Here is a 113,728-nt window from a genome sequence, read left to right on the forward strand (position 1 = left end):
AGCGGGACTGGTGAGGGCCGGTGGCGCACAGCGCCCCGTAAGGGGCGCGGGGCTGTGTCGATATGCGGCTCCGCCGCGTGGGCGCGACCAGCCCTCACCGGCCCGCAGCAGGCGAACCGCTCAGTGATGGAAGCCAGTGGCCATCTCCCTGTCCCGCGTCAGCGGATGCGGCTGCCGGCGCAGCTCCGGCAGCAGGCGGCCCAGGTCCTCGGCGAACAGCTCGGCGAGATCGACCGAGAAGCCGTTGCGGCAGACGACCCGCAGCACGGACAGGTCCTCGCGGTTGGGCGGGAAGGTGTACGCCGGGACCAGCCAGCCCCGCTCGCGCAGCCGCCGGGAGACGTCGAAGACGTCGTACGACGTCACGTCCGGGCCGGTCGTGAAGGCGAAGACGGGCAGCTGGTCGCCCTTGGTCAGCAGCCGGAAGTCACCGAGCGCCGCGACGCGTTCGGCGAGAGCCCGGGCCACGTCCCGGGTGGACTGCTGCACCGCCCGGTAGCCCTCGCGGCCCAGCCTCAGGAACGTGTAGTACTGCGCGACCACTTGGGCGCCGGGGCGGGAGAAGTTGAGTGCGAAGGTGGGCATGTCGCCGCCCAAGTAGTTGACCCGGAAGACGAGTTCCTCGGGCAGTTCGGCGGGGGAGCGCCACAGGGCCCAGCCGACACCCGGGTAGACGAGCCCGTACTTGTGGCCGGAGGTGTTGATCGACGCCACGCGCGGGAGGCGGAAGTCCCACTCCAGGTCCTCGTCGAGGAAGGGCGCGACCATCGCGCCGGACGCGCCGTCGACATGCACCGGGATGTCGAGGCCGGTGCGCGCCTGAAGGTCGTCCAGGACCGCGCACAGGTCCGCGATCGGCTCGTACGAGCCGTCGAAGGTGGAGCCGAGGACGCCGACGACCCCGATGGTGTTCTCGTCGCACAGTTCGGCGGCGGCCTGTGGATCGAGGTGGAAGCGGTTGCCGTCCATGGGGACTTGGCGGGCTTCCACCTCCCAGAAGGTGCAGAACTTGTCCCAGCAGACCTGGACGTTGACGCCCATCACGAGATTCGGCCGGCCACCCTGATTCCGTTTGCTCCAGCGCCGCTTCAGCGCCATCCCCGCGAGCATGCACGCCTCGCTCGAACCGGTCGTGGAACAGCCCACGGCCGCGGCCGGGTCGGGCGCGTTCCACAGGTCGGCGAGCATCGCCACACAGCGCCGCTCCAACTCGGCGGTGCGCGGGTACTCGTCCTTGTCGATCATGTTCTTGTCCCGGCACTCCGCCATCAGGATCCCCGCCTGCGGCTCCATCCAGGTGGTGACGAAGGTGGCGAGGTTGAGCCGCGCGTTGCCGTCCAGCATCAACTCGTCGTGGACGAGTTGGTACGCCGTCGTGGGCGCCATGGGGTTGTCCGGGAGCCGGTGTTTGGGCGGCGCCTGGGTCATGCCGGCGACCGGGTTGGCCTCGCCGTAGAAGGGGTTGACGGAGAGGGGGCGCTCGTCGGGTTCGGCTGGGCCTTTGTGGAGGGGCATGGGGGCCTCGCAGCGAGGGGTGGGCTTTTCGCCGGTCTCACTGGGAGGGTACGGAGGAAGCGGGCGTATCGCCTGGTGGGTCAGTCCTCGATCAGGGAGCGCAGGTCGATCTCCACGGGGAAGGGGACGATGGTGCTGAGCTTGTCGGTGTGGACGGGGCGGTCTGGCCGGGGGACCATCATTCCGCTGTCTGTTTCGATCCAGAGTTGGTGCACGACCGGAATGTCGTTCTCGCCGCGCTCGACCCGCCAATAGTGGGCGATTCCGGCTTCTGCGTACATGGCGGGCTTCAGGAAGCGGTCCTCTCTGCGCGAACCGGGTGAGACCACCTCGACGGCGAGGACCACGGACGCGACGGGTGTGCACTCCATGGTGCGGACGTCGATCTCGGTCTTGTCGTACACGATGACGTCCGGCCTGGGAACGTTGTGCTCATCCAACTGGATCGGACGCTCGGCTTCGGCACCGTACGGCGGGCGCTTGGCCAGTTCCAGCGCCATGTACAGCCGGTTTCGCACTCGGTCGTGCCACCACTTCGGCGCCCCACGTACCACGATCTTCCCATCCACGAGTTCCCAGTCGAACGGGACGTCCAGCTCCTTGACCTGGTCCCATGTCCAGCCCTCTTCGGGCGGGCACATCCAGTTCTCAGGAGTGGCCCGCGGGTGCTGCTCGGTGTGTGCCTCAGCGGCCATGACTGCTCCCATGGGGAAGATCGTGTGTGGTGGCGCTCGTATCTTTTCCCGCTACGACGGTAGCGCCACCCGTACGAGTGAAGCGGCATCGTTCCTGCATATGGGTGCAGGCGGGAATCGGGCTTGCACCTCACGCAACGTGAGGCCCCAGCCTGGAGCGCGTACCCAGAAGGGAGCGGAAACCGTGAGCTACTCGGTGGGCCAGGTCGCCGGATTCGCCGGTGTGACCGTGCGCACGCTGCACCACTACGACGACATCGGCCTGCTCGTCCCGAGCGAGCGCAGCCACGCGGGGCACCGGCGTTACAGCGACGCCGACCTCGACCGGCTGCAGCAGATCCTGTTCTACCGCGAACTCGGCTTCCCGCTCGACGAGGTCGCCGCCCTGCTCGACGACCCGGAGGCGGACCCGCGCGCACACCTGCGCCGCCAGCACGAACTGCTGACCGCCCGGATCGAGAAGCTGCAGAAGATGGCGGCGGCCGTGGAACACGCCATGGAGGCACGCAAGATGGGCATCAACCTCACGCCCGAGGAGAAGTTCGAGGTGTTCGGGGACAAGGACCCCGAGCAGTACGCCGAGGAGGCGGAACAGCGCTGGGGCGGCACGGAGGCGTACGCCGAGTCACAGCGCCGCGCCGCGAGCTACACCAAGGAGGACTGGAAGCGCATGCAGGCCGAGGTGGCCGACTGGGGCGAGCGCTACGACGCCCTGATGGCCGCCGACGAGCCGCCGACCGGCGAGCGGGCCATGGACATGGCCGAGGAACACCGGCGGCACATCACCAAGTGGTTCTACGAGTGCACGTACGAAATCCACACGGGACTGGCCGAGATGTACGTCTCCGACGAACGCTTCAAGGCGTTCTACGACTCCATGCGCCCGGGCCTCGCCGAGCACCTGAGGGACGCGATCACGGCGAACGCCGCCCGGCACACCTCGTAACCCCCTGGCCCGGGCGTTGCCCTACTCCCGGGCCAGGACCACCGCCGTCCCGTACGCGCACACCTCCGTGCCGACGTCCGCGGCCTCCGTCACATCGAAGCGGAACGCCAGTACTCCGTTGGCTCCACGCGCGCGTGCCTGCTCGACGAGCCGCTCCATGGCCTGGTTGCGGGTCTGCACCAGCGTCTTCGTCAGCCCTCTGAGCTCGCCGCCGATCATCGACTTCAGTCCGGCGCCGATCTGACTGCCCAGGTGCCGCGACCGCACGGTCAGCCCGAAGACCTCGCCCAGAACCTCCTGGACGCGATATCCGGGGACGTCGTTCGTCGTCACGACCAATACGTCCGGCTGGGGCCCCTGGCCGCCGCCGTAGTCCTCGATGCCCATGACCCACAGCTTCGCCTCGGTCGCCGCACAGTGCATCCTGGAGACACCGGTGGAACCTGGGACGGACACCTTGCGTTGATAGCTTTGTCCGGCCGCACCGGCCGCCGCACTTCCCAACCCCTCAGGAGCCCGGAACCGTGACGACGCTTGCCCTCGGACCGAGCTGGCTGGATCCGAACACGCTGCTGGACAACTTCGGGATCTGGGGCCTGCTCCTCATCGTCTTCGCGGAGTCGGGTCTGCTCATCGGCTTCTTCCTGCCGGGTGACTCCCTGCTGTTCACGGCCGGTCTGCTGATCACATCGAAGCAGCTGGACTTCCCCCTGTGGGGCGCCGTCGTGCTGATCTGCGTCGCCGCGATCCTCGGCGACCAGGCGGGCTACATGTTCGGCAAGAAGGTCGGCCCGTCGCTGTTCAAGCGCCCGGACTCCCGCTTCTTCAAGCAGGAGAACGTCACCAAGGCCCACGACTTCTTCGAGAAGTACGGCCCCAAGTCCCTGGTCCTGGCCCGCTTCGTGCCCATCGTGCGCACCTTCACGCCGATCATCGCCGGCGTCAGCGGCATGCGGTACCGCTCGTTCCTGATCTTCAACGTCGTCGGCGGCATCCTGTGGGGCGCCGGCGTCACCCTGCTCGGCTCCTGGCTCGGCAACATCGACTTCGTCAAGAAGAACATCGAAGCGATCCTCATCCTGATCGTCTTCATCTCCGTGGTCCCGATCATCATCGAGCTCCTCCGGGCCCGCTCCAACAACAAGAAGACCCCGCCCCAGCAGCCGCAGCCCCCTCAGCCCCAGGTCATGGACGACGCCACGACCCAACTCCGCCGCATCTCCCCGACCGACCAGGGCCAGCAGCACTACGACTACTACAACCAGCCGCAGCCCCAGCAGTCGTACGCCCCGCAGTACCCGCAGCAGCAGTACCCCAAGGGCCATGGCCAGGGCGGCTACCAGCAGCAGTACCCGCCGTACAACGAGAACGGCTACCCGCAGAACTAGGGGTGCCTGCAGCGCCCCTTCCAGAACCTCCCGAGCTCCTAGGCGCTCAGAATCCCCGCGTCCGCTTGGCCGCCCGGCGGCCCGCTCCAGCCCCGCCGGGAATCCGCAGAAACAGCCGGGAGATCTCCGAACCGAGATTCACGCCGATCGCGATGGCCATGGCGAGTGACGCCGCCTTGGCCAACGAGACCAGCCCCTCGTCCATCTGGTTCTGCGCGATCGACAACAACCCGAAATACGTGGCCGACCCCGGCAACAGGGGCCCGATCGCCGCGGTCGTAAAGGGCAACGCGGAAGCGAACCGATACCGCGACAACAGCTGCCCGAACAGCCCCACCAACCCCGCCGCCACGGCCGTAGAAGCGACCGGCGACAGATCACCCGGGTAGTGCATCGCGCCGTACACGATCCAGGCGACACCCCCATTGAGGGTCACCCACACCACCGTGGACCGCTCCTGCTGCATCAACACCGCGAACGTCAGCGACAGCAGCATCGAAGCACCGATCTGCCACAGTGGCCGGTTCGTGTCCCCCAGCGCCGCGTCGGGATTCAGCTCCGCACCCAGCTTCACACCGAAGTAGAGCACCAGGAGCACCCCGACCACGATGCCCACGAAGAAGTACAGGACCTCCAGCAGCCGCGCCGCCGCGGTGATGTAGAACCCGGTCAGCCCGTCCTGCACGCCCGCCACCAGAGCCCGCCCGGGCAGCAGCGCGAACAGCCCACCGGTGATGACGGCGGACGCCTTCACGTCCACGTGGGCGACGGTCAGCGCGACCCCTATCGCGGCCGGAGGCATCGCGGCGACCGTGAACTGATAGAACTCCGGCAGCCCTCGCCCGGCGCACATCCACGCCAGCCGGTCGCCGAGCATCGCGCCGAGCATGGCCGCGACGAACACGATCAGATCACCGCCGACGAGCACGGAGGCGGCCCCCGCGAGCAGCCCGCTGGCCAGGGTCAGCACCCAGGTGGGATACGGGTGCCGGTTGCGGCGGATCTCGGCGAGCCGCCGGTACGCCTCCTCCAGGGAGATCGGGATCTCCGGATCGCTGAGGTCGTCCACGAGGTGGAACACGGCCGCGAGCCGTGTGTAGTCCGTGCCCCGGCGCCGCACGGTCCGGGATGCCGTCACCGGATCGTCGACGAGGGACGGCTGGTAGGAGATCGCCAGCAGCGTGAAGGTGACGTTCGGCTCACAGCGGTCGAGCCCGTACGACCGGCAGACCGCGAACATCGCCGTCTCCACGTCCTCCGCGCCCTCACCGCCCGCCAGCAGCAACTCGCCGATGCGCAGGGTCAGGTCGAGCACGCGCGGGACGGCCGGGCCCTCGTCCTCCGACTTGTGCACCGCCTCCGGCGCGGGCCGCTCGGCCACCGGCAGACGCAGCATCGTGCGCATCCGGTCCTGCCAGGGCAGGTCCTTCGTCAGACTGACGGCCGGGATGCCGCTCGGCGGCGTGAACGCGGGGGGCGCCTGCCGCGCGCGATACATCCTCGGCGTACTGAAGGCCGACCCCTCCGGCTCGTCGAACGCCGGCGCCGCCACCTCCAGCCCGTCCGGCACCGCGAACTCGGACGTCGTCTCCGACTCACCGCCGGTCTTGGGCGTGGCCAGCCCCTGTGGGATCGCGAACTCCGACGTGACCTCGGAGTCGTAGACAGTCCTCGCTTCGTCCGACCGCGGCTTGCGGTCCTCCGCGTCCGTCACTGCGTAGCGCTCCCTGTACGACCCGTATCGCAGCCCTCAGTATGCGCACAGATACGCGAAGGGGCCGCACGTGCGTGCGGCCCCTTCGACGACGGCAGGATCAGTGACCGCCCTGGTCCTTGAAGCGCTTGTACGACCGCTCGATCTCGGCCTCGGCCTCGGTACGGCCCACCCAGTCGGCGCCCTCGACGGACTTGCCGGGCTCCAGGTCCTTGTAGACCTCGAAGAAGTGCTGGATCTCCAGGCGGTCGAACTCCGACACGTGGTGGATGTCACGCAGGTGCTCCACCCGCGGGTCGTGCGCGGGCACGCACAGCAGCTTGTCGTCGCCGCCGGCCTCGTCGGTCATCCGGAACATGCCGATCGCGCGGCACTGGATCAGGCAACCGGGGAAGGTCGGCTCGTCCAGGATGACCAGCGCGTCCAGCGGGTCGCCGTCCTCGCCGAGGGTGTTCTCGACGAAGCCGTAGTCGGCCGGGTAGCTGGTCGAAGTGAAGAGTCGACGGTCCAGGCGGATCCGACCGGTCTCGTGGTCCACCTCGTACTTGTTCCGCGAACCCTTCGGAATCTCGATCGTGACGTCGAACTCCACCGGTGGCTCCTCCATGATCAGCACATAGTTCTGGTGGTTAAGTGTCCCTCACGCAGGTGTGTGATCGCGAAAGGGGCTGGTGGTCGTGCCAGAGCAGAGGCCGTGGCGGGTCGCGAAACCGCATGTGGTGCGGATCGCGAACGCCGTACGACCGCGTCTCGCACGAGCAGCGGACGCCGTACGACCGCGCGTCGCACGGGCCACGGCAGCCGTGCGGCCGCGGGTCACACGGCTGGCCCGGGCCGCGAAACCGCAGGTCGCGCGGGGTACGGGGCTGAAGACCTGGCAGTACACCACCGGTGCCGCCATCGCCGGACTGGCCCTGGCCGCCTTTGTGGTGACCGCGGCCGGCCCCTGGGACTCCACCGGTCAGCGTACGGCCGAGCGGGACCGGGCAGCCGCCCAGGAGTCCACGGGTGGCGCAGATCACGGTCGTAATTCCGGTACGACAGCCACGGCACCCCGGCCCGCCCCCAGCGCCGCGTCCGTGCTCACCGGCCTCGGCGGTACCGCCAACACGGTGAAGTCCGCGCCGAACGGCAGGGCCCTCGCCGCCGTCCTCGACCCCCTGCTGAAGGACGCCGCACTCGGCTCCCGGCACACCGCCGCGGTCGTCGACGTCGCCACCGGCAAGCAGCTGTACGCCTCCGGCGCCGGCGAAGCGCTGACCCCCGCCTCCACCACGAAGATCGCCACCGCGGTCGCCGCCCTCTCCGCGATGGGCGCCGACCACCGCCTCACCACCCGCGCCGCCCTCGAACCCGACACCAAGGAACTCGTCCTCGTCGGCGGCGGCGACCCCACCCTCACGGCCCGCGAGGACGCCGAGGGCTGGGCTAGCCTGCGCACTCTGGCCGACAGGACGGCCGCGGCCCTGAAGAAGCGCGGGCTGCGCGAGGTGACGCTCTCCTACGACACCACGCTGTACGCCGGTCCCGAACTCCACTCCATCGGCGAGAACCCCAACCTCGCCCTCGTCAGCGCCCTGATGGCCGACGAGGCCCGCACGGACGACTCGACGAGCGGCCAGGTCGAGCGGGTGCCGGACCCGGCGGCGGACGCGACCCGCATGTTCGCGGACTTCCTGAAGGATCACGGCATCAAGACGACCGCGCCCGGCCCCTCCAAGGCGACGGGCCGCGCCGACACCCTCGCCACGGTGCAGTCGCCCCCGCTGTCCGCCCTGGTCGAACGCATGCTGACCAACAGCGACAACGACATCGCCGAGGCCCTGGCCCGCCAGACCGCCATCGCCACGGGCGAGGAGGCCAGCTTCGACGGCGCGGGCAGGGCGATCCAGGCCCGGCTGAAGAAGCTCGGACTCCCCGTGGCGGGTGCGCACTTCAAGGACGGCAGCGGCCTGAGCCGCGACGACCGCCTCACCGTCGGCCTCCTCACCGGCCTCCTGGCGAAGTCCGCCGACCCCGCCCACCCCGAACTCCGCCCCGCCCTCACCGGCCTCCCCGTAGCAGGCTTCACCGGCACCCTGACCAGCCGCTACACCGACGGCGCGGCAGGCGTCGTACGAGCCAAGACCGGCACCCTGACCGGCGTGAACGCCCTGGCGGGAACGGTGGTCGACCAGGACGGACACCTGCTGGCGTTCGCCTTCCTGGCATCGGACACGACCGATGCGGGGGCGGCGCAATCGGTCCTCGACAGGACGGCGACGGCACTGGCGTCGTGCGGCTGTCGGTGACCGCCGTCAGACCGCCGTCACCGCTCGACGCCACCTGGGCCGACCCCCACGGCCTGCCCCAAGTGGGAACGCTCACGTACCGTTGACGCATGACGAGCATCGGTGGTGCCGAGATGGTCGACTGGAATCTCGCGGTGGCGACCGCGACCCGGCTGGTAAGGCCGGGCCCCGAGGTGAGCCGCGACGAGGCCAGGGCTGTCGTCGCAGAGCTGCGCCGGCATGCCAAAGCCTCCGAGCAACACGTCCGGGGCTTCACCCGAATGGGCACGGACGACGCCCATGACACCCCCGTACTCGTCGTCGACCGCCCCGGCTGGGTTCGGGCGAACGTCGCCGGGTTCCGGGAGATCCTCAAGCCGCTGCTCGACAAGATGCAGGAGCGGCGCAGCAGCACCCCAGGCGGAGCGGTCCTCGGCGCCGTCGGCGGCAAGGTCACCGGTGTCGAACTGGGCATGCTGCTGTCCTTCCTGGCCTCCCGCGTCCTCGGCCAGTACGAGACATTCGCCCCGGCCACCCGCGAACTCCCGGCGGGGGAGAACGGCGGCGGCAGGCTGCTGCTCGTCGCGCCGAACATCGTGCACGTGGAACGCGAACTCGACGTACAGCCGCACGACTTCCGGCTCTGGGTGTGCCTGCACGAGGAGACGCACCGCACGCAGTTCACGGCCGTGCCCTGGCTCCGGGACCACCTGGAGGGCGAAATCCAGTCGTTCTTGGGGGAGACCGACGTCGACCCCATGACCGTCCTGGAGCGCATCCGGGAAGCCGCACAGTCCCTCGCGGGCGGACGCCCCGAGGGCGAGGAGGACGACGGCGGCCGCTCCCTCGTGGAGATCGTGCAGACCCCGGCCCAGCGGGAGATCCTCGGCCGCCTCACCGCCGTGATGTCCCTGCTGGAGGGACACGCCGACTTCGTCATGGACGGCGTCGGCCCGGCCGTCGTGCCGTCCGTCGCCGAGATCCGCGAGAAGTTCCAGCAGCGCCGCGCCAAGGGCGCCTCCCGACTGGACGTGGCCCTGCGCAAGCTGCTGGGCCTGGACGCCAAACTCAGGCAGTACCGGGACGGCGAACGCTTCGTACGCGCCGTCGTCGACGAGGTCGGCATGGACGGCTTCAACCGCGTATGGACCTCCCCGAACACACTGCCGACCAAGGTGGAGATCGCCAAACCGGCGGACTGGATCGCGCGGGTGCATCGCAAGGCCGAGTCGTGAATCAGCGCGGTACGTGGTGAAAGGAAGCCGTGCGTGGTGAAAGGAATTCGGCCGACGACGGGCGAACGCTCCTCCAATCACCCGTCCGAGGGACCGTGAGCCCTGGGTAGGCGTGCAATGCTCGGGGAACGGCCCGGCTCTGTCACCATCTACACACTCTGAGTGACCGAGCCGAGCTCACCCCCGAAAACTTCATGAAGGGAACCGGACATGGGTCCCCATCCTGCGGTCGCGGCGATACGCCTGGCGGTTCGCCGCGTCCTCCACGACATCCTCAACGAACACGGCCACCCCACCACCGAGACCGCGTACGAGCGCCCGTCCTCGCCGCTCGTGCTCGTGGCGTGCTCCGGCGGCGCCGACTCCGTGGCCCTCGCCTCCGCCCTCGCCTTCGAGGCCCCCAAACTCGGCATCCGCGCGGGCGGCGTCACCATCGACCACGGCTTGCAGCCCGGCTCCGAGGTGCGCGCCGCAGAAGTCGTCCTGCGCCTCACCGAACTCGGCCTGGACCCGGTCGAGTCCGTCGCCGTGCGCGTCGGCCGCGAGGGAGGGCCCGAAGCCGCCGCCCGCGACGCCCGGTACGCCGCCCTCGACGCCGTCGCCGTCCGCCACGGCGTCGATGCCGTCCTGCTCGGCCACACCCGCGACGACCAGGCCGAAACCGTCCTCCTCGGCCTCGCACGCGGCTCCGGCATCCGCTCCCTGTCCGGAATGGCCGCTGTTTCCGGGGGTCCGGGGGCCACCCGCCGTTACCGGCGGCCCTTCCTCCACCTCGACCGGCAGACCGCCCGCAAGGCCTGCATGGTCCAGTCCCTCCCCGTCTGGGACGACCCCCACAACGCCGACCCGGCCTACACCCGCTCCCGGCTGCGCCACGAGGGCCTGCCCGCCCTGGAGAAAGCGCTCGGCAAAGGCGTCGTCGAAGCCCTCGCCCGCACCGCCCAGCTCTCCCGCGACGACGCCGACGCCCTCGACGCCTGGGCCAGCCAGGCCGAGGCCACCGTCCGGGACACCGCGGGCCGCCTGGAGTGCGCGAAGCTCTACGCCCTGCCGCCCGCCGTACGCCGCCGGATCCTGCGCCGCGCCGCCATCGAGGCAGGCGCCCCCGCCGGTTCGCTCTTCGCCCGCCACATCGAGGAAGTCGACCGGCTGATCACCGGCTGGCGCGGCCAGGGGGCCATCAATCTCCCGGGCAAAGTCGTCGCCCAGCGGCAGGGTGGCAGACTGGTGATTCGGCAAGGCTGAATCCTTGCCCCCCTTCCGGGGGGGTGGGCGGCCGGTGGGACGACCGAAAGTGATGCGGGTGGACGCGAAAGACATGGGTGCCGACCTCAGGTCGGTACTCATCACCAAGGAAGAGATCGACGCGAAGCTGGCCGAGCTGGCCGCGAAGATCGACGCGGAGTACGCGGGCAAGGACCTGCTGATCGTCGGCGTCCTCAAGGGCGCGGTGATGGTCATGGCGGACCTGGCGCGTGCGCTGTCCACCCCGCTCACGATGGACTGGATGGCCGTCTCCTCGTACGGCGCGGGCACCCAGTCCTCCGGTGTCGTACGGATCCTCAAGGACCTCGACACCGACATCAAGGGCAAGCACGTCCTCATCGTCGAGGACATCATCGACTCCGGCCTGACCCTGTCCTGGCTGATCTCCAACCTCGGCTCCCGCGAGCCCGAGTCCCTGAAGATCTGCACCCTGCTCCGCAAGCCCGAAGCCGCCAAGGTCGCCATCGACGTCGAGTGGGTCGGCTTCGACATCCCCAACGAGTTCGTCGTCGGCTACGGTCTCGACTACGCCGAGAAGTACCGCAACCTCCCGTTCGTCGGTACGCTCGCGCCTCACGTCTACGGCGGCTGAGCCACTCGGGCCAAGCACTGTAAGACGATCGGGAACCCCAGCGGGTTCAGCCGCGTTGGAGCATGCAGACGGGATTGCCTGCGGCCCTGTGCGGCTTCGGCCCACAATGCTGGGGTACCGTCAGAAGAACTGTCTTATCAAACTCACTATGGCAGGAGGGACGGGGCGGCACCGCTCCGTATGGATGGACGTGAAGCGATACTTCCGTGGGCCGGTCATGTGGATCGTGCTGGCCGTCCTTGCCGTGGTCGTGTTGATGCAGGTCGTCGGCTCGTCCGGCGGCTACAAGACGGTGGACACCGGCCAGGTCGTCCAGGCGATCAATGAGAACAAGGTCGAAGCGGCCAAGCTGACCACCGGCGACGAGCAGACCATCAAGGTCACGCTCAAGGACGGCCAGAAGATCGAGGGCAGCTCGAAGATCCAGGCGAGCTATATCGGCGACCAGGGCGTGACCATCGCCGGCACGCTGCAGCAGAAGTACCAGGACAAGCAGATCACGGACGGCTACACAGTCTCGCCGTCCAAGCAGAACCCGTTCGTCGGGATCCTGCTCTCCCTGCTCCCCTTCGTCCTCATCGTGGTCGTTTTCCTGTTCCTGATGAATCAGATGCAGGGCGGCGGCTCCCGAGTGATGAACTTCGGGAAGTCCAAGGCGAAGCTCATCACCAAGGACACCCCGAAGACGACGTTCTCGGACGTCGCCGGCTCGGACGAGGCCGTCGAGGAGCTCCAGGAGATCAAGGAATTCCTCCAGGAACCGGCGAAGTTCCAGGCCGTGGGCGCCAAGATCCCCAAGGGCGTACTGCTCTACGGGCCTCCTGGCACCGGCAAGACGCTGCTTGCGCGCGCCGTCGCGGGCGAGGCAGGCGTGCCCTTCTACTCGATCTCCGGTTCCGACTTCGTCGAGATGTTCGTCGGTGTCGGTGCCTCCCGAGTCCGTGACCTGTTCGAGCAGGCCAAGGCGAACGCCCCGGCGATCGTCTTCGTCGACGAGATCGACGCGGTCGGCCGCCACCGCGGCGCCGGCCTCGGCGGCGGTCACGACGAGCGCGAGCAGACCCTCAACCAGCTGCTCGTCGAGATGGACGGCTTCGACGTCAAGGGCGGCGTGATTCTCATCGCCGCGACGAACCGGCCCGACATCCTCGACCCGGCCCTTCTGCGCCCCGGCCGTTTCGACCGCCAGATCGCGGTCGACCGCCCGGACATGCAGGGCCGTCTGGAGATCCTCAAGGTTCACCAGAAGGGCAAGCCGGTCGCTCCGGACGTGGACCTGTCGGCGGTCGCGCGCCGCACGCCGGGCTTCACGGGTGCGGATCTGTCGAACGTGCTGAACGAAGCCGCGCTCCTCACCGCGCGCAGCGACAAGAAGCTGATCGACAACCACTTCCTGGACGAAGCCATCGACCGCGTCGTGGCGGGCCCGCAGAAGCGGACCCGGATCATGTCGGACAAGGAAAAGAAGATCACCGCGTACCACGAGGGCGGCCACGCCCTGGTCGCGGCGGCTTCCCCGAACTCCGATCCGGTCCACAAGATCACGATCCTGTCGAGAGGCCGCGCCCTCGGCTACACGATGGTCCTGCCGGACGAGGACAAGTACTCCACCACCCGCAACGAGATGCTGGACCAGCTGGCCTACATGCTGGGCGGCCGGGCGGCGGAGGAACTGGTCTTCCACGACCCGACGACGGGCGCTGCGAACGACATCGAGAAGGCCACCGCAACGGCCCGCGCGATGGTCACGCAGTACGGCATGACCGAGCGTCTCGGCGCGATCAAGTTCGGCGGCGACAACAGCGAGCCCTTCCTCGGACGTGAGATGGCTCACCAGCGCGACTACTCGGAAGAGGTCGCCGCGCTCGTCGACGAAGAGGTCAAGAAGCTCATCGAGACCGCGCACAACGAGGCCTGGGAGATCCTGGTCGAGAACCGCGACGTCCTGGACAACCTGGTCCTCGCGCTGCTCGAGAAGGAGACGCTGAACAAGGAGCAGATCGCCGAGATCTTCGCCCCCATCGTCAAGCGCCCGCCGCGCCCTGCCTGGACCGGCTCGTCCCGTCGCACCCCGTCCACCCGCCCGCCGGTGCTCTCCCCCAAGGAGCTGGCACTGACGAACGGAGCCAACGGCGCGACCCCGGCGATCACCACCGCCAAGGCCACCACCTCGGCGGAGCCCGTCCCGGAACCGGCCCCCGAGGAGCGTCCGGAAGGCTGACCCTCTCGGCCTCGGTGGTCTCACCAGGCCCGGAATGATTGCCGCGCCCCCCTGGTTTTAGCCTGGGGGGCGCGGCATCTTCGTATGCCTATGCACGACATCTAGGAACGAGGCACGACATGACCGACCCCGTGACGCTGGACGGCGAGGGCTCCATCGGCGAGTTCGACGAGAAGCGCGCCGAGAACGCCGTGCGCGAACTGCTGATCGCGGTCGGCGAGGACCCGGACCGGGAGGGGCTCAGGGAGACGCCGGGGCGGGTGGCTCGGGCATATCACGAGCTTCTGGCCGGGCTGTGGCAGGAGCCCGAGGACGTTCTGACGACGACGTTCGATCTGGGGCACGATGAGATGGTCCTGGTGAAGGACATTGAGATCGTCAGCCTCTGTGAACATCATTTGCTGCCGTTCCATGGTGTAGCTCACGTCGGCTACATTCCGGCTGAAACGGGCAAGATCACCGGCCTTTCGAAGCTTGCGCGCCTCGTTGAGGTGTTCGCCCGCCGCCCTCAGGTGCAGGAACGACTCACCACACAGATCGCCGACTCGCTCATGCGGATTCTTGAGGCGCGGGGTGCGATCGTCGTCATCGAGGCCGAGCACATGTGCATGTCGGTGCGCGGCATTCGCAAGCCGGGTGCCAAGACGACCACGTCGGCGGTGCGTGGGCAGCTTCGGGATGCCACGACCCGTGCCGAGGCAATGAGCCTGATACTGGCGCGCTGACCGTCACGCCGCGGAAGCCGCCCCTGGGGTGTGGTCGTCGTCGTCCTGTGGGAGTTTGCAGACCCGCTCCAGGAAGATGGCTGCCGCTATGACGGCGATACCGGCCACGACCGAGAAGCCGGCGTAGATGGCCTGGTCGCGGCGGGCGGGGATGTCGAGGGATTCCAGGAGGAAGACGCCGGTGCCGCCGTACATGCCGGCGACGAGGGCGGCGACCAGTGCGCTGGCCTGGCCGAAGACGACCGCTCGGGCCGCCATGAGGGGGTCGACGCCCTTGGCCTCGGGGCGGCGCTCGCGCTGGGCCTTGAGGCGGGCGCGCAGCGAGAGCGCCGTGGCGAGGAGGACCGCGGCGATCACGGCCAGCACGATGGGCGCGGCCAGCGGGACGCTGGGGAGCGTCCCGATCGAGTTCCAGAGGCGGGCGCCCGCCCAGGACAGGACGCCGGCGACGACGAAAACGCCGGCCAGCACCCTGATGTGCAGCTCTCTCACGGTGTCCCTTCAGCTCCCCGGATCGGTGCCGGTCCTGCGGTCGAGGTGACCCGGCGGTCCGACCTAGTGGTCGTGTCGACCTTAACGACTATTCAGGCAGCCGGAGTTCCAGGTCCTTGCGGGCTGCGACGCCTTCTCGGGTGACGTTGTCGAGGAGGTCGGCGACCGCGCCGCGGCCGGGGAGCTGGGCGCCCGGCTCCAGGTCGTGCCAGGGGGCCAGGACGAAGGCGCGTTCATGGGCGCGCGGGTGGGGGAGGGTGAGCTGGGGGTCGTCGGAGACGACTTCGGCGTACGCGACGATGTCGACGTCGAGGGTGCGTGCGCCCCAGTGCTCGTCCCGGACGCGGTGGAAGGCCTCCTCGACCGCGTGCGCCCGCTCCAGAAGCGAGGACGGGGGGAGGGTGGTCTTCAGGACCACGACCGCGTTGAAGTACGAGGGCTGGCTGCCGGGTTCCACGCCCCATGGCTCCGTCTCGTACACCGGCGAGACCGACCTGATGCGGACGCCGGGGGTGTCCTCGAGGGCGTCGATGGCGCCCTGGAGGGTCTCCAGGCGGTTGCCGAGGTTGGCGCCGAGGGAGATCACGGCCCGTTTGGGATTCTGCAGGGTGGTGTCGGCGGCGTCGACCTTCTCGACGACGGAGGCGGGTACCGGCTGTACGGTCGGGTCGCTGTGACCCTCGGTGAACGATGCGGTCATACTCGGCTCCGGGTGATGGTGACGGTCACGTCGTCGAAGGGGACCGTGATCGGCGCGTCCGGTTTGTGGACGCAGACCTCGGCCTCCGCGACCCCTTCGTGCTTCAGACAGACCTGGGCGATGCGCTCGGCGAGCGTTTCGATGAGGTTGACGGGCTCGCCCTCGACGACGGACACGACCTCCTCCGCCACGATGCCGTAGTGCACGGTCTTCGCCAGGTCGTCGTCGGCGGCGGCCGGCCGGGTGTCCAGGCCCAGGACGAGGTCCACGATGAACGTCTGGCCCTCTTCGCGCTCCCTGGGGAACACACCGTGGTGCCCGCGGGCCTTGAGGCCGCGCAGCGCGACACGATCCACGCGAATCACTCCTGCAATCGTCGGTAACGGCCGATGTGCACCGGGTGCGGGCGGCGCACCGGCCTCAAACGAATCTACCTGCGGACACTGACAGGGCCGGGCCACGGGGGTCCGTGCCCGAGCCAGGCCTCGCAGCTTTCATCGTGTGTTTCCCCGGGGGAACCCGGCGGCTCACGGGTTGGTAGCCGCCCATACCCGGGGCTCAGTGATTCCAACCACTTCTGGTATCCCCTTGGTCCCTAAAGGTGCGCCTACCCACTCAGGCGGGTGTGTCGTCGCCTTCCTCCTCGTCGGTTTCGGCCAGAACCGGGGAGGCGTGGTGCGACCAGAGCTTCCAGCCGGCGGGTGTTCGGCGGAACACGTTCGAGGCGACGACGAGCTGTCCGACCAGGGGGCCGAGTTCCTCGTCCCCCTCGGGGGCGGGGCCGCCGCTGAGGATGTTCTCGGTGCAGGTCACCAGGGCGGTGTCGCCGGTGACGGAGACGTGCACATCGGTGAGGAAGAACTGGATGTAGTCGGTGTTCGCCATGATCAGCGCGTACGAGCGCAGGACCTCGCCGCGGCCGGTCAGTACCGGCCAGCCGGGGTGCACGCAGGAGATCACGCCGGAGTCCGCCGGGTCGTGGTAGGTCTCGTCGACGCCCAGGTCGGACGGGGTGAGCCAGAGCGAGGACAGCTCTTCGAAGTCGCCGCGCTCCATCGCTTCGTAGAAGGCGGTGTTGGCGAGCTCGACCTGCTCGACGTCGGTGTGGGGGGCGCTCACCGGGCTCCTTCGGCGCCGCGCGCTCCTTCTGCGCCGGGGGTGCGCGCTCCCTCCACGGCGCGCGCGACTCGTACGGCGTCCGCCGTGGCGCGCACCTCGTGTACGCGGACCGCCCATGCGCCGGCGTGCGCCGCGAGTGCGGAGACGGCTGCCGTGGCGGCGTCGCGCTCGCGTGCGGGCGGGGGTGCGCCCTCCGGTCCGGCCAGGACGCGGCCGAGGAAGCGCTTGCGGGAGGCGGCGACGAGCAGGGGATGGCCCAGGGCGTGCAGGCGGTCGAGGTGGGCGAGGAGGATCAGATCGTGTTCGGCCCCCTTGGAGAAGCCGAGGCCGGGGTCGACGACGATGCGGTCGGGGGCGATGCCGCCCGCCAGGACGGCGTCCACGCGCGCGTGGAGTTCGTCGAGGACTTCGGTGACGACGTCGGCGTAGACGCCCTTGACGGTGCTGCCCTCCAGGAAGCCGCGCCAGTGCATGACGACGAAGGGGGCGCCCGCTTCCGCGACGACGGGGATCATCGCGGGGTCGGCGAGGCCGCCGCTGACGTCGTTGACGAGGGCGGCGCCGGCCGCGAGGGACTGCTGGGCGACGGAGGCGCGCATGGTGTCCACGGAGACGGTGACGCCTTCGGAGGCGAGCTCGCGTACGACGGGGATGACGCGCCTGAGTTCCTCCGCCTCGTCGACGCGGGTGGCGCCGGGGCGGGTGGACTCGCCGCCGACGTCGATGAGGTCCGCTCCCTCGGTGACCAGGGCGAGGCCGTGTTTCACGGCGGCCGTCGTGTCGAACCAGCGGCCGCCGTCGGAGAAGGAATCGGGGGTGACGTTCACGACTCCCATGACCGCGCAGCGGTCCCACTCAGGAAGACCGGCGACGTGCCCGCGTCCGCTCTGCTTGCTCATACGTTCAGCCTAGGCCCCGGTGGGGCCGCCGAGGTCCGGCGGCCCGAGCGGCAGCCCCGGGCTTGGCGGGCGGGGCTTGCGCTCGGGCCTGTCTATGCCGCGCGGACGTCTCCCTCCCCGACCGCGTGGGCGCACGGCCGCGGGGTGGTCGTGCGGCGGCGCAGGAAGCGGGGGAGGGGCAGGGCGAGGTTGACGAAACCTTCCGCCTGCATGGCGGCGAAGCCGATGCGCGGGAGGTCGGCGGAGGCGCGGTAGACGACGAAGCGGGGCTCCCAGCGGGGCCGGAACTTCGCGTTGAACTTGTACAGGGACTCGATCTGGAACCAGCGGGAGAGGAAGACCAGCAGGCCCCGCCAGGCGCGCAGCACCGGTCCTGCGCCGATCTTCTCGCCGCGTGCCAGCGCCGAGCGGAACATGGCGAAGTTGAGCGACACGCGCGCGATGCCGAACTTCGGAGCCGCCTGGAGGGCCGCCACGATCAGCAGCTCGTTCATGCCGGGGTCGGCCGAGCGGTCGCGCCGCATCAGGTCAAGGGACACCCCGTCCGTGCCCCAGGGCACGAAGTGCAGGATCGCCTTCAGATCGCCGTACTTACCAGGCTCGTCGTCGGCCTTGTGGGCGGTGGCGATCAAGCAGTCGCCGTCGGCTGCGTCGCCGATGCGGCCGAGGGCCATGGAGAAGCCGCGTTCGGTGTCGGTGCCGCGCCAGTCGTCGGCGGCGCGGCGGATGCGGTCCAGCTCGGTCTCGCCGAGGTCACGCACTCGTCGTACCCGGGTCTCGTAACCGGCGCGCTCGATGCGCTTGACCATCTGACGCACATTGCGCATCGCGCGGCCGGTGAGGGAGAAATCCGGGACGTCCACCACCGCCTCGTCGCCCAGTTCGAGGGCGTCGAGGCCGGTCTCACGGGTCCAGACCTCGCCGCCGGTCTCGGAGCAGCCCATGACCGCGGGTGTCCACGAGTGCGCCTTGGCCTCGTCCATGAACCGTTCGATGGCGCCCGGCCAGGCCTCCACATCGCCGATCGGATCGCCGCTGGCCAGCATCACACCGGACACGACGCGGTACGTCACCGCCGCCTTGCCGCTGGGGGAGAACACCACCGCCTTGTCGCGGCGCAGGGCGAAGTGGCCGAGGGAGTCGCGGCCGCCGTGCTTGTCCAGAAGGGCGCGCAGACGGGCTTCGTCCTCGTCGGTGAGGCGTGCGGCCGGGTGTTCGGGGCGGAAAGCGAGGTAGATGGTCGTCACGGCGGTGAGCAGGCCGAGGGCGCCCAGGCACATGGCGACGGTCCACGACGTGTTGCCCCGGTAGTCGACCGGGCCTTCGAAGCCGAACAGGCCGTAGAGGACGTGCGTGAGGCGGTCGGCGAGGCTCGGGTCGCCGACCAGGGTCTTGGAGTGGACGCTGACGATGAGCAGCCCGAGGAGGAGCGAACCGGCGCCCATGAGGACGAAGTTGGCGAGCGCGCGCCATCGGCTGCGCGGGTCGGGCAGGGCCCTGAACTGGTCGCGGTGGCGCACCAGCGGCGCCAGCAGCGCCAGCGAGATCACCGCGCCGACCACGGAGTGGCGGTACGTGAACTGTGCCAGCGCGCCGAATGGAAGCAGGGCGACGGCGGCCCGCCAGGCCCGGCGCTTGCAACGCCTCAGGCCGTGGGCGAGCAGCAGCAACAGCACGCCGGCGCTGAGCGAGAGCGCGGCCGCGAACGGGCCGAACGAGCCGGGCAGCACCTCGGCCATCGTGTGCATACGGCTGTGCCTGAACCGTGGGAAGACACCCGCGGCGATGTCCAGCAAGCCCACGAGGGCACACGCTCTGGCGACGAGGACGGGAACGGCTTCGGGGCGCGGGCCGCGCAGCACGTGCCGTACCCGGTGGGTTCGCTGCGGAACCCCACCCGACATTTCCACATCTGTCCTGACAGACATCGCATCCCATAGTTCTGCGAGAGACCTTGGATCCGGTGCCGATTCGGGCATCCGGCGACATTGCGCCCTCTAGGACGGTGTCTCGGAGGGAGAGGTTCACTCGTCTCCTCAAAGCTGTTGAAAAGGCTGGGGAAAGCCCCGGACAAGCCCTTGCGAAGACGTGCGGGGGCGAGCTGGAGAGCGCAGGCAGGGAACGGTCCATGGGTCTCACGAGCAACAAGGTGCTGGCGCTGACGGTCTGCACCGCCGTCCTGCTGTTCGCCGGCACGGTGTGGCTGTGGCCGCGGCTGGCCCGGCGGACCTGGCGGGCGGTCAGTGGCCGGGTCGCCCTGCTCCTCGCCGTCCAGCTGACACTCTTCGCCTCGGCCGGCCTCGCCGCCAACCAGGCCTTCGGGTTCTACGCCAGCTGGGCGGACCTGCTGGGGCAGGAGACCGACGAGGGCGTGGTCGTCGACCACACGCCCGGCGGCCCCGAGGACGACCCGCTGCGAGTCCTCGACACGGGGAGCGTTCCGGGGGCGGGCAGCCCTGGCGCGCGCGCCGGGGGCCGGATCCACGAGGTCGAGATCCTCGGTCGTACGACACACATCGCCACGCGCGCGTACGTGTACTTGCCGCCGGAGTACTTCCAGGCGCGATACCGCACGCGCACATTCCCCGCAGCCGTCGTCCTCACCGGCTATCCGGGCACCGCCAAGGCGCTCGTGGACAAGCTCGACTATCCGCACACCGCCCGGAGGCTCGCCAAGGAAGGCCGTATGCAGCCGATGATCCTCGTGATGCTGCGGCCGACCGTCGCGCCGCCGCGGGATACGGAGTGCGTGGACATCCCCGGCGGACCGCAGACGGAGTCGTTTTTTGCCAAAGATCTGCCGGACGCCGTGGGCGGGCACTACAGGGTGGGCGAAAAACCGGGGAGTTGGGGCATCATCGGCGACTCGACGGGCGGCTACTGCGCTCTCAAGCTCGCCATGCACCACCCCTGGGTCTACGCCGCCGGGGCGGGCCTGTCCGCGTACTACAGGGCGCCGATCGACCGCACCACGGGCGACCTCTTCCACGGCGACAAGACGCTGCGGAACCGTGCCGACCTGTTCTGGTACCTCAAGAACATGCCTGCGCCCGACACTTCACTGCTCGTCAGCAGCAGCAAGGTCGGTGAATCCAACTACAAGGACACGCTGAAGTTCATAGAGGGCGCCAAGGCGACGAACCGGACGCGGATCTCGTCGATCATCCTGGAAAGCGGCGGGCACAACTTCAACACCTGGCGGCGGGAGATTCCGGCGACACTGGAGTGGATCAGCGGGCGATTGAGCGACCGGTGAACCCGAAACACCCTTGAGCCGTATGAATGACACGGGATGGCTGTGTTTTTATGGGGCGGGCCACCAAGATTCGCCTACGCGCGGTAAGTTTCTGGCCATGCCACGTGGACGTCACCGCCATTCCCCGCCCTTGCACAGGCTCCTGCCTCCGTCGGCGATCGCAGGCGTCTCGGTCGTCTGCGCGCTCGGCCCCTGGGCGTTCTCGGAACCGACGGTGCTCCGCGGTCTTGCCGCGGCCGCCGCGGCGACGGCGGTCATCGGCGCGGTCGTGCTGCGCCGTTGGGACACACAGGCCGGCAAGCAGGTCGCCGACCTCACGCGCGCGCGTGCGAGCGACGAATGGCGGCACGAGGAGCGCGTCGCCGAACTCGAGACGGACCTCGAGGAGTCCCGCGAACTGCGCGTCAAGCTGGAGCAGCGGCTGCGCGCGAAGCGTGCGGAGCTGGCCGGACTGCGCAACGAGCACGCGGCGTTGCTGCGCCGGTACGCCACCGCGGAGACCGAGCGCGCGACCGCCCTGGAGGGCCGCCGTCTGCTGGAGATAGAGGCCACCACTACGCCGGCCCGTGCGCTGCCGCCCGTGCCGGCGCAGGCGTCCGCTCCCGAGGAGGAGACCGACGCGGTGGCTGCCTCAGGTGAATCCGCCGAGCAGGTGGACGCCGCCGAGGACGAGCAGACGGGACAGGCAGAGCAGGTCGAGCCGGTGGCTCCCGCGGTGTTCTCTCCGGAAGGGTCCAAGCTTTTCCTGCGCGCCAAGGTGGCGTTGGCGAAGTTCGACACGGACAGTGCGTCCAAGGGTGACGCCGAGGCCGCGTCCAAGGGTGACGCCGACGCCGCGCCCAAGGGGAACGCCGAGGCCGCGTCCAAGGGGGACGCCGAGGCCGCGTCCAAGGGGGACGCCGACAGTGCCCCCAAGGGAGGCGACGATGCTCCCAAGGGTTCCCCCGACGACGACGGTTCGCCCAAGGGCGGCGCTCCCGGCGGGCAGGAGCCGGTGAAGGCCGGTGCCGGGGAGGCCGTGCAGGAGGACGAAGCGCAGGGGAAGCCCGAGGCGGTCGACGGGCACGAGCGCGCGACCGCCACCTCCATGGGCAAGTCGGCCCCGTCCGCGCAGCAGCCCTCCGGACACTTCACCGTGCCGACCGCGGTGGCCGTCGTACCGGCGTCGCCCGTGCGGCGTCCGGCGGTCGAGGGCGGCTTCGACTTCTTCGGTACGAAGACGGAGTTGGAGTCGGAGGCCGCCGCGCTGGAAGCCGTGCAGAACGAGGACCTCGCCGACGTCGTCGGCCAGGAGGCGCTCGCGCTCCACAAGGCGGAGACCGAGGCGGAGTTCAAGCCGGCGGACGCGGAGTCGCGCGGTGTCGGGCAGGTCATCGATCTGACGGCGCACGACGAGACGGAGCAGATCGACGTGCAGGGGCTGCGGAGCGCGGCTTCCTGAAGTCGCCCGCAGCTGGGCGGCTCACGCCATCCACCGGTCCGGCCGCGCGTCCCTGCGTCCCGTCCGTGACCGCTCCGCCTGCCCGCGCAGCAGCTCCGCCGCCTCCTCAGCGTCTCGCAGCCGCGCTGTGACGGTCTTGTTGGCCCCCGTGTCCACATGCACGTCCGCAAGCCGCCAGACGCGCTTCCAGGGCCCCTGAGCCAGCCGTACGCTCTGCACCTTCGCGTGCGGTACGAGGGCCAGGCTCCGCCGCAGGAGGCCGTGCCGGGAGGCGAAGACCGTGTTGGTGACCGCGATGCCGTAGCCGCGCCACCACAGCGGCAGGCACCGGCCGGCGCGGCGCGGCGGCCGGGACAGGGACGGCGGCACCGTCACCCCGGGCAGCACGCGCGCGATGACGGCCTCGGCGATCTCGCGCGGGGCGACCGGCAGCAGCAGGGAGTTCGAGGACCCGGCGACATCCAGCTCGACCCGCACCCAGCCACGCCTCCGCCACAGCAGCGGCTCCACGATCCGTACGGTCTGCACCCGCCCCGGCGGCACCGTCTCGTGGACGCGGTCCAGCAGCCCGCGGTCGATGCGCAGCCCGTCAGGGGACTCGGCGACCGTCCAGTCGTACTCCGCGACGAACCGTCCCACGCTGCTCGCGCCCGCCGCGCCCAGCAGCGGCAGGGCGACCGCGAGGACCGTCCACACGCTGTGGGTGGCGAGCCATATCAGCGGCGGTACGACGAGCGCGGCGGCGAGGGTGCCCCAGGTCGCGCCGGTCAGGACGAGGGAGACGGCGAGTACGCCCGGGGGCGTGCGCAGCAGCTCCTGCGCCGGTGCTTCCCCGACTTCGTGCGCCGTCTCGGGCGCGAAACCCGCCGCGCGCGCGAGCAGTTCGGCGCGCAGCGTGCGCGCCTCGTCCGCGCCCAGGAAGGCCAGTTCGTCCTTCTTGTCCGTGCCGACGACGTCGAGTTTGAGCTTGGCGACGCCCGCGACCCGCGCTAGCAGCGGCTGGGTGACGTCGACGGCCTGGATGCGTTCGAGCCGGATGTGCGCGGCGCGCCGGAACAACAGGCCGGTACGGATGCGCAGTTCGGTGTCGGTCACCGCGAAGTGCGTGAACCACCAGGTCAGAAAGCCGTACAGGGCGGCGGCCGGGACGATCACGGCGAGCGCGATCAGCAGTGTGGTCGTCGTCAGCCTGGTCAGCTGGCGCTGCGTCTGGTCGGGGTCGTGCAACGCCCACCCGATGATCACGGCGACCGGCGCCCACGCCCGCCTCAGCGGTGTCACGGGATGCAGCCGCCGCTCGGTGACGGGTTGCTTCTCGCGTACGGCGCCGTCGACGCCCGGCGCCGTCACAGCCCCGCCGATCGTGCCTCGCCCAGCTCGGTGAGCCGGTCGCGCAGCCGTTCCGCCTCGACCGGATCGAGCCCCGGAATCGTCGCGTCGGTCGCGGCGGCCGCGGTGTGCAGCTGCACGCTGGCCAGCCCGAAGTGCCGTTCGACGGGCCCGGAGGTGACCTCGACCAGCTGCATCCGCCCGTAGGGGACGACGGTCAGCTCGCGCCACAGCACGCCCCTGCTGATCAGCAGGTCGTCGGCGCGCTCGGCGTACCGCCAGGAGCGCCAGTTGCGCTCGATCATCACCCAGCCCCATATCAGCAGGGCCAGCGGCAGCAGCGCGAACGCGGCCCACGCGGGACCCGTGAACAGACCGAGCAGCAGACCGGTGGCCGCCGTCAGCAGCCCCAGCCACACCACCAGCAACAGCCTGCGCATCCGCAGCAGCCCTGGGGGCAGCCCGATCCATGTCGGCTCGACCTCCGCCGCCTCCGGGTTCTCCCGGCTCCCCGTCTCCATACGGCAAGCGTACGTAGGGGAGACTGGGGCCATGACTCCTACGACGGAGACCACGGTCGGTATCGGCGGTGCCGCGGAGAGCACCGACATGGTGCTCAACATCGGGCCCCAGCACCCGTCCACGCACGGCGTGCTGCGGCTGCGGCTCACCCTCGACGGGGAGCGCATCACGAGCGCGGAGCCCGTGATCGGCTATATGCACCGCGGCGCGGAGAAGCTCTTCGAGGCGCGCGACTACCGCCAGATCATCATGCTCGCCAACCGCCACGACTGGCTGTCGGCCTTCTCGAACGAGCTGGGCGTGGTCCTCGCCGTGGAGCGCATGCTCGGCATGGAGGTCCCCCCGCGCGCGGTGTGGACGCGCACGCTGCTCGCGGAGCTGAACCGGGTGCTCAACCACCTGATGTTCCTCGGCTCGTATCCGCTGGAGCTGGGCGGGATCACTCCGATCTTCTACGCCTTCACCGAGCGCGAGGAGCTCCAGCACGTCATGGAGGAGGTCTCCGGCGGGCGTATGCACTACATGTTCAACCGCGTCGGCGGCCTCAAGGAGGACCTGCCCGCGGGATGGACCACGCGCGCGCGTGCCTCCGTCGCGGCCCTGCGCTCCCGTATGGACCGCTTCGACGACCTGGTCCTCGGCAACGAGATCTTCCGCGGGCGCACGCGAGGGGTGGGCGTCCTCGCGCCGGAGACCGTCCACGCGTACGGCGTGAGCGGGCCGATCGCGCGCGGCTCAGGCGTCGACTTCGATCTGCGGCGCGACGAGCCGTACCTCGCGTACGGCGAACTCCAGGACACCCTCCAGGTCGTCACCCGGCAGGAAGGCGACTGCCTCGCCCGCTTCGAGTGCCTCCTGGCGCAGACCCACAACTCCCTGGACCTCGCCGACGCCTGCCTGGACCGGCTCGCCGAGCTGCCGCCCGGCCCGATCAACCAGCGGCTCCCCAAGGTCCTCAAGGCGCCCGAGGGCCACACGTACGCCTGGACCGAGAACCCGCTCGGCATCAACGGCTACTACCTCGTCAGCAAGGGCGAGAAGACGCCGTACCGGATGAAGCTGCGGTTGGCGTCGTACAACAACATCCAGGCGCTGGTGGAGCTGCTGCCGGGGACGCTGGTCGCGGACATGGTGGCGATCCTGGGGTCGCTGTTCTTCGTGGTCGGGGACATCGACAAGTAGGAGCCCCTAGGTGAGCGGGTTCGGAATTCCAACCGGCTGCACCAGCCATCCGAAGTCGCCGAGGCCGCCGACCGCTGTGAGTTCGGCGCCCTCTCCCGCGTTCGCGAGGGCACGCACGTAGGCCGCGGGGTGTGTGGTCGCCAGCGCGAGCGGGGGCCGAGCGCCTGCGATGCCCAAGGCGCGCAGCGCTTCGCGCTGGCGCACGAGGAGTGCGCCGGGAAGTGCGTCGAGAGGCGCGCACGCGTCCAGCGCCACGTGCGCCGTTATGTCGCAGGACCCGTCCGGCACGGGCCGCGTCTCGCGCCCCTCCCGGAAGCCGGTGAGCGTGCCGAACGGCGGGCGGGCGTCCGCCGTGTGCACGTAGTCCACGGCCACCGCGAGCCCCCGGTCGAGCGTCGCGACCGCCGCCGCCCAGGCCTCGTCCCGGGGCAGCCCGATCTCGGCGCGCAGCCCCTCCTCGGCCGACAGCGGCCACCACCGGCCGAGCCACTCCGCCTCCGCACCGAAGACGCGCTCACCGAGCAGCTCGGCCCCGTCCTCCCGGACGAGCACCAGCCGCGGTATGCCTGAGGAGTCGACCTCGGCCACCTCCACGGGCACGTTGTCCAGCCACTCGTTGGCGAACAGCAGCCCGGTCGCGCCCTGCGGGGGTGCGCTGAGCCACTCGATGTGGTGGTCGAGGCCCGCGGGGCGGTCGGCGACCTCGACGGCGTACGCGCGCGTGCGGGCGGCCACGCCGGCGGGCAGCGCGGCCAGCACGCCGGTGACCAGCTCCCCGCGCCCGGCCCCCATGTCGACGAAGTCGAGCGCCTCGGGCCCGCCCAGTGCCTCGTCGACCAGGCACAGCAGCCGGGCCACGGCCCCGGCGAAGAGCGGCGACGCGTGCACGGACGTACGGAAGTGGCCGGCCGGGCCCTCGGGCCTGCGGTAGAAGCCGTCCGGCCCGTACAGGGCGGCCTCGGCCGCCGCCCGCCAACCGCGCCAGTGCCCCGCCGTCTCGTCCGTCACGCCGTCAGGTTAAGCGCACAGGGGAACGGAGCCTCCACCTTGCGGAGTATGCGCGCCCGATGCGGATCGGCCCTCCGGTTGACCCCTGCACGCATCATGCTTCCCTACGCTGGGTTACGTGCAGCGCCTCTATGACTTCCTCCGCAGACACCCGACATGGGTGGACAGCTTTTGGGCCGTCCTCCTTCTCGGGATCTCCGGGATGGCCGAGGTCGCCCGGCTGGGCGCCGAGGAGGCTCCGGGCACCGACTCCCCGGCGGCCATCGTCCCGGTCGTCATCCTGCTGTGCCTGGTGATCGCGTTGCGCCGGCGCATGCCGGAGAAGATGCTACTGCTGGCCATCGGCGTGGGGGCGGCGCAGCTGGCGCTGAACGTGGCGACGACACCCGCCAACTTCGCCTTCCTGGCGATCACCTACACCGTGGCCGCGACCGGCGCCCGCTGGGCCTCCCGGCTCGCCCTGGCCGTGGGCCTGTTCGCGGCGCCCCTGGCGCAGGTGCGCTGGCCGGAGCGGGACGCCGGCGTCCTGGGCACCGTGGCACTGATGATCTTCATGACGGTGCCGTTCGCGCTCGCCTGGGTGCTCGGCGACTCGATCCGCACCCGCCGCGCGTACTACGAGCAGCTCGAGGAGCGCGCGACCCGGCTCGAGAAGGAGCGCGAGGCGCAGGCCAAGGTCGCGGTCGCCGCCGAACGCGCCCGGATCGCGCGTGAGCTGCACGACGTCGTCGCCCACAACGTGTCGGTGATGGTGGTCCAGGCCGACGGCGCCGCCTACGTCCTCGACTCCGCGCCCGACCAGGCGAAGAAGGCCCTGGAGACGATCTCCTCCACCGGCCGCCAGGCTCTCGCCGAGATGCGCCGCCTGCTGGGCGTGCTGCGCACCGGCGAGCACCAGGAGAGCGGTGAGTACGTCCCGCAACCCGACGTCGAGCAGATCGACGAGCTGATCGAGGAGTGCCGCACCTCCGGACTGCCCGTCGACTTCAAGGTCGAGGGCACCCCCCGACCGCTGCCCAGCGGCGTCGAGCTCACCGCGTACCGCATCGTGCAGGAGGCGCTCACCAACACCCGCAAGCACGGCGGGCCCAACGCGGGCGCCAGCGTGCGCCTGGTCTACTTCGACGACGGCCTCGGCCTGCTGGTCGAGGACGACGGCAAGGGCGCCCCGCACGAGCTGTACGAAGAGGGTGGCGCCGACGGCCAGGGGCACGGCCTGATCGGGATGCGCGAGCGGGTCGGTATGGTCGGCGGCACCCTGGACGCGGGCCCGCGCCCGGGCGGCGGCTTCCGCATCAGTGTGCTGCTCCCGCTCAAACCAGCGCACTGACATCGACGCACGCCCCCTGTTGACACCTGTCACGCCCCCGCAGACGCGGGCCCCACGAGACATCAGACGAGACAGACGAGAACGGAAGAGGCCCCGATGACGATCCGCGTGATGCTCGTCGACGACCAGGTGCTGCTGCGCACCGGGTTCCGGATGGTGCTGGCCGCCCAGCCGGACATGGAGGTCGTCGCGGAGGCGGGCGACGGTGTCGAGGCGCTTCAAGTGGTGCGCTCGACCCCCGTCGACGTGGTGCTGATGGACGTACGCATGCCGAAGCTCGACGGTGTCGAGGCCACGCGCCGCATCTGCGCCGAGCCCGACCCGCCGAAGGTGCTGATCCTGACCACCTTCGACCTCGACGAGTACGCCTTCTCGGGGCTGAAGGCGGGCGCGTCCGGCTTCATGCTCAAGGACGTGCCGCCCGGGGAGCTGCTGACCGCCATCCGGTCCGTGCACAGCGGCGACGCCGTCGTGGCCCCCTCGACGACCCGGCGCCTGCTCGACCGGTTCGCGCCGATGCTGCCCAGCGCCGGCAAGGAGCCGCAGCACAAGGCGCTGGAGCGGCTCACCGACCGCGAGCGCGAGGTCATGGTGCTGGTCGCGCAAGGGCTGTCCAACGGGGAGATCGCTGCCCGGCTGGTGCTGTCCGAGGCGACCGTCAAGACGCATGTGGGCCGCATCCTCACCAAGCTGGGGCTGCGGGACCGGGTCCAGGTGGTGGTCCTGGCGTACGAGACGGGGCTGGTGCGGGCCGGCGGACACGGCTGACTGGGGGTGCGCGGGCCTCGGTAGGGTCGGCGCATGCTCCTGTGGATCAATGGCCCCTTCGGGGGCGGCAAGACACAGACCGCGTACGAGATCCAGCGGCGTCTGCCCGGCAGTGTCGTCTGCGATCCCGAGCACGTCGGCTTCGGCCTGAACCGCACGCTGCCGCCACAACTACGCAAGGACTTCCAGGACTTGACGTCCTGGCGGCAGGGCGTCGTCGAGACCCTCGATCTCGCCCTCACCGAGCACGACGGCGTGGTGATCGCGCCCATGACGGTCACCGATTCCGGCTACTTCGGGGAGACCGTCGGCCGGCTGCGTGAACTCGGCCACGGCGTACACCACTTCACCCTCCTCGCGCAGCGCGAAACCGTCCTGAAGCGGCTGCGGGAGCGCAACTTCGGACACCTCCTGACGTACGTCGGCGGAAAGAACGTCCCCCTGCGCTGGGAGAGTTGGGCGGTACGGAAGCTCGACCACTGCCTGGAGCGGCTCCAAGAGGCGGAGTTCGCCGAGCATCTGTGGACCGACCACACGACCGTGCCCAAGACCGCGGACCGTATCGCCGTGCTCGCCGGTCTGACGCTCAGGCCGAACACCGAGGGCCCGGTGCGGACCCGGCTGAGGCAGGCGCGGATCGGAATCAAGCACATCCGGTTCGACTGACAGGGCCGACGGCTACCTGAGCAGCGCTTCCAGGAAGTCGCTGCCGAGCCGGGCCATCGCCGTGACGTCCAGCTGGTACAGGACATACCGCCCACGTCGCCGGGTGGTGATCAGGCCCGCCTTCTTCAGCACGCTGAGGTGCCGGGATATCTCTGGGGCCGTCATGCCGTGGATCTGCACGAGTTCGCTCGTGGTGTACGTGGTGCGGGCCAGATTCCGGCACAGCTGCATGCGCACCGGGTGGGACAGCGCGGTCATCCGCAGGGTCAGCTGCTCGACCGAGGGCGGCGCGGCGAGTTCAGGGGAGCCGACCGGGTAGTGCAGGACCGGCTGCCAGCCGTGCCGGTGCAGCACCTGGAGATGCGGCCAGCCCAGGCTGGTCGGCACGAGCAGCAGGCTCCGGTCGCAGATGTGGCTCTGGCGGAGCTTGTCGATGGTGATGCGTCCGGCGGCCTCGTCGAGCACCACCGCCGGGGACACCGCGGCCAGCGCCTGACCCAGGCCCTTGTGCCGCAGCAGATCGGTCTTGTGGCGGGCGTCGGCCGTGAGCTGGTGGCGCAGCCGCGACCAGGTGTCCGCGAAGAACGCCTCGTCGCAGTCCTGGAGGAACTGCCGCAACCAGGCCCGGATCCGCGGCGGATCGTCCAACAGCCGTCGGCTGAACCGCAACTGCTGCGGCCCGCGCGCGGCGGCCAGCTCCAGGGCCCGGCGGCGCAACTCCGCGTCGGCGAGCACGGGCGGGCCCGCAACCTCGTACGGCAGCGCACAGGTGAACTCCAGCGCCGCGTCCACGAACTGCTCGTCCGTCAGCTTGTCCAGCAGGTCCAGTTCCGCGGCGAGCGTCGCGCCGGGGAGCGTGGCGCCGCCCGGGATACCCGCATAGGGCAGGAAGAGGTCCGAGAACGTCGTCCGCCACAGGAAGTCGGCCTCGCACATGCGGTCCGCCAGAGGCGAGTCGAGCCGGGCGGTCACGCTCGTCACCCAGCCCTGCAGGCCCGGATGGTGCCCCGGCTCGGACAGCGCGTGCAGCGCCATGCCGAGTTCGGCCAGGGGTGAGGGGACGACGGCGACCCTCTCCGGCCGCAGCCCCGCGATGTCGATGCTCACGCTCATGCCCTCATGGTGCACCCCGCCACTGACAACGCGGTCTCCGATTGACGGCGGCCGTCAATCGACGCGACGTCACGGTGGCAGCGACGCAACCTGGGACATCCGGGGCAGCCGCGGAGCCCGATTCCTACGTCCCGAGAACCCGAGAAGGCGATCCGCCATGAGCATCACCCAGTACCACGTCCTCGACACCTATCGCGCCCTGCAGCTCGGCGAGCCCGACCCGCCCGCGCCCGGCGCGCACGACTGGCAGGTCATCCGCGAACTCCGTGACCACCGGCACTTCCGCGCGGTCCTCGCGGGCCGTCCGGCCCACGGCCGGCTACGGCAGGCCCTGGGCCGTTGGCTGCGTCTGCGCCCGCGCTCTACCTGCTGACCTGCGCGATCAGCCGGGCGGCGAAGTCGGCGACCGCCGCCTTCACGTCCTCGGCCGTCCACTCCAGGCCCGCGGCCCGTACGTCGATCTCCGTGACGGCGAGCCCCGGGCCGGATGCTTCCCAGGACCGGGCGAAGAGCACGGTCCTGGTCTCCTCGGCGTGCCGGACCGCGACGTCGGCGACGACATCGGCGTCGTACGGCAGCCAGACCTGGAACTCGTTGGTGTGCGGCTCCTCGGGGTGGACGCGCGTCCAGGGCACCCCGGCCGCCGCGAAGCCCTCGCGCAGCGCGGCGGCCACCACGCGCGCGTGCCGCACGTACTCGGGAAGCCGGGGCAGCTCGCGCTCCAGTCCGGCGAGGGCGGACAGTACGGTCGGGAACTGCTGGAAGACTGTGCCGCCGTACCGGTGCCGCCAGGCCTTGGCCTCCTCCACCAGCGTCCTGGGGCCGGCGAGGGCGGCCCCGCCGAAAGCGTTCAGCGACTTGTAGAACGACACGTAGACGCTGTCCGCCAGGCCCGCGATCTCGTCCAGGGGGCGGCCGAAATGGAGGGTGGTCTCCCACAGGCGCGCGCCGTCGAAGTGCACCACCGCGTCGCGCTCCCGCGCCGCCTCGACGATCTCGGTGAGCTCCTCCCAGGAGGGCAGCACGAAACCGGCGTCCCTGAGGGGCAGTTCGAGCATCAGCGCCCCGAAGGGCTCCTCGAAGTCGCGCACCTCGGCGGCGGTCGGCAGCCGGGGCTCGCTCGTCACCCGGACCGGGCGCAGGCCGCTGACCTCGCGAAACGCATTGCGCTCATGGACCTCGGGGTGGGCGAGCGCGTGCAGGGCCACCACGGGGCTGCCGGTGCGGCCCGCCCAGCAGCGCAGGGCGACCTGCTGCGCCATCGTGCCCGTCGGGAAGAACGCGGCGGCCTCCATGCCGAGCAGACCGGCGACCTTCTCCTCCAAGGCCTCGACGACGCCGTTGCCGTACAAGTCCGCCGTCTGATCCAGGTCGTACACCTCTTCGACGGCCTCCAGGACCGCCAGACGCTCCCGGAGCGTGCTGAGCACGCTGGTGCGCGCGAACACGCGCTCCGCGCCCCGGTAGGCGCTGATGCGCCGCTCACGGCGTCGCTTGCGCCGCTCGTCGTCCGACTCCGGTTCGGCTTGTCGCGTGGCCTGCTCCGATGTGTCGCTCATGCGACGGATCATGCCGGTCGGTGATTCATGCGGGCACCCACTTTTCCGTACCCGCCTTTCCGTACCCGCCTTTCGGCAGTCGACGCGACTCGAAGTGTGGCCGCCCACAGCCTGTGGACAACCGGACGCCCCGGCAACCGATCGCGTTAACATGACGAGAAATCGTCCGGTACCCAGAGCGGACTGGAACGGGAAGGCCTCCGTCGCGTGAGTACAGTCCAACAGCCAGACCCCAAGGACCGCCCCGCGCGGCTCACCGTCGGCGTTGTCGGCGCCGGTCGCGTGGGACCCGCGCTGGCCGCGTCCCTCCAACTCGCCGGACACCGCCCGGTAGCCGTCTCCGGAGTCTCCGACGCTTCCAGGAAGCGGGCCGCGCTGCTGCTGCCCGACGTGCCGCTCGTACCGCCCGCCGACGTCCTCGATCGCGCCGACCTCGTCCTGCTCACCGTCCCGGACGACGCCCTGCCCGCGCTCGTGGAGGGCCTCGCCGAGACCGGCGCCGTACGGCCGGGGCAGCTGCTCGTGCACACCTCCGGGCGGTACGGCGCGAAGGTCCTGGACCCCGCTCTGCGCGCCGGCGCGCTGCCGCTGGCCCTGCACCCAGCGATGACCTTCACCGGCACTCCTGTGGACGTCCAGCGCCTCGCCGGGTGCTCCTTCGGCGTGACCGCACCCGACGAACTGCGGCTGGCCGCCGAGGCCCTCGTCATCGAGATGGGCGGCGAGCCCGAGTGGATCGCCGAGGAGAACCGGCCGCTCTACCACGCGGCCCTCGCGCTGGGCGCCAACCACCTGGTCACGCTGGTCGCCCAGTCCATGGAGCTGCTGCGCGCCGCCGGCGTCGAGGCCCCGGACCGGATGCTCGGACCGCTGCTCGGCGCCGCGCTCGACAACGCCCTGCGCTCCGGCGACGCCGCCCTCACCGGGCCCGTCGCGCGCGGGGACGCCGGTACGGTCGCCGCGCACGTCAGCGAGTTGCGCAGGCACGCCCCCCAGGCCGTCGCCGGCTATCTGGCGATGGCACGCGCGACCGCCGACCGGGCGCTCGCCCACGGTCTGCTGAAGCCGGAGCTGGCCGAGGACCTGCTGGGGGTACTCGCCGACGGGACCAACGGGACCGAAGGGGACGCCCGATGACCACCGCCCTGCTGCGCACCTCCGGCGAGCTGCACGCACGCGCGCGTGAAGGCCGTCGCGCGGTCGTGATGACCATGGGCGCCCTGCACGAGGGCCACGCCACCCTGATCCGCACCGCGCGCGAGATCGCCGGCCCGGACGGCGAGGTCGTCGTCACCGTCTTCGTCAACCCGCTGCAGTTCGGCAAGGGCGAGGACCTCGACCGCTACCCGCGCACCCTGGAGGCCGACCTCAAGCTCGCCGAACAGTCTGGCGCGGACGCCGTGTTCGCCCCGTCCGTGGACGAGGTCTACCCGGGCGGCGAACCCCAGGTCCGCATCAGCGCCGGCCCCATGGGCGAACGCCTGGAGGGCGCCTCCCGCCCCGGCCACTTCGACGGCATGCTCACCGTCGTCGCCAAGCTGCTGCACCTCACCCGCCCCGACATCGCCCTGTACGGCCAGAAGGACGCCCAGCAACTCGCCCTGATCCGCCGGATGGTGCGGGACCTGAACTTCGGCGTCGAGATCGTCGGCGTACCGACCGTGCGCGAGGACGACGGGCTGGCCCTGTCCAGCCGCAACCGCTATCTGTCGCCCCAGGAACGGCGCACGGCCCTCGCGCTGTCCCAGGCGCTGTTCGCGGGTCTCGACCGGCATGCGGCGCAGGAGGCGCTGCGCGCGCGGGCTCGCGAAGTGCCCGCCACGCGCGCGCGTGCCGAGGCGCTCAGCGCCATAGGGGAGTCCCGCGCGGCGGCCGACGCGCACGCGGTCGCCAAGGCCGTGCCGGGTGGCCCGTCGGCCGTCCGTGCCGCCGCCCGCCTGGTCCTCGACGAGGCGGCCCGCCTCAACCCGCCGCTCCAACTGGACTATCTGGCCCTGGTCGCCCCGTCCGACTTCACCGAGGTCGCGGACGACTTCACCGGGGAGGCCGTCCTCGCTGTCGCCGCCCGGGTCGGGACGACCCGGCTGATCGACAACATCCCCCTCACGTTCGGAACCTTCGGAGCCGCCTCGTGACCAGTACCGGCATACGACTGCACGCCCCCGCCCCCGGCTGGTCCATCTCCGCGGACGTCGTGGTCGTCGGATCCGGCGTCGCCGGCCTCACCGCGGCCCTGCGCTGCGAGGCCGCCGGCCTCACGACGGTCGTCGTCACCAAGGCCCGCCTCGACGACGGCTCCACCCGCTGGGCGCAGGGCGGCATCGCCGCGGCCCTGGGCGAGGGCGACACCCCCGAGCAGCACCAGGACGACACGCTCGTCGCGGGCGTGGGCCTGTGCGACGAGCAGGCCGTACGGATCCTCGTCACCGAGGGCCCGGACGCCGTACGGCGGCTCATCGAGACGGGCGCCCACTTCGACGAGTCCTCCGAGGGAGAGCTGGAACTCACCCGCGAGGGCGGCCACCACCGCCGCCGTATCGCGCACGCGGGAGGCGACGCGACCGGCGCGGAGATCTCCCGGGCGCTGGTCGAGGCGGTACGCGCGCGTGGGCTTCGTACGATCGAGAACGCGCTCGTGCTCGACCTGCTGACGGACGCCGACGGCCGTACGGCCGGTGTCTCGCTGCATGTCATGGGCGAGGGCCAGCACGACGGCGTGGGGGCCGTGCATGCCCCCGCGGTCGTCCTCGCGACCGGCGGCATGGGACAGGTCTTCTCGGCGACGACGAACCCGTCCGTGTCGACCGGCGACGGCGTGGCGCTCGCCCTGCGCGCGGGCGCGGAGGTCTCCGACCTCGAATTCGTGCAGTTCCACCCCACCGTGCTGTTCCTCGGCCCGGACGCGGAGGGCCAGCAGCCCCTCGTCTCCGAGGCGGTACGCGGTGAGGGCGCCCACCTGGTCGACGCCGGCGGCGTGCGGTTCATGACCGGACAGCACGAGCTGGCCGAACTGGCGCCCCGGGACATCGTCGCCAAGGGCATCATGCGCCGCATGCAGGAGCAGGACGCCGAGCACATGTTCCTAGACGCCCGGCACTTCGGCGCCGACATGTGGGAGCACCGCTTCCCGACGATCCTCGCCGCCTGCCGCGCCCACGGCATCGACCCCGTCCACGAGCCCATCCCGATCGCCCCGGCCGCCCACTACGCCTCCGGCGGCGTCCGCACGGACTCCCACGGCCGTACGACCGTCCCCGGGCTGTACGCGTGCGGCGAGGTCGCCTGCACCGGCGTGCACGGCGCGAACCGGCTCGCGTCCAACTCCCTCCTGGAGGGCCTGGTCTACGCCGAGCGCATCGCCGAGGACATCGCGGCGAGCCACGCCGAGAACGGCCTCCACGCGCGCGTGCCCCACCCGGTGCCGTACCCCGAGGTACCCGAGCACCCCCTGCTGGAGCCCGAGACCCGGTTCGCGATCCAGCGGATCATGACCGAGGGCGCGGGCGTCCTGCGCTCCGCCGACTCCCTCGCCAAGGCCGCCGAACAGCTCCAGCAGCTGCACGCCGACGCCCGTGGCGCCCTCCACGAGAACGGCAAGACGGCCGAGCCCGGCGTCGACACCTGGGAGGCCACCAACCTCCTGTGCGTGGCCCGCGTCCTGGTCGCCGCCGCCCGGCAGCGCGAGGAGACCCGTGGCTGCCACTGGCGCGAGGACTACGCCGAGCGCGACGACACAGCATGGCGGCGCCACATCGTCGTACGGCTGAATCCGGACCGCACACTCGCCGTACACCCCACCGATACCGCAGACTTCCCCCCGACCCGGCAGCACCATCCGGCGCAGCGTCCCCAGGAGCAGTGACAGCAGTGGATACCCCCGACCTTCCCCTCGCACAGGACGACGGCTGCGGCGACGGCTGCGCCTGCGGTGCGGACACCGGCGACGAGTACCTGGAGTGCGGGCTCGATCCCGCGCTCGCCGAGCTCCTGGCCGAGGCCGGACTCGACCCCGTGGAGGTCGAGGACATCGCGAACGTGGCCATCCAGGAGGACCTCGACCACGGGGTCGACGTGACGACGGTCGCGACCATCCCCGAGGACGCCGTCGCCACCGCCGACTTCACCGCGCGCGAGGCGGGCGTCGTGGCGGGCCTCCGGGTCGCCGAAGCGGTGCTCTCCGTGGTCTGCGAGGAGGAGTTCGCCGTAGAGCGGCATGTGGACGACGGCAACCGGGTGGAGGCCGGGCAGAAGCTCCTGTCGGTCACCACGCGCACGCGTGACCTGCTGACGGCCGAGCGCAGCGCGCTGAACCTCCTGTGCCGCCTGTCGGGCATCGCGACCGCCACGCGCGCGTGGGCGGACGTTCTGGAGGGCACGAAGGCGAAGGTCCGCGACACCCGGAAGACGACGCCGGGGCTCCGGTCGCTGGAGAAGTACGCGGTGCGCTGCGGCGGCGGCGTGAACCACCGGATGTCGCTGTCCGACGCGGCCCTGGTCAAGGACAACCACGTGGTCGCCGCGGGCGGCGTCGCGCAGGCCTTCAAGGCTGTACGGGAGGCCTTCCCCGACGTACCGATCGAGGTCGAGGTCGACACCCTGAACCAGCTGCGCGACGTCGTGGACGCCGGCGCCGACCTGATCCTTCTGGACAACTTCACGCCGGGCGAGTGCGAGGAGGCGGTGGCCCTCGTGCACGGCCGGGCCGCCCTGGAGGCCTCCGGGCGCCTCACCCTGGAGAACGCGAAGGCGTACGCGGACACCGGCGTGGACTACCTCGCCGTCGGCGCCCTGACCCACTCCTCGCCGATCCTGGACATCGGCCTCGACCTCCGTGAGGCGGAGTAAGTCATGCTCCTCACGATCGACGTCGGCAACACGCACACCGTCCTCGGCCTGTTCGACGGCGAGGACATCGTCGAGCACTGGCGGATCTCCACGGACGCACGCCGTACGGCCGACGAGCTGGCGGTACTGCTGCAGGGCCTCATGGGCATGCATCCGCTCCTCGGAGACGAGCTGGGCGACGGCATCGACGGGATCGCGATCTGCGCGACCGTGCCGAGTGTGCTGCACGAGCTGCGTGAGGTGACGCGGCGGTACTACGGCGATGTGCCGGCCGTACTGGTCGAGCCGGGCGTCAAGACGGGCGTGCCGATCCTCACCGACAACCCCAAGGAGGTCGGCGCGGACCGGATCATCAACGCCGTGGCGGCGGTCGAGCTGTACGGCGGGCCCGCGATCGTCGTGGACTTCGGTACGGCGACGACGTTCGACGCGGTCAGCGCGCGCGGGGAGTACATCGGCGGGGTCATCGCGCCCGGTATCGAGATCTCCGTCGAGGCGCTCGGTGTCAAGGGCGCGCAGTTGCGGAAGATCGAGGTGGCGCGGCCGCGGAGCGTGATCGGCAAGAACACGGTCGAGGCGATGCAGTCGGGGATCGTGTACGGGTTCGCCGGGCAGGTGGACGGTGTGGTGAACCGGATGGCGCGGGAGTTGGCCGAGGATCCGGATGATGTGACCGTGATCGCTACGGGTGGGCTGGCGCCGATGGTGCTGGGTGAGTCCTCGGTGATCGATGAGCATGAGCCCTGGCTGACGTTGATCGGGCTGCGGCTGGTCTACGAGCGGAACGTCTCGCGCATGTGACCCCGCGTCCGGCGCGCCCCAGACTTTCCTCGCCCCCGCCGCCCCTACCCGTCCCATCCCTGGGGGCTGCCGCCCCCAGACCCCCGCTTCGGCCTGAACGGCCTCGTCCTCAAACGCCGGACGGGCTGAATTGTGCGGACCGGCGTCCCGAAGTGCCGGGCGGGTTGGATGATGCGGCTCGGCGCTGAGATGCCGGGCGGGCTGGCTTGTGTGGGCCTGCGCTGGTGGTACGCCCTCGGCGGGTGGGTGAGGGCTCGGGATGGCTTCCCGCGGCGTCAAACGCCGGGCGGGCTGGATGATGCGGCTCGGCGCTGAGATGCCGGGCGGGCTGGCTTGTGTGGGCCTGCGCTGGTGGTACGCCCTCGGCGGGTGGGTGAGGGCTCGGGATGGCTTCCCGCGGCGTCAAACGCCGGGCCGGTTGGATTGTGCGGGCCGGTGCTGGGCGCCCCGGGCGAGAGGCTCGGGATGGCATGTGTCGTACTGAAGCGCCGGACGGGCTGGGCGATGGCGGGCGGCATGGAGAGGCACCGGGTGAGCTGCAGTGTGCCGACCGGAACCGAGTAGTCAGGGGGGCGGGACGGTGGGTCTCGTGGTTGTCGCGTCCGGGTGGGTGGCTCTTGCGCCACACCCGGGGGATGTGGCCGGGATTGTCTGATTAGCGCGTATCGTCACCTCATGCCCACGCCATACGGATACCGCGGCGGCATGGCGTTCGGTGTGGAGGAGCTGCGTGTGCTCCGCCGCGCTCTCGCCCTCGCCCTTCAGCCCAGCCCGGTCTCGGCCGAGGACGTCCAGGACTGCCTCCGCCTTGCCGAGTCCCTCGACGAGGCGATGCGTGAGGGGGCGCGGATGCGGGCCTTCCTGGTGGCTGACGTCGCCCGGTACCGCACCGCCCTGCCCGGCACCGCCGCCGGCTACCTCGCGCTGCTGGGGGAGGCGCTGCGCGCGGGGTACCGGCCCGTCCCCGACGACCTCACCGCACTCCGGGCGCTGCGCGGCAACCCTGCCGCGGCCGCCCTCCTCGACCGCTGCCGAAAGCTCGCCGGGCGGGAGCAGCGGGACCGGCGTGACCAGCAGGACGGGCGGGACCAGCAGGACGCGCGGGATGAGCCGGGTGGGAGGGGCGTACGCGCCCGTCTCGCGCCCCGTGCGGGGCGATCCCCGACGCCCCTCGTACTCCGCGCCCCGGCCTCCCGGACGCGCCTCACAGCCCTTCCCGGCGGTCTCGCCGCGGACGCGAGGGAGGAGCCCGTACGTAAGCCCGAGAAGAAGCCCATCGAGAAGCCGGCCCCCAAGCCGCCCGCCCCCGCCCCTGCCGCCCCGAAGCCCGCTCGCCCCATCCCCACCCCGGGCGAGGTCTTCCCGCGCCGCAAACCCGCCCCGCCACCCGCGAACCCGTCACGGCAGCTCGTCGTCGCAGGCTGAGTGCCACGCTTCGGTACAGGCAGGCGAAAACCCTCAACCCGGCACCGTCCGCTCCCCGCCCCGTGGCTACCCTGGTCGCATGGACTATGTCTCCGCGCTGCTGCCCCCGGCCGTGATGGCCGTGTTCTTCATCGGTGTGATCCGGGTGATCGTGAGGAGCCAGGGCGGGGCCAACAAGGCCAAGGAGGACGCGGCCGTCGACGCCGCCATCGCGCGCGTGGAGGGCGCCCGCCAGACCCCCTCCGGCACCGACGCCTGACGTACGGCGTACGGCTCCCGTGCCCCACGGGCACTTTCGAGCCGTACGCCCTTTTCGTTCCCGTTTGTTCTCCATGTGCCCGTCCCGGACGCCAATACGGAGATCTCCCACTATTGTGTCGAGTTGTGCCTCGCCCATTGGGAGAACTCGAAGACGCGGTCATGACGCGGGTGTGGAAGTGGAACCGCCCGGTGACCGTTCGAGAAGTCCTCGAAGATCTTCAGCAGGAACGGTCCATCGCCTACACCACGGTGATGACCGTTTTGGACAATCTCCATCAGAAGGGCTGGGTGCGCCGCGAGGCGGAAGGCCGGGCCTATCGATATGAGGCGGTCTCCACCCGGGCCGCCTACGCCGCCGCGCTGATGAACGAGGCCTGGTCGCAGAGTGACAACCCGGCCGCCGCTCTCGTCGCCTTCTTCGGGATGATGAGCGACGAACAGCGGCAGGCCCTGCGGGACGCCATCCGCGTCGTCGGAGACCCGGAAGAATCCGCCGAACCCACCGAAGAGGCCGGCGCCACCGATAGCGCCGAACGCGATACCGGCGGGGAGAACCCCGGCTCGGCGCCGGAGGCGGGCGGGCGATAGCGTCCGCTCATGTCAGCAGAGCGTCCCGAAGTCACCGCAAAAGCCATCACTGTCCGCCGGGCCCGCACCCGCGATGTACCGGCGGTGCGTCGACTCCTCGACACCTACGTCCGCGACCGGATCCTGCTCGACAAAGCCACGGTGACCCTTTACGAGGACATCCAGGAGTTCTGGGTCGCGGAACGGGACGACAACGCCGACGTGGTCGGCTGCGGCGCGCTGCATGTGATGTGGGAAGACCTCGCCGAAGTGCGCACTCTCGCGGTGAAGCCCGGCCTGAAGGGTGCCGGTGTCGGGCATCAGTTGCTGGAGAAGTTGCTGCACACGGCGCGCTGGCTCGGCGTTCGGCGCGTATTCTGCCTGACCTTCGAAGTGGACTTCTTCAGCAAGCACGGCTTCGTCGAGATCGGCGAGACACCTGTTGACACCGACGTCTACGCGGAGCTGCTGCGTTCCTATGACGAGGGCGTCGCGGAGTTCCTCGGTCTCGAACGAGTGAAACCGAACACCTTGGGCAACAGCCGGATGCTTCTGCATCTGTGATCGCCAACGAGATTTCAAGCGGACTGTGCTGCCCAGGTTCCCTATGTCCGAAACGCGCATGTTTCCGGACCGGTGATGACCTGTGGGTCTCTCCCGGGGGTTTGTGTTTTTCCAGCAAAAGCGGTTTGCTTTCCGATGTACTGCAGTACTGCATATAACAGGGGACGGCGAAACGGCAGACGCCGCAGACCCCAGGCCCTCAAGTTATCGATGAAAGGAAATCCGGTGGCACAGAAGGTTCAGGTCCTTCTTGTCGACGACCTCGACGGCGGCGAGGCGGACGAGACCGTGACGTTCGCGCTGGACGGCAAGACGTACGAGATCGATCTCACGACCGCCAATGCGGACAAGCTGCGCGGCCTTCTCGAGCCTTACGTGAAGGGTGGTCGGCGTACCGGGGGCCGTGCTTCGGGTGGACGCGGAAAGGCGCGTGCCGCTTCGGGTGGCAGCCAGGACACCGCGCAGATCCGTGCCTGGGCGAAGGAGAACGGTTACGAGGTCAACGACCGCGGCCGTGTTCCCGCGACCATTCGCGAGGCATACGAGAAGGCGAACGCCTGATCGCGAGGCCTATGACAAGGCCAATGGCTGAGCGCAAGCGCGCCGCAGCCGCAATCGGTGGCAGTGGGTTGCCACCGTGTCCAGAAGTCGCACGAGATCGGGGGCGTCTCCACCGCCCCCCAAAGCCGACAGCGTCGGCAGCGAGGCTTCGACCTCGCATCCCGGCTCGGGGGGTCGCAGCCACACGGCGGCCCCCCGGAGGGCTGCGGACCCGGTCGACGGCGGCCGGGCTCCCGTGGCGGAGCCCCATCCCGGAGGCACGGGTGCGTCCATGAGGCCGCCCTCGCCGGTAGCCGTCAGGTCGAGCGCCAGCGTGCCCCACTCCAGCCAGTCCAGCAGCCCGGGCAGCTCCTCCCTGCTGCCCGCGGCCACCAGCAGCCGCATCCGGTCGCCCTGTACGGCCACCGGGGAGCCCGGCGCCAGGTGGCGCAGCGCGGACCGGCCCGCCTCGGCCGGCACGTCCAGGACGTCGAAGCGCAGGCCCAGGGGAAGTCGTACGGGAATCCCGGGCACCGTGGCCCATCCCAGTTCGTTCTCGTACCACCGGCGGACCTGATCGCTCGGATCGAGCGGTCGCCGGGGGAAGGGGACTGCTGTGGAAACCGTGGAGATTGCGGGCGAAGCCGAGCGGCCGGTGGCAACCATGCCAAGCGCAACTGCCGAAGGAGCATGCGAGTTACGCTGGGTGTTCACGTGAGTGCACAGAGTGCTGGAAGAGGGGGCGTGAGGGGGTATGGGGTAGTGCAAGGTTGTTCGCCCGTAGCGGAGGGAACCCGTGCACGCGGCATGGACTGTCGGTGCGCGCGGGTAAGACATCCCTAGTGAGAGGGGGCGACACGCAGGACAGGGCGTCTCACGTTCGCCATCGGCGTACTGATGGTGAGGGTAACTGCCTGGCCTGCGGGAACATCGTCTCGCACCATCGGGTTGGAGCAGATGTCGGCGTTAGCGGGGTCAGGAGGCCATCGACGGTGTCGGCAGTTGGAATGAGCGGTCCCCGCTTGCGGGACTAAGCTGCGGAAGGACAGGGAGGGGAAGTTCCCCCCACTGCCTGACCGCTCTGAGGAGCGATTAACGATGTTCGAGAGGTTCACCGACCGCGCGCGGCGGGTTGTCGTCCTGGCTCAGGAAGAAGCCCGGATGCTCAACCACAACTACATCGGCACCGAGCACATCCTCCTGGGCCTGATCCACGAGGGTGAGGGTGTCGCCGCAAAGGCCCTGGAGAGCCTCGGCATTTCGCTTGAGGCGGTCCGTCAGCAGGTGGAGGAGATCATCGGTCAGGGCCAGCAGGCCCCGTCCGGCCACATCCCCTTCACTCCCCGTGCCAAGAAGGTCCTGGAGCTGTCGCTCCGCGAGGCCCTTCAGCTGGGCCACAACTACATCGGCACGGAGCACATCCTGCTCGGCCTGATCCGCGAGGGCGAGGGCGTCGCCGCCCAGGTCCTGGTCAAGCTGGGCGCTGATCTCAACCGAGTGCGGCAGCAGGTGATCCAGCTGCTCTCCGGTTACCAGGGCAAGGAGACCGCCACCGCCGGCGGGCCTGCCGAGGGCACCCCCTCGACGTCCCTGGTGCTCGACCAGTTCGGCCGGAACCTCACCCAGGCCGCTCGTGAGTCCAAGCTCGACCCGGTCATCGGGCGCGAGAAGGAGATCGAGCGGGTCATGCAGGTGCTGTCCCGCCGTACCAAGAACAACCCGGTCCTGATCGGTGAGCCCGGCGTCGGCAAGACGGCCGTCGTCGAGGGCCTCGCCCAGGCCATCGTCAAGGGCGAGGTGCCCGAGACCCTCAAGGACAAGCACCTCTACACCCTGGACCTCGGCGCGCTGGTCGCCGGCTCCCGCTACCGCGGTGACTTCGAGGAGCGCCTGAAGAAGGTGCTCAAGGAGATCCGCACCCGCGGCGACATCATCCTGTTCATCGACGAGCTGCACACGCTGGTCGGTGCGGGTGCCGCCGAGGGCGCCATCGACGCGGCTTCCATCCTGAAGCCGATGCTGGCCCGTGGTGAGCTGCAGACCATCGGCGCGACCACGCTGGACGAGTACCGCAAGCACCTGGAGAAGGACGCGGCCCTGGAGCGCCGCTTCCAGCCCATCCAGGTCGCCGAGCCGTCCCTCCCGCACACGATCGAGATCCTCAAGGGTCTGCGCGACCGGTACGAGGCGCACCACCGCGTCTCGATCACCGACGAGGCGCTGGTGCAGGCCGCCACCCTGGCCGACCGGTACATCTCGGACCGCTTCCTGCCGGACAAGGCGATCGACCTGATCGACGAGGCCGGTTCCCGGATGCGCATCCGCCGGATGACCGCGCCGCCGGACCTGCGCGAGTTCGACGAGAAGATCGCCGGTGTCCGCCGCGACAAGGAGTCCGCGATCGACTCGCAGGACTTCGAGAAGGCCGCCTCCCTCCGCGACAAGGAGAAGCAGCTCCTGGCCGCCAAGGCCAAGCGGGAGAAGGAGTGGAAGGCCGGCGACATGGACGTCGTCGCCGAGGTCGACGGCGAGCTGATCGCCGAGGTCCTCGCGACCGCCACCGGCATCCCGGTCTTCAAGCTGACCGAGGAGGAGTCCAGCCGCCTGCTCCGCATGGAGGAGGAGCTGCACAAGCGGGTCATCGGCCAGACCGACGCCGTCAAGGCGCTGTCGAAGGCGATCCGCCGTACGCGTGCCGGTCTGAAGGACCCGAAGCGCCCGGGTGGTTCGTTCATCTTCGCGGGTCCGTCCGGTGTCGGTAAGACGGAGCTGTCCAAGGCCCTGGCCGAGTTCCTCTTCGGTGACGAGGACGCGCTGATCTCCCTCGACATGTCGGAGTTCAGCGAGAAGCACACGGTGTCGCGTCTCTTCGGCTCGCCCCCCGGATACGTGGGCTACGAAGAGGGCGGCCAGCTGACCGAGAAGGTCCGCCGCAAGCCGTTCTCGGTGGTCCTCTTCGACGAGGTCGAAAAGGCTCACCCGGACATCTTCAACTCGCTGCTGCAGATCCTGGAGGACGGTCGCCTGACCGACTCCCAGGGCCGGGTCGTGGACTTCAAGAACACGGTCATCATCATGACGACCAACCTCGGCACCCGGGACATCTCCAAGGGCTTCAACCTGGGCTTCGCGGCCTCGGGCGACAAGAAGACCAACTACGAGCGCATGAAGAACAAGGTCTCGGACGAGCTCAAGCAGCACTTCCGGCCCGAGTTCCTCAACCGCGTCGACGACGTGGTCGTCTTCCCGCAGCTGACCCAGGACGACATCCTCGCGATCGTCGACCTGATGATCAGCAAGGTGGACGAGCGCCTCAAGGACCGGGACATGGGCATCGAGCTTGCCCAGTCCGCCAAGGAGTTGCTCGCGAAGAAGGGTTACGACCCCGTGATGGGTGCCCGGCCGCTGCGCCGGACGATCCAGCGCGAGATCGAGGACTCCCTCTCCGAGAAGATCCTCTTCGGCGAGCTGCGCCCCGGCCACATCGTGGTCGTGGACACGGAGGGCGAGGGCGAGGCCAAGACCTTCACCTTCAGGGGTGAGGAGAAGTCGGCGCTGCCGGACGTTCCGCCGATCGAGCAGGCGGCCGGTGGGGCCGGGCCGAATCTGAGCAAGGAAGCGTAAGCCTCACAGCGAAGGGGCCGGTGCCGTGAAGGCACCGGCCCCTTCCTGCTGTCCGAGCACCTTTGTGGTGCTCGGGCTCCTTCGCGGCGTTCAAGCCGACTGCCAGGCCCACTGCGTTCAGGCCAGCCCCACCGTCAGGCGCGGCAGGCTTGCCCGGAGCCGGGCCAGTCCCGGATCGTCCGCGTTCAGCCGATGCCCCCGCGCACACACCAGGTTGAGCGCGCCGAGTGAGGGAAACACCTCCGCCAGTACCTCCACACCCCGAAGCTCCGTCAGCTGCCACAGCTGCAGCGACCGTACCCCTGGCATGGCGCCGAACTGCCGGAGCTCGGCGAAGGTCCGGACGGTCGTGTCGACCTCGCGGATCCGCCCGGAATCACGGACGAACTCCCAGAACTCCGTGGGGTTCAGCGGCAGGGGCAGTACGACGGAGGTGAGCGCCTCCCACGCATCGAGCCCCCGCGTGTCCACCAGGCGCTGCGCGGTCAGCGCCAGTCGCTCGACCCCCCGATGCACGGGCAGGGACGTCACCGAGGTGAGTTGGGGTGTGGACAGGGTCAGCGAGGTGAGCGCGGGAATCTCCGCCAGCTTCCCCAGATCCTCGGGCTGCAACGGCACGCGCAGGGACAGATTGGTGAGCGCGGGCAGTTCGGCGACGGCCGAGATGTTCTTCAGGGCCGAGGCGTGCTCGGTCGCGCTGAGCTGATGCAGTTGCCGGCCGTGCGAGCGCAGGAAGTCCAGGTCCTTGAGGGCGGGCAGCCGTTCGAGGCGCAGCTGGCGCAGGGGCGGCAGCCGGGCGTCGGTGAGTTCGCGGGAGGTGAAGGGGCCGCTCAGGGCGAGCCGCCCGGCTGTCGGCAGCTCGTGCACCAGGTCCAGCTGTTCGCGGGTGCTCACCGGCAGTGCGCGGCTGGGCAGTATCCGGCTGAGTACCGAGCGGGCGTACTCGGCGGCGGGGAAGTTGTTCCACGCGTGCATCAGCCGCACCTGCACGATGCCCGGCAGCCCCGGAGTGCTCACCAGTCGTCGCGCGTACGGGATCGCCTCCGCGCCGCCGACTCTGCCGACCAGGTCGGCGACCGCCCGGCTCCGGGCCGGGCCCAGCTCCTTGGGGTCGGGCAGGAACTGAAGGACGTACGGCCCGAGCCGCGCGACCTGCGAGACGTCGTCCGGGGTGAGGGACCCCATGAGGGCGGCGATCCGTGCGCGTACCCGCTCCTGGAGGCGGGTGTCGAGCCAGGCGGCGTGCTGGGCGCACAGGGCGGTCAGCACGGACAGCTGGTTGCGCAGCGGCTTGGGGACGCCGGGGGCGTCGGCGCGGGCGAGGAGGCCCGTCAGCAGCTCGCCGATCTCCCGTCGGCAGTGGCCGGCGGCCAGCAGGATGACGTCCTGCCACAGCGTGTCGTCGGCGTTGCGGCACAGTTCCCGCAGCGATTCGCTCTCCACGAGTTCCTTGGCGGCGAGGAAGTCCTGGAAGGTGCGGTGGATGAACTGGTAGGAGTCGTCGCCGCGTTCCTGGAGCAGGCCGGAGCGGTTGAGCAGGTGGGTGAGGATGGCCTCGGGGGTGCCCTGGCCGCGGGCCCGTTCCATGCCGGCCAGCGCCGCCGCCAGCTGCGGCCGGGCCTGGCCGCGGGTGAACTCGGACTGGCCCCCGCGCACCAGCCAGACCGCGATGCGCTGGAGGATCTGGTGGTGCTCCTCGACGGTCAGGGTGATGCCGTCCGGGGCGTCCACCCGGCGCCGCCGGTCGCGGTGGCCGAGGAGCATCTCCAGGGCCGCCTCGTAGAGCCGGAACCGGGTCTCCGGCAGGAAGCCCTGATGCCGGCGGTGCAGCGCGCAGATCACCGCGCACAGCAGCGGGGTGCGGGCCAGGTCGCTGAGTGCGGGGTTGTGCCGGAACTGCTGGGAGAGGTCCTGTTCCAGCTCCTCGAGCAGTCTGTGGTCGTCGTCCTCCAGGCGGGCTGCGCGATGCCAGGACGAGATGAAGGTCTGGATGTCCTCGTCCCGCATCGGCAGCAGCCGCAGCTCCTCGAACCGCTCCTCCTCCAGCCAGTCCGGCTCCACCGCCAGGGGGCGTACGGTCGCCACACAGCGAGTGCGCGGGTAGCGCGCGAGCAGCGCGCACAGCCAACGGTGCGCCTCCTCCCGGTCCGCCTGCGGAACCTCGTCGAGGCCGTCCACCAGCAGCAGCGCGCGCCCCGCCTCCAGCACCCGGCCCGCCCAGCCCTCGGGCGGATCGTCGACCAGCAGCCGGGCGGCGTGCGGCAGCCCGGCGGGCGAGGGGAAGGCGCCGTTGTGGGAGTGCAGGGTGCGCAGCGGGACGACGAACGGGACCAGGCCGTTGAGCCCCGCCAGGGTGGAACCCAGAGTGCCGGCGGCGGTGTGCGCGGCCAGCCACCACACCAGCGTCGTCTTGCCCGCGCCCGCCTCACCGCGCAGCAGCACGCGCGGACGGACCGACAGCAGGGTGTCGATGCGCTGCGGAGTGCGCCCGGTCGTGGAGAAGGGCTGCCGCGTCGTGGCCGTGTCCAGGTTCCGCGCGGCCGCCTCGGAGATCCGCGGAACCGCCTCCAGGCTCAGATAGGCGGTGTTCAGGTCCCATTCGGTCTCGCGGCGCGTGAGATCGTCCAACCCGAAGATCCGCATCCGCCGGAACGCTATCCCGACGGCCCGCGCGTAATCGCGCTCGTACGCGCTGTCCTGGGGATGGTGGCGCGTGATCGGCTCGGTGTCCGGGATGTCGTACGGCACTCCCGTCAGGTTTCCTATCGGGACGCCCTCGGCGCGTAAGTGGCCCCGGCCGCGCGGGATCGAGGTGACGATGCCCAGCAGGACGTCGCCCGCGAAGACGGGGGCGCCGGACAGCCCGGCCAGCGGGCTGGGGCCCGGCGCGGGCGGCTCGGTCGCCGGGGCGTGGTCGAAGGAGAAGGTCAGCACCGAGCGCGGGTGGGCGGCGGCGGGCAGGACGCTGCCGGTGAACTGGTCGGTGGCCAGATGCCGTCCGGCGTACCGCTGGATGTCCGGGTAGCCGATGATCTCGCAGTCCGGCAGCGCCTGTTCGGCGGTGAGGTGGCCGACCCGGACGTGGGTCGAGCAGGGCAGTTCGTCGGCGGTGAGGAGCAGCGCGGCGTCCTGCTCGGGGTCGGACCAGACGACCTCGGCGGGCGTACGTCCGCTGCGCCGGGGGTGGGCGACCTCCGGCCTCGCCTTCGCGATGTCGCCGAGGACATGGGCGCAGGTCAGCACCAGACGCCCGTTGAGCGCGACCCCGCTCCCCTGCCGGTCGCCGAGCACCACGACGGCGCGGCTCGCGGGGGAGTCCCCGGGGGTCATCGGGCGGGCGGCGCGGGGAATGGGAACGGGACGGTGTTGCCGGGGCCCGCGTCACTTCGGCGGTCGTCCTGGCCGAAGCCCGTGTCACCTTCCCGGTCACCGTTGCCGAAGCCCGCCGTGCTGCCCCGGTCGTCGTTGCCGACCTGCCAGGGCGCGCTCGTCCGGGAGTCGCGCGGGGTGAGGGTGAAGGCGATGCGATGCGTACGGCCCGTGCTGCGTGCGGTGTCGGCGCCGGCCTCCGCGACCCAGGCCCGGACCTTGCCACCGCCCTTGGTCTCCTTGCGCAGCTCCACGGTGAACTCCATGTCGATGGAGCCCACTTCGAAGGAGACCGGCTGCCCCGTGGCGCGGGTGGCCGCCTCGATGAGCTGGTCGCGGACAGAGGCGATGGCATCAGCGAGATCGATGCCGTCGACGGCGTGACCGTCCATGTGTCCCCCGTGGAGTGCGCGTCCGTACACCTGGAAGTCTTTGCAACCACCAAGATTTTACTGTGCTTTGGCGCATCGCATGAGGCTTCGTCAGCAACTCGGTCACACCTGGCGAAGGGGCCGGTGCACACACGGCACCGGCCCCTGAATCCCGCGCTCCTACGACAGCTGGCCGTCGTAGTCCGGCAGCTTGTACGTCTTCTCGGCGTGGCCGCCCGAGAGGTCGGTGGCGTTGTTGCCGATGTTCGCGATGATCGTGTAGCCCTTGTTCTCGATGTCGACGCGCTGGGCGGTCTTGTAGGCGGCGACGTTCTTGAAGAGGTCGAAGAAGTTGCGGACGTAGAGGCCGGAGACGTCGTAGCCCTCGTGCTTGAGGTTGTACTCGGTGGGCGCGTAGATGATGCCGGGGCGGGCGGTCACGAAGAAGAGGTCGACGCCGTGGGCCTGGGCGTACTCGGCAACCTCCAGGACCGGCTGGTTGGCCGGCTGCGGGTAGCTGAAGCCGAAGTCCGTCTCCAGGGTGGTGTTGTCGATGTCGAAGACGATCGCCTGCTTCTCGCCCGGCTTGGTGGCGGCGATGCGCTGCTTCACGTACGGCATCGCCTGGTCCATCACCGCCTGGCAGTCCTGCTGCCAGGTCGCGTAGTCGACGTCCTCGGCCGCGGCGGCGCTGACGGACGTGCTCGTGGCCGTCGCGGCCTGGGCGCCGGCGGGGACGGCCATCGCCGTGACGGCGACGGTGGCGACGGCGGTCATGCCGATACGGCGCTTCCAGGTGCCTCTGCTCATGGGAGTGGGGGTCCTCTCACGTCACACGTGCGCTGCCGGTTGTCGGGGGCATGCTCGTCTGCGGGGGTGGCGCGAGGGGAACCAGATGGTTACTTGACGGTAACTCCAGGCGAGATGCGGGTCACACCGCGAGTGGCCGCTCGGTGACAAGCCGCACAGGCGATTTGCCCGGTACTAGAGGGAATAGTGGAAACCCTCGGTTGGGCAAAAGGGACTATTGGTGCGGAGGGGTGGCGGAGTTCTGCCCTCATGGGTGGATTTGCGCTTGATGGTTGCTCTGTCAAGAACCGGGAAGTTTTGCGGTGAAGTACTAGTTTCCGTCGTAGATCGGGGGTTTGGGAGTCTCTGGGGGGTGGGGGTACCAAGGGGTGTCCCATCCGGCGACTGCCTGTGCGCCGGGTGGTTTTCTGTCCCCTTCCCCCGTGAGGTTCTGATGTTCCAGCGCGTCTCCGCCCGCTCTTCCCGTACGTCCCTGCTCCGCACCCGTGGGGCCGTCATGGCTGCCGCCGTCGGTGCCTCGGTCGTGCTGGGGGCCGGAGTCGCGACCGCCGCGCAGGGCACGGTCGCCAAGGCCGCGCCCACCGCCGCCGCGAAGAAGGCCACGTCCTGGGTCAAGCCGGTCGCGAAGTACACCAAGTCCGCGAGCTTCGCGGCGAACGGCGCCATGTGGCAGTCCACCCACAGCGGGCAGGACTTCGCCGTCTCCAGCGGCACCGTCGTCAAGGCCGCGCATGGCGGCACGGTCGTCAAGGCCGGCGGCAACGGCGCCGGTGACGGTCCCGCCTACGGCAACGCCATCGTCATCAAGCACGGCAACGGGACCTACTCCCAGTACGCCCACCTCTCGAAGATCAAGGTGAAGGCCGGCCAGATCGTGAAGACCGGCCAGCGGATAGCCCTGTCCGGCAACACCGGCAACTCCAGCGGCCCGCACCTGCACTTCGAGATCCGTACGACCGCGAACTACGGCTCCGCCATCGACCCGGTCGCCTTCCTGCGCGCCAAGGGCCTGGCGGTCTGAGCAGGTCAAGCAGGTCCAAGCAGGTCTGAGCAGGTCTGAGCAGGTCAAGCAGGCCTGAGCTGGTCTAAGACGTCATCCGCTTATCGATCACGGGGCTGGGCTGGTCGAACAGGGTTCCTGATCGGGTGATCGCGTGAGGGCCGACGCATGGCAGCAGGGCCTCTTGGTAGTTCGGGGGTGCGATCCCAACCGAGTACCAGGAGGCCCTGTTGCCGCAGTCTTTCGCGTCCGCGTGCGTGGAGTCCAACTCGCTGCCACCGTCGTGTGACTGCCTCGCGCACAGGTTCGGCAACGCGGCGGACGGGCCGGACCGCACCTCGAATTATGGCTCCGACATGACGGAGGCGGAGTGGCGGGTTATGCGGCCGTTGCTTCCGGTTCCGGCCTGGCTGGAGGGGCGGGGCGGACGGCCGGAGGGCTATTGCCACCGCGTGATGCTCGACGCGGTGCGCTATGTCGTGGACAACGGCGTGAAGTGGGTCAACCTGCCCGCGGACTTCCCGCCGTATCGACGCGTGCATGCCTTCGCCCGCCGCTGGCAGGTCACGGGGCTGCTCGCTGAACTCCACGACCGACTGCGCGACCGTGTCCGGGAGAAGGAAGGCCGCTTTCCGGACCCGACGGCCGCGATCGTGGACTCCCAGTCGGTGCGGGCGGCGGTGAACATCCCGCGCTCGACTTCCGGCTGGGACGGCGGCAAGAAGGTGGGCGGCCGCAAACGGCACCTGGTGGTGGACTGCCTCGGCCTGGTCCTGGCCGTCGCGGTGACCGCGGCAAGCGTCCAGGACCGCGACGCCGCCGTCCCGCTGCTTCAGCGGCTGCGACGGCAGCACTTCTCCATCCGGCTGGTGTGGGCGGACGGCGGCTATGCCGGCCGGCTCGTCGACTGGGCCCGCGAGAAGCCCCGGCTCACCCTTCAGATCGTCAGACGCACCGATGACACAGCGGGGTTCGTGGTGCTGCCGCGCAGGTGGGTGGTGGAAAGGACGCTCAGCTGGCTGATGCGCTCGCGGCGCCTGGTGCGCGACTACGAAACACTGCCGGCCATGCACGAAGCCATGGTGCTGTGGTCGATGACCATGCTCATGAGCGGTCGCCTGGCCGGACGCCGCCCGGCCGGCTTCAGACGGCCGACACCGCGAGAGCGGTGAACACGCCCGGCCGCACCTGGAGTGCCCACCCTCGCTCCACCAGGCGTTTCGCCTTCGAACGCAGTCCCTCGACCTTCGCCGGGATGGCCTCCAGCCCCAGCGCGACGGCCAGTTGCTGGCAGCGCATGCCCTCCCGACCCGCTTCAGACTCCAGCACCGACAAGATCCGCTGGTAGTCCGGCGCGAGGGTTGTCGCCGCCATGCCCGTCTCCCGCCGGGGCACCGTCGAACCCGCCACCGCGCCTTCCGTCGGCTCCGTGACCGCCGAAGACGGCCCGGCCAGCACCTCGGTCACTGTCACCCGGGCATCCACCAGCCGCTGAAGCTCGCGTTCCGCCTCACCGAGCGCGGCCTGCACCCGCTCGGCCTTCTCCCGCAAACGCGTGATCTCCTCCCGGACCCGCTTCTCCCTGGCCTCCAGCAGACCGAGCACCGACGCCACCAGCGACCTCCACGAGCCAGATGAGCGGACGAACCACGCCCATCTCTCCCGCCACGAACCGGAGTTCATGCCCACCCACCCGAACTAAACGATCACGTTCGGAAAGCGGATGGCGTCTAAGCCCTGCGGGAACCCGTGTGCGCCTGTGTCACCAGATCGATCGCGACCTCGAGTACGGCCTTGCGCTTGTCCTCGGGGTCGCCTTCGAGGTCCCGCAGGACGAACATCCCGGCGTGCATCGTGAACAGGGCGCTGATGCAGCGGACCTGGTCGACCAGGTCGGCGTCCGGGTCGATGATGATGTCCCGCATGCCCATCATGCGGTTCTTGAACATCTCGCCGATGCTCAGTTCCCGTACGGTCGCCTGGTTCTCCTGCATGAACTGGAACAGCGGCGCCGCCTCGTACAGGGTCTGGCTGTAGCGCCGTACGATCTCCTGCTTCGTCTCCAGGGTGTGCGGCTGCTGCCGGCCCCACTCGATCAGGCCCTCGATCGGCTTCGTCATGTCCTCGAAGAGGCTGACGATGATCTCTTCCTTGGTCTTGAAGTGGTAGTAGAGCGCCGCCTTCGTGACATCGAGGCGCTCGGCGATCTCCCGCAGGGAGGTCTTTTCGTAGCCCTGCTCGGCGAAGAGTTCGAGGGCAATGTCCTGGATGCGCTGGCGGGTGTCCCCGCGGCGCCGGTGCTTGGTGCCGTCCATGGTGCCGCCCATCCTCGTACTCCTCGGCTTTCCACAAAACTTACTTGACGACCGGCTAGTTACGCCTCTACCTTCCGAGTGTAGACAACTAGCCGGGCGGCAAGTAAGTAGCGGTGCCGGGGGAGTGGGAACGATGGCGGCGACAGAGACAGTCACAGACAAGGCGGGCGGTCAGCCCCGGAGCGTGCGGGTCGTGCTGCTCGCGCTGATGATCACGATGATGCTCGCGATGCTCGACAACATGATCATCGGCACCGCGATGCCGACGATCGTCGGTGAGCTGGGCGGGCTCGAGCATCTGTCGTGGGTGGTGACGGCGTACACCCTGGCGACCGCGGCCTCCACCCCGTTGTGGGGGAAGCTCGGTGACATGTACGGCCGCAAGGGCATCTTCATGAGCTCGATCGTGCTCTTCCTGATCGGCTCGGCGCTCAGCGGCATGGCCCAGGACATGGGACAGCTGATCGGCTTCCGCGCGGTGCAGGGCCTCGGTGCCGGTGGCCTGATGGTCGGCGTCATGGCGATCATCGGTGACCTCATACCGCCCCGCGAGCGCGGCAAGTACCAGGGCATGATGGCCGGCGTCATGGCGCTCGCGATGATCGGCGGTCCGCTGGTCGGCGGCACCATCACCGACCACTGGGGCTGGCGCTGGGCCTTCTACATCAATCTGCCGCTGGGCATCGTCGCGCTGCTCGCCATCAGTGCCGTACTGCATCTGCCGAAGAAGCGGGCGCAGACGCAGATCGACTACCTGGGCGCGGGCCTGCTGACCGTCGGCATCACCGCGATCGTGCTGGTCACCACCTGGGGCGGCACGGAGTACGCCTGGACCTCCGCGCGGATCATGGAGCTGATCGGCATCGGCGTCGCCGCGCTCATCGGGTTCGTGTTCTGGCAGACCAAGGCCGCCGAGCCGGTGCTGCCGCTGCACATCTTCCGCAGCCGGAACTTCACGCTGATGTCGGTGATCGGCTTCATCGTCGGATTCGTGATGTTCGGCGCCACGCTGTTCCTGCCGCTCTACCAGCAGTCCGTGCAGGGCGCGTCCGCGACCAACTCCGGGCTGCTGCTCCTGCCGATGCTCGGCGCGATGCTGGTGACGTCGATGGTCGCGGGGCGGGTGACCACCAACACCGGGCGGTACTACGTCTTCCCGGTCGTCGGCAGTGCGCTGATGGTCGTCGGGCTGTATCTGCTGTCGACGATGGACACGGGGACCTCGCGGCTCACGTCCGGTGTGTTCATGGCCGTGGTCGGGTTCGGCATGGGCTGTCTGATGCAGATCACCATGCTGGTCGCGCAGAACAGCGTGGAGATGAAGGACATGGGCGTCGCGTCCTCGTCCACCACCCTCTTCCGCACCCTCGGTTCCTCCTTCGGCGTCGCGATCATGGGCGCGCTGTTCAACAACCGGGTCCATGACGTCATGGCCGACCGGGCCGGCGCGCTGGGCTCCAAGGTGACCGAGCAGTCCGCCCAGGTGGACGCGGCGGGCCTGGCGAAGCTGCCGGAGGCGGCGCGTGAGGCCTACCAGCACGCGGTGTCGGCGGGCACCCACTCGGCGTTCCTGCTGGGAGCCGCGGCGGCCGTGATCGCGCTGGTCGCGGCGGTGTTCGTGAAGGAGGTGCCGCTGAAGGGGGCGGGGCCGAAGGAGGACTCCGCGGGCGGTACGGCGGTGCAGGCGCCGGTGACCGAGGCGGTCTGAGCGGGCGGTGAGTGAGCGGCCTCCGGGGTGTGGACCAGGGGGCCGTTGTCAGTGCCGCGTGCCACCATCGGGCCATGGACAAGATGCGGCCGCTGCGCCTGGCCAAGGACGCCATGGACCGCGACTGGGCCGAGCCGTCCCTCGACCTGGACGCGGTGGCGGCGCATGCCGGGTACTCGCGCTATCACTTCATACGGGCTTTCAAGGCGGCGTACGGCGAGACGCCCGGCCAGTATCTGACGCACCGCCGGATCGAGCGGGCCGAGGAGATGCTGCGGACGGCCGATCTGACGGTGACGGAGATCTGCAACCTGGTCGGCTTCAGCAGCCTCGGCACCTTCTCGGCCCGGTTCAAGGCGCGCACCGGGCTGACGCCGAGCGAGTACCGGAGCAAGCACGTGGGGCAGGGGGCCGCGCTGATACCCGGGTGTTACGCACTGTTCTGGGCCGGGGGATTCCGACGCCCTTCGGCCGGAGTGGACAGCAATTCCGGAGAAGCGGGCTGACCGGCGAGCTGCCTACGGTGACGGACAAGAGCCGACACCGACAGGAGAGCAGAGCCATGATCAAGGGCCTGGGCATCACCACCGTATGGACCTTCGACCAGCAGCGCACCAAGGCCTTCTTCACCGAGAAGCTCGGTTTCGAGGTGCGCACCGACCTGTCCATGGGTGACATGCGGTGGGTCACCGTGGGCGCCAAGGACCAGCCGGAGGTGGAGCTGGCGCTGATGAGCCTCGACGGGCCCGGGCTCGACCCCGAGTCCTCCGAGGCTCTGAAGACGCTGGTCGGCAAGGGGGTCATCGGCGCCGGGGCGTTCCGGACCGACGACTGCCGCGGGGACCACGAGACCTTCAAGGCACGTGGGGTGGAGTTCATCCAGGAGCCGCAGGAGCGGCCTTACGGCATCGAGGCGATCTTCCGTGACGACAACGGGAACTGGTACTCGCTGACCGAGCGGAGTGAGCAGCTGGACATGTCGAAGTCGTTCTGAGCCGCCTACGGCAACATCTGATAGCTGCCCGTGCTCGTCGGCGCATGCTCCGGCAGCCACAGCACGGCCACCGCGCCCTCCGCCGGCACGTGCTCCGGCGCGCCCGCCGGGCGGATGTTGCGGAAGGTCAGCCGGGCGCCCAGGACGCGGGCCTGGCCGGCGGCGATGGTCAGGCCGAGACCGTGGCCGTGGCCGGAGCGGTCGCTGCGGCCGGTGCGGAAGCGGCTCGGGCCTTCGGCGAGGAGCTCCTCGGGGAAGCCGGGGCCGTGGTCGCGGACCCGGATGACCCGGCCCTCGACGGTGACCTCGATGGGCGGCTTGCCGTGCCGGGCGGCGTTGGCGAGCAGGTTGAACAGCACGCGCTCCAGGCGCCGCGGGTCGGTGGTGACCTCCGACTCATGGACCACACGCACCTCGATGGCCGGGTCCTTCGCCGCCACCCGCCGGCTGACGAACTCGCCCAGCATGATGTCCTGCAGCTCGGCCCGCTCCGAGGCACCGTCGAGGCGGGCCACCTCCAGGACGTCCTCGACCAGCGTGCGCATGGCCTTCGCCCGGTCGAGGACCAGCTCGGTCGGCCGGCCCGGCGGCAGCAGCTCGGCCGCGGTCAGCAGCCCGGTCACCGGCGTGCGCAGCTCGTGCGCGATATCGGCGGTGACCCGGCGCTCGGCCTCCAGCCGCAGCTGCAAGGCGTCCGTCATGGCGTCCACCGCGCTGGCGAGGTCGTCGGTCTCGTCCCGTACGACACCGCCGATCGCGTCCCGCACCCGGACGTCGGTCTCACCCTTGGCGACCTGGTTCGCCGCGGCCGCCGCCTTGCGTAGCCGGCGCGACAGCTGGCCGCCGATGAGCACACCGAGCGCGCTGCCGCCGAGGACGACGGCGATGGAGCCTATGACGAGGGCCTGGTCGAGGTCGTTGAGGATGTCGGTGCTGCGGTCGGTGAACCCGGTGTGCAGGGACAGCACACGCCCGTCCGTGACCGGTACGGCGGCCCAGATGTCCGGCACGCCGCCCTTGTCGTCGGTCACATAGGTGGCCCGGCGGCCCTGCTCGACCTTCAGCCGCAGCTCGGGCGGCAGGTCCGGGTCGTTGATCTCGACGTTCGGGAAGTTCGGCCGTTTGGACAGCTCGTAGTTGCGCTGGGCGATCTGGATCCGCTCGTCGGCCAGCTCACGTGCGTTGTCCAGCATCGAGACCCGGGCCGCGTTGTGCACGACCAGGCTCAGTGCGATCGCCACCAGCGCACCGACGAACGCGATCGCCACGCTCAGCTTCCATCGCACGCCCGTACGGATACCCGTGCGTGCCCACCGCGCCGGGAGCAGGCGCCCCAAGATCCCCCGCATACCCCTGCTCAGGCCTTCAACTTGTAGCCGAAGCCGCGAACCGTCTCGATACGGTCCTGGCCGATCTTCGTACGCAGCCGCTGCACATGGACGTCCACCACGCGCGTGTCACCGCCCCAGCCGTAGTCCCACACGCGCTCCAGAAGCTTGTCCCGCGACAGGACCGTGCCCGGCGCCGACGAGAACTCCAGGAGCAGCCGCATCTCCGTGGGCGTCAGCGCCACCGGCTGCCCGTCCTTGCGCACCTCCATGCCCTCGGTGTCGATCTCCAGCTCACCGAAGGTCAGCATGCCGCCGGCCGACGAGGACTCGGGCTCCTCCGGCTGGCCGGCGCCGCCCGCGTGCCCGAAGCGGCGCAGCACCGCCCGGATCCGCGCGACCAGCACGGCACCGTCGAACGGCTTGGTCACATAGTCGTCCGCGCCGGCTTCCAGACCCAGCACGACGTCGATGGAGTCCGCCCGCGCGGACAGCATGATCACCGGCACCGTCGACTCGTCCCGGATACGGCGGCACAGGCTGACGCCGTCCAGGCCCGGGACCATCACGTCGAGCAGCGCGATGTCGGGGCGGTTCGCCCGGAACGCCTCCAGGCCGGCCAGCCCGTCGGGCATCGCGGTGACCGCGAAGCCGTCACGCTCCAGGGCGAGCTGCGTGGCCTCACGGATGACGTCGTCGTCCTCGACGAACAAGACGTGGGTCTGGTCTGCCATCCCGGTGCTCTCTGTCCTCGTATGGGTCTCGTGGTGCGTTCACTGTGCTGACGTAGGAATCGTGCGAGCGGTTCATCGTGCGGGGCGGTTCATCGTGCGGGCGATTCACTGAGTTGATCGTCCCGGCCCGCCCGATCGGTTCACGCCTCAGCTGGTCTCCGGTGTCTGGGTCGGATCCCCGCCGACGACGCTGCTGTAGTCATTGCGTGTGCGGTCCTCCTCGGTGAAGCGGCCCGACGCCAGCCAGCGGTACGTGATCACATACTGGGCGGACGGACTCGACACCGGGTCACCCTTCTCGTACACCTGCTTGGTCACCACCAGGTCGCCGCGGTCTATCTCGGCATAGACCGGCGGTTCCTCGGCCTTGAACACATTCTCGTACCGCCCGTCCTCCTCGCGATACACGTACGAGCCGACTCCTACCGCGTCTCCGCAGGTCAGCACATTGACGACGACATCCTGCGAGGGGCCTCCGGTCAGGTCGCCGTACGACACGTCGACCGGGTACTCGTCGCCGATACAGGGCTTCAGCTCGCGCTTGACCCCGGCCGAGACGGTCGGGTCGTCCTGCACCATACGGACGGCGTCCAGGCTGTCCGGGGTCGCGGAGGGCGAGGCGGGAGGTGACACGCTCGCGCCCGCCACCGGCTCGGCGTGTGCGGGGCCCTCGTCACGGGCGCCGGTGCCGCCGGTGCCGCAGGCGGACATGAAAAGGCCGAGGGCGGCGAGCACAGCCACCGCCGTGAACGCCGCCTGCAAGGTGCCCCGACCCGCGGTGGCCCGTTGGCCCGCTTCGGGATCCGCGTCGGTCAAGCCGCGCACCGCTCCTGCTCCTCACGCTCCAGCGCGCGTGCGTCCAGATCGCGGCGCTCCAGCTCCTCGCGGAGCCGGGCGAGCGCCCGGTGCAGCGTGCTCTTGACCGTTCCGGCCGACATGCCGAGGGCGGCGGCCGTCTCCTCCGTGGACATCTGCTCCCAGTGTCGCAGCACCACGACGCTGCGCTGCTTGGGAGCCAGCACCTTCATGATGTCCATCAGCAGGGCACGGTCCGCGTGCTGCTCGGTGGCGTCGTCGACGCAGGCGTCCGGGAGCTGCTCGGTCGGCACCTCCTCCAGCTTGCGCGCCCGCCACCACTCGGTCCGTGTGTTGATCATCACCCGGCGCAGATAGGCGTCCGCCAGCCGCTTGTCGGCTATGCCCTCCCAGCGGCCGTACGTCCGTACCAGCGCGGTCTGGAGCAGATCCTGCGCGTCGACCGGGTCCGGGACCAGGCGGCGGGCGCTGCGCAGCAGCGCGTCCTGCCGGGTACGGACGTACTCCTCGAACTCGAGCACCTCGCCCACCTCAAGCTCCGCCATGATCAACCGCCTCCATGCCCGTTTTTCTGTAGCTGTGCCGCCCCGTCGGGCACGGAAATGAAGCTACGGAGGCGTTGTCACGGCGCTGTGCGAAGCAGCCTGCGGCTAGCGCTCGGCTGTCCGTCAGTTGTGTAACAGCGGTAGGACGGACATAAACATGCAGGTGGGATGGGGTTGGTATGGGGTGATTTGGGGTTAGGTGGGGCTGAGGTTTCCCTGTGTTGCGTTGTGACGCGGCTGTACGTCAGCTCAGCGGCAGCCGGTACAGACCCCCCGCCAGCGGCTCCACCAACCCGTCCGCGACGAGGCCGTCGAGGGCACGGGCGCGCTGCACCGGCTCGTGCCACACCCGGTCGAGGACGGACTGCGGGACCGGCGCGTGGGCGTCGCGCAACACGGCGAGGAGCTTGCCGCGTACCTGGCGGTCGGTGCCCGCGTACGTCTGCCCGCGGCGCGGCGGCCCTTCGTGCTCGGGCTTGCCCGCGAGCTGCCAGGCGCACTGGGCGGCGATGGGGCAGCGGTGACAGGTCTCGTTCTTGGCGGTGCACACCAGCGCGCCGAGTTCCATGGAGGCGGCAGCCCAGCGGGCGGCGGTCCGCTCGTCCTCGGGCAGCAGCGCGCGGGCGAGCTTGCGCTCGGCGGCGGTGGTGGCGTTCGGCGGGTACTGGATGCCGGTGACCGCGCGGGCGAAGACCCGGCGGACGTTGGTGTCGAGCACGGCATGCCGCTGGCCGTACGCGAAGGAGGCGACCGCGGCGGCCGTGTACTCGCCGATGCCGGGCAGCGCCAGCAGCTGGGCGTGATCCGTCGGTACGTCACCGCCGTGCCGTTCCGCTATGGCGACAGCGGCGCCGTGCAGCCGCAGCGCGCGGCGGGGGTAGCCGAGCCGGCCCAGGCGCGGACGGCCTCGCCGGGAGCCTCCTTCGCCAGGTCGGCGGGGCGGGGCCAGCGGGCCAGCCACTGCTCGTAGACGGGCAGGACGCGGTTGACCGGGGTCTGCTGGAGCATGAACTCGCTGACCATCACCCCCCATGGCCCGGCCTCCGGCCGCCGCCACGGCAGATCGCGGGCGTGCTCGTCGAACCAGGCGATGACGGGGGAGTGCAGGGGCTCGCCGAGAAGACGGTCGGCGGCGGTGTCGGCGCGGTGCGGGGGCTGGGGCATCGTGGGCGCAGTCATGGCCTTCAGATCCTGCCACGGCGTGCGGCTCTTGGGCTGCTTTGGCCACGGCCGGTCGGTGGGTCGCCGGTGTGACGGCGGTCGTGGGTGTGCGCCGCATCCCCTGCTGTTCGGTGGCGTTGGGCGGAATGATGATCTGGAAAAGTTGACGCGGGGCGGCGGGTGGAGGCAGCGACGGCGCCGATCTCTCGTACAGTTTGCGCCGTGGGATCTCTGCGCAATCCGGTCGGGCCGCTTCCCTCCTCCATCTACTGGCGACGGAGGGCCGTAATGCTGTCTGTGATCGCCCTGTTGGCCTTGCTGATCACCTGGATCGTCACCATGGGCGGAGGCGGCGGCAAGAACGGCGCCGACGGCGCCAACGGCGACTCAAGTCCCACGCCGTCCACCATCACGCCCGGGCCGTCCGGCTCCGGACCCGCGATCAGCCAAGCGCCGGGCGGGCGCGACGAGACGGGGGACGGGGACTCCAACGGGTCCTCTTCCGGGTCGGATTCGGGCGGCGGGGACACGGGCGGAACCTCCGACGGGGCCAACGGTGACAGCGGGGGCGGCGACGGGTCCGCGGGTGGCGGGTCCGAGGGCGGTGCCGGTAGCGGTGGTGGTGTCGGTAGCGGTGGTGGTGTCGGTACGGGGGACACGCTCCCGGCCGGGTCGACGCTGCCCAACTGCACCACCGGAGCGGTCAAGTTGAGCCTGCGCAGCGTGCACAACGCGTATGGGCCGGGGCAGACTCCGACGCTGGTACTGACCGCGACGAACTCCTCCGCGGCCGACTGCAAGGTCGATCTCGGGCCGAAGAGCACAGTGTTGACGATCACTCAGGCAGGCGAGGACGACGACTTCTGGTCGTCCGAGGACTGCCCGAAGTCCTCCGGGAGCCTGCTGTACCGGGTGCCTGCCGGCAGCAGCATCACGTACACCGTGGAGTGGGACCGGAGGGGGAGTGCTCCGCAGTGCGCGACGCCTTCGGTGGGGGCGGCAGGGGCGGGGACGTATTTGGTGGAGGCTACGGCGCCGGGGTTTGCGAAGGTGCAGACGTCGTTTGTGCTGGAGAAGGACTGAGCGTTGCGCTCCGCGTGGGTGCCGCGATTCGCCGTTCGGCGTCTGCGGGGCCGTTGCGGCTGGTCGCGCAGTTCCCCGCGCCCCTGAAGGGGCGCTGCAGCAACTGCGTGACTAGACGTACCGCTCCAGGATCGAGCTCTCCGCCAACCGCGACAGTCCCTCCCGTACGCTTCGCGCCCTTGCCTCGCCGACCCCGTCCACCGTCTGCAAGTCGTCCACGCTCGCGGCGAGGAGTTTCTGCAGGCCGCCGAAGTGGTCTACGAGGCGGTCGATGATGGCGCCCGGGAGGCGGGGGACCTTTGCCAGGAGGCGGAAGCCGCGTGGTGATACCGCGGTGTCGAGGGCTTCGGGGGAGCCGGTGTAGCCCAATGCCCGGGCCACCGTGGGGAGTTCGAGGAGTTCGGCGTGGGCGAGCGCGTCCAGTTCGGAGAGGGCTTCCTCGACTGTGCGGGAGCGTTTCGCGGTGGGCTCGGGGACGTAGTCCCGGACGACCAGCTCGCGCTCGGGCTCCACGCCGGCGATCAGCTCGTCCAGCTGGAGGGCCAGGAGCCGTCCGTCGGTGCCCAGTTCGACCACATACTCGGCGATTTCGGTGGCGATGCGGCGCACCATCTCCAGGCGCTGGGCGACGGCCGAGACGTCCCGGACCGTCACCAGGTCCTCGATCTCCAGCGCTGACAACGTTCCCGCGACCTCGTCCAGGCGGAGCTTGTACCGCTCCAGGGTCGCCAGCGCCTGGTTCGCTCGGGACAGGATCGCCGCCGAGTCCTCCAGGACGCGGCGCTGGCCGTCGACGTACAGCGCGATCAGCCGCATGGACTGGGAGACGGAGACGACGGGGAAGCCGACCTGCTTGGAGACCCGGTCTGCCGTGCGGTGCCGGGTGCCCGTCTCCTCGGTCGGGATCGTCGCGTCGGGGACGAACTGCACGCCCGCCCGCAGGATCTTCGACAGGTCCGAGTTGAGCACGATGCCGCCGTCGAGCTTGCACAGCTCGCGCAGCCGCGTCGCCGTGAACTCGACGTCCAGCACGAATCCGCCCGTGCACATCGCCTCGACGGTCTTGTCGAAGCCGAGCACGATGAGACCGCCGGTGTTGCCGCGGAGCACCCGCTCAAGGCCGTCGCGCAGGGCCGTGCCGGGTGCCACGGCGCTCAGTGAGGCGCGCATCAGGCCATCGGCACCGGAACTCCCACCGGACTTTCCGGGAGCTGCTGCCCGGTCGTTGGCTGCCACTGCACTCCTCCGGTCGCAGGTACTTCTGGCACTCCCGTTTCGCACACTCGGTTCGTACGCACGGGCGAGACCAGGGCAAAGTCTACCGGCGGTCCTCCTCGTCCCGTGGGGCCTCTCGGCGACGTGAGCGCGGAAGGACTCTCAGGGCGTCCCCTATGTCGGCCACTTCCAGGACCTTCATACCGGCAGGGATCTTGCCGGGATCGCCCGGCACGAGCGCGTGCGTGAAGCCCAGACGGTGCGCTTCGGAGAGCCTGCGCTGCACGCCCGTGACCCGTCTGACCTCGCCCGCGAGCCCCACTTCGCCGATCGCGACGAGGTTCTTGGGCAGGGGGGTGTCGCTGGCGGCCGACGCCAGGGCGAGGGCGACGGCCAGATCCGCGGCGGGCTCGGAGAGCTTCACTCCGCCGACCGTCGCGGAGTAAATGTCCCGTTTGCCCAACGCGCTGATTCTGCCCCGCTGCTCCAGGACGGCCAGCATCATCGAGACACGGGAGGTCTCCAGGCCGGATGTGGTGCGGCGGGGGGAGGGGATCTGGGAGTCGACGGTCAGCGCCTGGACCTCGGCGACCAGCGGGCGGCGGCCCTCCAGGGTGACGGTCAGGCAGGTGCCGGGCACGGGCTCGGCCCGCCGGGTCAGGAACAGGCCGCTCGGGTCGGCCAGGCCGGTGATGCCCTCGTCGTGCAGCTCGAAGCAGCCGACCTCGTCCGTGGCGCCGTACCGGTTCTTGACGCCTCGTACGAGCCTGAGGCGCGCGTGCCGGTCGCCCTCGAAGCTCAGGACGACATCCACGAGGTGCTCCAGGAGCCGAGGTCCCGCGATGGCGCCGTCCTTGGTGACATGGCCCACAAGGAGCGTGGACATCCCGCGCTCCTTGGAGGCCCGGATCAGCGCCCCGGCCACCTCGCGCACCTGCGCCATGCCGCCGGGTGCGCCGTCGATCTCCGGGGAGGCCACCGTCTGCACGGAGTCGAGGATCAGCAGGGACGGTTTCACCGCGTCCAAGTGGCCGAGCACGGCGGACAGATCGGTCTCGGCGGCGAGATAGAGGTGGTCGTCGAGCGCCTTGATGCGGTCGGCGCGCAGCCGGACCTGGCTCGCCGACTCCTCGCCCGTGACGTAGAGCGTGCGGTGCTCGTCGCTCGCCGCCTTGGCCGCCACGTCGAGCAGGAGGGTCGACTTGCCGACGCCGGGCTCGCCCGCGAGGAGGACCACGGCGCCGGGGACCAGGCCGCCGCCGAGCACCCGGTCCAGCTCGGGCACGCCGGTGGAGCGGGCGGTGGCCTGGCGGCCGTCGACCTGGCCGATGGGCAGCGCGGAGGTGGTGACGCGCCCCGGTGTCGTCGTACGGACCGCGGGCGCGCCGTACTCCTCGATCGTCCCCCAGGCCTGGCACTCGGGGCACCGACCGAGCCACTTCGCCGTCTGCCAGCCGCACTCCGTGCAGCGGTAGGACGGGCGGTCCTTGGTGGATTTCGTACGGGCAGCCATGCGGAGAACCGTAGCCGGGAGCACTGACAACGCTGCCGCCGGACGTGTGCTCACCCGGCACCACCGCCGCCGCGATGGGCGCCCCGAACCATGGAATCCAGCGTTCCTGTCCCCTTATGAGGGATCGTTTCACCCGTATGGATTAAAAGTGCTCAAGGGGCGAGAAGCCGCCAACCCCCGCCGCCTACGGTCCACGGGTGATGAGCAGCAGTTCGGAGACCACGACCCGCACCACCGGCGCACACAAGGCGCACCGGGAGGCGCGTGACCGTGCTGCCGCGCGCACGCTGGCGCAGCGGCTGCCCGCGCGCTACGAGCCCTACTTGGACGGCCTGTTCACCTACTGCCTGTCCGTGCTGTGCGACCACGACGCGGCGACCGCCGCCCTCGGGGACGTCCTCGTACTGGCCGAACGGCGTGGCCGGCACGGCCCGGACGCGGCGGGCGACCGCAGGGCCTGGCTGTACGCGCTGGCCCGCTGGGCGTGCCTGCGCAAGCTGGCCGAGGCCAAGCAGAAACGTCAGGCCACCCACGCCGCGGGACGACATACCGGCGACCGGCGGCGCACCGAGGAGTCCCCCGCGCCGCCCGTCCCCCAGAAGGCCCAGGAGCAGCGCCGGGGCGAACTCGCCCTGCTCGCCTGGCCGGAGGCCGCCGGCACCACCCCGGAACAGCGCGAGGCGCTCGAACTCGCCGTGCGCCACCATCTCGCCGCGCACGAGGTCGCCGCCGTCCTCGGCCTGGACCTGGCCGGCGCCCGCGAACTGCTCGCCTCCGCCGCCTGCGAGGTGGAACGCACGCGTGCCGCCCTCGCCGTCGTGGAGACCGGCGGCTGTCCGGGCGTCGCCCGACTCACCGGCGACAACCAGCTGGTGCTCAGCGCCGCCGTCCGCCGTGAGCTGGTGCGGCACGTCGACGACTGTCCGCGCTGCCGCCGTACCGCCGAGCGCGCGATCCCCGGCCGCTGGCCCGGCGCGAACGCCACCACCGCCGAGCTGCCCGTCCTGGAGGCGCCCCGTGCGGAGCTGCACATCGCCATGGCGCACGGCCCGCGCGCGCGGATCGCCGCTCCCCGCTTCGACCGGCGGGGCTTTCCGATGGACCCCAAGGACCGCGCGGCCCGCAGAGACCGGCTACGCGCGCGTGCCCTGACGACCACCGTGGTCGCCACCGTGGTGGCCGCACCCGTGCTCGCCCTGTGGGCGGCCTACCGCGGCACACCCGTCGCCGAGGGCCAGGAGGGCAGCTCGGCCAGCGCGAGCGAGGCGCACGGCCCCGGCGGACTGGACGGCGAGACGCCGGACGGCGGCTACGAGCACGCCGGGAACGCCGACATCAGGCCCGGCGCGCGCTTCGCGACGGGCGGCAGGCCCGACGTCTCGGTGGAGGTCGTCAGCGTCACCGGCGCCGCCAAGAAGGCCCACCTCGAGGTGACGGCCGGCCACAGCGGCGACACCACGCTCCTCACCCTCACCGCGACCGGCTCCGCGCCCGTCCGCTGGTCCGCGACCACCGGCCACCCCTGGCTCTATCTGAGCCAGTCGGCGGGAACCCTCGCCCCCGGCGAGTCGTTGACGATCAAGGTGTACGTCGACCATCTGCGCGAACCGGCCGGGCCCTGGAGCGTGCGCGTGGCGATCTCACCGGCCGGCGCCGTCGTCTCCATCGAGGGCTACGGCACCGCGCCCACCCCGTCCCACCCGGGACCCGCCCCAGGCACCCCCGGCAACCCGCCCCCGTCGACCTCCGACCCCACTCCGACCCCGCCCGACCCGACACCCACCGGGCCCACGCCGAGCGACCCGCCCCCGACCTCGGCAGACCCGAGCCCGACACCCACCGAGCCGTCGCCGCCCGACCCGGGAGGTCCGGGGAATCCGGGGGACCCGTCAGGCTCGTCGCCCCCGTCGCCGAGCGACACCGGCGCGCCGAGCCCGCCCCCGTCGTAGGGGCTCGATCGACGAGCGGCCCGGCCCACCGAATCCGCAGCGGCCCAGCCCACCGAATCCGCAGCGGCTCAATCCACCGGATCCGCCGGATGCGGCGCCAGCAACGGCAGCTGCGACGCCAGCCGCTCCTCGCACAGCTCGACCAGCCGGTCGTAGCCCGCCTTGCCCATCAGCTCGGTCAGCTCCGCCCGGTACGACACATAGACCGGATCGCCCGCACCGTGCGCCGAGGTCGCCGAGGTGCACCACCAGTGCAGGTCGTGGCCGCCCGGACCCCAGCCCCGGCGGTCGTACTCACCGATGGACACCTGGAGCACGCGCGTGTCGTCGGGCCGGTCGATCCACTCGTACGTCCGCCGGACCGGCAGCTGCCAGCACACGTCGGGCTTGGTCTCCAGCGGCTCGCGACCCTCCTTCAGAGCGAGGATGTGCAGCGAGCAGCCCGCGCCGCCCGCGAAACCGGGCCGGTTCTGGAAGATGCACGAGCCTTGATACGGGCGGGTCTGCCGGTCGCCGTCCTCGTCGACCGAGACCCAGCCGGTCTGGGTTCCCACGTCATGGTGCTGCCAGATTTCCGGCGTGAGCCTCGCCACATGCTCGGCGACCCGCTTCTCGTCGTCCTCGTCGGAGAAGTGCGCGCCCAGCGTGCAGCAGCCGTCGTCCGCGCGGCCCGCCTGGATGCCCTGGCAGCCGCTGCCGAAGATGCAGTTCCACCGAGAGGTCAGCCAGGTCAGATCGCACCGGAAGACCTGCTCGTCGTCCGCCGGATCAGGAAATTCCACCCACGCGCGCGCGAAGTCGAGGCCCTTCTCGTCGCTCACCTGCGGGACCTTCGGCTGCTTGGCCGCCTTCGCCTGCGAAGAACCCTTGCCGGATTTGGCCTTCTTGGTCGACTTTTCGTCCTTCGCCTTTTTCGTCTTTGGCACAGGATCAGGGTAAGTCGCCCGGAACCCGTTCCGGGACCGCCGGGGTGGCGGTCCAGGTCTGCGCTGGCAGTAGCGTTCTGTACATGAGACTCGGTGTCCTCGACGTGGGATCGAACACGGTGCACCTCCTGGTGGTGGATGCGCACCCCGGCGCGCGCCCCCTGCCCGCGCATTCGCACAAGGCGGAACTGCGCCTTGCCCAACTCCTCGACGACGATGGAGCGATCGGCCCCGACGGCGTCGACCGGCTGATCGGCGTCGTCCGCGAGGCGCTCCAGGCCGCCGAGGACAAGGGCGTCGAGGACCTGCTGCCCTTCGCCACCTCCGCCGTGCGCGAGGCCACCAACGCCGACGACGTCCTCGCGCGCGTGCATGCCGACACCGGCGTCGAGCTCCAGGTCCTCACCGGCGCCGAAGAAGCCCGCCTCACCTTCCTCGCCGCCCGCCGCTGGTTCGGCTGGTCGGCGGGAAAGCTGCTGGTCCTGGACATCGGCGGCGGTTCCCTGGAGATCGCGTACGGCATCGACGAGGAGCCCGACGCCGCCGTCTCCCTCCCCCTGGGCGCCGGCCGCCTCACCGCCGCCTGGCTCCCCGGCGACCCGCCCGACCCGGAGGCGATCCGCACCCTGCGCCGCCATGTCCGCGCCCAGATCGCCCGCAGCGTCGGCGAATTCACCCGCTTCGGCCCTCCGGACCACGTCGTCGCCACCTCGAAGACCTTCAAGCAACTGGCCCGCATAGCCGGCGCCGCCCGCTCCACCGAGGGCCTCTACGTCCAGCGCGACCTCAAGCGCGAGTCCCTGGAGGCGTGGGTTCCGCAGCTGGCGGGGATGACCGCAGCTCAGCGCGCGGAACTCCCGGGGGTCTCGGAGGGACGCGCCGGGCAGCTCCTCGCGGGGGCCTTGGTGGCGGAGGGCGCGATGGACCTGTTCGGCGTGGAGACGCTGGAGATCTGCCCGTGGGCGCTGAGGGAGGGTGTGATCCTACGGCGACTTGATCACATGGGCTCCGTTGGCGCCCCGACAGGGGCGCGGGGAACTGCGCGAGCAACCCCCCACGACCCCGCACACGCCTATGGCGAACAGCACAACGGCGAATAGGCGAACACCAACCCCGACCCACCCCCCAGAGACACGTACCCTTTCCCTCGTGGCAAACCCAGCCGTACGGATCCCGGACGCGAAGGTCGCCCTCTCGACCGCCTCGGTCTACCCGGAGTCGACGGCGACGGCCTTCGAGATCGCCGCGCGCCTCGGGTACGACGGCGTCGAGGTCATGGTGTGGACCGACCCGGTCAGCCAGGACATCGAGGCCCTGCGCCGCCTCTCGGACTACCACCGCATCCCGATCCTGGCCGTCCACGCCCCCTGCCTGCTCATCACGCAGCGCGTGTGGTCCACCGACCCCTGGGCCAAGCTCCAGCGCGCCCGGGCGGCGGCCGAGAAGCTGGGCGCGAGCACGGTCGTCGTACACCCCCCGTTCCGCTGGCAGCGCCAGTACGCCCGTGACTTCGTCGCCGGGATCTGGCGTATGGCCGACGAAACGGATGTGCGGTTCGCGGTGGAGAACATGTACCCCTGGCGCTACCGCGACCGCGAGATGCTCGCGTACGCCCCCGACTGGGACGTCACCAAGGACGACTACCGCCACTTCACGATCGATCTCAGCCATACGGCGACGGCGCGCGCGGACGCGATCCACATGATCGACCGCATGGGGGACCGGCTCGGCCATGTCCACCTCGCCGACGGCCGGGGCTCGGCGAAGGACGAGCACCTCGTGCCGGGCCGCGGCACCCAGCCCTGCGCCGAGCTGCTGGAACGACTCGCCCTGACCGGTTTCGACGGCCATGTCGTCATCGAGGTCAACACCCGGCGCGCGATGTCCAGCGCCGAACGCGAGGCCGACCTCGCGGAGGCGCTCGCCTTCACCCGCCTCCATCTGGCGTCGGCCGCGCAGGTGCCCCGGCGATGACCGACGCGACCGCCCGAAGGCGCGGCAGACCCCGTCGTACGGAATCCGCCGACACCCGCGACCGGATCCTGAACGCGGCCCGCGAGGAGTTCTCCGAGCGGGGCTACGAGAAGACGTCCGTGCGTGCCATCGCCAAGGCGGCCGGGGTCGACTCGGCGCTGGTCCACCACTACTACGGCACCAAGGAGCAGGTCTTCGAGGCGGCCGTCGAGGTCGCCTTCGCGCCGGCCCTGAAGGTGCGTGACGTGGTCCTCGAGGGCCCGCTCGACGACGTCGGGGAGCGCATGACCCGGGTGATCTTCGGGCTCTGGGAGAACCCGGTCACCCGCAAACCGCTGCTCGCGATCGTGCGGTCCGCGGTGAACACCGAGGCCGCGGCGGCCGTCTTCCGCCGACTCGTCTCCGCGCAGCTGCTGCGCCGCATCGCCGGTGAGCTCGATGCCCCGGACGCGGAACTGCGCGCCGAGCTGGCGGCGGCGCAGCTCGTCGGCGTCGCGATGATGCGGTACGTGATCAAGATCGAGCCGGTGGCGTCGGTGGACGTGGAGCAGATCATCACGCGGGTGGCGCCGGTGGTGCAGGGGCACCTGACGAATCCCTGAATCCTGAATCTCTGAATCCTGAATCCCTGAGACGCGCATCCCGCATGCCGGACATGGCATCCGGCTGTCAGTGCCCCGGCGTACGCTCGAAGCAATCAATATTCTCGGCAGAATTCTCCGAAGGAGCGAGCGACGATGCCCGAGCTGAGGTCCCGCACAGTCACCCACGGCCGCAACATGGCGGGCGCCCGCGCCCTTATGCGCGCCTCCGGTGTACCCGGTGCGGACATCGGCCGCAAGCCGATCATCGCGGTCGCCAACAGCTTCACGGAGTTCGTGCCGGGCCACACCCACCTCCAGCCGGTGGGCCGGATCGTCAGCGAGGCGATCGTCGAGGCCGGCGGCATCCCGCGCGAGTTCAACACGATCGCGGTGGACGACGGCATCGCGATGGGCCACGGCGGCATGCTGTACTCGCTGCCCTCCCGCGACCTGATCGCGGACTCGGTCGAGTACATGGTCGAGGCCCACTGCGCCGACGCCCTGATCTGCATCTCCAACTGCGACAAGATCACCCCGGGCATGCTGAACGCGGCCCTGCGGCTGAACATCCCCACGGTCTTCGTCTCCGGCGGCCCGATGGAGTCCGGCCGCGCCACCCTCGTCGACGGCACGGTCCGCACGCTCGACCTGGTCGACGCGATCTCCGACGCGGTGAACGACAAGATCTCGGACGAGGACATCCTCCGTATCGAGGAGAACGCCTGTCCGACCTGCGGCTCCTGCTCCGGCATGTTCACCGCCAACTCGATGAACTGTTTGACGGAGGCCATCGGCCTCTCCCTCCCCGGCAACGGCTCGGTGCTCGCGACCCACACGGCCCGCAAGGGGCTGTACGAGGCGGCGGCCCGCACGGTCATGGACATCACCCGGCGTTACTACGAGCAGGACGACGAGACGGTCCTGCCGCGCAACGTCGCCACTTTCGCCGCCTTCGAGAACGCGATGGCGCTGGACATCGCGATGGGCGGCTCCACCAACACGATCCTGCACCTGCTGGCGGCGGCCCAGGAAGCGGGCGTCCCGTTCGGCCTGGAGGAGATCAACGAGGTCTCGCGCCGCGTGCCCTGCCTGGCGAAGGTCGCTCCGAACGTCGCCAAGAACCGCACGTACTACATGGAGGACGTGCACCGCGCAGGCGGCATCCCCACCCTCCTCGGCGAACTGCACCGCGCGGGCCTGCTGAACGAGGACGTGCACGCCGTGCACAGCCCGTCGCTCGCGGACTGGCTCAAGACGTGGGACGTGCGCGGCGGTTCCCCGTCGGCCGAGGCGGTGGAACTGTGGCACGCGGCCCCGGGCTGCGTCCGCTCCGCCGAGGCCTTCTCCCAGTCCGAGCGCTGGGAAGCCCTGGACGAGGACGCCGAGGGCGGCTGCATCCGCTCCGCCGAGCACGCGTACTCGAAGGACGGCGGCCTGGCGGTTCTCAAGGGCAACCTGGCGGTCGACGGCTGCGTGGTGAAGACGGCCGGCGTCGACGAGTCGATCTGGACCTTCGAGGGTCCGGCGGTCGTCTGCGAGTCGCAGGAAGAGGCCGTAGAGAAGATCCTCAACAAACAGGTCACCGACGGCGACGTCGTCGTCATCCGCTACGAGGGCCCCAAGGGCGGCCCCGGCATGCAGGAGATGCTCTACCCCACCTCCTTCCTCAAGGGCCGCGGCCTCGGCAAGACCTGCGCCCTGATCACCGACGGCCGCTTCTCCGGCGGCACCTCCGGCCTCTCCATCGGCCACGCCTCCCCGGAGGCCGCGTCCGGTGGCACGATCGCGCTGGTCGAGGACGGCGACCGCATCCGCATCGACATCCCCAACCGGACCATCGAACTGCTCGTGGACGAGGCTGAGTTGGCGCGTCGCGAGCAGGCGCTGAGTGGGGTGTACGCCCCGAAGAACCGGGACCGGAAGGTGTCGGCGGCACTGCGGGCGTACGCGGCGATGGCCACCAGTGCGGACAAGGGTGCTGTGCGGGATGTGTCGAAGCTGGGCTGAGGGGTTGGGCTGAGGGGTTGGGCTTTTGAGGGCCTGAGGGTTTGAGGGCCGCCTCCGCGAGGGGCGGCCCTTTCGTGTGCGACCTGCGCTACCAGGTGGCCGGATCGCGTGCGTCGAGGGCGAAGACGGTGCCGTCGGGGGCGGCGGCGTAGATGTGGCCACCCGCGATCAAGGGCTCGGGCAGCGCGGCCATGACCTGGTCGGAGTTGGTGCCGAGCCGCGCGGTCGTCTGGCCGAGAAGTCTTCCGTCATGGGCGTCGACGGCGAGCAGCCGCCCGTCAGGGGCGGTCACGTACACATGACGGCCGTCGGTGACCGGTGCCGACGCTCGGCTCACGGCTGCCTCCAAGCTCCACCGCTGCTTCCGCGCCTCCATGTCGACAGCGACAAGCGATCCGCCGGAACCCATGAGGTAGACGAGGTTTCCGCGCACGGTCCCATGAGCCTGTGCCAGCGGAACGGGCAGTGCCACGCGGCGCACAGCTCCGCTGTCCGGGGTGTAACGGACCACGGCCTTCGCGTCCCCGTAGACCGCGTCGGCGCCGACGAAGAAGACGGACCCCTGCGCGGTGCCGAGGGGCTCCAGCGTTCCCTTCAGCTGCGCGTCCCACCGCACGTCACCGGTCTCCGGATCCACTGCCGTGACCCGTGTGCTCGTCCCGTCGTCGGACGTGCTCATGGCGTACGCCAGCGGATCACCGGCGAACGAGCCGAAGTACGGCGCCCGGTGGCCAGGTATCCGCCGACTCCACTTCGTATCGCCCGAGGAGCTGTCCACGCCTGTGACCATCCCGTCGGCGCTCGTGAGCAGGAGTGCGTCTCCCGCGGTCGCCTGGCCGCTGTACGCGGGCACGCTCTGCTGCCAACGCACCTTTCCCGAGGCAGGATCGAGCCCTTCCAGCCGGCGCCCCTCATCCAGTGGAGGCTGCACCAGGCCCCCCGACACCACGGGCGGTCTGCCCCCGAGCACCCTGGCGTCGGAATGCCGCCACAACACGTGGCCGCCGGACGGATCGACGGCGAAGACCATCCCGGGCTGCGAACAGAGCAACTTCCCCGCCCCATAGGAACACTGGGGCGCGCTCTTGCCGGAACCCGGCGTGGCCTCCCACGCCTTGAATCCGGCCGAACTGGTCTGCGGGGCGGCGCTCCGGGGTGCGCCGTTCACGCCGTCGAGCAGCGGGACCGAGGCCAGCGCGCCGATCAGGGCGAGGCCGACCGCCCCCGCGCCGAAGGCCGCCCGCTTGCCGAACCGTCTCTTCGGTGGTCGTTCAGGCTCCTCGGTACGGGGTTCCGGCCTCGGCGTATCAGCCGTCCGCTGTGCTGGGATGAACGCCTGCGTGTCGTACGAGGCCGCCACCGAACGGAGTTCCCGCATCAGCTCGTCGGGCGTGGGCCGGTCCTCGGGTTCCTTGGCGAGGCAACGCAGCACCAGCGGCGCCAGATCCTCCGGTACGGCGGTCAGGTCCGGCTCGTCGTGCACCACCTGGTAGGCGACGACGTACGGGCTGTCGGAGTCGAACGGCCCTCGCCCAGTCGCCGCGTGCACCATCACGGAACCGAGCGCGAAGATGTCGGCGGCGGGCCCGACCTCCCGTGGCCGCCGGAACTGCTCGGGGGCCATGAACGGCGGCGTGCCGATCAACTTGCCCGTCTCGGTGCGCAGTTCGCTGTCCTTTGGCCTTGAAATACCGAAGTCGATGACCTTCGGACCGTCCTCGGCGAGCAGCACATTGCTCGGCTTGAGATCGCGGTGCACCACCCCGACGCGGTGTATGTCGCGCAGCGCCTCGGCCAGTCCGGCCATCAGACGGCGCAACTGTGCACTGGGTAGGGGACCGTTCCGCTTCACATGGTCGGACAGGGTCGGTCCCGGTATGAACAAAGTGGCCATCCATGGCCGTTCGGCCTCCGGGTCTGCGTCGACGACGGACGCGGTGAAGGCGCCGCTCACCCTGCGCGCCGCGGCCACCTCCTGGCGGAAACGCCCCCTGAACTCGGGATCCCGGGCGAACGCGGCATGTACGACCTTTACCGCGAGCTTCATCCCCGAGGTGCTCCGGGCCAGGTGCACAACTCCCATGCCGCCGGAACCCAGACAGGACTCCAGGCGGTAGTGGCCGGCGTATTCGGGAAGTTCCGCTTCCGCGCCCGCTCCGGCGTTCCGCTGTGGCGCCATGGGACCACCCCCGTGCTGTTCGTCGGCGCGCGCGACGCACGGAGCCTAGTCGATGACTCGTACGAGACAGAGGCGACTTGCTAGCCTCCCTGTGCGAATTGCGTCCATGTGTTTCATGGCGTGTTTTAGGGTGATCAACGGGACCCCATGGCAGTCATGGGGTCAACGGGGGAGGCTTTCATGTCTGTTGAGCGCGTCGATGAGCTTGAGGACGACGAGAGAGAGGCCGTCACGACAGCAGCGGCCACGACCGAGGCTCTTCGCTACTACTCGGTCGCACCGGGCGTCCGTCTCAACGTCCGCAGGGGCCCTGGCACCAACTACGCCGTCATCCGCATCCTGCCCGAGGGCGCCAGGGTCCCGATCTTCTGCCAGACGCCGGGCACGTGGGTGGCGGGTCCGTACGGCACGTCGAACATCTGGGACAACATCGACGACGGCGAGTTTGTGTCGGACAGCTATGTGAACACCGGCAGCGACGGCTACATCCGTCCGCGCTGCTCCTGATCCCACGACCATCGCCCAGGAGGGCTCATGACATCCCGAAGACGTCTGTCGATCCTGCTCGCAGCCGCCGCCGGTGCCTTTCTCATGGTGCTGGGCGTGTCGCCCACCGCCACGGCGGCCACCCGGTACTACCCGGTCGCCCCGGACGTCCGCCTGAATGTCCGTAGCGGCCCCGGCACCAGCTACACCATCGTCCGGGTCCTGCCCGAGGGGTCGCGCGTCCCGATCTTCTGCCAGACACCGGGTACGACGGTGACGGGTCCGTACGGCACGTCGAACATCTGGGACAACATCGCCAACGGCGAGTTCGTGGCGGACGCCTACGTGAACACCGGCAGCGACGGCTACATCGCCTCGCGCTGCGGCTGAACCCACGAGGAGCCCGCGGCCACCCCGGCGCCATAATCGACCCGTGAGCGACGATTCCGGCACCCCGGCCACTCCCGCGGGCTCCAACGGCACCCCCGACACCCCGGCCCCCCGCCCCGAACCCATCCGCTTCTTCGGCACGACCTGGGTGAACCACGACAAGGGCTACACGACCCGCCGTATCGCTGCCGCCGCAGGCTCCCTCGCGACCACGGTGGCCGCCTGCCTCGTCCTCCGCTTCGCCTACGAGGGCCTCCAGATCGCCGGCACCGGCAGCTTCGTCAACCTCCTGGTCGTCGCCATGTTCGCCGTCTGCACCGCACTCGCCTTCCGGCACACCTGGGACGCCTTCGGCAAGCGCCCCGACCCCGACCGACAGTCCTCCCTCCGCGGCCTCCTGGCCATCGGCTTCGTCGGTTCCCTCCTCGCCTACTTCATCCGCTCCCTCGTCGAGGCCCCCGGCGAGAGGCTTCACCGCAAGGAGTACGCAGCGGCTCGCGAACGCCACGAGAAGCGGACGACACGCCGCTCGGGCAACCCTTCGAAGAAGAAGCGGCGGGGGAAGGGCTAGGACCGGGCCGCACTGAGAGCTCCGGTGGGTGCGCCGGCCGCGGCGCCGACGGTTCAGGCCGCCCTGGTCAGCGGGCTCGACGTGCGGGCTGTCGGCTGGAGGAGAGACGTGCAGGCTGTCGGCAGGAAGAGAAACGTACGGGCCGTCGGCTGGAGGAGAGACATAGGGACCCAGAGGACGACAGCGCGCCCCACGCCCCTCTTACCGGAATCTCACCGCTGCCGCCCCCACCCCCGTCCACCATGTCCCTATGACGGCTTCCTCCCACCTCACCCGAGCCCTCTCCTTCAACGCAGCCGCAGCCCAGTACGCCGCCAACCGCCCCTCCTACCCGCCCGCCCTCTTCGACGCGATCGAGGATCTCGCCGCCCGCCCGTTCACCGGCGCCCGCGTCGCAGACATCGGCGCCGGCACCGGCATAGCGACCACCCTCCTGCACGCCCGCGGCGCGGACGTGATCGCCGTCGAACCGGGCGACGGCATGGCGGCCCAGTTCCACCGCACCAACCCAGGAATCCCCCTCGTCCGAGGCACCGGCAACGCCCTCCCCCTGGCCACCGCCTCCGTCGACTTCCTCACCTATGCCCAGGCATGGCACTGGACCGACCTGCAGCACTCGGTCCCGGAGGCGCTCCGTGTCCTGCGCCCCGGCGGCGCACTCGCCCTGTGGTGGAACACCTACGCCCTGGACGTCCCCTGGATCGCCGCCCAGGCGCGCCGCATCGGACACGCCTTCGGTACCGACCCGGTCGTCGATACGAACGGTGCCAGCACCCGCGCCGCCGACCCTTCCGGCCGCCTCGACTTCACCCGCCGCGTGGTCCGCTGGAGCCGCCGCATCCCGATCGACACCCACCTGGCCAACATCGGCAGCCACTCGATCTTCCTGGTCCAGAGCGACGAGACCCGCACCGCCTTCCTGGCCGAGGAGAAGAAGCGCCTCCTGGCCCTCTTCCCCCACGGAACCGTCGAGGAGACCTACGACGTGGACCTCCTCGTCGCCACGCACTCCTGACCCCGCATGGGGGGCGCCCCCCATGCCGCCGCCGCACACACGCGCCCCGACTTCCCCACAGCCCAACCAGCGGCTCCGACACAGGGACGATCCCCACGCGCTCGCACGTCCGCACAACCGTCTCCGCCCACGCCCACGCCCACGCATAGCGGCAGCGCAACGAGGAACCCGCGGGGAAAACGAGGAACCCGCGGGGAAACAGAACAAATCAGCCGCACTCGCAGGGCACACCAGGTGCGCCTCGCGCCAGACCACCGGAGACGCACGGCACGGCCGTCGCCCGGAAGGCGCCCGCGAGGGAAATGCACGCCCCCCCCGCCGCAGGAGCCGCGCCCACCCCGGCGCCCACATGTTCTCCCGCACTCACCCCGCTCCCGCCGCGACGCCCGCCCACGCCCCCGGGTGATGCGCCCCCAGTGATGCGCCCTCCGTGATGCGCGCCCCCCGACACACAACCGCCTCGACATGGCTCCACCCTGACGCGACCCCCACCCCACCCCTCCTCCCCACACCCCCACCTTGACGCCCACCCCCAACCGGAGCATTATTCATCGTATGATGAATTACAAGCCGGACCCACCCGCCCCGACACCGAAGACGACCGCGATCCAAGCCGTCGGCCTCACCGTCGTCCGCGGCCCCCGAACGGTCCTGCGCGGCCTCGACTTCACGGTCCCGCCCGGCCAGATCACCGGCCTCCTCGGCCCCTCCGGATGCGGCAAGTCGACGCTCATGCGGGCGATCGTCGGCACCCAGGCCAAGGTCACGGGCACCCTGGAAGTCCTGGGCCGCCCGGCCGGCCACCCCACCCTCCGCACCCGCATCGGCTACGTCACCCAGGCCCCGTCGGTCTACGACGACCTCACCGTCCACCAGAACCTGGCCTACTTCGCGGCGATCCTGAACCCGGGCCGCGCAGCCGCAGAGCACCGGCACGAGGACGTCACCCGAGTCATCTCCGACGTCGACCTGACCGACCACGCCGACGCCCTGGCAGGCAACCTCTCCGGCGGCCAGCGCAGCAGGGTCTCCCTGGCCGTGGCCCTCCTCGGCACCCCCGAACTCCTGGTCCTGGACGAACCGACAGTGGGCCTGGACCCGGTGCTCCGCCGAGACCTGTGGAACCTCTTCCACGACATCGCGGCCACACGCGGCGCAACCCTCCTCATCTCCTCCCACGTCATGGACGAGGCCGAACGCTGCCACCGCCTGCTGCTCATGCGCGAGGGCGAGATCCTCGCCGACGACACCCCGGACGCCCTCCGCACCCGTACCGGATCCGAGACGGTGGAGGCGGCCTTCCTGCACCTGGTGGACGAGGCAGTCGCGGCCGCCGGTACGAAGGAGACGACCGCCGGTACGAAGGAGACGACGCGATGAGTACGACCACGATGCGTACGACGGTGAGGCCCGCCCCCACCAGCGCCCTGAACGTCTCCCGCACCACCGCCACGGCGGCGCGAGTCCTCAGCCAGCTCCGACACGACCCGCGCACGATCGCGCTGATGATCCTGGTCCCGTGCGTGATGCTGTTCCTGCTGCGCTACGTGTTCGACGGCAGTGCGCGCACCTTCGACAGCATCGGAGCGTCGCTTCTGGGGATCTTCCCCCTCATCACGATGTTCCTGGTCACGTCGATCGCCACGCTCCGCGAACGCACGTCGGGCACGCTGGAACGCCTCCTCGCCATGCCCCTGGGCAAAGGCGACCTGATCGCGGGCTACGCCCTGGCCTTCGGCACGCTGGCGATCGTCCAGTCGGCGCTGGCGACGGGTCTGGCGGTCTGGTTCCTGGGCCTGGACGTCACCGGCTCCCCGTGGCTCCTCCTCCTGGTGGCCCTCCTGGACGCCCTCCTGGGCACGGCCCTCGGCCTCTTCGTCTCGGCCTTCGCGGCCTCCGAATTCCAGGCGGTCCAGTTCATGCCGGCAGTGATCTTCCCCCAACTCCTCCTCTGCGGCCTCTTCACCCCCCGCGACAACATGCACCCCGCCCTTGAGGCGATCTCCAACGTCCTCCCCATGTCCTACGCCGTCGACGGCATGAACGAAGTCCTCAAACACACCGACATGACAGCCAACTTCATCCGAGACATCCTCATCGTCGCCGGCTGTGCCCTCGTGGTCCTCACCCTCGGCGCAGCAACCCTCCGCCGCCGAACAACCTGACACCCCCGCACCACACCGCCCTCCACAGACCAACCCGCCCAACCCAGCCCACCCGCCCCCCAACATCCCGCCCACCGGACACCCACCCCCCACCCCCACCCCAAATGCGAGGATGACCCTGGACGACAACCCTCGGAGGGCACCTCAGCCATGACCCAGAAAGTCGCAGTCCTCGGCACCGGCAAAATCGGCGAAGCCCTGCTCAGCGGAATGATCCGAGCCGGCTGGACCCCGGCCGACCTCCTCGTCACCGCCCGCCGCCAGGAACGAGCCGAAGAACTCCGCACCCGCTACGGCGTCACCCCGGTCACCAACCCGGAAGCCGCCAAGACCGCCGACACCCTCATCCTCACGGTCAAACCGCAGGACATGGGCACCCTCCTCGACGAACTCGCCCCCCACGTCCCCACCGACCGCCTGGTCATCAGCGGAGCCGCCGGCATCCCCACCTCCTTCTTCGAGGCCCGCCTCGCCAACGGCACCCCGGTCGTCCGCGTCATGACGAACACCCCGGCCCTGGTCGACGAGGCCATGTCGGTCATCTCCGCCGGCACGCACGCCAGCGAAGCCGACCTCGCCCATGCCGAGGAGATCTTCGGCGCCGTCGGCAAGACCCTCCGCGTCCCGGAGACCCAGCAGGACGCCTGCACGGCCCTCTCCGGCTCGGGACCGGCGTACTTCTTCTACCTCGTCGAAGCGATGACGGACGCCGGCATCCTCCTCGGCCTGCCCCGCGACAAGGCCCACGACCTGATCGTCCAGTCCGCGATCGGCGCCGCGACGATGCTCCGCGACAGCGGCGAACACCCGGTCAAGCTCCGCGAGAACGTCACCTCCCCGGCCGGCACCACCATCAGCGCCATCCGCGAACTCGAGAACCACGGCGTACGAGCCGCCCTCATCGCCGCCCTCGAAGCCGCCCGCGACCGCAGCCGCGAACTGGCCTCCGGCAACAACGGCTGAGCCGAGCCGCCCCCAGCACTCCATCGCCTCACCACCTTCCAGCAGGCGGAAATCCCCCTCCCCGTGTTGGAAGTTGTTGATCACTGATCGCGACGCGCGTCTTGTCCCATCCTCAGGTGCGTGCTTAACGTCGGACGCAGCAGCGGAAAGCGCTTTCCCTCCGGCCTTCCTGAGGTGCCCTCTATGCCATCCAGCTCCACCTCCCCCCTCCGGGCAGCCGTCGTCGGCACCGGCGCCATCGTCACCGGCAGCCACCTTCCCGCCCTCCGCGCCCACGCCGACCGCATCGAACTCGTAGCCGCAGTCGACGTAGACGCCACCCGCCTCACGGAATTCCAGAAACTGGCCGGTGAGCGGGTCACCGGATACCACGACCTGCCCACCATGCTGGACACCGAGCATCCCGACCTCGTCCTCATCGGCACCCCACCCGCCCTTCACCAGCAACAGACCCTCGCCGCCCTCAAGTCCGGCGCCTGGGCCCTGTGCGAGAAACCACTCACCCTCTCCCTGGCCGAGTACGACGAGCTCGCCGCCGCCGAGGAAGCCACCGGCGCCTACGCCTCCGTCGTCTTCCAGCACCGCTACGGCTCCGGCGCCGTCCACGCCCGCGACCTCATCCAGAACGGCACCCTCGGCACCCCGCGCGTAGCCCACTGCCAGACCACCTGGCACCGCGACGCCGCCTACTACGCCGTACCGTGGCGCGGCCGCTGGGCCTCCGAGGGCGGCGGCCCCACCATGGGCCACGGCATCCACCAGTACGACCTCCTCCTGCACCTCCTCGGCGACTGGACCGAGATCCGCGCGATGGCCGCCCGCCTCGTCCACGCCACCGAGAGCGAGGACGTCTCCACCGCCCTCGTCCGGTTCGCGAACGGCGCCCTCGCCACCGTCGTCAACAGTGTCCTGTCACCCGACGAGGTCAGCCGCATCCGCATCGACTGCGACCGCGCCACCGTCGAACTCACCCACCTCTACGGCCACTCCAACACCGACTGGACCTACACCCCCTCTCCCGGCGCCACTCCCATTCCACCACCCACCACTGACACTCCCAGCTCCCACAAGGCCCAGCTCGGCGCCCTACTCGACGCCCACGACAAAGGCGTACGCCCCCCAGGCAGCGGCCCCGAAGCCCGCCGCACCCTCGAATTCGCCGCCGCCCTCTACAAGTCGGCCTTCACCGGCGCGACGGTCCGGGCCGGCGAGATCGCGCCCGGCGACCCGTACTACTCCGCGATGCACGGCAACCACCCGGAATGGAGCCCCAAGTGACCGCCCCCCACACCGCCGAGCCGCAGATCCAGGTGACTCACGTCCACGGCGAACGCATCACGGTCGCATCCGGCGATGTCCAGTTGATGGAGTACGTCTACAAGCCCGACCCCGATCCGTACGAGTCCCGCAAGCCGTACATCCACCCCCTGCGCACCCTCGCCGGCCACCCGGTCTCCGGCTACCGCCCCAGCGACCACCGCTGGCACAAGGGCGTACAGATGACCGCCAGCCACCTCTCCGGCCAGAACTTCTGGGGCGGCCACTCCTACATCCACGGCGAGGGCTATCTCCCCCTCCGCGACCGCATCGGCTCCATGCGCCACGACGGCTTCGACACCCTCGACGTCTCCGCCGACCGCCTCGCCCTCACCGAGCGCCTGACCTGGATCGAGAACCAGGGCGCCGAATGGGCCCGCGAAACCCGCACGGTCACCCTCCACGACGTAGACGAGGACTCCGGATCCTGGGCCCTGGACTGGTCCATCCACCTGACCAACACCCGCGCGGACGGCGAGCCCCTCACCTTCGGCTCCCCGACCACCGCCGGCCGCGAGCACGCCGGCTACACCGGTCTCCACTGGCGCGGCCCCCGCGACTTCACCGGCGGCCGCGCCTTCGGCCCCGACGGCCCGGACGACCGCGACGCCTCCGACGACCTCATGGGCACCCATTCCCCCTGGCTCGCCTTCACCGCCGAACACGACGACACCGACGGCCACTCCACCCTCGTCTTCGCCCACGCCCCCGAGAACGACAACTCCATCCACCCCTCCCACTGGTTCGTCCGCTCCGAACCCATCCCCACCGTCGCCTTCTCCTGGGCGTTCCACGAGGAGTTCGCGCTCCCGCCGGGGGAGTCCTTCTCGTACCGCTACCGGATCCTCGTCGCCGACGGCGCCTGGGACACCGCGCGCGTGGCGGCCCGACTGAAGGAGCTGAACTGGTGACACTCCCCAACACACCCCCACTCCCCGGCGGCATCGCCCTCTCCCATCTCTCTCCGTACGACTGGCAGGCCGCCGACGGCGTCTGCGGCGGCAGCCCTCACCTCCACCTGGTCTGCACCGAGGCCTACGTCGTCACCGGCGGCACCGGCAGCGTGCAGACCCTCAGCCCCGACGGCTACCGGGAACTCCCGCTCCAGGCAGGCACGGTCGCCTGGTTCACCCCCGGCACCGTCCACCGCATGGTGCAGGGCGAGGACCTCCGCATCACCGTCCTGATGCAGAACAGCGGCCTGCCCGAAGCCGGCGACGCCGTCTTCACCTTCCCTTCCGACTACCTGGACGACCCCGACCGCTACGCAGCCGCGGCCACCCTCCCGCCCCTCGACAGCCCCGACATCGAGGCCGCCGCCCGCAAACGCCGCGACCTCGCCGTCGAGGGCTACCTCACCCTGCGCGAGTCCCTCCGCGCCGGCGACCCCGCCCCGTACCGCGCCTTCCAGGAAGCCGCCGCCCGCCTGGTCGCCCCCAAAGCCGCCGCCTGGCGCGGCATCTGGGAACGCGGCGCCCTCGCCGCCGCCCAACAAACCGGCACCCAACTCGACGCCCTCGCCACCGGCACCGCAGGCGACTACCTCGCCACCGCCACCGCCTTGAGCACCGACCCCCTCCGCCTCGGCGGCTACGGCATGTGCGGCCGCCGCGACGAATACCAACTCCCCAGCGGCTGACAGCCCGAGCCCCTCCGGGACGCGGAGCCGCCCCATCCCCACAGGCTCCGCGCTCCACATCCCCCCACCTCCGAGAGGAGACGCGACACCCCATGCCCGGCAACAGGACAACGAGGTCCTGGGCTCTGGCCCTCACGCTCGCACTCAGTGCACTCGGCACCGGCTGCAGCGGAGGGTCGGACCAGGCAACCGGCGACAAGACCGTGCTGCGCTACACCTGGTGGGGCAACCCCGACCGGGCCGAACGCACCGAGAAGGCCATTGCCCTCTTCGAAAAACAACACCCCCGCATCGACATCCAGACCTCCTTCGCGGGCTACGAGGCCTACAAACAGAAACTCGCCACCCAGGCCGCCGGTGGCGACGCCCCCGACGTCATGCAGCTCGACTACCGCCAGATCGACCAGTACGCCAAGGGCGGCATCCTCCTCGACCTCGCCACCCAGTCCACCGCCCTGAACACCAGCGACATCGACCCCGGCCTCCTCGCCACCGGCAAGGTCGACGACACCCAGTACGCCATCCCACAGGGCCGCGGCACCGAGACCTTCGCCTACGACGCCCAGCAGTGGAAGAAGGCAGGCGTCGACCTCCCGGCCAACGGCTGGACCTGGGACGACTGGGCCAACGCCGTACGCACCGTCTCCGAGCGCACCGGCAAGCCCGGCTCCGTCGACCCCGGCCAGAGCGAGGACGCCTTCGAGGTGTGGCTGCGCGGCCAGGGCAAGTCCCTCTACACCAAGGACGGCGACCCCGGCTTCACCGCCGACGACCTCACCCGCTTCTGGACCTTCACCAACGGACTGCGCCGCGAGGGTGCCGTCTCCTCGGCGGAGGACACCACCCAGGTCGACGGCACCGTCGAGAACACCCCCCTCGGCCGCGGCACCGCCTCCGGCGACTTCAACTGGGACGCCCCCACCGCCGGCCTCGTCCCGATCCTCGGCGACAAGCTCGCCCTCGGCCCCCTTCCTGCCGGCCCCGCCGGCGTCGGTCAGTACTTCAAGCCCTCCATGTTCATGGCCGTGGCCGACTCCACCAGCCACCCCAAGGAAGCCGCCGAGTTCATCGACTTCATGGTCAACAACCTCGACGCGGCCCGCATCCTCGGCGCCACCCGCAGCATCCCGGTCAACGACACCGCCCGCGACACCGTCGTCCCCGAACTCACCGGCATCGACAAGCAGATCGCCGACTACCAGCAGTCCGTCGAAGGCGAACTCAAACCGCCACCCCAGGCACCGCCCTCCGGCGACAGCGGCCTGCAAACCACCTTCATGCGCGACTACGACCAGGTGTCCTTCGGCAAACTGTCGCCCCGCGAGGCGGCCGAGAACTACCTCACCGAGGCGAAGGCGGAGCTGAGGCAATGACCACCACCGAAACCCCTGTCGCCCGCACCGCCCAGACCGACAAGGCCCCCGCCCCGCGCCGCTCCCGACGCCGCCGCGAAGGAGCCGCCTGGGTCTTCCTCTCCCCATGGGTGCTCGGCGCGAGCGTGCTCACCCTGCTCCCGATGGCCGTGTCGCTGTACCTGTCGTTCACCGACTACGACATGTTCACCGCCCCCCACTGGATCGGCCTGCGCAACTACACGCAGATGTTCACCGAGGACCCCCGCTACTGGCGCTCCGTCCTCGCCACCCTCACCTACGTCGTCATAGCCGTCCCCCTCCAGCTCGCGCTCGCCCTGGCAGTGGCCCTGGCCCTGAAATCGATGCGCCGCGGCAAGGCCTTCTACCGCTCCGCCTTCTACGCCCCCTCCCTCCTCGGCGCCTCCATGTCCATCGCCCTCGTCTGGCGGGCCCTGTTCAACGACGGCGGCACCGTCGACCGCCTCCTCGGCACCGGCGGCTGGGTCAACCGCCCGGACTGGGCCCTCCTGGCCGTCGCCCTCCTCACCATCTGGCAGTTCGGCGCCCCCATGGTCATCTTCCTGGCCGGGCTCCAGCAGATCCCCGCCGAGCTGTACGAGGCAGCCGCCGTCGACGGTGCCGGCACCTGGCGCCGCTTCACCTCGATCACCATCCCCATGCTGTCCCCGGTGCTCTTCTTCAACCTGGTGCTCCAGACCATCCAGGCCTTCCAGGTCTTCACCCCCGCCTTCGCCATCAGCGCAGGCAAGGGCGGCCCCGCCGACTCGACGCTCTTCTACACGCTCTACCTCTACGACCGCGGCTTCGTCGCCTCCCACATGGGCTACGCCTCCGCCATGGCCTGGGTCCTGCTCGCCGCCATCGGCCTGATCACCGCCGTCCTCTTCAAGACCTCACGCAGCTGGGTCTTCTACGCCAACGAGACCGAGGGAGGGGCCCGATGACCCTCGCCACCGACGCCCCCCGCAAAACCGATCCCCGCCCGGACTCACGGCGACGCCTGCCGCTGAACCGCATCGCCCTGCACATCGGCTGCCTCGCCGCCCTGCTGGTGATGCTCTACCCTCTGGCCTGGCTGCTCGCGACCTCGCTCAAGCCCGCCGACGAGGTCATCGCCAGCCTCAAGCTGCTGCCGTCCCACCTCGAGTGGTCCAACTACAGCACCGCGCTGGACGGCGTGAACGACGTCTCCATCGGCCGTCTGCTGATCAACTCCCTGCTTATCGCAGGCGGCGCGGTCCTCGGCAACGTCATCAGCTGCTCGCTCGCCGCATACGCCTTCGCCCGGTTGAAGTTCCGTATGCGAGGGCCCCTGTTCGCCTTCATGATCGCCACGATCATGCTGCCGCACCACGCCGTACTGATCCCGCAGTACATCGTCTTCAACCAGCTCGGCATGGTGAACACATACTGGCCGCTGATCCTGCCGAAGTTCCTGGCCACAGAGGCCTTCTTCGTCTTCCTCATCGTCCAGTTCATGCGCGGTCTGCCACGGGAACTGGAGGAGGCGGCCACGATCGACGGCTGCGGCCCCTTCCGCACCTTCTTCTCGGTCATCCTCCCCCTGACCCGCCCCGCCCTGATCACCACCGCCATCTTCACCTTCATCTGGACCTGGAACGACTTCTTCACCCAGCTCATCTACCTCTTCACCCCCGAGAAGTTCACGCTCACCCTCGCCCTCCGCCAGTTCGTCGACGCCTCCAGCCAGTCCTCCTTCGGCCCCATGTTCGCGATGTCAGTGATCGCCCTCCTCCCGATCGTCCTGTTCTTCCTCGCCTTCCAACGCTTCCTCGTCGAAGGCATGGCCTCCTCGGGGGTCAAGGGATGAGCACGACACCCCACCGCGAGCCCGGCGAACTCTTCGGCCCGCGCGCCACCCTCTTCGCCGACGTCCTGAGCATCGGCCTCGCCACCACCCTCACCTGCCTCCCTCTGATCACCGCACCGGCCGCCCTCTCCACCGCCTGCGCGGTACTCAGGGGCGCGGCCAACCACGAACCCTCCACCGCCGGCCGCTACTTCGCCCTGCTCCGCCAACGCCTGCGCCCCGGCGACCTGGCCGCGGGTGCACTCGCCCTGGCCGCCACCCTCCTGGTGATTGCGGACCTGGCCCTGGCAAGCGCGGGCCTGCCAGGAGCACGGCTGTTCGCGACAGCGGCCACAGCACTCACAGCAGTGGCCCTCACAGTCGCCCTGCGGGCCTGCGCCCGTCCCGAGTCCCTCACCGACTGGCGAGCGGCACTCCGCGCAGCCGCAACCGACACAGCACGTGACCCCGCGGGCAGCGCCCTGGTCCTGCTCGCGGTGGCCACGGCTGCTCTCTGCGCCTGGATGATGCTGCCGCTCGCCCTCCTGACCCCGGGCCCCCTCGCACTCGCCCTGGCCGGAGTGGCAAGGCGAAGGGAGACAGCCGGGACATAAGGACGGGACCTAGGACGAGAGCCGCCTGGCTATCTCAGGCAGGCGGCAACAGCCCGATCGCGCGATAGGCGGCATCCACAGTCGGCCGCGCCATCCCCCGTGCCTTCTCAGCCCCATCCCGCAACACCCCCTCCACATAACCAGGATCCGTGCACAACTCCTTGTGCCTCTCCTGTACGGGCCTGAGGAACTCCACCACGGCGTCAGCGGTGTCCTTCTTCAACGCGCCATACGACTCATATACACCGCTCAAGCCCTCCGGGTTCCCACCCGTACAGGCCGCAAGGATCTCCAGCAGATTCGCGACCCCGGGCCGCCCCTCCCGGTCGTACACGACCTCCTGCCCGCTGTCGGTCACGGCCCGCATGACCTTCTTCCGCACCACGTCAGGCTCATCCAGCAGATAGACGATCCCCGGCCCGACGTCCTCGCTCTTCCCCATCTTCGACGTCGGCTCCTGCAGGTTCATCACCCGCGCCCCCACCTTCGGATACGTCGCCCGCGGCACCACGAACGTATGCCCGTACCGCTGGTTGAACCGCACGGCCAGATCCCGCGCCAGCTCCACATGCTGAACCTGGTCATCCCCCACAGGCACCTCATCGGTCCCATACGCCAGGATGTCCGCCGCCATCAGCACGGGATACGTCAGCAACGACAGCCGCACACTCCCGCCCCGCTCGCGCTCACGCGCCGCCTTCTCCTTGTACTGGATCATCCGCCGCATCTCACCGTCGGTGGCCACGCACTCCAGCACATACGACAGCCGCGCATGCTCATCCACATGGTTCTGCACGAACACGGTGCACAGCGCTGGATCCAGCCCCGCAGCGAGCAACAGCGTCGCCGCCTGCCGACTGAGCCGCCGCACCCGCGCCGGATCGTGGTCCACGGTCAGCGCGTGCAGGTCGACGATGCAGAACAGCGCGTCCGCCTGATGCTGATCGACCGCGGCCCACCGCCGTATGGCCCCCAGATAGTTCCCCAGCGTCAGATGCCCGGTCGGCTTGACCCCGCTGAAGACCCGCGTCATCTCTCCACCTCCTGGTCGAGACCGCCGCACCCGGCCGGCCGACCCTCCCGGAGGGAGATACGAGAACGGCCGCCGAAGCGGCGGCCGTTGGTTGCATACGTGAGTACGGCCGCCGTCAGGCGGCCCACCACAGCTGGGTACACGTACGCGTCGTCATGCAGGCCAGGCTACGCCCCCACAGCCCCCTGCGGACCCAAGTTGACACGCCCAGACCCGGTACGTACTGTTCTCCGAGTTGTCCGACGTGAGCGCCGACTCCGGTCGGTCCCCGGACAGCCATTCCGTAAGTACCAACCACTACTCGACGAGCAGTGATCATTCTGCCGTCGCGTCATTGGTATGCGTATTTACGGAATGAGGAATCCGCGTTCGAGAGACCGCAGCCCCCGATTAGCTCGGGAGCCAGGAATCCGCTAAAGTCTCACTCGTCGGAACGGCCCAACGGCCGGGAAGGCAAACCCCGCTGACTGGGGATCAGGTCGAGAAAGGATCTGATAGAGTCGGAAACGCAAGACCGAAGGGAAGCGCCCGGAGGAAAGCCGCGAGAGTGTCTCTCGGGTGAGTACGAAGGAAGCGTCCGTTCCTTGAGAACTCAACAGCGTGCCAAAAATCAACGCCAGATATGTTGATACCCCGTCCGTCGGAAATCTTTCCGATGGTCGTGGTTCCTTTGAAGAAATACACAGCGAGGACGTTGTGAACGGTCGGGCTTATTCCGCCCGACGGTTCCGCTCTCGTGTGTGTTGACCGGATAACCGGTACACATTCACGGAGAGTTTGATCCTGGCTCAGGACGAACGCTGGCGGCGTGCTTAACACATGCAAGTCGAACGATGAACCACTTCGGTGGGGATTAGTGGCGAACGGGTGAGTAACACGTGGGCAATCTGCCCTTCACTCTGGGACAAGCCCTGGAAACGGGGTCTAATACCGGATAGCACTCTCACGGGCATCTGTGGGGGTTGAAAGCTCCGGCGGTGAAGGATGGGCCCGCGGCCTATCAGCTTGTTGGTGAGGTAATGGCTCACCAAGGCGACGACGGGTAGCCGGCCTGAGAGGGCGACCGGCCACACTGGGACTGAGACACGGCCCAGACTCCTACGGGAGGCAGCAGTGGGGAATATTGCACAATGGGCGCAAGCCTGATGCAGCGACGCCGCGTGAGGGATGACGGCCTTCGGGTTGTAAACCTCTTTCAGCAGGGAAGAAGCGCAAGTGACGGTACCTGCAGAAGAAGCGCCGGCTAACTACGTGCCAGCAGCCGCGGTAATACGTAGGGCGCAAGCGTTGTCCGGAATTATTGGGCGTAAAGAGCTCGTAGGCGGCTTGTCACGTCGGGTGTGAAAGCCCGGGGCTTAACCCCGGGTCTGCATTCGATACGGGCTAGCTAGAGTGTGGTAGGGGAGATCGGAATTCCTGGTGTAGCGGTGAAATGCGCAGATATCAGGAGGAACACCGGTGGCGAAGGCGGATCTCTGGGCCATTACTGACGCTGAGGAGCGAAAGCGTGGGGAGCGAACAGGATTAGATACCCTGGTAGTCCACGCCGTAAACGGTGGGAACTAGGTGTTGGCGACATTCCACGTCGTCGGTGCCGCAGCTAACGCATTAAGTTCCCCGCCTGGGGAGTACGGCCGCAAGGCTAAAACTCAAAGGAATTGACGGGGGCCCGCACAAGCAGCGGAGCATGTGGCTTAATTCGACGCAACGCGAAGAACCTTACCAAGGCTTGACATACGCCGGAAACGTCTGGAGACAGGCGCCCCCTTGTGGTCGGTGTACAGGTGGTGCATGGCTGTCGTCAGCTCGTGTCGTGAGATGTTGGGTTAAGTCCCGCAACGAGCGCAACCCTTGTCCTGTGTTGCCAGCATGCCCTTCGGGGTGATGGGGACTCACAGGAGACCGCCGGGGTCAACTCGGAGGAAGGTGGGGACGACGTCAAGTCATCATGCCCCTTATGTCTTGGGCTGCACACGTGCTACAATGGCCGGTACAATGAGCTGCGATGCCGTGAGGTGGAGCGAATCTCAAAAAGCCGGTCTCAGTTCGGATTGGGGTCTGCAACTCGACCCCATGAAGTCGGAGTTGCTAGTAATCGCAGATCAGCAGTGCTGCGGTGAATACGTTCCCGGGCCTTGTACACACCGCCCGTCACGTCACGAAAGTCGGTAACACCCGAAGCCGGTGGCCCAACCCGTTTACGGGAGGGAGCTGTCGAAGGTGGGACTGGCGATTGGGACGAAGTCGTAACAAGGTAGCCGTACCGGAAGGTGCGGCTGGATCACCTCCTTTCTAAGGAGCACCTGGCCCCTTCTGGGGGTCCAGACACCAGAACGCGAGCGTACGTCTCGCGCTGGTTGCTCATGGGTGGAACGTTGATTATTCGGCATACTTGACCTGCTTCTCTTCCCAGTACTGCTTCGGCGTGGAACGGAACGAGGAGGGGCGAGGGTGCCGGGCACGCTGTTGGGTGTCTGAGGGAATGATTTCCTTCAGGTGCCGGCCCCAGTGAACTCGCCGTGTGACGGTGGGGTGGTGGGTGGCTGGTCGTTGTTTGAGAACTGCACAGTGGACGCGAGCATCTGTGGCCAAGTTTTTAAGGGCGCACGGTGGATGCCTTGGCACCAGGAACCGATGAAGGACGTGGGAGGCCACGATAGGCCCCGGGGAGTCGTCAACCAGGCTTTGATCCGGGGGTGTCCGAATGGGGAAACCCGGCAGTCGTCATGGGCTGTCACCCATACCTGAACACATAGGGTATGTGGAGGGAACGCGGGGAAGTGAAACATCTCAGTACCCGCAGGAAGAGAAAACAACCGTGATTCCGGGAGTAGTGGCGAGCGAAACCGGATGAGGCCAAACCGTATGCGTGTGAGACCCGGCAGGGGTTGCGTATACGGGGTTGTGGGATCTCTCTTTCACGGTCTGCCGGCCGTGAGACGAGTGAGAAACCGTTGATGTAGGCGAAGGACATGCGAAAGGTCCGGCGTAGAGGGTAAGACCCCCGTAGTCGAAACGTCAACGGCTCGTTGGAGAGACACCCAAGTAGCACGGGGCCCGAGAAATCCCGTGTGAATCTGGCGGGACCACCCGTTAAGCCTAAATATTCCCTGGTGACCGATAGCGGATAGTACCGTGAGGGAATGGTGAAAAGTACCGCGGGAGCGGAGTGAAATAGTACCTGAAACCGTGTGCCTACAAGCCGTGGGAGCGTCGCATGCAAGCTTGCTTGTATGTCGTGACTGCGTGCCTTTTGAAGAATGAGCCTGCGAGTTTGCGGTGTGTTGCGAGGTTAACCCGTGTGGGGAAGCCGTAGCGAAAGCGAGTCCGAACAGGGCGGGATAGTAGCGCGCTCAAGACCCGAAGCGGAGTGATCTAGCCATGGGCAGGTTGAAGCGGCTGTAAGAGGTCGTGGAGGACCGAACCCACCAGGGTTGAAAACCTGGGGGATGACCTGTGGTTAGGGGTGAAAGGCCAATCAAACTCCGTGATAGCTGGTTCTCCCCGAAATGCATTTAGGTGCAGCGTCGTGTGTTTCTTGCCGGAGGTAGAGCACTGGATAGGCGATGGGCCCTACCGGGTTACTGACCTTAGCCAAACTCCGAATGCCGGTAAGTGAGAGCGCGGCAGTGAGACTGTGGGGGATAAGCTCCATGGTCGAGAGGGAAACAGCCCAGAGCATCGACTAAGGCCCCTAAGCGTACGCTAAGTGGGAAAGGATGTGGAGTCGCACAGACAACCAGGAGGTTGGCTTAGAAGCAGCCACCCTTGAAAGAGTGCGTAATAGCTCACTGGTCTAGTGATTCCGCGCCGACAATGTAGCGGGGCTCAAGCGTACCGCCGAAGTCGTGTCAATCCAGCATAAAGGGCTAACGCCTGCTGGGTTGGGTAGGGGAGCGTCGTCTGCCGGGTGAAGCAGCCGCGGAAGCGAGTTGTGGACGGTTGACGAGTGAGAATGCAGGCATGAGTAGCGATTCACACGTGGGAAACGTGTGCGCCGATTGACTAAGGGTTCCTGGGTCAAGCTGATCTGCCCAGGGTAAGTCGGGACCTAAGGCGAGGCCGACAGGCGTAGTCGATGGATAACCGGTTGATATTCCGGTACCCGCTGTAAAGCGTCAAACATTGAATCCAGTGATGCTAAGCCCGTGAAGCCGTTCCGGACCCTTCGGGGAATGGAAAGTGGTGGAGCCGGTGACCCGAGTTGGTAGTAGGTGAGTGATGGGGTGACGCAGGAAGGTAGTCCATCCCGGGCGGTGGTTGTCCCGGGGTAAGGGTGTAGGACGTCAGGTAGGTAAATCCGCCTGGCAGTAGTCTGAGACCTGATGCCGAGCCGATTGTGGTGAAGTGGATGATCCTATGCTGTCGAGAAAAGCCTCTAGCGAGTTTTATGGCGGCCCGTACCCTAAACCGACTCAGGTGGTCAGGTAGAGAATACCGAGGCGTTCGGGTGAACTATGGTTAAGGAACTCGGCAAAATGCCCCCGTAACTTCGGGAGAAGGGGGGCCATCACTGGTGATGACACTTTGCTGTCTGAGCTGGGGGTGGCCGCAGAGACCAGCGAGAAGCGACTGTTTACTAAAAACACAGGTCCGTGCGAAGCCGTAAGGCGATGTATACGGACTGACGCCTGCCCGGTGCTGGAACGTTAAGGGGACCGGTTAGTCCTGTTTCGACGGGGCGAAGCTGAGAACTTAAGCGCCAGTAAACGGCGGTGGTAACTATAACCATCCTAAGGTAGCGAAATTCCTTGTCGGGTAAGTTCCGACCTGCACGAATGGCGTAACGACTTCTCGACTGTCTCAACCATAGGCCCGGTGAAATTGCACTACGAGTAAAGATGCTCGTTTCGCGCAGCAGGACGGAAAGACCCCGGGACCTTTACTACAGTTTGATATTGGTGTTCGGTTCGGCTTGTGTAGGATAGCTGGGAGACTGTGAACTCTGGACGCCAGTTCAGGGGGAGTCGTCGTTGAAATACCAGTCTGGTCGTGCTGGATGTCTAACCTGGGTCCGTGATCCGGATCAGGGACAGTGTCTGATGGGTAGTTTAACTGGGGCGGTTGCCTCCTAAAGAGTAACGGAGGCGCCCAAAGGTTCCCTCAGCCTGGTTGGCAATCAGGTGTTGAGTGTAAGTGCACAAGGGAGCTTGACTGTGAGACCGACGGGTCGAGCAGGGACGAAAGTCGGGACTAGTGATCCGGCGGTGGCTTGTGGAAGCGCCGTCGCTCAACGGATAAAAGGTACCCCGGGGATAACAGGCTGATCTTCCCCAAGAGTCCATATCGACGGGATGGTTTGGCACCTCGATGTCGGCTCGTCGCATCCTGGGGCTGGAGTCGGTCCCAAGGGTTGGGCTGTTCGCCCATTAAAGCGGTACGCGAGCTGGGTTTAGAACGTCGTGAGACAGTTCGGTCCCTATCCGCTGCGCGCGCAGGAACATTGAGAAGGGCTGTCCCTAGTACGAGAGGACCGGGACGGACGAACCTCTGGTGTGCCAGTTGTTCTGCCAAGGGCATGGCTGGTTGGCTACGTTCGGGAGGGATAACCGCTGAAAGCATCTAAGCGGGAAGCCTGCTTCGAGATGAGTGTTCCCACCCCCTTTGAGGGGTTAAGGCTCCCAGTAGACGACTGGGTTGATAGGCCGGATCTGGAAGCCCTGTAAGGGGTGGAGGTGACCGGTACTAATAGGCCGAGGGCTTGTCCTCAGTTGCTCGCGTCCACTGTGTTAGTTCTGAGGCAACGACCGTGTCATGTTTCCGGTTGGAACTTCATAGTGTTTCGGTGGTCATAGCGTGAGGGAAACGCCCGGTTACATTCCGAACCCGGAAGCTAAGCCTTACAGCGCCGATGGTACTGCAGGGGGGACCCTGTGGGAGAGTAGGACACCGCCGAACAAATTTTGAGAAAACCCCCGTGCTGAAAAGCACGGGGGTTTTCTGCGTTTGAGGTCGGTTTAGGCTCGTAGGTATGCGCTATGACCTCGTCATCTTCGACAACGACGGAGTGCTCGTCGACAGCGAGCCCATCTCCAACAGGCTGTTGGCCGCCTATCTCACCGAGCTCGGGCATCCGACCTCGTATGAGGACTCCCTTCGCGACTACATGGGCGCCGCCATGCACCGCGTACACGATCTGGTGGAGGAACGGACCGGGCGGCCGTTGCCGGCGGACTTTGATGATGTCTTTCATGCTCGGGTGTTCGCGGCGTTCGAGCGGGAGTTGAAGCCGGTGGAGGGGGCCGTGGGGGTGCTCGAGGAGTTTGCGGGGGGCGGGGTGCCGTACTGCGTGGCGTCGTCGGGGAGTCATGAGCGGATTCGGGTGGGGCATCGGGCGACCGGGTTGGACCGGTGGTTCGATGACGGGCGGATCTTCAGTTCGGAGGATGTGGGGCGGGGGAAGCCGGCGCCTGATTTGTTTCTGTACGCGGCCGAGCGGATGGGGGTCGCGCCGGAGCGGTGTGTGGTGGTGGAGGACAGTCCGTTGGGGGTGAAGGCGGCGGTTGCAGCTGGGATGGACGTGTATGGGTTCACCGCCATGACTCCTGTGGCGAGGCTGTCGGGGGCGACTCAAGTGTTCTCCGGGATGGGCGAGTTGGCCGGCCTGCTCGCCGCCGAGGCCGCTCCGGGCAAAGTTGAGGGAAATTCATCTTTGGCTTGATATACCCAGCGGTACGCCTGGGCCTTACGCTCGCCGCCATGACTGATGTGCTGCGGCGCGGTAGGGCCTCGTTGGCGTTCGGCTTCTTCGCTCAGGGTGCTGCCTTTGCGCTGCTCGTGACGCGCATCCCTGCCATCCAGGACCGGTACGGCGTCTCTGACGCGCTGCTGCCTGCCTTCCTGGCGGCTGTGCCGATTCTCGCCGGGGTGGGCAGTGTCACGACCGAGCGGCTGGTGAAGCGAATACGGCCCAGTTTGGTGCTGCGGTGGTCCCAGCCCGTGGTGCTCCTGGCGCTGCTCGGGGTCGGGGCCGGGGACCGGACGGTCGAACTGGGCATCGCGCTGGCCGCGTTCGGGCTCGCCGTGGGGGCGCTGGACGCGTCGATGAACATGCTCGGAGTGAGTCTGCAGCGGTCGTACGGGCGCAGCATCATGCTCAGCTTCCATGCCGCGTTCAGCCTGGGTGGGATTCTCGGGGCCTCGCTCGCCTGGGTGGGGGCGCACTGGGATCTGGCGCTGTTCGTGTCGTATCTGCCGGTTGTGGTGGTGCTTCTGCCGGCTGCGCTGGTGGGGAGTCGGTGGTACGTCGACGGGGTCGCGCCGGAGAAGGGGGCGGGCGTCGAGGGGGGTGGAGGCGGGGCTGTCGGCTTCAAGGTGCTGTTGCCGCTGTGTCTGGTGATGACCTTCGCGTACATCGGGGACTCGACCGTCTCCAACTGGAGTGCGAAGTATCTGCAGGATGTGCTGGGGAGTTCGGAGCAGCTGGCCACCGTTCCGTACAACGTCTACATGGTGACGACGCTGGTGGGGCGGGCCATCGGTGACTTCGGGGTGCGGCGGTTCGGGGCCGTGGTGGTCGTACGGGGTGGGGCGGTGGTGGCTGCTGGGGGGTTCGCTGTGGTGGCTGTGGCGCCTGGGGCCTGGATGGGGATGCTGGGGTTCACCTTGTTGGGGCTGGGGTTGTGTGTGCTGGTGCCGCAGACCTTTGCGGCGGCCGGGCGGTTGTTTCCCGGGGCTTCGGATGCGGCCGTCGCTCGGCTGAATGTTTTCAACTATGTGGGGTTCTTGATCGGTTCGCCGTTGGTGGGGGCGTTGGGGGATGCCTGGAGCTATCGCGGGGCGATGCTTGTGCCGATGGTGTTGGTACTGGTGACGTTGGTGTACGCCCGGTCGTTCGATGGTCAACCGGACCGATACGGTGGCGGGCATGAGCGGCCGCGCACAGCTGATGTGGGACGAGGCAGTAACGGGCTATGACTTCGGTCCGGAGCATCCGATGGATCCGGTTCGGCTTGCGCTGACCCGGGGGCTGGTGGGTGCGTTCGGGCTCGACCGGGATGTGGAGGTCGTGGCGGCGAAGCCTGCCGGGGAGTCGACGTTGCGGCTGGTCCATCGGGAGGATTACATCGCCGCGGTGAAGGCGGCGTTGGAGGATCCCGGGGCGGCGGACGGGTCGTACGGGATCGGGACGATCGATGATCCGGCGTTCGCCGGGATGCATGAGGTGTCCGCGTTGATCGCCGGGCAGTCGGTGGGGGCGGCGGAGGCTGTGTGGCATGGGGATGTGCTGCATGCGGTGAACTTCGCGGGTGGGTTGCATCATGCGATGCCGGGGGGTGCGTCGGGGTTCTGCATTTACAACGATGCGTCGCTGGCTATTGCCCGGTTGCTGGAGTTGGGGGCCGGGCGGGTCGCGTATGTGGATGTCGATGTGCATCACGGGGATGGGGTGCAGGCGGCGTTCTGGGAGGATCCGCGGGTTTTGACGATTTCGCTGCATGAGCATCCTCGGACCTTGTTTCCGCAGACCGGGTGGGCTGAGGAGACGGGGGCGGAGGGGGCCGCGGCGGGGTCGGCGGTGAATGTGGCGTTGCCGGCGGGGACCGGGGATGCGGGGTGGTTGCGGGCGTTTCATGCGGTGGTGCCGGAGTTGATTGCGGACTTTCGGCCGGATGTGCTGGTGACTCAGCATGGGGCCGATACGCACTTCGAGGATCCGCTGGCTCATCTGGCGGTTTCGCTGGATGCGCAGCGGGCGGTGCAGGTTGCGTGTCATGAGTTGGCGCATGAGTACGCCGGGGGGAAGTGGGTCGCGTTGGGTGGGGGTGGGTACGCGGTGGTGGATGTGGTGCCGCGGTCGTGGACGCATCTGGTGGGGATTGCGGCTGGGCGGGCTGTGGAGCCTGAGGCGGTGATTCCTGAGGGGTGGCGGCGGGAGGTGTTTGCTCGTACGCGGCAGTTGGGGCCGGTGCGGATGACTGATGGGCGGTGGCCTGTGGTCTTTGCTGCGTGGGAGGCGGGGTACGACCCTGCGGATCGGTTGGATCAGGCGGTGTTGGCTACGCGGAGGGCTGTGTTTCCGTTGCGGGGGTTGTTGGCGTAGGGGATTCGCCCCCGCCGCCCCTACCCGTCCCATCCTGAAGGGGCTCCGCCCCTTCGACCCCGCCAGGGGGCGAAGAAGCCCCTTGACCCCCGCGGGGCTGCGCCCCTGCACCCCACCGGGGCTGCACCCCACCGGGGCTGCACCCCACCGGGGCTGCACCCCACCGGGGCTGCACCCCACCGGGGCTGCGCCCCTGCACCCCACCGGGGCTGCGCCCCTTGACCCCCGCGGGGCTGCGCCCCTGCACCCCACCGGGGCTGCGCCCCTTGACCCCCGCGGGGCTGCGCCCCTGCACCCCACCGGGGCTGCACCCCACCGGGGCTGCGCCCCTGCACCCCCCGCGGGGCTTCGCCCCCGGACCCCCACCGGGGCTTCGCCTCTGCACCCCACCGGCCTGCGGCCTCGTCCTCAAGCGCCGGACGGGCTGAATGATGTCGGCCGGTGTCGAGAGATCACCCCGCTGTGGGTGGGGGATCGGGAGGGCGGGGAGTTCGAACGGCGGACGGGCTGAAGTAGCGCCTAGGGGCCCTCGCTACGCCAACTGTGCGGTCTTCCCGCGTTCTTCTGACGACCCCCGTCCCCGTCCGTCACCATCGCAGCCGTGTTGAGTACCGGTGCACTGCGTGCGCATCTGCTGGCTGCTCGGTTGGCTGGGGTTGTGGCCACGTCTCGGGAGGAGAGTCTGCGGAGTTATCGGCTGTTTGCGGCTCGGGATCCTCGGGTTTTGATCGGGATTGATCCTGAGTGGGCTTGGGGGGAGCGGGAATTGGTTGGGTTGATGGCGGAGAAGTGTGGGGTTTCGGGCGATCTGGGGAATGTGTCTGGACCTGATGTGATCGATCCGGAGCGGACGTTGGTCGCGCTTGATGCCTTCGCCGATCGGGTCGGGGCCGTCGCGGAGCGTGGCGTGCCTGTGCTGTTCGGTACCGGGCATCCGCACCGTCTGCTCGGGTTCTACGCCGCCTTGGCGGACGCTTTGTCGGCGGCGGGATGTGCTGTCCTCACACCGGCGCAGGGTCGCTGTGTCGACATAACGACCCGGTTCGGTCTACGCACGTACAACCTTGACTACGTACGAGGAGTCGCGCTGATGCGAGAACCGGATGCCTCCCGCTCCGGTTGTGAGACCGGCGCACACACGCACTCGCCGCTCCCGGTTCGTACCGTGCTGGCGGCGGCGGCCGAGGCCGGCGGGCCGTTGCCCGAGTTGGTGATCGGGGATCACGGGTGGGTCTGCGGAGCAGGTCAGCTGGGGTTTGAGGCCATTGGTCTTGCGGATACCGATGACCCTGCGCTCTTCGTGGGGGAGGCTGAGGGGTCCGTGTCCGTCGTCGTTCCACTTGATGACGCTGTGCGGTCTGATTACTACCTGCCGCTTACCCGCTACGTACTCAATCGGGCGTGTCTGTCACAGTAGGCCGCCGATGGGTGCACCTCTTCCCCACTCGCATCACCCGCCCCTACATTGGGGAGTGAGCACGCAGCGACGAAGAGTCACCGGAAGGGGAAGCCGGTGGCCGTCGGTCGAGTGCGGAAGGTTCAGGTGTGTCATGGCTGCTGAGCAGAGGCCTCTGAGCGAGGTTCAGTTCCTTACCGTGGCGGAAGTCGCCTCGGTGATGCGAGTGTCGAAGATGACCGTGTACCGACTGGTGCACAGTGGTCATCTGCCTGCGATCCGGGTGGGGCGGTCCTTCCGCGTCCCCGAGAACGCGGTTCACGAGTACCTTCGCGAGAGCTACGTGGGGGTGGAAACCGCCTGACGACGGTGGTCCGGGGAGATCCTCAGGGCACCACTGGATCTGCCCGGTCCCCTCGATTACGACCTCAGCGCTCGGACGGGTAGGCTAGCCCCTCGTAGGTCGTATGGGCCCATGGCGCCCAAACGCCGAGTGATGAGAAGTGAGCGAGGGTAGTCGTGGGCTCTGTTATCAAGAAGCGGCGCAAGCGGATGGCTAAGAAGAAGCACCGCAAGCTGCTCAAGCGCACGCGCGTTCAGCGCCGTAACAAGAAGTAGTCCGCCCGTCCGCCAGGACGAGGACTACGGACGGCGCAGAAGACGTCGCGAGAGCGTGTCCGTGGCCCCCCACCGCACCCGGTGGGGGGCCACGTGTGTCTCCACCCCGGACCAGGTGTTCTGTGCGTACGCCTGTGTTTCACATGGCTTGGTCTGTTCGTACGTCTGTGGATGTCGTCACTTCGTGCATTGGGTGGTCATCACAGCGCAACGTCGAGCCGCTAAGTTGGCGGCACACGGGGAACGCGGCAGGCTAACGAGCAGCGGTGTGTCGGGGCAGGACGATTCCTGGAAGGAAGGCGCTGATCTTGGGCAAGGTCGTGCTCGTGACCGGAGTGGCCCGTCAGCTGGGGGGCCGGTTCGTACGACGGATCCAGCGTGACCCACAGGTGGACCGGGTGGTCGCCGTGGACGCGGTCCCGCCCGCTCATCATCTGGGCGGCGCCGACTTCATCCAGGCCGACATCCGGCAGCCGACCATCGCGCGCGTGCTCGCCGAGACGGCCGCCGACACGGTCGTCCACATGGATGTGACGGCCACCGCGCTCGGCAGCGGCAGCCGGGCGACGGTCAAGGAGACCAACGTCATCGGGACGATGCAGCTGCTGGGCGCTTGTCAGAAGTCGCCCAGCGTCAAGCGGCTCGTCGTGAAGTCCAGTACGAATGTGTACGGGTCCGCGCCGCGTGATCCCGCCGTCTTCACCGAGACGACCCCGCCGAAGTCCCTGCCCAGCGGCGGCTTCGCGAAGGACACGGTCGAGGTCGAGGGGTATGTACGGGGCTTCGCGCGCCGTCGGCCGGACGTCGCCGTGTGTGTGCTGCGGTTCGCCAACATCCTCGGCCCCACCGCCGACACCCCGCTCGCCTCGTACTTCTCGCTGCCGATCCTGCCGACCGTGTTCGGCTACGACCCCCGGCTGCAGTTCGTGCACGAGGACGACGTGATCGACGTCCTGCGGATCGCCTCGCACGAGCCGGAGCGCGGCACCCTCAACAGCGGCACCTTCAACATCGCCGGTGATGGCGTCCTGCTGCTCTCCCAGTGCTCCAGGCGACTCGGACGGCCCACCCTGCCGCTGCTGCTGCCCGCCGTCACCTGGGCGGGCTCGGCGGTGCGTACGCTGGGTATGACGGACTTCTCGCCCGAGCAGATCCGGCTGCTGACCCACGGCCGGGTCGTGGCGACGGACCAGATGCGTGAGACGCTCGGATTCAAGCCGAAGTACACGACCGCCGAGACCTTCGCGGAGTTCGCGCGCAGTCGCGGTCCTGGACTTCTGCCCCCGGAGGCCCTCGCGGGGGCCGTCGACCGGATCGCCGCGCTGCCCTTCCCGGGCAGCGGCCACCCCCCGACGCAGAGCGCCAACTGAGGAGCGCATCAACGATGGCGGACGCCAAGGTCATTCCGTTCGACGACGACCGGTCCCGCGGGAGCGCCGTACAGCGGCCGCCGCGGCGCCGGACCAGTTCGGGGAGCCGGCGCAAGAGCGGTGAACCCGCACTGGTCCGTGAGGTCCAGCCCCTGCCCGGGCGGGCGCTCGCGCAGGATGATGTCCCTGTGACGCGTGAGGAACAGCCGCCGCAGCGGCCCAAGGACGACGGCGGCCTGGAGCGGCGCATCGCGGGCGGCCTGGCCTTCCTGCGCCGCCGTCTGACGGGGGACTACGAGGTCGACGACTTCGGCTACGACGAGGAACTCACCGACCATGTCCTGATGTCCCTGCTGCGCCCGGTGTACGAGAAGTACTTCCGGGTCGAGGTGAAGGGCATCGAGAACATCCCCACGGACGGTGGCGCCCTTATCGTCGCCAACCACTCCGGCACGATCCCGCTGGACGGCCTGATGATGCAGGTCGCCGTGCACGACCACCACCCGGCCGGCCGCCACCTCCGCCTCCTCGCGGCCAACCTGGTCTTCGTGCTGCCGGTGATCAACGAACTGGCCCGCAAGCTCGGCCACACCCTGGCCTGCGCCGAGGACGCCGAACGCCTGCTGGCCCAGGGCGAACTGGTCGGGGTGATGCCGGAGGGCTTCAAGGGCATCGGCAAGCCCTTCAGCGAGCGCTACAAGCTCCAGCGCTTCGGCCGCGGCGGCTTCGTCTCCACGGCACTGCGCCAGGGCACCCCGATCATCCCGTGCTCGATCGTCGGGGCCGAGGAGATCTACCCGATGATCGGCAACGCCAAGACCCTGGCCAGGGTCCTCGGCTTCCCGTACTTCCCGCTGACGCCGACCTTCCCGTGGCTCGGCCCGCTGGGCGCGGTTCCGCTGCCGACGAAGTGGACGATCCAGTTCGGCGAGCCGATCCTCACGGACGGCTATCCCCCGGAGGCGGCGGAGGACCCCATGCTGATGTTCAACCTGACCGACCAGGTCAGGGAACAGATCCAGCACACCCTCTACAAGCTGCTGGTGCAGCGCCGCTCGGTCTTCTTCTGACTGAGGAAGCGTTCTGAGGAAACGTTTGTACGACGATAGGGGGCGCCCCTTGTGAGAAGGGCGCCCCCCATCGTCGTACTACCGCCGTAACCCCTACTCGACGTCCTCGCCTTCGATGCCCAGACCGGGCAGCAGGCCCGGTAGCAGTGGTGGAAGCGTGACGTCCGGCTCGGTGCTCGGCGTGCTGCTGCCGGACGGGGTGGCGGTGCCGGTGTTCTTCGGCGGGTCGAGAAGACCGCCGGTGCTGCCGCCGAGCAGACCGTCGCTCTCGGCATCGGAGTCGGACGGCTTGCTGGGCTTGGTGTCGCTGGAGCCGCCACGGTCCGATGTGCCGCTGCCCGCGCTCGGTGGCGCGGACCGATCGGCGCCGGAGGAACCGGTGGACGTCGATCCGGTGCCCTGCCGTTCACCGTTGCCGCCGCCCCCGTGGGTGGGAGGCTGCGGAAGCAGGGACTGCAGCGGGGCGACCTCTTCGTCTATGGCGTCGAAGACCGAGGACACCTGCTCGCTGACGTCCCCCAGTTGCACGGGAAGCCGCTCGCGCAGCGCGCCCCAGGCATCGCGGTGCGAACTCGAGAAGGTGGAGAGGGCCTGGATGGGGCCCAGGGACGCCGGGTCGCGCTCGTAAGCCGCGCTCAGCAGTCGGTGGCCCTCCGAGGCGTCGTGCGTCATACCGGACAGGGCACGGCGGATCGCGCCGACCGACTCGTGGTCGAGCTGTCCGCTGCGGTCGCGCTCCATCAGGCGCCGGGCCTCGCTGAGCCTGGTCGAGGCCTGGTCGAGGTAGGAACGGCCGCGCTCGTCGTCCCCGTCGGACAGGTAGTTGAGCTTGAAATCCTCTATGCCGCGCTTGAGTCCGTACAGCGAGTCGCCGGGCAGCGCGTCGGAACTCGCGGCGGCGACTCCGCCGAAGGCCCCGGCGGCGACCCCGACGCTGAGCCCGCCGGCGGTGAGCCCCTTGGCCAGCCGGGTGCGCGGCCGCAACTTGCCGAGCGGGCTCGCCCGATGGGCGCCGCGCCCTCGATGGGACCGCTGCCCCGGCATCGCGGGCGCGGTCGCCCCGCCACCCAAGGAACCCTCTTGGAGCATGGCCTCCATGGCGGCCACCAGCTGGGCCCGCTGGACGACCTTGACCTCGGGGTCCATTTCAGGCTTGGGCAGCTCGCCGAGACCGGTCGTGAGCGCCAGCATGCGCCCCTGCTCGGTCTGTTCCGCAGCAGCCTCTGCCGGTGGTGCCTCTGACTGCTCGGCCGCCGGGCCCCGGTCGGACTCCTCCAGGGCCTGGGCGAAGGCGTTCGCCCGCCGGTGCGCCGATACGTTCGCGATCACTGGCGGCACCTCCTCTCGTCATGACGGTCGACTCCCCAGGGGGTCCTGAGGGTTGCACGCCCTGACCGAATCCACACGATCGAGTGATCGAAGACGGTCAGGGAGTGACCACAGGGAGCCTGCATCCCGCACAACGAGCGGCGCGGCACTTGGGTTACGGACGATGGATGATCCGACGGTGGAGTCAACAGAACTTCACTGTAGGTGAGTTGGAGATGGCTGAGCGTGTACGGACAGTCAGCGGGCGTCGTCCGGGAGAAGCCGGGCGAGCGTGCGGACGGCACGGTACTGGAGGGTCTTGATCGCGCCCTCGTTCTTGCCCATGACGCGGGCGGTCTCGGCGACGGAGAGGCCCTGCAGGAAGCGGAGCGTGACGCACTCCTGCTGCTGGGGATTGAGTCGGCGCACGGCATCGAGCAGTGCGGCATTGGAGAGGGATTCGAGCACCGAATCCTCGGGCGAGCGCTCGACCTCATTGGCGTCGAGCATCTCCCCGGTGGTCACCTCCAGCCGGAACCGGCTGGACTTGAAGTGATCGGCGACGAGGTTGCGGGCGATGGTCACGAGCCATGCCCCGAAGTCCCGTCCCTGCCAGGTGAAGGTGCCGATTCTTCTGAGTGCCCGCAGAAAGGTCTCGCTCGTAAGGTCCTCGGCGGTCGCCTTACCTCCCACCCGGTAGTAGATGTACCGATAGACAGTGTCGCTGTACTGGTCGTAGAGGCGCCCGAAGGCATCGGCCTCGCCGGCCTGTGCGCGCTCGACGAGGTCCATCATGCGGGCGCTGTCGCTGTCCGCGGCCGGGCGGCGAGCGGTGGTGGCACCGGCCGAACGCCCTCGTCTGCTGACGGCGGCTGTGCCGTCAGCGAGCGCGTAGCACGGGCCGACCGGCGCTGTGGCTACGGCGAAGGCGGGGACGGCGTACGCGGTGGGGACGAAGCCGCGCAACAGGTCCAGGACCGTTGCGCGCAGCGTAGCCAGGCCCGAGGCGTCAACCCCGACGTGTGGGTACACGGGACTCCCAGAGGCAGAGCTTCCATCACGTGCAGTGCGGGACCGTTCACCCGTCGTAGCGACGGAGGGGTACCGGTTTGCGTCTGAGGAGAATAACGCTTCGTGCAGGCATTGCTACGCCCAGTTGCTCAAATCATCGATTCCGTCGCTTCTGTAACCGATTGACGCTCGATCAAGTGCCGCACGGTGACCGGTTGTTGATCGCCTGTGGTCGGGTTCCGGTCAGGAGCGGGGCGTGTTGTGGCCGTGTGCAGCCAACGGGACTGGATGGCGCGGTGCGGGGGTACGACCACTGGATTGCCCGGCGTTCGGGCGTGGCCCGGCGTGGTTGCTGGGCGGGCGCGGCTGGAGCTACCGCCTGCGGCGGCTCAGGGCGATGGCTGCCGCCGTGCCGCCTGCCACCGCGCCCACGCCGGCTGCTGCTGGGATGCCGACCTTTGCGGCCTTGCGGCCGGTGCGGTAGTCGCGGAGGCGCCAGTCGAGTTCGCGGGCGTGTTTGCGGAGCTTGGTGTCGGGGTTGATGGCGTAGGGGTGGCCGACGAGGGAGAGCATCGGGATGTCGTTGTGGGAGTCGCTGTAGGCGGCGCAGCGGGTGAGGTCGAGGCCTTCCGCTGTGGCCAGGGCGCGTACCGCCTCCGCCTTTGCCGGGCCGTGCAGGGGTTCGCCGACCAGCTTGCCCGTGTAGACCCCGTCGACCGACTCGGAGACCGTGCCCAGTGCGCCCGTGAAGCCCAGGCGGCGGGCGATCACCGTGGCGATCTCCACCGGTGCGGCAGTCACCAGCCATACCTTCTGGCCCGCGTCCAGGTGCGCTTGGGCCAGCGCGCGTGTGCCGGGCCAGATGCGGTCGGCCAGGTACTCGTCGTAGATCTCCTCGCCGATCGTCATCAGCTCGGCCACCCGGTGGCCCTTGACGATGGACAGGGCGGAGTCGCGCGCGTCCTGCATGTGCTCGGGATCCTCGACCCCGGCCAGCCGGAACCAGGCCTGTTGCCAGGCGAACTTCGCGAGATCGCGGGTCTCGAAGAACTTCCGCTTGTACAGCCCCCGCCCGAAGTGGAAGAGCGCGGCGCCCTGCATCACGGTGTTGTCGAGATCGAAGAACGCGGCGGCCTTGTCGTCGCCGAGCACGGGGAATTCCGGTTCGCCCTTGTCCTTCTCGGCGGACGGCGGCGGTTCCTGCTCCTGCGTGGACTTGCGTGCGGCTTCCGCCGACGCCTCGCCTGCCAACACGCTCCGGGCGGTGGCGGAGCGCCTACGGGGAGTGAGCCATCCAAGAGCGGCCATGGCGTGAGCATAGCCAGTCTGTTCGGTGGTTCCGGAGTCGGGAGGTTTGGTGGCTGTGAACTCTCCGCGACCACGCAGTTAAACCGTGGTCGTCTCGGCGCGAGAATGGCCGTATGAGTCCTATCTTCCGGCGGCCCGCCGCCCGTGCCCGGCTCGTCACTCTCATCCGCAAGCCCGGCTGCCATCTGTGTGATGACGCACAGCTGGTGGTCGAGAAGGTCTGTGCGGACCTGGGTGTTCCATGGGAGGAGAAGGACATCTCCCAGGATCCCCAACTCCATGACCAGTACTGGGAGCAGATTCCGGTTGTCCTGGTCGACGGGGAGCAGCACACGTTCTGGCGCGTGAACGAGGACCGGCTCCGCAAGGCTCTGGCCAAGCACTGACCGACCAGTCCAAGTCGGCCGGAAACTGGCTTAGGATCGACGGCGACCTGGTCTCGGGGGTGGGGATCGTTGAGGAGAGTGTTCGGTTTTGACCCCCGTGTCGGCCCGTAGGGAGTGGCGCGTGACCCCGGTCACGTTGGCTGGGCAAATCGGACACCATCTTTGTGCACGCGTTCACAAAGACATAGCCTGCTTTCGACGGGGCGGTCCAGGGACGTGTGACCGCCTGCAGCCCCGCTCTACCCGCAGGAGCACCGTGGCAACTGGCCGAACTCACCGACCGGCGACCCGTAGCCGAGGGATTCCCGAGGCCACCGTCGCCCGGCTTCCGCTGTACCTCCGTGCGCTGACCGCACTGTCGGAGCGCTCGGTCCCCACGGTCTCCTCCGAGGAGCTGGCGGCCGCGGCGGGGGTCAACTCCGCCAAGCTGCGCAAGGACTTCTCGTATCTGGGCTCGTACGGCACCCGTGGTGTCGGCTACGACGTCGAGTATCTCGTCTACCAGATCTCCCGCGAACTCGGCCTGACCCAGGACTGGCCGGTTGTGATCGTCGGTATCGGTAACCTCGGCGCCGCCCTCGCCAACTACGGCGGGTTCGCCTCCCGTGGCTTCCGGGTCGCCGCGCTCATCGACGCCGATCCGGAGATGGCCGGGAAGCAGATCGCCGGGATCACCGTCCAGCACAGTGACGACATAGAGCGGATCATCTCCGACAACGGCGTCTCGATCGGGGTCATCACCACCCCGCCGGGCGTCGCCCAGCAGGTCTGCGACCGGCTCGTCGCCGCCGGCATCACCTCCATCCTGAACTTCGCGCCGACCGTGCTGTCCGTCCCGGACGGCGTCGACGTACGCAAGGTCGACCTCTCCATCGAGCTGCAGATCCTCGCCTTCCACGAGCAGCGCAAGGCCGGCGAGGAGGCCGCGTCGGCCGACGGCGCCGGCCCGGTCGCCGCCGTGCGCGGCGAGTCCGCCGACAAGGGACCGGACGGGGACGTACCCGCCGTGATGCCGGCATGAGTCTCCTCGTCGTCGGGCTGAGTCACCGCAGCGCTCCGGTCAGCGTCCTGGAGCGGGCCGCGCTGTCCGCGGACGCCCAGATCAAGCTGCTGCAGGACACGGTCGCCGCCGAGCCGGCCACCGAGGCCGCCGTCCTGGCCACCTGCAACCGCATCGAGCTGTACGCGGACGTGGACAAGTTCCACGCGGGCGTCGCCGAGCTGTCCACGCTGCTCGCCCAGCACAGCGGGGTCGGCCTCGAGGAACTCACTCCTTACCTGTACGTGCACTACGAGGACCGGGCCGTCCACCACTTCTTCTCGGTGGCCTGCGGGCTGGACTCGATGGTCGTGGGCGAGGGCCAGATCCTCGGCCAGATCAAGGACTCCCTCGCGGCGGCCCAGGAGCTGCACACCGCGGGCCGCCTGCTCAACGACCTGTTCCAGCAGGCGCTCAGGGTCGGCAAGCGCGCCCACTCCGAGACCGGCATCGACCGCGCGGGCCAGTCGCTGGTCAGCTTCGGCCTGGAGCAGCTGGCCGTCGGCAAGCCGGTCGACGGCTGGGCCCGCGGCAAGAAGGCCCTGGTGATCGGCGCGGGCTCGATGTCCTCGCTGGCCGCGGCGACGCTCGCGCGTGCCGGAGTCGCCGAGATCGTGATCGCCAACCGTACGTGCGACCGCGCCGAGCGTCTCGCGCAGATCCTCACCGAGGGCGACGACACGGACGTGCTGGCCCGCGCGGTACCGATGGAATCGGTGCCGGCCGAGCTGACACGTGCCGACGTCGCGGTGTCCTGCACGGGGGCTACGGGGCTGGTGCTGGCGGCGGAGACGATCGCGGCGGCGCTGGACGGTCGAGGGGTGGTCGCGCAGCCCGGCGTTGACGGGGTGCCGCCTGCGCCCACCCGTGCCGCCCAAGCGGCACGACTGCCCGCAGGCTCCGCGGGTGACGAGAACTGTCCGCTCGACCTGGCAGCCGCGCAGCCGGGCTTCTCCGTGATGGGGGAGGCCGCCGTGGCCGGGATGGACGCGGCCACGCTGGAGCAGCACGCCGCGTGGGTCTCCGGGAGCGCCGTGGACCGGCACGAGGCGGGTCGCCGTACACCCGAGGCCGACGCCGAGCTGATCACCGCGCTCGCCGCGACCGCGGCCACCGCCGGGCGGATCCCCGAGCGGCGCAGGCCTGAACCGGTGGCGGTCGTGCCGCGGCCCGAGCCGGTGCTGTTCCTGCTGGACCTGGCGATGCCGCGCGACATAGACGCGGCCGTGCACCGGCTCGCCGGGGTACGGCTGGTGGACATCGAGTCGCTGGCGGAGGCCTCCGCGGACGCTCCGATGGCGGCCGACGTCGACCAGGTCCGACGTATCGTCTCCGACGAGGTGACGGCGTTCGGGGCGGCGCTGCGAGCGGCGCACATCACGCCGACCGTGGTCGCGCTGCGGACGATGGCCGCCGATGTCGTGGCCACCGAGATCGCGCGTCTGGAGGGCCGGCTGCCCGGCCTCGACGACAAGCACCGGGCGGAGATCACACAGACCGTGCGGCGCGTCGTCGACAAGTTGCTGCACGCGCCGACCGTACGGGTCAAGCAGCTCGCGGCCGAACCCGGCGGCGCCGGGTACGCGGACGCGCTGCGGACCCTGTTCGACCTCGACCAGGAGACGGTGGCCTCCGTCTCCCGGGCCGAGGACAGCACCAGCAAGGAAGACCGAGGCTCGGCATGAGTGACGACAAGGCCTTGAGGCTGGGGACCAGGCGAAGCAAGCTCGCCATGGCCCAGTCCGGGCAAGTGGCAGAGGCCGTGAGCCAGGTGACCGGACGGCCCGTCGAGCTCGTCGAGATCACCACGTACGGCGATGTCTCCCGTGAGCAGCTCGCGCAGATCGGCGGCACGGGTGTCTTCGTGACGGCGCTGCGGGAGGCCCTGCTCAAGGGGGAGGTCGACTTCGCGGTTCATTCGCTGAAGGACCTGCCGACCGGGCAGCCGGACGAGCTGGCGCTGGCCGCCGTCCCCGAGCGTGAGGACCCGCGGGACGTGATCGTCGCCCGGGACGCGCTGAAGTTCACCGACCTGCCGCGCGGGGCGCGCATCGGTACGGGTTCGCCGCGGCGGATGGCCCAGCTGAACGCGTACGCCCGGACCCATGGGCTGGATATCGAGACGGTTGCGATTCGCGGGAACGTGGATACACGCGTCGGGTATGTGCGCGATGGTGAGCTGGATGCGGTGGTGCTGGCCGCGGCCGGGCTCAGCCGGATGGGCCGTATCGACGAGGTGACTGATTTTCTTTCGGTCGACACAGTTTTGCCCGCTCCCGGCCAGGGAGCACTCGCGATCGAATGTGCCGCGGACAACGCGGATCTGATCGCAGCGCTCGCGGAGCTCGACGACCCGTTCACGCGGGCCGCCGTGACCGCCGAGCGGTCACTGCTCGCCGCCCTGGAGGCCGGTTGCAGCGCACCTGTGGGCGCGCTGGCCGACCTTTTGGCCGACGGGCAGATTGTCAAGGAAATGCGCCTGCGCGGCGTCGTCGGCACGACCGACGGCTCGCGGATGGTGCAGTTGTCCACCACCGGTCCCGTGCCCGAGACGTACGACCAAGCAATGGCGCTCGGCCGTGAACTCGCGGCCGAGATGCTTGCCCAGGGCGCGGCCGGTCTGATGGGGGAGCGAGCACATTGAGCCCCACCACCCTTCCCGCCGGTCCTGAACACGGGCACGTCACCTTCCTGGGTGCCGGACCCGGAGATCCGGGACTACTGACTCTGCGCGCCGTCGAGGCGCTGGCGAACGCGGACGTTCTCGTCGCCGAGCACGAGGTGCTCGACGTCGTACGCGCTCATGCCAGATCGGGCGTCGCCGTCGTGAACACGGAACCGGGTCCTTCGTCGGACCCGCATCCGGGCACAGGCACGCCTCAACTAACGGTTGTTGACGGTCAGTCAACAACCGCTGGCGCCCCCGCCGTGCGGGATGCCGCACATCTTGTCATGGAGGCCGCGCGGGGCGGCAGGCGGGTCGTGCGTGCGGTCTCGGGGGACCCGGGACTAGATACGTACGCCGCCGAGGAAATGCTCGCCTGCGCCGCCGCGGGTGTTCCGTTCGAGGTCGTGCCGGGTGTCGCGGCCGTCGTCGGGGTGCCCGCGTACGCCGGTGTTCCGCTGCGGGACGCCCAGGGCGCCGATGTGCGGTTCGTGGATGCGCGGACCGCGTCGGAGCGGTGCTGGACCGAGGTCGGTGCGTCGGACGGCACGGTCGTCGTGTCGACGACGCTGGAATCCGTGGCTGCGGCTGCGGGTGAGCTGGTGTCCTCCGGGCGCAAGCCCGATACGCCGATGACGGTCACGGTCGCCGGTACGACTACTCGGCAGCGGACGTGGACCGCCACGCTGGGGACGATCGCGCAGACGCTGAAGCAGGCGAAGGTGCTGCCGTCGCCCGAGGGCGGGCGGCCCGTGATAGCCGTGGTCGGGGAGCGTTCCGCCGCGGCTCAGCGTGAGCAGCTGTCGTGGTTCGAGTCCAAGCCGTTGTTCGGCTGGAAGGTGCTCGTTCCGCGGACCAAGGAGCAGGCGGCGTCGCTTTCCGACCAACTGCGGTCGTACGGGGCCGTGCCGCACGAGGTGCCGACGATCGCCGTCGAGCCGCCGCGGACGCCTCAGCAGATGGAGCGGGCGGTCAAGGGGCTGGTGACCGGGCGCTATGAGTGGATCGCTTTCACCTCGGTGAATGCGGTCAAGGCCGTGCGGGAGAAGTTCGAGGAGTACGGGCTCGATGCGCGCGCCTTTGCGGGGATCAAGGTTGCCGCGGTGGGGGAGCAGACCGCGAAGGCGTTGGTTGCGTTTGGTGTGAAGCCGGATCTGGTGCCGAGTGGGGAGCAGTCGGCGGCGGGGTTGCTGGAGGACTGGCCGCCGTACGATCCCGTTTTTGATCCCATCGACCGGGTGTTCCTGCCGCGGGCCGATATCGCTACCGAGACGTTGGTGGCGGGTCTCATCGAGCTTGGGTGGGAGGTTGACGACGTGACGGCTTATCGGACCGTGCGGGCGTCGCCGCCGCCTGCGGAGACTCGGGAGGGGATCAAGGGGGGCGGGTTCGATGCGGTGCTGTTCACGTCGTCTTCTACGGTGCGGAATCTGGTCGGTATTGCCGGGAAGCCGCACAACGTGACGGTGATCGCTTGTATCGGGCCTGCTACGGCCAAGACCGCTGAGGAGCATGGGCTTCGGGTGGATGTGATGGCTCCGGAGCCGTCTGTGCACAAGCTGGCCGAGGCGTTGGCGGACTTCGGGATGCGGCGGCGGGCTGCGGCGCTGGAGGCGGGGGACGCGGTGACTCGGCCCAGTGAGCGGCGGCCGGGGGCGCGGAGGCGGCGTACGACGTAGGCGCGCGGCACGCCGCATGCCCGCAGGCTGACGGGGTCAGCTATGCGGGCATCGGGGTCACCGTGTGGCCGTAGCGTAGGAGGTTTTTGGGGTCGTAGGTTGCCTTGTCTCGGCGTAGGCGGTTGTAGACCTCGGGGGTCCAGGCTCGGGCTCGGTCGGATTCGTTGCCGGGGCGGCCGTGGATGTTGACCATGGAGCGGCCGGTGCCGTAGGGGGCCATGGCGGTGTTGAGGGCGGCCGTGGCTGTTTCTACGGCCTCGGCCGCTTCTGGGCTCGGGACTACGGCGACCGTTTCCAGTAGGTGGCTTGCGTCGCGGGCGCAGATCGCGTCCTCCGTGGCGATCGTGCGGGCCAACGCGCCTCCCATGTGGCGGAGTTCGACTATCAGCAGGGGGTAGTCGGGGGGTGCCGCCGGGCCCGCGTGTGCCAGCAGGGTGTCGATGGCTTCAGGGGTGAGTTCCGCCAGCAGGGTGCACGACTCCCTTGCGGGGAGGGGGTCCTGGGGTTCCGCGTAGATCGAGTCCACGTCGGTGTAGTCCATTTCGTCGACCGTGTCGAACACGACGGGTGCGGCGGAGCGGATGGGGTCGAGGAGGCGCCGGCCGTCGGCCGGGTCGCCGGTCCAGACGATGGCTACGCGCGCCCAGAATCGGCCGCGCAGGGGTTCGGGGATCGCCGGGAGCGGGGGGAGGCGGAGGAGGGTGAACGCCGAGCACATCTGGGTGGGGACGGTGGGGGCCCAGTCGGCCCAGGCTCGGAGGAGGGGTTCCGCGTGTTCGCCGGCGCAGTAGATGCCGCCGCCGAGGATGCTGGACAGGGGGATCAGCTCGGTCACGAGTGAGGTGACCACGCCTACGTTGCCCTTGCCGCCGCGCAGGGCCCAGAACAGTTCCGGTTCGTGGGTCGCGTCCGTTTCGCGGAGGGTGGCGTCGGGGGTGACGACGTGGAAGGAGCGGACCAGGTCGGAGGCGTATCCGTAGGCGCGGCCGAGGATCGGGAGGCCGCCGCCGAGGGTGTAGCCGATCACGCCGGCGTCTGTGGAAGAGCCGTTGAGGGCGGCCAGGCCGTAGGGGGCGGCGGCGTCCAGGACGTGTCGCCATTTGGCGCCCGCGGCGATCGTTGCGGTGCGTTGGGTCGGGTCGATCTGTACGTCCGTCATGCGGGACGTGTTGATCAAGAGGCCGTTGTCGATCGGGAAGTTGGCGCCGTGGCCGGTGCCCTGGACGGCTACGGGGGTGTCGGTGGCTGCGGCCCAGCGCATCGCGGCGACTATGTCGCCAGGGGTGGTGGCGCCGACGACCACGTCCGGGATGTGGCGGGCGGCCAGGTTGAAGCCGGTGACTTCGTCGGCGTAGCCGTCGTCCGTGGGGCGTAGGACCGGGCCGAGGATGTCGGAGAGGGCGAACAGGTCGGGGGTGTCGTGGGGGTGGTGGGGGTGGTGGGCGGTGGTCATCGGGTCCTCCCCGTCGGGGTGCGCTTGGGCTCGGGGGGCTTGTTCTCTCAGCTTGGACCCGGGGGTCGTGGGGCGCATTCGGGGGGTGCGGGGTGCCTCCCGGCGGGGCTGCGGGTGTGTGGGGGTGCGCGTAGCGCCTTTGGTGTGTGGTGGGGGCGGGGCCGCGGTGGGGGTGTCCGTCCTCGGAACGTCGCGGCTCGGTCTGCTGGTGGGGTGCCCGTGTTGACGCGACAACCGCTGCGGGCGGACACCCCCACCGCGTCCCCTTCCCGCCGTGGGCGACCGCGGGTGCGTGGTGGCATGCGCCGCAGGACGCCGGGCCGCCCGGGCGCGTGGGCGGCTGCGGGTCGGTGGTCGCATCGCCAGTGCGTCGGGTCGTCCGGGTGCGTGGGCGGTTGCGGGTCCGTTCTGGGCCGACGCCTCGTCGGCAAAGGTGGGGTTGCGTGCGGCGTAGCCTCGTTGCATGACGAAGTACGGATCGTTTCCCGGTACGCGTCCTCGGCGGCTGCGTACGAGTCCTGTCATGCGGCGGATGGTTGCCGAGACCCGGCTGCATCCGGCCGACTTCATCCTGCCCGCGTTCGTGCGGGAGGGGGTGAGTGAGCCGGTGCCGATCGCGGCCATGCCCGGGGTCGTGCAGCACACTCGGGACAGCCTGAAGAAGGCGGCTGCCGATGCTGTGGCGGCAGGGGTGTCCGGGATCATGCTCTTCGGGGTGCCGGAGGAGTCGAAGAAGGACGCCCTGGGGACGCCGGGGACCGATCCGGACGGGATTCTGCAGGTCGCGATTCGGGATGTGCGGGCCGAGGTCGGCGATCAGTTGTTGGTGATGTCTGATCTGTGTCTTGATGAGACCACTGATCATGGGCACTGTGGGGTGCTCGATGAGCGGGGGCGTGTGGACAATGACGCGACCCTTGAGCGGTATGCCGAGATGGCTCAGGTGCAGGCCGATGCCGGGGCGCATGTCCTGGGGGCCAGCGGGATGATGGACGGGCAGGTCGGGGTTGTTCGCGATGCCCTTGATCAGATCGGGCGGGAGGATGTGGCGGTGCTGGCGTACACCGTCAAGTACGCCTCCGCCTTCTACGGGCCCTTCCGGGAGGCTGTCGGCTCGTCGTTGCAGGGGGACCGGAAGACGTATCAGCAGGACCCCGCCAATGTGCGGGAGTCGCTGCGGGAACTCGCCCTCGATCTGGAGGAAGGGGCCGACATGGTGATGGTGAAGCCTGCCGGGCCCTATCTGGATGTTCTGGCGCGGGTCGCGGACTTGGTGGATGTGCCGGTCGCCGCCTATCAGATCTCCGGTGAGTACTCGATGATCGAGGCCGCCGCCGAGAAGGGGTGGATCGACCGGGACCGGGCGATCCTGGAGACGCTGACCGGGATCAAGCGGGCCGGTGCGCAGAACATCCTCACCTACTGGGCCACCGAAGTCGCCCAGAAGGTGAGGATGTTGCCCTGATCGGGCAGGATTGGGGGCCGGTCAGTTCAGGGCGTCCGCCATCTCCGACTGCCAGTACGTCACCGACAGCGAGCTGTCGTAGTAGACGCCCTTGGCCGGCAGGGCCGGGGTTGCGGACGCGCCGCCGGAGCTGTTCGGGGTCCCGCCCTGGAAGGCGATCGTGAGCTTCTTGCCGGTGGTGCCGCCGTCGCCGCTGCCGTCGGCCGCGCTGAGGAGGACGCCCGCGTAGCCAGAGGCTCCGGGGGAGAGGGTGGGGACGGCCTGCGGCTTACTGTCCGGCCTTCCCTGCGGGACCCACTGCATCTCGTCGAAGCGGAGCACCGGGTAGTACATCAGCGAGCAGGGCTTCGAGCCGGTGTTGGTCACGGTGAGCAGCATGTGGTTGAGCGGGCGTGAGACCGGCTGGGCGGTGACCTTGGTGTTGGAGCCGTTGCAGATGGCGGGGTTCGACGAGGACTTGCCGGCCTGGTCGGTCTTGTCCGTCTTCTCGGTGGTCCGGTTGCTGTGGCCGGTCTGGTTCTGCTGTGCGGGCTGTGAGGTCTTTCCGGAGCCGGAGTTCGAGTGCTGCGTCGGCTGCGATCCCTTGGTGTCATCCGTGGGCGACGCCGTCGCCGTTGTCGACGGCGTGGGCTTCGACGCACCCTCGTCCTTCGTGCCCGTTCCGTTCTGGCAAGCGGTGAGAGCGAGGGTGGCGACGGTGATGCCTGCGGCGGCGAAGAGGCGGGCGTGGCGGAAGGTGCGCATGGCTGGGTCCTTGTCCGTATGAGCGGGTCGTTGCCCGCCGCCCGTCCGGGTGCCGGAGGCGGCGTGCTGTTGATGAGGAGAGCCTGTGCGATAGTGCGTCCCAGCCGCATCAACTGGCGGGCGATCAGGGACACTGGAACGCTGATAACGGTCTGACCTGGGGAAACGACCATTCCCTGGAACGGTGGAATGGGATGACGGGGGAGGGAAGAACGGTGTCGGACGGCACTGCCGCGGACGGATTCGCGGCGTTTCTGCGCCAGTTGAAGGACCGCTCCGGGCTCAGCTACGGGGTGCTCGCCAAGCGGCTGCACATGAGTACGTCGACGCTGCACAGGTACTGCAACGGGGATGCCGTACCCACGGACTATGCGCCTGTGGAGCGGCTGGCTCGCTTGTGCAAGGCGTCACCCGCGGAGTTGGTGGAGCTGCATCGGCGGTGGGTGCTGGCGGACGCGGCGCGGGGCTCCCGGAAGGGGGCGGCGGATGCTGCGGCTGCGGAAGCGGTGGCTGAGGGGGCGGCGGAGACGGCTCGGGCAGGTGGTACGGCGGGCGTGTCGGGCGCTTCTGAGGAGGCTCCTGGGGACATGCCGGAGGACTTGCCAGGGGACGCTCCCGGCCCCGCCCGGCCGCAG

General features: G+C 69.3%; 102 protein-coding genes, 3 rRNA genes and 2 pseudogenes (2 of these 107 only partly in view). 70 read left to right on the forward strand and 37 right to left on the reverse strand.

Annotation, left to right across the window (positions count from 1 at the left end):
• Position 1, forward strand: a 1-nt sliver of a protein-coding gene (locus tag QQY66_RS27775) for an ABC transporter permease (protein WP_301983006.1). The gene continues 761 nt to the left of window position 1, outside the view; just 1 of its 762 coding nucleotides falls inside the window; the start codon falls outside the window, past its left edge; the stop codon is cut by the window's left edge — 1 of its three bases falls inside, at position 1.
• Positions 2-120: 119 nt separating this feature from the next.
• Here QQY66_RS27775 and QQY66_RS27780 read toward each other — a convergent pair whose 3' ends face one another.
• Together QQY66_RS27780 and QQY66_RS27785 are read right to left on the reverse strand one after the other, a co-directional pair.
• Complete coding sequence (locus QQY66_RS27780) at positions 121-1,515, reverse strand: glutamate decarboxylase (protein WP_301983007.1); 1,395 nt, start codon at positions 1,513-1,515, stop codon at positions 121-123.
• 80 nt (positions 1,516-1,595) lie between these two features.
• Complete coding sequence (locus tag QQY66_RS27785) at positions 1,596-2,210, reverse strand: Uma2 family endonuclease (protein WP_301983008.1); 615 nt, start codon at positions 2,208-2,210, stop codon at positions 1,596-1,598.
• Positions 2,211-2,394: 184 nt separating this feature from the next.
• On the opposite strand from QQY66_RS27785, the gene QQY66_RS27790 reads away from it, so the two are divergent.
• The gene (locus QQY66_RS27790) at positions 2,395-3,156 is read left to right on the forward strand and encodes a MerR family transcriptional regulator (protein ID WP_301983009.1); all 762 of its coding nucleotides are present in this window, start codon (positions 2,395-2,397) and stop codon (positions 3,154-3,156) included.
• Positions 3,157-3,177: 21 nt separating this feature from the next.
• On the opposite strand, the gene QQY66_RS27795 is transcribed toward QQY66_RS27790, so the two are convergent.
• Entirely contained in the window at positions 3,178-3,543 is a 366-nt protein-coding gene (locus tag QQY66_RS27795) for a YbjQ family protein (RefSeq protein ID WP_301987513.1), read from the reverse strand.
• Between the two features lie 137 nt (positions 3,544-3,680).
• On the opposite strand from QQY66_RS27795, the gene QQY66_RS27800 reads away from it, so the two are divergent.
• Positions 3,681-4,544 (forward strand): DedA family protein, encoded by an 864-nt coding sequence (locus QQY66_RS27800; protein WP_301983010.1) that lies wholly within the window; start codon positions 3,681-3,683, stop codon positions 4,542-4,544.
• A 46-nt stretch (positions 4,545-4,590) separates the two neighbouring features.
• Here the strand turns inward: QQY66_RS27800 and QQY66_RS27805 are convergent, their stop codons facing one another.
• Positions 4,591-6,258 (reverse strand): threonine/serine exporter ThrE family protein, encoded by a 1,668-nt coding sequence (locus QQY66_RS27805; RefSeq protein ID WP_301983011.1) that lies wholly within the window; start codon positions 6,256-6,258, stop codon positions 4,591-4,593.
• Between the two features lie 100 nt (positions 6,259-6,358).
• Entirely contained in the window at positions 6,359-6,850 is a 492-nt protein-coding gene (locus tag QQY66_RS27810) for an inorganic diphosphatase (RefSeq protein ID WP_030599677.1), read from the reverse strand.
• A gap of 79 nt (positions 6,851-6,929) precedes the next feature.
• Between QQY66_RS27810 and dacB the strand changes: the two genes are divergently transcribed.
• From dacB to folE, 6 genes are all read left to right on the forward strand, one after another.
• Positions 6,930-8,549 carry a D-alanyl-D-alanine carboxypeptidase/D-alanyl-D-alanine-endopeptidase gene (gene dacB / locus QQY66_RS27815; RefSeq protein ID WP_301983012.1) on the forward strand — a complete coding sequence of 540 codons (1,620 nt, stop codon included), beginning with the start codon at positions 6,930-6,932 and terminating at the stop codon, positions 8,547-8,549.
• 89 nt (positions 8,550-8,638) lie between these two features.
• Positions 8,639-9,763: a zinc-dependent metalloprotease gene (locus QQY66_RS27820; protein ID WP_301983013.1), complete on the forward strand. Its 1,125-nt coding sequence runs from the start codon at positions 8,639-8,641 to the stop codon at positions 9,761-9,763.
• 210 nt (positions 9,764-9,973) lie between these two features.
• Positions 9,974-11,008: a tRNA lysidine(34) synthetase TilS gene (tilS, locus tag QQY66_RS27825; RefSeq protein WP_301983014.1), complete on the forward strand. Its 1,035-nt coding sequence runs from the start codon at positions 9,974-9,976 to the stop codon at positions 11,006-11,008.
• A 52-nt stretch (positions 11,009-11,060) separates the two neighbouring features.
• Positions 11,061-11,621 carry a hypoxanthine phosphoribosyltransferase gene (hpt, locus tag QQY66_RS27830; protein ID WP_301987515.1) on the forward strand — a complete coding sequence of 187 codons (561 nt, stop codon included), beginning with the start codon at positions 11,061-11,063 and terminating at the stop codon, positions 11,619-11,621.
• A 184-nt stretch (positions 11,622-11,805) separates the two neighbouring features.
• Positions 11,806-13,842, forward strand: a complete 2,037-nt coding sequence (gene ftsH, locus QQY66_RS27835; RefSeq protein WP_301987516.1) for an ATP-dependent zinc metalloprotease FtsH — start codon at positions 11,806-11,808, stop codon at positions 13,840-13,842.
• Positions 13,843-13,961: 119 nt separating this feature from the next.
• The gene (gene folE, locus QQY66_RS27840) at positions 13,962-14,567 is read left to right on the forward strand and encodes a GTP cyclohydrolase I FolE (RefSeq protein ID WP_301983015.1); all 606 of its coding nucleotides are present in this window, start codon (positions 13,962-13,964) and stop codon (positions 14,565-14,567) included.
• 3 nt (positions 14,568-14,570) lie between these two features.
• Here the strand turns inward: folE and QQY66_RS27845 are convergent, their stop codons facing one another.
• The 6 genes from QQY66_RS27845 to QQY66_RS27870 all read right to left on the reverse strand — a co-directional run bounded on the left by QQY66_RS27845 (position 14,571) and on the right by QQY66_RS27870 (position 19,681).
• Positions 14,571-15,059: a DUF3180 domain-containing protein gene (locus QQY66_RS27845; protein ID WP_301983016.1), complete on the reverse strand. Its 489-nt coding sequence runs from the start codon at positions 15,057-15,059 to the stop codon at positions 14,571-14,573.
• Between the two features lie 88 nt (positions 15,060-15,147).
• Complete coding sequence (gene folK, locus QQY66_RS27850) at positions 15,148-15,759, reverse strand: 2-amino-4-hydroxy-6-hydroxymethyldihydropteridine diphosphokinase (RefSeq protein WP_301983017.1); 612 nt, start codon at positions 15,757-15,759, stop codon at positions 15,148-15,150.
• Positions 15,756-16,115, reverse strand: a complete 360-nt coding sequence (folB, locus tag QQY66_RS27855) for a dihydroneopterin aldolase (protein ID WP_301983018.1) — start codon at positions 16,113-16,115, stop codon at positions 15,756-15,758. The genes folK and folB overlap by 4 nt, the downstream gene beginning before the upstream one ends.
• 259 nt (positions 16,116-16,374) lie before the next feature.
• Positions 16,375-16,878 carry a nuclear transport factor 2 family protein gene (locus tag QQY66_RS27860; RefSeq protein WP_301983019.1) on the reverse strand — a complete coding sequence of 168 codons (504 nt, stop codon included), beginning with the start codon at positions 16,876-16,878 and terminating at the stop codon, positions 16,375-16,377.
• Complete coding sequence (folP, locus tag QQY66_RS27865) at positions 16,875-17,777, reverse strand: dihydropteroate synthase (RefSeq protein WP_301983020.1); 903 nt, start codon at positions 17,775-17,777, stop codon at positions 16,875-16,877. The genes QQY66_RS27860 and folP overlap by 4 nt, the downstream gene beginning before the upstream one ends.
• Before the next feature lie 92 nt (positions 17,778-17,869).
• Positions 17,870-19,681, reverse strand: coding sequence for a phosphatidylglycerol lysyltransferase domain-containing protein (locus tag QQY66_RS27870; RefSeq protein ID WP_301983021.1), 1,812 nt, complete (start codon positions 19,679-19,681; stop codon positions 17,870-17,872).
• 224 nt (positions 19,682-19,905) lie between these two features.
• Here QQY66_RS27870 and QQY66_RS27875 point away from each other — a divergent pair, with 224 nt between their 5' ends.
• Together QQY66_RS27875 and QQY66_RS27880 are read left to right on the forward strand one after the other, a co-directional pair.
• On the forward strand, positions 19,906-21,033 hold the full coding sequence (locus QQY66_RS27875; RefSeq protein WP_301983022.1) for an esterase family protein: 1,128 nt from the start codon (positions 19,906-19,908) through the stop codon (positions 21,031-21,033).
• Between the two features lie 130 nt (positions 21,034-21,163).
• A complete protein-coding gene (locus tag QQY66_RS27880) occupies positions 21,164-22,474 on the forward strand; it encodes a hypothetical protein (protein ID WP_301983023.1) in 1,311 nt (436 codons plus the stop codon).
• A 21-nt stretch (positions 22,475-22,495) separates the two neighbouring features.
• Here the strand turns inward: QQY66_RS27880 and QQY66_RS27885 are convergent, their stop codons facing one another.
• Entirely contained in the window at positions 22,496-23,824 is a 1,329-nt protein-coding gene (locus QQY66_RS27885) for a PH domain-containing protein (RefSeq protein ID WP_301983024.1), read from the reverse strand.
• On the reverse strand, positions 23,821-24,324 hold the full coding sequence (locus QQY66_RS27890) for a PH domain-containing protein (RefSeq protein ID WP_301983025.1): 504 nt from the start codon (positions 24,322-24,324) through the stop codon (positions 23,821-23,823). Before QQY66_RS27890 ends, QQY66_RS27885 begins: the two co-directional genes overlap by 4 nt.
• Positions 24,325-24,355: 31 nt before the next feature.
• On the opposite strand from QQY66_RS27890, the gene QQY66_RS27895 reads away from it, so the two are divergent.
• Complete coding sequence (locus tag QQY66_RS27895) at positions 24,356-25,507, forward strand: NADH-quinone oxidoreductase subunit D (protein WP_301983026.1); 1,152 nt, start codon at positions 24,356-24,358, stop codon at positions 25,505-25,507.
• A gap of 6 nt (positions 25,508-25,513) precedes the next feature.
• Here the strand turns inward: QQY66_RS27895 and QQY66_RS27900 are convergent, their stop codons facing one another.
• Positions 25,514-26,515 carry an SAM-dependent methyltransferase gene (locus QQY66_RS27900; protein WP_301983027.1) on the reverse strand — a complete coding sequence of 334 codons (1,002 nt, stop codon included), beginning with the start codon at positions 26,513-26,515 and terminating at the stop codon, positions 25,514-25,516.
• A 118-nt stretch (positions 26,516-26,633) separates the two neighbouring features.
• Here QQY66_RS27900 and QQY66_RS27905 point away from each other — a divergent pair, with 118 nt between their 5' ends.
• From QQY66_RS27905 to QQY66_RS27915, 3 genes are all read left to right on the forward strand, one after another.
• The gene (locus tag QQY66_RS27905; protein ID WP_301983028.1) at positions 26,634-27,845 is read left to right on the forward strand and encodes a sensor histidine kinase; all 1,212 of its coding nucleotides are present in this window, start codon (positions 26,634-26,636) and stop codon (positions 27,843-27,845) included.
• Positions 27,846-27,941: 96 nt separating this feature from the next.
• Positions 27,942-28,613 (forward strand): response regulator transcription factor, encoded by a 672-nt coding sequence (locus QQY66_RS27910; RefSeq protein ID WP_301983029.1) that lies wholly within the window; start codon positions 27,942-27,944, stop codon positions 28,611-28,613.
• A gap of 33 nt (positions 28,614-28,646) precedes the next feature.
• Positions 28,647-29,279, forward strand: coding sequence for an ATP-binding protein (locus tag QQY66_RS27915; protein WP_301983030.1), 633 nt, complete (start codon positions 28,647-28,649; stop codon positions 29,277-29,279).
• A 12-nt stretch (positions 29,280-29,291) separates the two neighbouring features.
• Here the strand turns inward: QQY66_RS27915 and QQY66_RS27920 are convergent, their stop codons facing one another.
• On the reverse strand, positions 29,292-30,392 hold the full coding sequence (locus QQY66_RS27920; protein ID WP_301983031.1) for a DUF5937 family protein: 1,101 nt from the start codon (positions 30,390-30,392) through the stop codon (positions 29,292-29,294).
• Positions 30,393-30,549: 157 nt separating this feature from the next.
• Between QQY66_RS27920 and QQY66_RS27925 the strand changes: the two genes are divergently transcribed.
• Positions 30,550-30,765 (forward strand): hypothetical protein, encoded by a 216-nt coding sequence (locus QQY66_RS27925; protein WP_301983032.1) that lies wholly within the window; start codon positions 30,550-30,552, stop codon positions 30,763-30,765.
• Here the strand turns inward: QQY66_RS27925 and QQY66_RS27930 are convergent.
• Complete coding sequence (locus QQY66_RS27930; protein WP_301983033.1) at positions 30,755-31,951, reverse strand: low specificity L-threonine aldolase; 1,197 nt, start codon at positions 31,949-31,951, stop codon at positions 30,755-30,757. The two genes, QQY66_RS27925 and QQY66_RS27930, sit on opposite strands and share 11 nt — an antisense overlap.
• Positions 31,952-32,158: 207 nt before the next feature.
• Here QQY66_RS27930 and QQY66_RS27935 point away from each other — a divergent pair, with 207 nt between their 5' ends.
• From QQY66_RS27935 to QQY66_RS27980, 10 genes are all read left to right on the forward strand, one after another.
• Positions 32,159-33,088: a Rossmann-like and DUF2520 domain-containing protein gene (locus QQY66_RS27935; RefSeq protein WP_301983034.1), complete on the forward strand. Its 930-nt coding sequence runs from the start codon at positions 32,159-32,161 to the stop codon at positions 33,086-33,088.
• A complete protein-coding gene (gene panC / locus QQY66_RS27940) occupies positions 33,085-34,086 on the forward strand; it encodes a pantoate--beta-alanine ligase (RefSeq protein ID WP_301983035.1) in 1,002 nt (333 codons plus the stop codon). The genes QQY66_RS27935 and panC overlap by 4 nt, the downstream gene beginning before the upstream one ends.
• Entirely contained in the window at positions 34,083-35,813 is a 1,731-nt protein-coding gene (locus tag QQY66_RS27945) for an L-aspartate oxidase (protein WP_301983036.1), read from the forward strand. Before panC ends, QQY66_RS27945 begins: the two co-directional genes overlap by 4 nt.
• Before the next feature lie 5 nt (positions 35,814-35,818).
• Positions 35,819-36,796, forward strand: coding sequence for a carboxylating nicotinate-nucleotide diphosphorylase (gene nadC, locus QQY66_RS27950; RefSeq protein ID WP_301987517.1), 978 nt, complete (start codon positions 35,819-35,821; stop codon positions 36,794-36,796).
• A gap of 3 nt (positions 36,797-36,799) precedes the next feature.
• Complete coding sequence (locus tag QQY66_RS27955; protein ID WP_301983037.1) at positions 36,800-37,597, forward strand: type III pantothenate kinase; 798 nt, start codon at positions 36,800-36,802, stop codon at positions 37,595-37,597.
• Positions 37,598-38,302: 705 nt separating this feature from the next.
• Positions 38,303-39,022: a hypothetical protein gene (locus tag QQY66_RS27960; protein WP_301987518.1), complete on the forward strand. Its 720-nt coding sequence runs from the start codon at positions 38,303-38,305 to the stop codon at positions 39,020-39,022.
• Positions 39,023-39,101: 79 nt separating this feature from the next.
• Entirely contained in the window at positions 39,102-39,281 is a 180-nt protein-coding gene (locus QQY66_RS27965) for a hypothetical protein (RefSeq protein WP_301983038.1), read from the forward strand.
• Between the two features lie 125 nt (positions 39,282-39,406).
• Positions 39,407-39,871, forward strand: coding sequence for a BlaI/MecI/CopY family transcriptional regulator (locus QQY66_RS27970; RefSeq protein ID WP_301983039.1), 465 nt, complete (start codon positions 39,407-39,409; stop codon positions 39,869-39,871).
• 9 nt (positions 39,872-39,880) lie between these two features.
• Positions 39,881-40,414, forward strand: a complete 534-nt coding sequence (locus QQY66_RS27975) for an amino-acid N-acetyltransferase (RefSeq protein WP_301983040.1) — start codon at positions 39,881-39,883, stop codon at positions 40,412-40,414.
• A gap of 225 nt (positions 40,415-40,639) precedes the next feature.
• Entirely contained in the window at positions 40,640-40,975 is a 336-nt protein-coding gene (locus QQY66_RS27980; protein WP_210577987.1) for an Lsr2 family protein, read from the forward strand.
• 9 nt (positions 40,976-40,984) lie between these two features.
• On the opposite strand, the gene QQY66_RS27985 is transcribed toward QQY66_RS27980, so the two are convergent.
• Positions 40,985-41,620, reverse strand: a complete 636-nt coding sequence (locus QQY66_RS27985; protein WP_301983041.1) for an SCO3374 family protein — start codon at positions 41,618-41,620, stop codon at positions 40,985-40,987.
• A 432-nt stretch (positions 41,621-42,052) separates the two neighbouring features.
• Between QQY66_RS27985 and QQY66_RS27990 the strand changes: the two genes are divergently transcribed.
• Positions 42,053-44,578: an ATP-dependent Clp protease ATP-binding subunit gene (locus QQY66_RS27990; RefSeq protein ID WP_301983042.1), complete on the forward strand. Its 2,526-nt coding sequence runs from the start codon at positions 42,053-42,055 to the stop codon at positions 44,576-44,578.
• A 117-nt stretch (positions 44,579-44,695) separates the two neighbouring features.
• On the opposite strand, the gene QQY66_RS27995 is transcribed toward QQY66_RS27990, so the two are convergent.
• From QQY66_RS27995 to QQY66_RS28005, 3 genes and pseudogenes are all read right to left on the reverse strand, one after another.
• On the reverse strand, positions 44,696-47,908 hold the full coding sequence (locus tag QQY66_RS27995) for a serine protease (RefSeq protein WP_301983043.1): 3,213 nt from the start codon (positions 47,906-47,908) through the stop codon (positions 44,696-44,698).
• Positions 47,909-48,006: 98 nt separating this feature from the next.
• Positions 48,007-48,339, reverse strand: a pseudogene (locus tag QQY66_RS28000) (trypco2 family protein); the annotation flags it as partial.
• Positions 48,340-48,498: 159 nt separating this feature from the next.
• A complete protein-coding gene (locus QQY66_RS28005; protein WP_301983044.1) occupies positions 48,499-49,128 on the reverse strand; it encodes an HAD family acid phosphatase in 630 nt (209 codons plus the stop codon).
• A gap of 433 nt (positions 49,129-49,561) precedes the next feature.
• Here QQY66_RS28005 and QQY66_RS28010 point away from each other — a divergent pair, with 433 nt between their 5' ends.
• Complete coding sequence (locus QQY66_RS28010; protein WP_301983045.1) at positions 49,562-50,149, forward strand: M23 family metallopeptidase; 588 nt, start codon at positions 49,562-49,564, stop codon at positions 50,147-50,149.
• A gap of 335 nt (positions 50,150-50,484) precedes the next feature.
• On the forward strand, positions 50,485-51,300 hold the full coding sequence (locus QQY66_RS28015; RefSeq protein ID WP_301983046.1) for an IS5 family transposase: 816 nt from the start codon (positions 50,485-50,487) through the stop codon (positions 51,298-51,300).
• Here QQY66_RS28015 and QQY66_RS28020 read toward each other — a convergent pair.
• Positions 51,272-51,742 carry a hypothetical protein gene (locus QQY66_RS28020; protein ID WP_301977011.1) on the reverse strand — a complete coding sequence of 157 codons (471 nt, stop codon included), beginning with the start codon at positions 51,740-51,742 and terminating at the stop codon, positions 51,272-51,274. The genes QQY66_RS28015 and QQY66_RS28020 overlap by 29 nt on opposite strands.
• Positions 51,743-51,858: 116 nt before the next feature.
• Positions 51,859-52,455, reverse strand: a complete 597-nt coding sequence (locus QQY66_RS28025) for a TetR/AcrR family transcriptional regulator (protein WP_301983047.1) — start codon at positions 52,453-52,455, stop codon at positions 51,859-51,861.
• 121 nt (positions 52,456-52,576) lie between these two features.
• On the opposite strand from QQY66_RS28025, the gene QQY66_RS28030 reads away from it, so the two are divergent.
• From QQY66_RS28030 to QQY66_RS28040, 3 genes are all read left to right on the forward strand, one after another.
• Positions 52,577-54,151: an MDR family MFS transporter gene (locus tag QQY66_RS28030; RefSeq protein ID WP_301983048.1), complete on the forward strand. Its 1,575-nt coding sequence runs from the start codon at positions 52,577-52,579 to the stop codon at positions 54,149-54,151.
• Between the two features lie 83 nt (positions 54,152-54,234).
• Positions 54,235-54,657 (forward strand): helix-turn-helix transcriptional regulator, encoded by a 423-nt coding sequence (locus tag QQY66_RS28035; RefSeq protein WP_301987519.1) that lies wholly within the window; start codon positions 54,235-54,237, stop codon positions 54,655-54,657.
• A gap of 56 nt (positions 54,658-54,713) precedes the next feature.
• Positions 54,714-55,145 carry a VOC family protein gene (locus QQY66_RS28040; protein ID WP_301983049.1) on the forward strand — a complete coding sequence of 144 codons (432 nt, stop codon included), beginning with the start codon at positions 54,714-54,716 and terminating at the stop codon, positions 55,143-55,145.
• A 5-nt stretch (positions 55,146-55,150) separates the two neighbouring features.
• On the opposite strand, the gene cseC is transcribed toward QQY66_RS28040, so the two are convergent.
• The 5 genes and pseudogenes from cseC to QQY66_RS28065 form a co-directional block, all read right to left on the reverse strand.
• Complete coding sequence (cseC, locus tag QQY66_RS28045) at positions 55,151-56,494, reverse strand: two-component system sensor histidine kinase CseC (RefSeq protein ID WP_301983050.1); 1,344 nt, start codon at positions 56,492-56,494, stop codon at positions 55,151-55,153.
• Between the two features lie 8 nt (positions 56,495-56,502).
• Positions 56,503-57,207, reverse strand: coding sequence for a two-component system response regulator CseB (gene cseB / locus QQY66_RS28050; protein ID WP_301983051.1), 705 nt, complete (start codon positions 57,205-57,207; stop codon positions 56,503-56,505).
• A 147-nt stretch (positions 57,208-57,354) separates the two neighbouring features.
• Positions 57,355-57,918 carry a hypothetical protein gene (locus QQY66_RS28055; RefSeq protein ID WP_301987520.1) on the reverse strand — a complete coding sequence of 188 codons (564 nt, stop codon included), beginning with the start codon at positions 57,916-57,918 and terminating at the stop codon, positions 57,355-57,357.
• Between the two features lie 101 nt (positions 57,919-58,019).
• Positions 58,020-58,568, reverse strand: coding sequence for a SigE family RNA polymerase sigma factor (locus QQY66_RS28060; RefSeq protein WP_301983052.1), 549 nt, complete (start codon positions 58,566-58,568; stop codon positions 58,020-58,022).
• A 244-nt stretch (positions 58,569-58,812) separates the two neighbouring features.
• A pseudogene (locus QQY66_RS28065) lies at positions 58,813-59,747 on the reverse strand (A/G-specific adenine glycosylase).
• Positions 59,748-59,951: 204 nt separating this feature from the next.
• Here QQY66_RS28065 and QQY66_RS28070 point away from each other — a divergent pair.
• Positions 59,952-60,812 carry a hypothetical protein gene (locus QQY66_RS28070; RefSeq protein ID WP_301983053.1) on the forward strand — a complete coding sequence of 287 codons (861 nt, stop codon included), beginning with the start codon at positions 59,952-59,954 and terminating at the stop codon, positions 60,810-60,812.
• Between the two features lie 111 nt (positions 60,813-60,923).
• Here the strand turns inward: QQY66_RS28070 and disA are convergent, their stop codons facing one another.
• The gene (gene disA, locus QQY66_RS28075) at positions 60,924-62,048 is read right to left on the reverse strand and encodes a DNA integrity scanning diadenylate cyclase DisA (RefSeq protein ID WP_301983054.1); all 1,125 of its coding nucleotides are present in this window, start codon (positions 62,046-62,048) and stop codon (positions 60,924-60,926) included.
• Positions 62,049-62,130: 82 nt separating this feature from the next.
• The gene (radA, locus tag QQY66_RS28080; protein ID WP_301983055.1) at positions 62,131-63,540 is read right to left on the reverse strand and encodes a DNA repair protein RadA; all 1,410 of its coding nucleotides are present in this window, start codon (positions 63,538-63,540) and stop codon (positions 62,131-62,133) included.
• A 197-nt stretch (positions 63,541-63,737) separates the two neighbouring features.
• Between radA and QQY66_RS28085 the strand changes: the two genes are divergently transcribed.
• Positions 63,738-65,489 (forward strand): hypothetical protein, encoded by a 1,752-nt coding sequence (locus QQY66_RS28085; RefSeq protein ID WP_301983056.1) that lies wholly within the window; start codon positions 63,738-63,740, stop codon positions 65,487-65,489.
• 68 nt (positions 65,490-65,557) lie between these two features.
• On the opposite strand, the gene QQY66_RS28090 is transcribed toward QQY66_RS28085, so the two are convergent.
• On the reverse strand, positions 65,558-66,415 hold the full coding sequence (locus QQY66_RS28090; protein WP_301983057.1) for a hypothetical protein: 858 nt from the start codon (positions 66,413-66,415) through the stop codon (positions 65,558-65,560).
• 83 nt (positions 66,416-66,498) lie between these two features.
• Between QQY66_RS28090 and QQY66_RS28095 the strand changes: the two genes are divergently transcribed.
• The 4 genes from QQY66_RS28095 to ilvD all read left to right on the forward strand — a co-directional run bounded on the left by QQY66_RS28095 (position 66,499) and on the right by ilvD (position 70,980).
• Positions 66,499-67,515, forward strand: coding sequence for a Ppx/GppA phosphatase family protein (locus QQY66_RS28095; protein ID WP_301983058.1), 1,017 nt, complete (start codon positions 66,499-66,501; stop codon positions 67,513-67,515).
• Positions 67,516-67,564: 49 nt separating this feature from the next.
• Positions 67,565-68,389 (forward strand): sugar phosphate isomerase/epimerase, encoded by an 825-nt coding sequence (locus QQY66_RS28100; protein WP_301983059.1) that lies wholly within the window; start codon positions 67,565-67,567, stop codon positions 68,387-68,389.
• On the forward strand, positions 68,386-68,991 hold the full coding sequence (locus QQY66_RS28105; RefSeq protein WP_301983060.1) for a TetR/AcrR family transcriptional regulator: 606 nt from the start codon (positions 68,386-68,388) through the stop codon (positions 68,989-68,991). Before QQY66_RS28100 ends, QQY66_RS28105 begins: the two co-directional genes overlap by 4 nt.
• A gap of 135 nt (positions 68,992-69,126) precedes the next feature.
• A complete protein-coding gene (gene ilvD, locus QQY66_RS28110; RefSeq protein ID WP_301983061.1) occupies positions 69,127-70,980 on the forward strand; it encodes a dihydroxy-acid dehydratase in 1,854 nt (617 codons plus the stop codon).
• 88 nt (positions 70,981-71,068) lie between these two features.
• Here the strand turns inward: ilvD and QQY66_RS28115 are convergent, their stop codons facing one another.
• Complete coding sequence (locus QQY66_RS28115; RefSeq protein ID WP_301983062.1) at positions 71,069-73,159, reverse strand: serine/threonine-protein kinase; 2,091 nt, start codon at positions 73,157-73,159, stop codon at positions 71,069-71,071.
• A 180-nt stretch (positions 73,160-73,339) separates the two neighbouring features.
• Between QQY66_RS28115 and QQY66_RS28120 the strand changes: the two genes are divergently transcribed.
• From QQY66_RS28120 to QQY66_RS28185, 14 genes are all read left to right on the forward strand, one after another.
• Positions 73,340-73,666: an SH3 domain-containing protein gene (locus QQY66_RS28120; RefSeq protein WP_301983063.1), complete on the forward strand. Its 327-nt coding sequence runs from the start codon at positions 73,340-73,342 to the stop codon at positions 73,664-73,666.
• Between the two features lie 84 nt (positions 73,667-73,750).
• Positions 73,751-74,035: an SH3 domain-containing protein gene (locus tag QQY66_RS28125; protein ID WP_301987521.1), complete on the forward strand. Its 285-nt coding sequence runs from the start codon at positions 73,751-73,753 to the stop codon at positions 74,033-74,035.
• A 43-nt stretch (positions 74,036-74,078) separates the two neighbouring features.
• Positions 74,079-74,606: an EamA/RhaT family transporter gene (locus QQY66_RS28130; protein ID WP_301983064.1), complete on the forward strand. Its 528-nt coding sequence runs from the start codon at positions 74,079-74,081 to the stop codon at positions 74,604-74,606.
• A 250-nt stretch (positions 74,607-74,856) separates the two neighbouring features.
• On the forward strand, positions 74,857-75,621 hold the full coding sequence (locus QQY66_RS28135) for a class I SAM-dependent methyltransferase (protein WP_301983065.1): 765 nt from the start codon (positions 74,857-74,859) through the stop codon (positions 75,619-75,621).
• Between the two features lie 555 nt (positions 75,622-76,176).
• The gene (locus QQY66_RS28140) at positions 76,177-77,001 is read left to right on the forward strand and encodes an ABC transporter ATP-binding protein (RefSeq protein ID WP_301983066.1); all 825 of its coding nucleotides are present in this window, start codon (positions 76,177-76,179) and stop codon (positions 76,999-77,001) included.
• Positions 76,998-77,786: an ABC transporter permease gene (locus QQY66_RS28145; protein ID WP_301983067.1), complete on the forward strand. Its 789-nt coding sequence runs from the start codon at positions 76,998-77,000 to the stop codon at positions 77,784-77,786. Before QQY66_RS28140 ends, QQY66_RS28145 begins: the two co-directional genes overlap by 4 nt.
• A gap of 150 nt (positions 77,787-77,936) precedes the next feature.
• Positions 77,937-78,749: a pyrroline-5-carboxylate reductase gene (gene proC, locus QQY66_RS28150; RefSeq protein WP_301983068.1), complete on the forward strand. Its 813-nt coding sequence runs from the start codon at positions 77,937-77,939 to the stop codon at positions 78,747-78,749.
• A 183-nt stretch (positions 78,750-78,932) separates the two neighbouring features.
• Positions 78,933-80,027 (forward strand): Gfo/Idh/MocA family protein, encoded by a 1,095-nt coding sequence (locus QQY66_RS28155; protein WP_301983069.1) that lies wholly within the window; start codon positions 78,933-78,935, stop codon positions 80,025-80,027.
• Positions 80,024-80,977 (forward strand): PmoA family protein, encoded by a 954-nt coding sequence (locus tag QQY66_RS28160; RefSeq protein WP_301983070.1) that lies wholly within the window; start codon positions 80,024-80,026, stop codon positions 80,975-80,977. Before QQY66_RS28155 ends, QQY66_RS28160 begins: the two co-directional genes overlap by 4 nt.
• Positions 80,971-81,705 carry a cupin gene (locus QQY66_RS28165; protein WP_210578037.1) on the forward strand — a complete coding sequence of 245 codons (735 nt, stop codon included), beginning with the start codon at positions 80,971-80,973 and terminating at the stop codon, positions 81,703-81,705. The genes QQY66_RS28160 and QQY66_RS28165 overlap by 7 nt, the downstream gene beginning before the upstream one ends.
• A gap of 92 nt (positions 81,706-81,797) precedes the next feature.
• Positions 81,798-83,078, forward strand: a complete 1,281-nt coding sequence (locus QQY66_RS28170; RefSeq protein ID WP_301983071.1) for an ABC transporter substrate-binding protein — start codon at positions 81,798-81,800, stop codon at positions 83,076-83,078.
• On the forward strand, positions 83,075-84,025 hold the full coding sequence (locus QQY66_RS28175; RefSeq protein WP_301983072.1) for a carbohydrate ABC transporter permease: 951 nt from the start codon (positions 83,075-83,077) through the stop codon (positions 84,023-84,025). Before QQY66_RS28170 ends, QQY66_RS28175 begins: the two co-directional genes overlap by 4 nt.
• A 110-nt stretch (positions 84,026-84,135) precedes the next feature.
• A complete protein-coding gene (locus QQY66_RS28180; protein ID WP_301987522.1) occupies positions 84,136-84,912 on the forward strand; it encodes a carbohydrate ABC transporter permease in 777 nt (258 codons plus the stop codon).
• Complete coding sequence (locus QQY66_RS28185; RefSeq protein ID WP_301983073.1) at positions 84,909-85,505, forward strand: hypothetical protein; 597 nt, start codon at positions 84,909-84,911, stop codon at positions 85,503-85,505. Before QQY66_RS28180 ends, QQY66_RS28185 begins: the two co-directional genes overlap by 4 nt.
• A gap of 34 nt (positions 85,506-85,539) precedes the next feature.
• Here QQY66_RS28185 and trpS read toward each other — a convergent pair whose 3' ends face one another.
• Positions 85,540-86,538 carry a tryptophan--tRNA ligase gene (gene trpS, locus QQY66_RS28190; protein WP_301983074.1) on the reverse strand — a complete coding sequence of 333 codons (999 nt, stop codon included), beginning with the start codon at positions 86,536-86,538 and terminating at the stop codon, positions 85,540-85,542.
• 765 nt (positions 86,539-87,303) lie between these two features.
• Here trpS and QQY66_RS28195 point away from each other — a divergent pair.
• The 11 genes from QQY66_RS28195 to QQY66_RS28245 all read left to right on the forward strand — a co-directional run bounded on the left by QQY66_RS28195 (position 87,304) and on the right by QQY66_RS28245 (position 100,035).
• A 16S ribosomal RNA gene (locus QQY66_RS28195) occupies positions 87,304-88,830 on the forward strand.
• Between the two features lie 294 nt (positions 88,831-89,124).
• Positions 89,125-92,247, forward strand: a 23S ribosomal RNA gene (locus QQY66_RS28200).
• A 72-nt stretch (positions 92,248-92,319) separates the two neighbouring features.
• Positions 92,320-92,436 (forward strand): 5S ribosomal RNA (rrf, locus tag QQY66_RS28205).
• The 16S, 23S and 5S rRNA genes sit together here, the layout of an rRNA operon.
• 73 nt (positions 92,437-92,509) lie before the next feature.
• Complete coding sequence (locus QQY66_RS28210) at positions 92,510-93,199, forward strand: HAD family phosphatase (protein ID WP_301983075.1); 690 nt, start codon at positions 92,510-92,512, stop codon at positions 93,197-93,199.
• 38 nt (positions 93,200-93,237) lie between these two features.
• A complete protein-coding gene (locus QQY66_RS28215; protein WP_301983076.1) occupies positions 93,238-94,455 on the forward strand; it encodes an MFS transporter in 1,218 nt (405 codons plus the stop codon).
• Positions 94,406-95,581 (forward strand): acetoin utilization protein AcuC, encoded by a 1,176-nt coding sequence (locus QQY66_RS28220; RefSeq protein ID WP_301983077.1) that lies wholly within the window; start codon positions 94,406-94,408, stop codon positions 95,579-95,581. Before QQY66_RS28215 ends, QQY66_RS28220 begins: the two co-directional genes overlap by 50 nt.
• A 601-nt stretch (positions 95,582-96,182) precedes the next feature.
• Positions 96,183-96,998, forward strand: coding sequence for a phosphatase (locus QQY66_RS28225; RefSeq protein ID WP_301983078.1), 816 nt, complete (start codon positions 96,183-96,185; stop codon positions 96,996-96,998).
• Positions 96,999-97,131: 133 nt separating this feature from the next.
• The gene (locus tag QQY66_RS28230; RefSeq protein WP_016437488.1) at positions 97,132-97,341 is read left to right on the forward strand and encodes a helix-turn-helix domain-containing protein; all 210 of its coding nucleotides are present in this window, start codon (positions 97,132-97,134) and stop codon (positions 97,339-97,341) included.
• Between the two features lie 155 nt (positions 97,342-97,496).
• The gene (locus QQY66_RS28235) at positions 97,497-97,595 is read left to right on the forward strand and encodes an AURKAIP1/COX24 domain-containing protein (RefSeq protein WP_003948845.1); all 99 of its coding nucleotides are present in this window, start codon (positions 97,497-97,499) and stop codon (positions 97,593-97,595) included.
• 308 nt (positions 97,596-97,903) lie between these two features.
• The gene (locus QQY66_RS28240; protein WP_301983079.1) at positions 97,904-98,965 is read left to right on the forward strand and encodes an NAD-dependent epimerase/dehydratase family protein; all 1,062 of its coding nucleotides are present in this window, start codon (positions 97,904-97,906) and stop codon (positions 98,963-98,965) included.
• A 14-nt stretch (positions 98,966-98,979) separates the two neighbouring features.
• Positions 98,980-100,035 carry a lysophospholipid acyltransferase family protein gene (locus tag QQY66_RS28245; RefSeq protein WP_301983080.1) on the forward strand — a complete coding sequence of 352 codons (1,056 nt, stop codon included), beginning with the start codon at positions 98,980-98,982 and terminating at the stop codon, positions 100,033-100,035.
• 93 nt (positions 100,036-100,128) lie between these two features.
• On the opposite strand, the gene QQY66_RS28250 is transcribed toward QQY66_RS28245, so the two are convergent.
• The 3 genes from QQY66_RS28250 to QQY66_RS28260 all read right to left on the reverse strand — a co-directional run bounded on the left by QQY66_RS28250 (position 100,129) and on the right by QQY66_RS28260 (position 103,662).
• The gene (locus QQY66_RS28250) at positions 100,129-101,364 is read right to left on the reverse strand and encodes a DUF5667 domain-containing protein (protein WP_301983081.1); all 1,236 of its coding nucleotides are present in this window, start codon (positions 101,362-101,364) and stop codon (positions 100,129-100,131) included.
• Between the two features lie 237 nt (positions 101,365-101,601).
• Positions 101,602-102,375 carry an ECF subfamily RNA polymerase sigma factor, BldN family gene (locus tag QQY66_RS28255; protein WP_301983082.1) on the reverse strand — a complete coding sequence of 258 codons (774 nt, stop codon included), beginning with the start codon at positions 102,373-102,375 and terminating at the stop codon, positions 101,602-101,604.
• A gap of 351 nt (positions 102,376-102,726) precedes the next feature.
• Positions 102,727-103,662: an HAD family phosphatase gene (locus QQY66_RS28260; RefSeq protein ID WP_301983083.1), complete on the reverse strand. Its 936-nt coding sequence runs from the start codon at positions 103,660-103,662 to the stop codon at positions 102,727-102,729.
• A gap of 113 nt (positions 103,663-103,775) precedes the next feature.
• Here QQY66_RS28260 and QQY66_RS28265 point away from each other — a divergent pair, with 113 nt between their 5' ends.
• The 5 genes from QQY66_RS28265 (at position 103,776) to QQY66_RS28285 (ending at position 109,431) form a co-directional block, all read left to right on the forward strand.
• Positions 103,776-104,048 (forward strand): glutaredoxin family protein, encoded by a 273-nt coding sequence (locus tag QQY66_RS28265; RefSeq protein WP_301983084.1) that lies wholly within the window; start codon positions 103,776-103,778, stop codon positions 104,046-104,048.
• A 256-nt stretch (positions 104,049-104,304) separates the two neighbouring features.
• Entirely contained in the window at positions 104,305-105,069 is a 765-nt protein-coding gene (locus tag QQY66_RS28270) for a redox-sensing transcriptional repressor Rex (protein WP_301983085.1), read from the forward strand.
• A complete protein-coding gene (locus QQY66_RS28275) occupies positions 105,066-106,772 on the forward strand; it encodes a glutamyl-tRNA reductase (protein ID WP_301983086.1) in 1,707 nt (568 codons plus the stop codon). The genes QQY66_RS28270 and QQY66_RS28275 overlap by 4 nt, the downstream gene beginning before the upstream one ends.
• Positions 106,769-107,731, forward strand: a complete 963-nt coding sequence (gene hemC / locus QQY66_RS28280; protein ID WP_301983087.1) for a hydroxymethylbilane synthase — start codon at positions 106,769-106,771, stop codon at positions 107,729-107,731. Before QQY66_RS28275 ends, hemC begins: the two co-directional genes overlap by 4 nt.
• Positions 107,728-109,431, forward strand: coding sequence for a uroporphyrinogen-III synthase (locus QQY66_RS28285; RefSeq protein WP_301983088.1), 1,704 nt, complete (start codon positions 107,728-107,730; stop codon positions 109,429-109,431). The genes hemC and QQY66_RS28285 overlap by 4 nt, the downstream gene beginning before the upstream one ends.
• A gap of 40 nt (positions 109,432-109,471) precedes the next feature.
• On the opposite strand, the gene QQY66_RS28290 is transcribed toward QQY66_RS28285, so the two are convergent.
• The gene (locus tag QQY66_RS28290; protein ID WP_301983089.1) at positions 109,472-110,884 is read right to left on the reverse strand and encodes an FAD-binding oxidoreductase; all 1,413 of its coding nucleotides are present in this window, start codon (positions 110,882-110,884) and stop codon (positions 109,472-109,474) included.
• A 463-nt stretch (positions 110,885-111,347) separates the two neighbouring features.
• Between QQY66_RS28290 and hemB the strand changes: the two genes are divergently transcribed.
• Positions 111,348-112,349, forward strand: a complete 1,002-nt coding sequence (gene hemB, locus QQY66_RS28295) for a porphobilinogen synthase (protein ID WP_301983090.1) — start codon at positions 111,348-111,350, stop codon at positions 112,347-112,349.
• Positions 112,350-112,370: 21 nt separating this feature from the next.
• On the opposite strand, the gene QQY66_RS28300 is transcribed toward hemB, so the two are convergent.
• Positions 112,371-113,093, reverse strand: a complete 723-nt coding sequence (locus QQY66_RS28300) for a DUF4232 domain-containing protein (RefSeq protein WP_301983091.1) — start codon at positions 113,091-113,093, stop codon at positions 112,371-112,373.
• A gap of 215 nt (positions 113,094-113,308) precedes the next feature.
• On the opposite strand from QQY66_RS28300, the gene QQY66_RS28305 reads away from it, so the two are divergent.
• Positions 113,309-113,728 carry the 5' end (the start) of a helix-turn-helix transcriptional regulator gene (locus QQY66_RS28305; RefSeq protein WP_301983092.1) on the forward strand. The gene runs 915 nt beyond the window's last position, so only the first 420 of its 1,335 coding nucleotides appear in the window; it begins with the start codon at positions 113,309-113,311; its stop codon lies beyond the right edge, outside the window.

This window comes from Streptomyces sp. DG2A-72, assembly GCF_030499575.1.
In the GTDB taxonomy this organism is placed as follows: domain Bacteria; phylum Actinomycetota; class Actinomycetes; order Streptomycetales; family Streptomycetaceae; genus Streptomyces.

Excerpts from the sequence above, each read along its gene's own strand:
- QQY66_RS27990 (WP_301983042.1), top strand. The coding sequence starts at position 42,053 with ATGTTCGAGAGGTTCACCGACCGCGCGCGGCGGGTTGTCGTCCTGGCT.
- hpt (WP_301987515.1), top strand. The coding sequence starts at position 11,061 with ATGCGGGTGGACGCGAAAGACATGGGTGCCGACCTCAGGTCGGTACTC.
- QQY66_RS28300 (WP_301983091.1), bottom strand. The coding sequence starts at position 113,093 with ATGCGCACCTTCCGCCACGCCCGCCTCTTCGCCGCCGCAGGCATCACC.
- QQY66_RS28055 (WP_301987520.1), bottom strand. The coding sequence starts at position 57,918 with ATGTCCGCCTGCGGCACCGGCGGCACCGGCGCCCGTGACGAGGGCCCC.
- QQY66_RS28030 (WP_301983048.1), top strand. The coding sequence starts at position 52,577 with ATGGCGGCGACAGAGACAGTCACAGACAAGGCGGGCGGTCAGCCCCGG.
- hemC (WP_301983087.1), top strand. The coding sequence starts at position 106,769 with ATGAGTGACGACAAGGCCTTGAGGCTGGGGACCAGGCGAAGCAAGCTC.
- QQY66_RS28290 (WP_301983089.1), bottom strand. The coding sequence starts at position 110,884 with ATGACCACCGCCCACCACCCCCACCACCCCCACGACACCCCCGACCTG.
- QQY66_RS28175 (WP_301983072.1), top strand. The coding sequence starts at position 83,075 with ATGACCACCACCGAAACCCCTGTCGCCCGCACCGCCCAGACCGACAAG.
- QQY66_RS27820 (WP_301983013.1), top strand. The coding sequence starts at position 8,639 with ATGACGAGCATCGGTGGTGCCGAGATGGTCGACTGGAATCTCGCGGTG.
- folP (WP_301983020.1), bottom strand. The coding sequence starts at position 17,777 with ATGAGCAAGCAGAGCGGACGCGGGCACGTCGCCGGTCTTCCTGAGTGG.
- QQY66_RS27965 (WP_301983038.1), top strand. The coding sequence starts at position 39,102 with ATGGACTATGTCTCCGCGCTGCTGCCCCCGGCCGTGATGGCCGTGTTC.
- QQY66_RS27960 (WP_301987518.1), top strand. The coding sequence starts at position 38,303 with ATGGCGTTCGGTGTGGAGGAGCTGCGTGTGCTCCGCCGCGCTCTCGCC.
- QQY66_RS28005 (WP_301983044.1), bottom strand. The coding sequence starts at position 49,128 with ATGAGCAGAGGCACCTGGAAGCGCCGTATCGGCATGACCGCCGTCGCC.
- QQY66_RS28215 (WP_301983076.1), top strand. The coding sequence starts at position 93,238 with ATGACTGATGTGCTGCGGCGCGGTAGGGCCTCGTTGGCGTTCGGCTTC.
- QQY66_RS28260 (WP_301983083.1), bottom strand. The coding sequence starts at position 103,662 with ATGGCCGCTCTTGGATGGCTCACTCCCCGTAGGCGCTCCGCCACCGCC.
- QQY66_RS28125 (WP_301987521.1), top strand. The coding sequence starts at position 73,751 with ATGGTGCTGGGCGTGTCGCCCACCGCCACGGCGGCCACCCGGTACTAC.
- QQY66_RS27780 (WP_301983007.1), bottom strand. The coding sequence starts at position 1,515 with ATGCCCCTCCACAAAGGCCCAGCCGAACCCGACGAGCGCCCCCTCTCC.
- QQY66_RS27895 (WP_301983026.1), top strand. The coding sequence starts at position 24,356 with ATGACTCCTACGACGGAGACCACGGTCGGTATCGGCGGTGCCGCGGAG.
- QQY66_RS27795 (WP_301987513.1), bottom strand. The coding sequence starts at position 3,543 with ATGGGCATCGAGGACTACGGCGGCGGCCAGGGGCCCCAGCCGGACGTA.
- proC (WP_301983068.1), top strand. The coding sequence starts at position 77,937 with ATGACCCAGAAAGTCGCAGTCCTCGGCACCGGCAAAATCGGCGAAGCC.
- QQY66_RS28025 (WP_301983047.1), bottom strand. The coding sequence starts at position 52,455 with ATGGGCGGCACCATGGACGGCACCAAGCACCGGCGCCGCGGGGACACC.
- QQY66_RS27875 (WP_301983022.1), top strand. The coding sequence starts at position 19,906 with ATGGGTCTCACGAGCAACAAGGTGCTGGCGCTGACGGTCTGCACCGCC.
- ilvD (WP_301983061.1), top strand. The coding sequence starts at position 69,127 with ATGCCCGAGCTGAGGTCCCGCACAGTCACCCACGGCCGCAACATGGCG.
- QQY66_RS28095 (WP_301983058.1), top strand. The coding sequence starts at position 66,499 with ATGAGACTCGGTGTCCTCGACGTGGGATCGAACACGGTGCACCTCCTG.
- cseB (WP_301983051.1), bottom strand. The coding sequence starts at position 57,207 with ATGGCAGACCAGACCCACGTCTTGTTCGTCGAGGACGACGACGTCATC.
- QQY66_RS28220 (WP_301983077.1), top strand. The coding sequence starts at position 94,406 with ATGAGCGGCCGCGCACAGCTGATGTGGGACGAGGCAGTAACGGGCTAT.
- QQY66_RS27995 (WP_301983043.1), bottom strand. The coding sequence starts at position 47,908 with ATGACCCCCGGGGACTCCCCCGCGAGCCGCGCCGTCGTGGTGCTCGGC.
- QQY66_RS28140 (WP_301983066.1), top strand. The coding sequence starts at position 76,177 with ATGATGAATTACAAGCCGGACCCACCCGCCCCGACACCGAAGACGACC.
- QQY66_RS27785 (WP_301983008.1), bottom strand. The coding sequence starts at position 2,210 with ATGGCCGCTGAGGCACACACCGAGCAGCACCCGCGGGCCACTCCTGAG.
- QQY66_RS27925 (WP_301983032.1), top strand. The coding sequence starts at position 30,550 with ATGAGCATCACCCAGTACCACGTCCTCGACACCTATCGCGCCCTGCAG.
- QQY66_RS28230 (WP_016437488.1), top strand. The coding sequence starts at position 97,132 with ATGGCTGCTGAGCAGAGGCCTCTGAGCGAGGTTCAGTTCCTTACCGTG.
- QQY66_RS28155 (WP_301983069.1), top strand. The coding sequence starts at position 78,933 with ATGCCATCCAGCTCCACCTCCCCCCTCCGGGCAGCCGTCGTCGGCACC.
- QQY66_RS28275 (WP_301983086.1), top strand. The coding sequence starts at position 105,066 with ATGAGTCTCCTCGTCGTCGGGCTGAGTCACCGCAGCGCTCCGGTCAGC.
- QQY66_RS27890 (WP_301983025.1), bottom strand. The coding sequence starts at position 24,324 with ATGGAGACGGGGAGCCGGGAGAACCCGGAGGCGGCGGAGGTCGAGCCG.
- QQY66_RS28210 (WP_301983075.1), top strand. The coding sequence starts at position 92,510 with ATGCGCTATGACCTCGTCATCTTCGACAACGACGGAGTGCTCGTCGAC.
- QQY66_RS28145 (WP_301983067.1), top strand. The coding sequence starts at position 76,998 with ATGAGTACGACCACGATGCGTACGACGGTGAGGCCCGCCCCCACCAGC.
- QQY66_RS28180 (WP_301987522.1), top strand. The coding sequence starts at position 84,136 with ATGCTCTACCCTCTGGCCTGGCTGCTCGCGACCTCGCTCAAGCCCGCC.
- ftsH (WP_301987516.1), top strand. The coding sequence starts at position 11,806 with ATGGACGTGAAGCGATACTTCCGTGGGCCGGTCATGTGGATCGTGCTG.
- QQY66_RS27910 (WP_301983029.1), top strand. The coding sequence starts at position 27,942 with ATGACGATCCGCGTGATGCTCGTCGACGACCAGGTGCTGCTGCGCACC.
- QQY66_RS28245 (WP_301983080.1), top strand. The coding sequence starts at position 98,980 with ATGGCGGACGCCAAGGTCATTCCGTTCGACGACGACCGGTCCCGCGGG.
- QQY66_RS27930 (WP_301983033.1), bottom strand. The coding sequence starts at position 31,951 with ATGAGCGACACATCGGAGCAGGCCACGCGACAAGCCGAACCGGAGTCG.
- tilS (WP_301983014.1), top strand. The coding sequence starts at position 9,974 with ATGGGTCCCCATCCTGCGGTCGCGGCGATACGCCTGGCGGTTCGCCGC.
- QQY66_RS28040 (WP_301983049.1), top strand. The coding sequence starts at position 54,714 with ATGATCAAGGGCCTGGGCATCACCACCGTATGGACCTTCGACCAGCAG.
- QQY66_RS27915 (WP_301983030.1), top strand. The coding sequence starts at position 28,647 with ATGCTCCTGTGGATCAATGGCCCCTTCGGGGGCGGCAAGACACAGACC.
- QQY66_RS28010 (WP_301983045.1), top strand. The coding sequence starts at position 49,562 with ATGTTCCAGCGCGTCTCCGCCCGCTCTTCCCGTACGTCCCTGCTCCGC.
- QQY66_RS28105 (WP_301983060.1), top strand. The coding sequence starts at position 68,386 with ATGACCGACGCGACCGCCCGAAGGCGCGGCAGACCCCGTCGTACGGAA.
- QQY66_RS28120 (WP_301983063.1), top strand. The coding sequence starts at position 73,340 with ATGTCTGTTGAGCGCGTCGATGAGCTTGAGGACGACGAGAGAGAGGCC.
- QQY66_RS27975 (WP_301983040.1), top strand. The coding sequence starts at position 39,881 with ATGTCAGCAGAGCGTCCCGAAGTCACCGCAAAAGCCATCACTGTCCGC.
- QQY66_RS28035 (WP_301987519.1), top strand. The coding sequence starts at position 54,235 with ATGCGGCCGCTGCGCCTGGCCAAGGACGCCATGGACCGCGACTGGGCC.
- panC (WP_301983035.1), top strand. The coding sequence starts at position 33,085 with ATGACCACCGCCCTGCTGCGCACCTCCGGCGAGCTGCACGCACGCGCG.
- folK (WP_301983017.1), bottom strand. The coding sequence starts at position 15,759 with ATGACCGCATCGTTCACCGAGGGTCACAGCGACCCGACCGTACAGCCG.
- QQY66_RS27870 (WP_301983021.1), bottom strand. The coding sequence starts at position 19,681 with ATGTCGGGTGGGGTTCCGCAGCGAACCCACCGGGTACGGCACGTGCTG.
- radA (WP_301983055.1), bottom strand. The coding sequence starts at position 63,540 with ATGGCTGCCCGTACGAAATCCACCAAGGACCGCCCGTCCTACCGCTGC.
- trpS (WP_301983074.1), bottom strand. The coding sequence starts at position 86,538 with ATGACGCGGGTCTTCAGCGGGGTCAAGCCGACCGGGCATCTGACGCTG.
- QQY66_RS28115 (WP_301983062.1), bottom strand. The coding sequence starts at position 73,159 with ATGGCGCCACAGCGGAACGCCGGAGCGGGCGCGGAAGCGGAACTTCCC.
- QQY66_RS28015 (WP_301983046.1), top strand. The coding sequence starts at position 50,485 with ATGACGGAGGCGGAGTGGCGGGTTATGCGGCCGTTGCTTCCGGTTCCG.
- QQY66_RS27985 (WP_301983041.1), bottom strand. The coding sequence starts at position 41,620 with ATGGTTGCCACCGGCCGCTCGGCTTCGCCCGCAATCTCCACGGTTTCC.
- hemB (WP_301983090.1), top strand. The coding sequence starts at position 111,348 with ATGACGAAGTACGGATCGTTTCCCGGTACGCGTCCTCGGCGGCTGCGT.
- QQY66_RS28135 (WP_301983065.1), top strand. The coding sequence starts at position 74,857 with ATGACGGCTTCCTCCCACCTCACCCGAGCCCTCTCCTTCAACGCAGCC.
- QQY66_RS27920 (WP_301983031.1), bottom strand. The coding sequence starts at position 30,392 with ATGAGCGTGAGCATCGACATCGCGGGGCTGCGGCCGGAGAGGGTCGCC.
- folE (WP_301983015.1), top strand. The coding sequence starts at position 13,962 with ATGACCGACCCCGTGACGCTGGACGGCGAGGGCTCCATCGGCGAGTTC.
- QQY66_RS28060 (WP_301983052.1), bottom strand. The coding sequence starts at position 58,568 with ATGGCGGAGCTTGAGGTGGGCGAGGTGCTCGAGTTCGAGGAGTACGTC.
- QQY66_RS27955 (WP_301983037.1), top strand. The coding sequence starts at position 36,800 with ATGCTCCTCACGATCGACGTCGGCAACACGCACACCGTCCTCGGCCTG.
- QQY66_RS28265 (WP_301983084.1), top strand. The coding sequence starts at position 103,776 with ATGAGTCCTATCTTCCGGCGGCCCGCCGCCCGTGCCCGGCTCGTCACT.
- cseC (WP_301983050.1), bottom strand. The coding sequence starts at position 56,494 with ATGCGGGGGATCTTGGGGCGCCTGCTCCCGGCGCGGTGGGCACGCACG.
- QQY66_RS28185 (WP_301983073.1), top strand. The coding sequence starts at position 84,909 with ATGAGCACGACACCCCACCGCGAGCCCGGCGAACTCTTCGGCCCGCGC.
- QQY66_RS28170 (WP_301983071.1), top strand. The coding sequence starts at position 81,798 with ATGCCCGGCAACAGGACAACGAGGTCCTGGGCTCTGGCCCTCACGCTC.